This window comes from Stenotrophomonas sp. K-6 (genome assembly GCF_056861555.1).
Genome location: NZ_JBSPUC010000001.1, coordinates 574,606 through 689,948 on the forward strand (window position 1 = coordinate 574,606; position 115,343 = coordinate 689,948).

Sequence of the window (115,343 nt, forward strand, 5' to 3'; positions counted from 1 at the left end):
ACGCTGAAGGCCAGGATGCGCGCGACGTACTCGCGGGTTTCCTTGTAGCTGATCGTCTCGATCCAGATGTCTGGATCGAAACCCGGGCGTTGCGACTGCCAGCGGGCAGTGGGGGTCGGGCCGGCGTTGTAGGCGGCGATGGTGACGTAGGGCAGGCCGTCGTACTTGTTCATCAGCTGGCGCAGGTAGGCCGTGCCGATGGCGATGTTGGTGTCCGCATCGTAGAGGCTGGCGGCGCCGCCGTAGTTGGTCAGCCCGATCGATTTGGCCACCGCCGCGCCGGTGGCGGGCAGCACCTGCATCAGGCCCATCGCGTTGGCCGGCGAGCGGGCCTTCGGGTTGAAGATGCTCTCGGCGCGGATCTCCGCGGCCACCCAGGCCGGATCGATGGCATTGCGGGCGGACTCGCGGCGGATGCTGTCGTCGTGGTGCAGCGGGAAGCGCAACGAGTACAGGCGCTGCTCGTCCGGGGTCTTGCCGAGCGAGAACACCGCACGGTCGAACCAGCCGTTGTCGCGGGCGACTTCCACGGCGAGACGACGCTGTGTGTTGTCGTAACGGCTCAGCGCATCGTTCCACTCGGCCACGGCCCAGCCCGCACGCTCGATCTTGAACAGTTCCATCGCGCGCACGATCGCCGGGTCGCGCGCGACCGCCGCCTGCGCCTGGGCGCTGTCGTTGGGTTCCCACGGGCACAGCGTGTAGTTCTGGCCGAGCTGGTCGGCGGCCAGGAAGCCATGGAAGGTGGCCGCACGGGCCGCCTCACGGAAGGCCGCCTGCGCTTCGCTGCGTTTGCCGGTCTTGTCCAGCATGCGCGCTTCGAAATAGCGCCAGCGCGAGTCGGCGCGCTGGGTCGGGCCCATCTTGCGGATCGCGGTCAGCGCCGCCGGCCAGTCGCCGCGCGACAGTGCTTCGCGCGCACGCCATTCGTGCAGGCGTTCGTCGTAGGCGGATTCGGGAACTGCATTGAGGCGGCGGGCGGATTCCGGGCCATACGAGGCCACCGTCCACAGCGCGATCTGGTACAGCACCTGCGCGCGCTGTGCAGCGCTCAGCTGCAGGGCGTCGGCGTACTGCGGCAACTGCTGCTCGGTAGCGCCCGGATCGGCCTTGGCCAGCTTGGCCAGGCCATCAGTGGCGATGCGCCGGCTGCGCTCATTGCGCGGCCAGTTCAGTGCGCTCGCATTGGGCTTGTCGACGAAGGCGGCATACGTGTTGGCCAGCGCGAGATCGGTGGCGGGCAGACCGCGCGCGGCGCTGCGCATCACCGCCGGCTGCTGCTCATCGGCGGCGGCGTCGATACGTGCCCAGCGTAGCTCGGCGCTCAGACCGCCCTTGGCCTCCAGCACGGCAAAGACCGGGTCACAGGCATCGGGCAGCGACTTGCCGGTGCTGCGCCAGATCGCCTGCGCCTCGCTCACCCACTGCGCATCGGCCTTGCCAGTGGCCTGGCGCGCATTGAGCTGCGCGCAGCGCAGGCCGACGTTGGAGGTCTCGGTCCAGTTGGCCAGCAGCGTCGGCCAATCCTGGCGTCGCGCCACCGCGGGCAGCCATACGTTGCGGAAGCTGGTGGCCACGGCCTGGCCGTTGTAACGCTTCAGGAAGTCCTGGGCCTGCACATTGCTGACGGTGTCGATGTTGCGCCGCAGGTTGGCGAATTCGACCCAGCCATACAGCGGGTGCCGGCTCAATGCGGCCGCTTGGGCCGGGTCAAACTGGCCGCGCTCGGCGTTGTCGATGACGGCTTTGAGCTGCGCGCGCTGCGCATCCAAGTTCTGGGCATCGGCTACCGGGCTGACGCCGGTGCAGGCCAGCAGGACGGTCGCGCTGAAGAAATAGAGGGGAAGTCGAGTCATGCCGGAAAGCATAACGGCGCGGGGTGAAAGGGAGTGAGGGCAAGCCGACTCGAGGATGAACAGCGCCCGCGCCCAGCCGCGTCCGGAAGTGCAGACCAGATCACAGACCGCAACGCGCGCCGAGGCTGGAATGGATACGCGGCATCGTGCCGCACGGAGGATCCCATGCAGCTCAGGACCGTGTGGTTGTTCGGGACGTTGACGACCCTTGGGCTCGCGGTGCCCCTGCCGGGCCAGGCCGAGGGCCTTGTCGAATGCAACAACTGTGCATTCCCGGAACAGGTCGCGCTCGCCAGCGGCCCCGGGCTGACCGTTGTGGTGGACTTTGAGCAGGGGGCGCTGCATGGATTCGAGGTGACCCAGGCCACCGGCGAGGCACGCGGCCAAGCGATCCCCATCCAGATACCTCCTTCGATCGAAGCCGCGTTCCTGCGGAACGTGGCGGCGGTGATGGATGCCGAGCACGCAGAGCGCGACGCCGAACGCCTCCGTCAACCGCCTCCTGAGAAAAAAGAGTGAGCCCGTGGCGAAAGCAGCGGCGGGTGGGGCACCGCATTTCAGCCGATCACGACGCGCAGGACGTCACGCAGATCCCGTTTTTTTCGATATCCCTGTGCAGGTCTGTCGCGCGGTCTCCCGTTGACGCCGTCCTGCCCGGTTGGCGGGATGTCTGACCGCCAGCGCCTTTAAACACAAGGCGTTTGCTGCAGCGCGCGGCCGATCCATGCAACGCACGCCGCGTAGTTTCGCCCAGTCGGCTTTGTCGATTCCGCGTGAAAGAGTGTCGGCCGTCACGTCGACCTGTTTACCGTTTGTTTACAAAGGAGACACTGCCGCCATGCAGGGGGGCGCGGCAGCCCAGCCCGACATTCCTTTGGAGAGAGAGCGAATGAACAACCTGCATCACCGCCCACTGGCGGTTGCCGTCTCGCTGTGCCTGCTGCTGGCGGCACCGGCCCTGGCCAGCGCGCAGGACGCGCCACGCAGCACGACCGATCTGGACCGGGTAGAAGTGACCGGCAGCCGCATCAAGCGGGCCGAGGTGGAAGGGCAGGTGCCGATCCAGACTTTGACCCGCACCGAGATCGAACGCACCGGCCTGACCTCGATCGGCGATGTGCTGCAGCAACTGACCGGCTCCGGTTCGGCGCTCAATGCAAAGTTCAATTCCTCGGGCAACTTCGGCTTCCCACCCGATGGCAGCGGTGTGGGCGCGGGCTCGGCCCAGGTCGACCTGCGGCATCTGGGCGCCAAGCGCGTGCTGGTCCTGGTCGACGGCATCCGCTGGGTCAACGAATCCTCCGCCTCCGGCGTGGGTGCGGCGACCGATCTGAACACCATTCCGCTGGCCATCGTCGAGCGCATCGAAGTGCTCGAAGACGGCGCCTCGTCGCTGTATGGCTCCGATGCGATCGCCGGTGTGGTCAACATCATCACCCGCCGCGAATTCGACGGCGCGCAGGTGACGATGAATTATGGCGAGTACACCAAGGGCGACGGCACCCAGAAAGGCGTGGATCTGGCGTGGGGCACCAGCGGCGACCGCTACAGCCTGTTCCTGGGCGCCAGCTGGACCAAGCAGGACCCGGTGTATGCGCGCGATCGCGAGCAATCGCGCTTCCCGATTCCCGGCACGGGACTTGCCTTCGGCAGTGGTGGCATTCCGCAGGGGCGCTTCGCCTTCGTGGACCCCAACACCGGCGCCAGCCAGAACATCGTGCCCAACACCGGCGTGAGCAATCCGCGCTATGACGGCAGCGCGGGCTGCAACCGCAGTGATGATTACCACTGCTTCACCTCGGCCGACCGTTTCAACTTCGCCGAGTACAACCTGGTGCTCACCCCGTCCGAGCGGAAGGGCATCTTCGGTCAGTTCCGTTTCGACCTCACCGATGAGATCCAGTGGTACATCAAGGCACTGGGCAACCGCCGCGAGTCCACCAACCAGGCCGGCCCCGAGCCGCTGTTCTTCGGCCCGGATGGCGCCACCGGCAACCCGCTGGCGGACAACATCGTGGTCTCCGCGCTCAACCCGTACAACCCCTTCGGCTTCGATCTGGATTCTTCGAGCAACATGAGCCTGATCGGTCGCCGCCCGGTGGAAGGCGGCCCGCGCGTGTTCGAGCAGGAGGTCAACACCCAGTACTTCGCCACCGGGCTGGTCGGCCAGTTCCAGGCGGCGGACCGCAGCTGGTTCTGGGACCTCAACGGCATGTACAGCAAGAACAAAGCCGAGCAGACCAACTACGGCAGCTACGACATCTACAAGGTCAACATGGCGCTGGGCGATCCGGCGATCTGCGCGGCCACGCCCGGCTGTGTCCCGCTGAACATCTTCGGCGGGGTCGGCTCGATCACGCCGGACATGCTGCGCTGGATCCAGCCGGTGGTGCGAGACCGCAGCCAGAACGAGCTGAGCCTGTTCACCGCCAACCTGAGCAGCGAGTTGTTCACGCTCCCGGCCGGCCCGGTCTCGTTCGCCACCGGCTACGAGTACCGCAAGTACGAGGGCCGCTACGATCCGGATCCGCTGACCGTGATCGGTCACTACAACGGTGTGCCGTCACTGCCCACCTCCGGCTCCTACGACGTTAACGAGGCCTACCTCGAGCTGAGCGTGCCGATCTTCGCCAAGAGCGCGCTCGGCGAGAAGCTCGACCTGAGCCTGGCCGGGCGCTACTCGGACTACTCCACCTTCGGTGGGGAGTTCACGCCGAAGTACGGCCTGCGCTGGCAGGTGACCAACGACTTCGTGCTGCGCACCAGCTATGCTGAAGGCTTCCGCGCGCCGTCGATCGGCGAGCTGTACGGCTCGGCCGCGCGTGCCGACCTGCAGCTGTTCGATCCGTGCTCGGTCGGGTTGGGTGGTACGCCGCCGCGTGGCAGTGCCGCCAACTGTGCCGCACTCGGCGTGCCCGGGGGGTTCCAGCAGGCCAACTCGCAGATCTCGGTCACCACCGGTGGCAACGCGGAGCTGGATCCGGAGCGCTCGCGCAGCTTCAGCGCCGGCTTCGTGTGGAGCCCCTGGTTCGGCAGCAATGCGTCCTGGTCGGAGCGCTTCGATGTGGAGGTGACGTTCTATCGCCACCACATCGAAGGCGCGATCCAGGCGATCAACGCGCAGACCCAGCTCGACCTGTGCGTGGACACGCTGGACCCGCTGTACTGCGGTGGCATCACGCGCGCCTCGACCGGTGCGGTCAGCAGCTTCAACAACCGGCTGACCAACCTGGGCTCGATCAAGACCGATGGCTGGGATGTGGACCTGTTCTGGACCCTGCCGCAGACGGAGGTCGGCCAGTTCAAGCTCGGTTGGCAGAACACCTTCGTCGGGCGCTATGAGGCACTGGGTGCGGCCGGCCAGCGGCAGCCGCAGGAGCCGGGCGTGGAAGTGGCCGACAGCTCGATCCCGGAGTGGACCAGCAATGCCACCCTGAGTTGGAATCTGGCCAACTGGAATGCCTCCTGGACGGTACGCCACATCTCCAAGCTCACCGAGGAGTGTGGCGACGTGGCGGCCTTCCCGATCTGCGGCAACCAGGCCGAAGGCACCAACGAGCTGGCCGCCACCACTTTCCACGACATGCAGGTGGGCTACAAGTTCGACTGGATGAAGGGGCTTCAGCTCAGCGCCGGCCTGAACAACGTGTTCGACAAGGATCCGCCGATCTGCCTGTCGTGCTCGCTCAACGGCTATGACGCCTCGACCTACGACATCCCGCGCGGGCGCTACTGGTACCTGCGCGCGGATCTGCGGTTCTGATCAAGGGTTGATGCGGAGGTGACACGCCGGGGCGTCGAGACGGCGCCCCGGTGCGTTCCGGGCGGACAACCTGGTTGCACGGATAGGCCATATCGGGTGCCCGGGCTGCCGGTGCTGTTTCCGTCAGGCATCATGGGGAGCCGGCCAGCGGCCGGCACTACGCCTCCTCGTGAACTGAATTGCCATGAACCTGCATACCTGGTGGATCTTCGCCGTCACCGTCTTCGTTCTGTGCGGCACGCCCGGCCCGAACATGCTGCACGTGATGACCCGCAGCGTGCGCGTCGGCTTCCGCCGCAGCATCGCCGCCATGGCCGGCTGCCTGACCGCGCTGGTGCTGGCCCTGGCGATCTCCGCCGCCGGGCTGGGCGCGGTGCTCAAGGCCTCGCCGATGGTGTTCGACGTGCTGCGCTACGCCGGCGTGGCGTACCTGGTGTACCTGGGGATCAAAGCCTGGCGCGGCGGTGATGCGCCGATCGACGTCGGCAGCACCACGGCGCTGGTGCCCAGTTCACGCACCGTGCTGTTCCGCGATGGCTTCATCATCGGCATCAGCAACCCCAAGCTGCTGCTGTTCGCTTCGGCGTTCCTGCCGCAGTTCGTCGATCTCACCCAGCCGCAGCTGCCCCAGTTCGTGATCCTGGTGGGCACCTTCGCGGTGATGGAGATGTTCTGGTACGCGGTGTATGCCGCCGGCGGCCGCGGGCTGGCCGGTTATCTGGCCAAGCCGGGGCTGCGCAAGGTGTTCGACCGCGTGGTCGGCACGATCTTTATCGGGTTCGGGTTGGTGCTGCTGCGCGCACGGCCGTAGTGCCGGCCGCTGGCCGGCCACCAGGCAAGACCGTCATCGCCCATGAGGCTGCCGGCCAGCGGCCGGCACTACCGAGGTCTGGCCGTGCAGCGCCGCGCGTCCATTGCGCATCGTGCAAAACGCAGAGAGCCGGGCAATGCCCGGCTCTCCTGAGTTGAAGCGATACGATCAAAGACCGGTCAGAACGACCAGGTGAACGTCAGGCCGCCATTGCGACCATCACCGTACGCGCCGTAGCCGTTGATCTGCGAGAAGTACTTTTTGTCCAGCAGATTGTTGAGGTTGGCCTGCACGCTGAACTCCGGCGAGATGCGGTAGCGCACGAACGCGCTGACCAGCGCATAGCCGCCCTGTTCGATACGGCCGTAGGCCGGCACCGGGTAGTAGATGCCGTTCTGCCAGTTGGCACCGCCACCGACCGTCAGCGCGCTCAGCGACTGCGGGGTGTAGCTGGTGAACAGCTTGATGGTGGTCTGCGGCAGGTTGGTGTTGATGTCCGCGTCGTTGATGTCCTTGGCCACGTAGCGCGAGGCACCGAAGGTCGCGTTCCAGCCCGGGGCCAGTTCACCGTTCAGCTCGAACTCGAAACCACGGCTCACCGTGCCGCGTGCGGCGATTGAGGCGAACTGGCCCGGACGACCGATGATCGGCTCATTGGTGATCTGCGCCACATTGTCCTGCTCGATGCGGAACGCAGCGATGGAGGCGTTGAGCCGGTTGTCGAACCACGCACCCTTTACACCGATTTCGTAGCTCTTGCCATCCACCGGATCGAGGTAGTTGTCATTGCGGTCGCGCGCCGTCTGCGGCTGGAAGATCTCGGTGTAGCTGGCGTAGGTGGAGTACGTTTCGTTGATGTCGAACACCAGGCCGGCATACGGGGTGGTGACTTTGTGCGAGCGGTCATCGCCTTCACCTTCGCTCTTCCAGTCGGTATAACGCGCGCCGAGAATCATCTTGAGCGGATCGGCCAGCGACAGGCGGGTGGCGACGTAGCCGGCCTTCTGGGTGATCGTGCCTTCGCTCGCGAGCGTCAGCGGGTTCCAGACAGGCTCAGGGAAGTTCCCCGTCCATCCCAGGTAGCTGTCCAGTGGCTGCCAACGAGGATTGTCTACCGTGCCTTGGTAGTCACCGTAATTGGCGAAATCGCGCTTGTTGTAGCTCAGCCCGGCCATGAACTGATGTTCCCGCCCGAACAGCTGGAACGGTCCTTCCGCATAGCCATCTACGGCATTGACCTTGCGCTGTGTATTGTAGAAGCCGGCCGACCCCACTACGCCTGCGCCGGTGGTTTTGTCGAAGTTGGAAGCGCCGGTCACCCAGTCGTTGTAGGCCGGATAGAACAGCTTGTCATCGGCACTGGTCTTGTCATGGGAGGCGCCAACCTTGACCTTCCAGTCGTTGGCGAACGCATGTTCCAACGTGGCGAACAGGCGCTTGCTGGTCGTATCCCAGTAAGTCCAGCCCGGATTGGCATTGAACGACTCGTCGTAGCCGGTGGAACTGCCATCGGAGAACAGCATCGGGAAGCCACCCCAGGTCGCGCCGTTGGCCCGCTTCTGCTGGTAGTCGTAGCCCACGCTCAGCTGGGTGTCCGGGGTCAGGTCGGCATCGATCACCGCATAGCCCAGCGTCTTGTGCTGGTCGTAGCGGTCCATCTGCGATTCGGTATCCAGGTAGCTGCCGATCACGCGCGCGCGCACCGAGCCGCTGGCGTTAAGCGGGGTGGTCACATCCACGGTGCTGCGGGTGCGGCCCCAGCTGCCGACGTTGACCGACACGCTGCCGGTCAGCTCGGCGCTGTCGGCATGCTTGCGGATCAGGTTCACCGAGGCGGAGGGGTTGCCGGCGCCGCTCAGCAGTCCGGTGGCGCCACGCACGACTTCCACGCGGTCATACAGGGCCAGGTCCAGGCCGGAATCGCCGTAGCTCCAGTTCTGCACCATCTGGGTCGGCAGGCCGTCGAACTGGTAGCTGTCGATGTAGAAGCCGCGCGCGTAGAACTCGGTGCGCTCGGTATCGGACTGGGTGCTGCTCACGCCGGTGGTGTTGGCCAGCACGTCGATGATGTCATCGAGGTTCTGATCTTCGATGCGCTGGTGGCTGATGATGCTGACCGACTGCGGGATCTCGCGCGGGGCCAGATCGAAGCGGGTGCCGGCCGAGGTCCTGCGGACCGAATAACCTTCGGCGCGCTCGCCCTTGACCACGATCTTGTCCAGGGTGGTGGCATCAGCGGCAGCGTCCTGTGCGAACGCAGGCGCAACGGCGAGGGTGCACAGGGCCACCATCAAGGCCTGCGGCAGCGGGCGACGGTGCATCGACGGGCGGGACAGCACGTGGGCGGAGCGGGTCATCGGCGTTTCCAGAAAGGCGGCAACGCGCATGGCCGGCGTCCTGGGTGGCCTGCGGCGGAGCGGGGTGGGGGCAGGCAGCGGCTGGCGCGGGCGGTGACCCGGCGCGGGCTCGATAACTGTTCACGGGTACGCATCCCTTGCGCGACCCTGATCACGCTATGGTAATGGCAATGATTCGCATCATCAACCGCATCCGATCTCAGCGTCGATGCTGAAGGCGGGCCACGCTGGACTCCTGCGTGTTCATTTTGCTGAAGCGAGCTCGCGCTACTGCCCGCCGTCGCAGCGCAGCGCACAGCAAGAACGATCAAATGCCGCGGCGCGCGCTGGGTTACGCTGCGGTCCCGTTCAACGGCATGGATCTGGCGGTATGGGTGCGGCACGCAGGGCCTTGTGGTACATCGAAAGCCACTTCGCTGAAAACCCGTCGCTGGCCGATATCGCTCGCGTGGTCGGGCTGTCACCGTTCCACCTTTCGCGCTTGTTCCAGCTCAGCACCGGCACCTCGGTGGTGCGCTATCTGCGTGGCCGCCGGCTGACCGAAGCTGCCCGTCAACTGGCCGCCGGTGCCGGTGACATCCTGAGTGTAGCGGTGGCGGCGGGCTATGCCTCGCACGCGGCCTTTACCCGCGCATTTTCCGACCAGTTCGGGCGTTCGCCCGAGCAGGTGCGCGAACAGGGGCTGGCCGACATGGCGCTGGTCGAGGCACTGAAACTGATCGATACCTCGACCCCCTGCGCGATCCAACCCCGGCGCGAGTACCGCGGCGCCCTGCGCGTGGCCGGGATCGGTGCACGCCATACCGCCGCGACCGTCGCATCGATTCCTTCGCAATGGCAGCGCCTTGACGAAGCTTATGGCCTGGGCGCTGAGATCGCCTACGGCGTGTGCGGCAACAACGATGCCGAAGGTGGCTTCGACTACATCGCCGGCGTGGAGATCCGTGCCGGCGCGTCCGTGCCCGCCGGTTGGCAGGCGATCTCGATCGCGCCCCGCGAGTACCTGGTGGCCTGGCATGCCGGGCACATCTCCGCGATCCGCTCCACCTGGTTCTGGTTGTTGAATGACTATCTGCCGGCGTCCGGCCTGACCCTGGCCGACGCACCGGACCTGGAGCGCTACGACGCGCGCTTCGATGACCGCAGCGGCCACGGCGGGGTGGAGATCTGGCTGCCGCTGGCCGACACGTTGCACCTCAAGGAGATTGACCCATGCGAATGACCGCCCGTTGTTGTACCGCGCTGCTGGCGCTCTGCCTGCCCCTGTTTGCCGTTGGGGCCGTGCCGCCCGTGGGAGAGCGACAGGGCGTGGCACACACGCCCAGTGCGGCCGTGCGTGATGCCGACCACCGCGACAGCGTGCGCTACACCGTGTGGTACCCGGCGCAGCCCGATGCACAGGAAACCGCGCTGACGATCGGTCCGCCGGGCGCGCCGCTGTTCGAGGTGGGCAGGGCTGCCGCGGATGCCGCCATCGCCGAAGGTCGCTGGCCGGTCCTGCTGCTCTCGCACGGCAACGGTGGCAGCGCCCGGATGATGGGCTGGTTCGGCACCGCGATGGCGCGGGCAGGCTACGTGGTGATCGCGGTGGACCATCCCGGCAACAACGGGGTGGATTCCATGACCGAGGCTGGCAGCCTGTTGATGTGGAACCGCGTGGATGATCTTGCTGCCGCGCTGGCGGCCGTGCAGGCGGATCCCGCGCTTGCTGCGCAGATCGATACCACGCGGTTGGGCATCGCCGGCTATTCGGCTGGCGGGTTCACCGCGCTGGTCGCCGCAGGGGCACGCCCGGAGGTGCAGCGCCTGCTGGCGTTCTGTCGCACGCACCCCGATGACGGCGTCTGCGCGCCGCAGGCAGAGACTCCGTCACTGACCCTGGCGCGGCGGATGGCCGCAGCAGACACACCGGAACTGGCGCCGTGGGTTGCCCGGGCCGGTGACGATCGCGCCATCGCAGGCGTGGGCGCCGTGTTCCTGATCGCGCCGGCGATGGTGCAGGCCTTCGCGCCAGAAGAACTGGCCAAGGTAAGGCTGCCGGTGTCGGTCCTCGTCGGTGCGGCCGATACGGTGGCCTCGCCGGCCACCAACAGCGACATCGCGGCCGCAGCACTTCCAAAGGCGACGCTGACCACCTTGCCAGCCGTCGGGCACTACGACTTTCTGTCCAGCTGCACCGCCTTGGGCCAGACGCGCGTCGGCGCACTCTGCCAGGTGGCGGCCGACAAGCAGGCCACGCACGGGGCGGCGATCACGGAAGCGACGGCGTTGTTCGACGCTGCGCTGTCGGCCACGCGCTGAGGCCGATCACTCCGCCAGCGGAACATCCAGCCCGCGCTTGAGCGTGCTCAGCGCCACCGCGGTACGGAAGCGCTCGATGTTGTCGTCGTTGCCGAACAGCCGCTCGCTGATCGCCTCGTATTCCTCCATCGAGGCGGCGGTCAGGATCAGCAGGAAGTCGGCCTCGCCGGTGATGGCGTAGCACTGCTGCACGGCGGGATCCTCCTGCACGCGGCGACGGAACGGCGCGACCCGATGCGGTTGCTCGCTGGCGACCCGCACCTCGACCATGATCGTCAGCGGCCGGCCCAGCCGGGCCTGGTCCAGCACGGCGACGTTCGCGCGGATGACGCCTGTTTCTTCCAGGCGTTTGATCCGCCGCTGCACCGCAGGCGCGGACAGGCTCACCGACTCGGCGATCTCACGCTGCGGGGTGGCGTTGTCACGCTGCAGGATCGCCAGGATGGCCCGGTCGAAGCTGTCGGGAGTGTAGGGCGTGGCAGACATGGTGAGTGAAAGATGCAGGAAGACCGCTGCAATTGAGCATCTCCTTCGGCCGTTGCGCAATATCCTGTGCGGATGTCGACCTCCCGCCTTTCTACGCTTTTTCCTGCCCTGGCCGTCCTGGGCTCGGTCACCTCGCTGGCCGTGGGCACTTCGTATGCCAAACAGCTGTTCCCGCTGATCGGTGCGCAGGGCACGAGCGCGCTGCGCGTGGGCTTCTCGGCGCTGGTACTGCTGATGGTGTTCCGGCCGTGGCGGTGGACCACCTCCCGCGCGGATGCCGGGGCGATCATCCGGTATGGCATCACGCTGGGGGTGATGAACCTGCTGTTCTACATGGCGCTGCGTACGATCCCGTTCGGCATCGCGGTGGCCATCGAATTCTGCGGGCCGCTGGCGGTGGCGATGTGGTCCTCGCGGCGGCCGGTCGATTTCATCTGGGTCGGCTGCGCGTTGGTCGGGCTGTTGCTGCTGCTGCCGCTGGGCCATGGTGAGCCACTGGATCCGGCCGGGGTGATGTTCGCCCTGGGCGCGGCGGTGTGCTGGGCGATGTACATCATCTTCGGCAAGCGCGCCGGCCATCTGCCGGCCGGGCATACGGTATCGCTGGGGCTGTGCGCGGCGGCCCTGGTGGTGGTGCCGGTCGGCGTGGCGCATGCCGGCATGGCGTTGCTGGACCCGAAAATCCTGCTGTTCGGGCTGGGCGTGGCGATCGTCTCCAGCGCGATCCCGATGTCGCTGGAGATGATGGCGCTCAAGCGGCTGCCCAAGGAGACCTTCGGCATCCTGATCAGCATGGAGCCGGCGGTCGCGGCGCTGCTGGCGATGGGCCTGCTGGCCGAGCACCTGACCCCGCTGCAGTGGGCGGCGATCGGCTGCACCGTGGTGGCGTCGGTGGGCAGTACGTTGACCGCAAAGCGAGCGGTCGTACCTTTGCCGGGTGCGCCGGCGTAATCGCGCGTGATGGTATCGGTAGTGCCGGCCAACGGCCGGCACCTACCGATCAATCACGCACGCCTCAGCGCCGGGCCGGTGCATCCCCGGCGACGTAATACGCGGCGGTACTGCGCGGCAGCGGCGCCCGCCCACGAATGCGATCAGCGATCTTCTCGGCGATCATGATCGTGGTGGCGTTGAGGTTGCCGGTGATGATGCGCGGCATGATCGAGGCGTCGACCACGCGCAGGCTTTCCATGCCATGCACGCGGCCCTGGCCGTCCACCACGCTCATCGCGTCGGTTCCCATTGCACACGAACAGGACGGGTGGTACGCGGTTTCGGCATGTGCGCGCACGAACGCATCCAGTTCCGCATCGGTCTGGCATTCGGCGCTCGGGCTGATCTCGCGGCCACGGAATTCGTCCAGTGCGGGCTGCGCGATGATCTCCCTCGTGATCCGCAGCGCATCGCGGAACTCCTGCCAGTCCTGATCGGTGGACTGGTAGTTGAACAGAATCGAGGGGTGCTCACGTGGGTCCAGCGACTTGGCATGCACGTGGCCGCGACTGGGCGTGCGCATCGAGCCGACATGCGCCTGGAAGCCGTGTTCCTTGACCGCATTGGTGCCGTTGTAATTGATCGCCACCGGCAGGAAGTGGTACTGGATGTTGGGCCAGTCGAAGTCCTCGCGGGTGCGGATGAAACCACCGGCTTCGAACTGATTGCTGGCGCCGATGCCGGTACCGGCGAACAGCCATTCCGCACCGATCGCCGGCTGGTTCCACCACTGCAGGGCCGGGTACAGCGAGACCGGCTTCTTGCAGGCGTACTGCATGTACACCTCCAGGTGATCCTGCAGGTTCTCGCCCACGCCAGGCAGATCGTGCACCAGCGGTACGCCGAGCGCGGCCAACAGCGCGGGTGCGCCCACGCCGGAGCGCTGCAGGATCTGCGGCGAGGCGATCGCGCCGGCGCACAGCAGCACCTCGCGGCGCGCATGGGCATCGATCGGCTCGACGCTGTTGCCGGCCAGGTAGCGCACGCCCACCGCGCGCTTGCCGGCGAACAGGATGCGGTCGGTGGTGGCGTGCACCACGATCTCCAGCCCCTCGCGGTCCTTGGCCATGTCTAGATAGCCGCGTGCGGTACTGGAACGGCGCCCGCGCGGGGTCACCGTGCGGTCCATCGGGCCGAAGCCTTCCTGCTGGTAGCCGTTGAGGTCATCGGTACGTGGGTAGCCGGCCTGCACACCGGCCTCGACCATCGCGTGGAACAGCACGTTGTTGCCCTTCTTCGGCGTGGCCACGCTGACCGGGCCATCGCCGCCATGGTAGTCGTTCGGGCCGATGTCGCGGGTTTCCGCCTTGCGGAAGTAGGGCAGCACGTCGTGGTAGCTCCAGTCCTCCAGCCCGTCGAAGCTGGCCCACTGATCGAAGTCCATCGCGTTGCCGCGGATGTAGCACATGCCGTTGATCAGCGAGGAGCCGCCCAGACCCTTGCCGCGGCCGCATTCCATGCGCCGGTTGTTCATGTAGGGCTCCGGCTCGGTTTCATACGCCCAGTTGTAGCGGCGGCCCTGCAGCGGATAGGCCAGTGCGGCCGGCATCTGGGTGCGGAAATCCATCCGGTAATCCGGGCCCCCGGCTTCCAGCAGCAGCACGCTGACGCCGGCGTCTTCGGTGAGGCGCGCGGCCAGTGTGTTGCCGGCCGAACCGGCGCCGATGATGATGTAGTCGTACTCGCGCTTCATCGCGGTGTCTCCTGGTAAGGCCGGTTAGAACACCGACGCGTAGCGGTCCAGCTCGATCTGGATGGATTTGGTGCGGGTATAGGCGCGCAGCGTGGCGAGCCCGTTTTCGCGGCCGACACCGGACTGCTTGTAGCCGCCCACCGGCATCTGCGCCGGCGATTCGCCCCAGCTGTTGACCCAGCAGATACCGGCCTCGAGCTGGTGGATCAGCCGGTGCGCGCGGGCCAGGTCGGGGGTCACCACGCCGGCGGCCAGGCCGTAATCGGTCGCGTTGGCGCGGCGCACGGCCTCGTCTTCGTCGTCGTAGGCGAGCAGGCTCATCACCGGCCCGAAGATTTCCTCGCGCACGATGCGCATGTCATCGCGGCAATCGCTGAAGATGGTCGGTGCCACATAGCAGCCCTTGCCCAGCGCGCCGTCGGTCAGCCGTTCGCCGCCGCAGACCAGCCGTGCACCCTCGGCCTTGCCGCTGCCGATGTGCTCCAGCACGCGCTGCATGTGCGCGGCGCTGACCAGCGGGCCGAAGTTGGTGTCCTTGGCCAGCGGGTCACCAATGCGGATGCGCTGGACCCGTTCCAGCAGCTTGGCTTCGAACGCGGCCAGCGTGCTGCGCGGCACCAACACGCGGGTACCGTTGGTGCACACCTGGCCGGAGCTGTAGAAGTTGGCCATCATCGCCACGTCGGCGGCCAGGTCCAGATCGGCGTCCGCGCAGATGATCAGCGGCGACTTGCCGCCCAGCTCCATGGTGACGTCCTTGAGCGTGGAGCTGGAGGCACTGGCCATCACCTTGCGGCCGGTCGCGGTGCCGCCGGTGAAGGAGATTTTCTCGATCAGCGGGTGCTCGGTCAGTGCCGAACCGACGCCGGCACCATCGCCGGGCAACACGTTGAACACGCCATCGGGCAGGCCGGCCTCGGTGAAGATCTCTGCCAGCTTCAGCGCGGTCAACGGCGTCACTTCGCTGGGCTTGAAGATCATCGCGTTGCCGGCGGCCAGCGCCGGGGCAGCCTTCCACAGCGCGATCTGGATGGGGTAGTTCCAGGCGCCGATCGCCCCGACCACGCCCAGCGGTTCCTGGCGCGTGTAGAAGAAGCTGCTCTCGCGCAGCGGCACCTGGCTGCCTTCCAGCCCGTGCATGACGCCGGCGTAGTACTCCAGCACGTCCGCGCCGGTGACCACGTCCACGCTGAGCGTTTCGCTCAGGGCCTTGCCGGTGTTGCGCGATTCCAGTTCCGCGAGTGCATCGTTGCGCTCGCGCAGCAGCGCCACGGCCCGCAGCAGGATGCGCGAGCGCTCCACGGTGGTCAGCGCGGCCCACACTTTCTGGCCGGCCTGGGCGCTTTCCACGGCGGCGTCCAGATCGTCGCTGCTGGCGCTGTGGACGTTGGCGAGCAGCTCGCCGTTGGCCGGATTGATGACCTCGAAGGTCTTTCCGCCCTGGGAGGGAACGTAGCGGCCGCCGATGTACAGCAGCTGGTCGGGGAGGGTAGGCATGTCGATGACTCCTTTGCAGCGGGAGATCAGTGCGTCAACGCGTGAGATGCAGGAACTGCAGGTGACGCTCGTACTGATCGATGATGTCGTTGATGATCTGCTGGCGGCTGTAGCCGAACAGCTCGTAGTCCTGTCCACCTTCATAGAGGTGCACTTCGGCGCGGTAGTAACGCTGGTTGCGGAAGCGCTGCGCGGCGAAGGAGGGGGTGAGATAGCCGCGCATGATCACCTGGTAGGTGAACACCTGCTGCTCGCCGTGATCCACGGTGAGTTCCATCTCGCCCGGCTCGAACTTCGTCTGCACATCCAGGCCCTGTTCGAGCAACTGCGCCGCGACGGCTTCGATCGCCGGCTTCACATCGGTATCCATGAACCGGTACACCTCGTCGCGTACCGGGAAATGCACCGCCTGGGTGATGCGCTGGCGCCAGCCGCGCTGATGTCTGGACTGCCCGATCAACGGGATCGGTGAGTACTGCGAGGCCTTCTTGCGCTGCGACTCTTCGCCCAGCGCACGGGTCAGGCCCCACAGCATCAGCAGCAGGACCACCGAGAAGGGCAGCGAGGCCAGCACCACCGCGGATTTGAGCGCATCCATGCTGCCCGCCAGCAGCAGCCCGGCGGTGACCAGACCGGTCATCACGCCCCAGAACACGCGCAGCCAGCGCGGGCCGTCGTCTTCTGGATTGCCGCCCTGCGAGGACAGCGTGGACAGCACCACCGTGCCGGAATCGGCCGAGGTGACGAAGAAGATGAAGCTGACGATCACCGTGACCGCGATGACGGTGCGGCTCCACGGATAGCTTTCCAGCAGTGCGTACAGCACGGTCGGTGGATTCTCCACCGCCATCTGTGCCAGGTGCACCTGGTCGTGGTGCAGGATCTGATCCAGCGCGCTGTTGCCGAAGATCGACAGCCACGCCAACGTGAAACCGAGCGGAATCAGCAGCACGCCGAGCACGAACTCGCGGATGGTGCGCCCACGCGAGATGCGCGCGATGAACAGGCCCACGAATGGCGCCCAGCCGATCCACCAGGCCCAGTAGAACACCGTCCAGTTGCCCAGCCAGTCCGGGCGGCCGCCGTAGGCGTACACATCGAAACTCTTGCCGACCACGTTGCCCAGGTAGTCACCCATGTTCTGCATGAAGGCATTGAGCAGGTACTGGGTGGGGCCGGCGAACAGCATGAACAGCAGCAGCGAGATCGCCAGCAGCATGTTGATGTTGGACATCCAGCGCACGCCTTTCTCCACACCGGATACGGCCACGGTGATCGCCGCGCCCATCATCAGTACGATCAGGCCGACCTGCACCCAGGCCGCATGCGGCACCGGGAACAAGGTATTCAGGCCGGCGTTGAGATGCAGCACGCCGAAGCCCATGTCCGCGCCGAGGCCGAACACGGTGGCCACGATGCCCAAGGCATCCACGGTGTAGCCGATCGGCCCGTTGATGCGCTTGCCGATCAGCGGGTACAGCGCCGAGCGCAGCGCCAGCGGCAGGTTGTGACGGTAGGCGAAGTAGGCCAGCGCCATCGCGGCCAGTGCGAACACGCCCCAGCCGTGCAGACCCCAATGCAGGAACAGCAGCTGCATCGCCTGGCGCGCGCTGGCTTCGCCACTGCCGGTGCCGCCCTGCGGCGGCAGCAGGTAATGGGTCAGCGGCTCGGAGACGCAGAAGAAGAACAGGGTGATGCTGATGCCGGCGGCGAACAGCATGCCGGCCCAAGAGAGATAGCTGAACTCTGGCTCGTCATGGTCTGCGCCCAGCTTGACGTTGCCATAGCCGGACAGCGCCACGCCGACCACGAACACCAGATACACGGTCATGGCCAGCAGGTAATACCAGCCGACATTGCGCGAGGCCCAGGTCTGGGCGTCGAGGAGCATGACACCGGCGTCGATGGGAAACGCGGTGACCAGAATGGCGAATGCCGCCACGAGGGTGGCGGCAAGCAGGAACACGGGTCGAAGCGTGCGCACCTCGGGCAGAGGCGGCTCCACGGTACTCATGGGGGGAGGGATACTCTGGTGCCGGTCCGGCGGACGGCGGATTTATCGCACAGGCGCTGTGGACAGCCTGTTTAGATGCTCACGATGCCCGCCGCGCAAGGGCGGCGGGTGGCATGGCTCAGCGCAGCGCGCTGGTGGGAACGTCGATCGACATCGCCAGCGCGAGATGATCGGAGAACGCGGCGGGCACTGCTTCGGCGCTGCGTTGCTGCAGGCCATTGCTGAGCAGGATGTGGTCAATGGCCCGGTCCGGGCGCCAGCTGGGGAAGGTCGGCACCACGCAGCCAGGCGGCTGCAGCGTCGTCTTCTGGTACAGCACCTGCATTTCCGGCCGTTCGGCCAGGCAGTTGAAATCGCCCATCAGCACCGCGTTGGGGTGGTCGGCGAGCAGATCGGCAATGAAGGCCAATTGCGACATGCGCGAATTGGTCCCCAACGACAGATGCGCTACCGCTACCGCCAAGCCCTGGCTGCCTTCACCGAACTTGGCCAGCAACACGCCGCGCCCGCCGATCCGGCCAGGCAGGGCGTGGTCCTGGACCTCGACCGGCTCGAGCTTGCTGAGCAGGCCGTTGGCGCTGGAGGCCACCCCGCCCATCCGGCGGTTGGGCTGGTGGCTCCAGTAATTGAAGCCGGCGCGCTCGGCCAGATAGTGGGTCTGGTTGGTGAAACCCGAGCGCAGGCTGCCGGGGTCGGCCTCCTGCAGGCCGACGATGTCGTGTTCGCGGGCCATCTGCGCGATGGCATCCAGGCTGGTTCGCTTGCGCCCGGCCGGCAGTGCGTGCGACCAGCTGCGGGTCACATAGTCACTGTAGCGGCGGGTGCTCGAACCGGCCTGGATATTGGCCGTCAGCAGGCGCAGGGTCCGCGTGTGGGGGGAATTCACGACGGTTCGCTATGCCAGGATCAGTTGGCCTTGCCGGCGCGTTCGCGTGCGATCAGGTGATCGGCGATGCGCAGCATGTCCGGGAAGCTCTTGCCCTTGACCAGGTACTTGCCGTTGACGATCACCGACGGGGTGCCCGAGATCTTGCTGCGCTGGGCGAACTGCTTGGCCGAGTTGGTCTTGGCGTTGATCGCGAAGCTGCCCATGGTGGCGGCGAACTGCTTCGGGTCGGCACCGTGCTTGGCGTAGAAGTTGGCGATGTCCTCGACCGAATCGCGGCCGCGCTCGCCCTTCAGGCTCTGCTCGGCGTGGATGGCGGCGTACAGCGCTTCGTGGGTCTTTTCCTGCAGGCCCATGCTCTGTGCCGCGTAGAACGCGCGGCCGTAGTCATCCCAGGTGCCGCCGAACATGGCCGGTACATAGACGAAGTTCACATCGCTCGGCAGGCCGGCCTTCCACGGCCCGATCAGCGGCTGGAACGCGGCGCAGGCCGGGCAGACGTAACCGAAGATCTCAGCGACTTCGATCTTGCCCGCTGCCGGCTGGAACGGCTGGCCGTTCTCGATCACCACATAGTCGGTGCCGGCAACCGGCTCCGGGCCGGTCGGGCGCGAAGAGGCCGGGGCCGGCGCCGGGGTGGTGGCTTCGGCGGCAGCGGTCTCGGCGGCGGCGGTTTCACCGCTGGCGGCCGGGGCCTGCTCGGTCGGCGTCGCCGGCTCGGCCGCAGGCGTGCTGCTCGGGGTGGCCGGTTCGGCCGGGGCGGTGGTGTTGGCGGTACCGTCCTGGGCCTTGCACGCGGCCAGGATCGGCAGCAGGGCCATGAGCGTAATGGCGAAACGGGTCTTCATCGAGGGATCTCCAGCGGATGAGCATGGTGGGGCCGATACTGGGAGCATCGGCCAGGGAAGCATGATGACACGCGGAAACGAGCGTCCCGCGTGCACGGTGCGTGATGGTTCAGCGAGCGCTGTTAGAGCGCCTTGCCGCTGCGCGCGCGCGCGATCAGGGCATCTGCATTGCGCAGCATCGACTCGAACGAGTCGCCCTTGACCAGGTACACGCCGTTGATGATCAACGTCGGCGTGCCCGGCACCTTGGTGCGCAGGGCGAAGGCGCGGGCCGCCTTGACCCTCGCGTCCACCGCATCGCTCTTGAGCGCGGCGATGTACTGCGGCGGCGCCACACCGAAGCCCTGGTAGAACGCGGCCAGTTCGTCCGGCGAGACGTTCTGCATCGGCAGCGAGCCCTTCTCATGCAGGGCATCGAACATGGCGCGGTGGCTGCGCTTGGCCACGCCCAGCTGATCGGCGGCGTAGTAGGCGCGGGCGAACGAATCCCACACGCCCCCGAAAGCGGCCGGCACCGGGGTGAAGCGGACATCCTTGGGCAGCTTGGCCGCCCAGGCTTCCAGCTGCGGCTCGAAGTGCGCGCAGTGCGGGCAGGTGTAGCCGAACATCTCCACGACTTCGATCTTGCCGGCCAGCGGCGCGAACGGACCGGCATCGGCGATGCGGTCGTAATCCTTGCCCTCCACCAGCGGTGTCGGGGTGGCAGCGAGGGTGCTCAACGGGCTCAGGGCCAGCAGCAGCAACATCAGGCGGGGCATCAACGTCATCTACATCCATCTCCATACAGAAAAAACGACGCCGGCCCAGTCGCCGGCGTGGCAGTGAACATACCCCGCCAGCCACGGCGGTCGCATCTGTCATCCGACCAAGGGGATGCGCTGCGGTGCGGGCGGTGGTTACGGTGCCTGCGTGCCCCCGGCAACGGTGGCCGCAGCGGCGACATCATCGGCGCGGTTGTGCAGGCCCTGCAGATAGCTGGCCAGGGCCTGGATCTCCTGCTCGGTCAGCGACTTGGCGATCGTGGCCATGATCTGGAAGTGCGCCTTGTCGGTTTCCTGGGTGGTCCCGGCCTGGTACTCCTGCAGCCGGCGCGCGACATACGCCGAATGCTGTCCACTGATATGCGGGTAGGCCGGGCCCGGGTTGCCGGCACCGGTCGGGCCGTGGCAGGCCATGCAGGCCGGAATCCCGCGCTCGGCATCGCCGCCGCGGTACAGCTGCTGGCCGATCTCAAAGAACTTCTTGCCGGCGTACGGGCCTTCGGTCACCGCGCCATCGTCGGCGATGCCGGCGGTGGCCTTCTGGGTGGCGAAGTAGGCGCCGATGTCGCGCATGTCCTGCGGGGTAAGGTCCTGCACGAACGGCACCATCGCCGCCGAGGCCCCGGAGGTACGCTGGCCATTGGCGATCAAGGCCATCTGCTGCGCGCTGTAGCGCTCGCTCTGGCCGGCGATGCTCGGGTACATCTCCACCGTGGAATTGCCATCGGCCGAGTGGCAGGCCGCGCAGGCCGCCGCCTTGGTCTGCCCGGCCTTGGGATCGCCCCAGGTGGTTTTGCTGAAATCGACCTCCAGCGAGGCGGTCTTGATCGGCCCGTTGTCCGGCAGGGGCGTGATCGAGGTCTGGGCAACGGCAACGGCGGCGAGCAGCGAGACAGCAAGTGCGGAAACGGCAAGAACGCGAGCATGGCGCATGCGGAAGCTCCGTGTGGACCGGCCTGGCGGTTGCGGGACCGCAACCACGGGGATCGCCCGATTATCAACGCCGTTTCACGCCACGGTCAACGCAGGGTGCAGCAAAACCGAGCGCGGGCAGCGCGGATCGGGCCCGGACATGCGATCCTATACCCATGTCATTGCTCCTCGAACGCGCCCAATACCTGCTTTCGGCCCACAACACCCGGCAATTGCCGGACGACGTGGGCGCGGAAGTCGCCTTTGCCGGTCGCTCAAATGCTGGCAAGTCCAGTGCCCTCAACGCCCTGACCCGCCAGAACAGCCTGGCCCGGGTCTCCAAGACCCCCGGCCGCACCCAGCAGCTGGTGTTCTTCGAGGTCACCCCGGAGGCCAAGCTGGTCGATCTGCCCGGCTATGGCTATGCCAAGGTCCCGCTGGATCTGCAGGCGCACTGGCAGGCCTTCATCGACCAGTACTTCCGTACCCGCGAGGCCCTGCGTGGCCTGGTGGTGGTGATGGACATCCGTCACCCGCTGAAGGACTACGACCGCCAGATGCTTGCCTATGCAGTGCAGCGTGGCCTGCCGGCGCACGCGCTGCTGACCAAGGCCGACAAGCTCGGCCGTGGTCAGCAGGGCATCGCCCTGCAGAAGGTGCGCAAGGAACTGCAGTCCTCCTTCGGCGATACCGTCAGCGTGCAGACCTTCTCCGGTCCCGCCCGCCAGGGCGTAGATGAAGCCCGCGGCATCATCGGCGGCTGGCTGGGCCTGAACAAGCCGGCGCCGGAAGCGGTCTGATCCCAGACGTCGCGGCGGTCCAACGGACCGCGCGATGCGGGTAGTGCCGGCCGCTGGCCGGCTCCCATCATTTCGCCGGCAACGGCGCGAATTCGCCCGGTACCCAGGCGAATGCCTCCCCTTCGCGACGCACATGCCCCAGCCCCGGGAAGGGCAGGTGCGCGCCGGCTACCCACCAGCCCTGGTCCGCCGCCTGCGCCATCATCCGGCGCCGGCTGGCGATCGCGGCGACGCGGTCGCTGTCCGCTTCAAACGACGCCTGAGGCTGCGCGAACTGCACCGCGTGGAAATGCACGAGGTCGCCCCACACCAGCAACTGCTGGCCGGTGCCGCCATCGATCTGGTACGAGACATGGCCGACCGTGTGGCCATGGCTGTCCAGCGCGGTGATGCCGGTCGGCAACGTGTCGCCAGATGCAAAGCGCTTCAGCTTCCCACTGGCTTCGTACGGCGCCACCGCCTTGCGCGCCAATGCGAAGGCGAAGCGCACGCCCTGCGGCGCGGTCGCTTCGCTGGCCGGGTCCAGCCAGTACGCCGCGTCGGCAGCCGACAGCCACACCGTCGCATTCGGATAGGCAACCGTGCCCTTCGCATCAAGCAGGCCACACAGGTGGTCCGGATGGGCGTGGGTCAGCACGACATCGTCCACCTCGGCCGGGTCGTAGCCGGCCTTGCGCAGGTTGCCCAGCACCTGGCCCAGGCCGGGGCCGAAGCACTGCGCGGTGCCGGTATCGACCAGGGTCAGGTGATTGCCCTGCTGCACCAGGTACGCATTGACCGCCGTCTGCAGGCCCTTGCCATCCTCGGGCACATAGCGGTGATCGAGCAGCCGGGTGACCGCGCCGGGGGCGATTCCGACCAGCTCCTGGCGGCCCAGCGCCACCGTGCCATCGAACAGCGCGGTGACCTGCAGCGTGCCGATGGTCTGGTGATACACGCCGGGGACCTGCTCGTGCGGGGTGTGCGTGGTGGTGGCCAGCGCGGGGCTGGCGACAACGGCCAACAGCACGGCGGCGGCAAGCGTGCGAACGCGGGGGAAGGGCATGACAGATTCCGGACAGGGCGGCAGCGCCGCGGTGCCTCCATGCTGCGCGTCCTGTTCGCTGCGTTCCGCTCAGAATGCCGCGCGATCCGCTCGCACTCAGCTGTTGCCGATCGCCGCCGGTTCCAGCCCGTAACGTTCGGCGAAGCGCTTGTTGAAGCTGCCCAGCGAGCGGTAGCCCACGCGCGCGGCCACGGTCTTCAACGGCAGCCGGGTGGTGTAGAGCAGGCCCATCGCATGCGCGAGCCGCGCATCGGTGATCAGTTCGCGCACGCTGGAGTGTTCGCTGGCCAAGCGCCGGCGCAGCGTGGCACCGCTGAGGCCCAGCTGCGCTTCGAAATCGCGTGACTGCCAATCGCGCTCGGGCTGGGCTGCGATCAGATCGCGGATGCGATCACCCAGGCTCGGCTCGGGTGGAACCAGCAGGCTGCCGTGCCCGCGCCGGCAGAAGGCCACGGCAAGCGAGGCCAGGGCCAACCGTGCTTCGGTGTAGTGACCGTGTTCCAGCGCCTGCCGCCACTGCAGCAGGGTCGCGCCATGCTCGGCCAGTGGCAGCCTGGCCAGTGCATCACCGGCTTCGGGCAGTGGTTCGTTCCACAGCGCCCGGGCGGCCGTGAGCGCCTCGGCGCACATCGGCACGATCGCGCTGAGATAGAGGCCGCTATGCGGATCGGGAATGTTGACCACATCGATGCGACAGCGGCGGGTGATCAGGAACAGATCGCCCGGTGCGAATTCCAGCGACTGCTGCGCGGTGCGCACCTGCTTGCGCCCCTGCAGCAGGATCGCGAACTGCGGCTGCGGAATCTCCACGGAGGAGGCGCCATGCTCGCGGCGCGCGGTGATGCACGCATAGCCATCGGCGCGCTGGCAGTCAGCCAGGCTGGCCATTGTCGCCAGCAGCGAGGTAGTTGTATCGATCGGCGCGGACATCGCTCAGCCCGCCACGTTGAACAGTTGGCCGACCAACGCGGCCGCGGCCATCGCGATCGCGCCCCAGAACGTGACGCGCAACGCACCGCGCAGACGTGGCGCACCGCCGGCATGGGCGGCCAGCGTGCCGGTCAGGCACAGCCCCAGCAGCGTCACCACGGTGGTGGCCTGGCCGACGACAGCATGCGGCGCGAGCAAGGCGGTCAGCACCGGCAACGCAGCGCCACTGACAAACGCGCCGGCCGAGGCCATGGCAGCCTGCATCGGGCGCGCGCGCAGTTCCTCGGTGATGCCCAGCTCATCGCGGGCATGCGCCCCCAGTGCGTCGTGTGCGGTGAGCTGGGTGGCCACTTCATGTGCCAGTTCGGGGCTAAGCCCGCGATGCCGGTAGATTGCCGCCAGCTCTTCCAGCTCGCTATGCGGGTCTTCGTGCAGTTCGCGCCTCTCCACTGCCAGGTCGGCCCGCTCGGTGTCGGCCTGGGACTGCACCGAGACATACTCGCCGGCCGCCATCGACATCGCGCCGGCCACGGTCCCGGCGATGCCGGTGGCCAGAATCGTCGAAGCCGAGGCGCCACTGGCAGCGATGCCGACTACCAGGCCAGCCACCGAGACGATGCCGTCGTTGGCGCCGAGCACGGCGGCACGCAGCCAGCCGACACGGTCGGAGCGATGGACTTCCGGATGTCGGGATCGGCTCATGGGGTCAGTTTAGGGCCAGGGCAGCGTCAAGCCCATGCCAGTAGGATGCTGAAAACCGTCACGGTGACACGACGGCAGGGGACGCCACGATATAGTGCGCCCTTGCGATGCGGGGGCGTGAACCCCATATCCCCGCCCTGACCAGAATTCTGCGAGCCTCCCCTTGTCGAGCCCCAGCCACGTCGCCGAGACGCCGATCACCGACCGTAATGAACTGGTCGCCACGTTGGCCTCCGGCGAAAAGCCCCAGGCGCAGTGGCGCATCGGCACCGAGCACGAGAAGTTCGGCTTCCGCCTGGATGACCTGCGCCCGCCCACCTTCGACGGTGACCGCGGCATCGAAGCACTGCTCAAAGGCCTGACCCGCTTTGGCTGGGATCCCGTGGAAGAGGGCGGCCACACCATCGCGCTGCTGCGCGACAACGCCTCGGTGACGCTGGAACCGGCCGGCCAGCTGGAGTTGTCCGGCGCAGCGGTGGATACCATCCACCAGACCTGCGTGGAAACCGGCACCCACCTCAACGAAGTGGCGCAGGTCGCCGGCGAACTGCAGCTGGGCTTCCTCGGCATGGGCTTCCAGCCGAAGTGGGCCCGCGATGAAATGCCGTGGATGCCCAAGGGCCGCTACAAGATCATGCGCGAGTACATGCCCAAGGTCGGCACGCTCGGCCTGGACATGATGACCCGCACCTGCACGGTGCAGGTCAATCTGGATTACGCCACCGAAGCGGACATGGTGAAGAAGTTCCGCGTGTCGCTGGCGCTGCAGCCGATCGCTACTGCGCTGTTCGCCGATTCGCCGTTCACCGAAGGCGCGCCGAACGGCTACCAGAGCTACCGCTCGCACATCTGGACCGACACCGACAACGACCGCACCGGCATGCTCGACTTCGTGTTCGAAGACGGCTTCGGCTATGAGCGATACGTCGATTACCTGCTGGATGTGCCGATGTACTTCTCCTACCGCGATGGCAAGTACCACGATGCCAGCGGCCAGAGCTTCCGCGATTTCATGGTCGGCAAGCTGCCGGTGCTGCCGGGCCAGCTGCCCACGCTGCGCGACTGGTCCGACCACATGACCACCGCCTTCCCGGAAGTGCGGCTGAAGAAGTACCTGGAAATGCGCGGTGCCGATGCCGGCCCGTGGAGCCGCCTGTGCGCGCTGCCCGCGTTCTGGGTGGGCCTGCTGTATGACGATGCCGCGCTGGATGCGGCGTGGGACCTGGTGCGTGATTTCAGCCTGGTCGAGCGCAACGTCCTGCGCGATGGTGTGCCGAAGCATGGCTTGAAGCTGCCCTTCCGCAACGGCACCGTGCTGGACCTGTCGCGCGAAGCGTTGAAGATCGCGGTAGCCGGGCTCAAGCGCCGCGCCGCGCGCAATGCCGACGGTCAGGACGAAAGCAAGTTCCTGGAGGTGTTGCAGGAGATCGTCGATTCCGGATTGACCCCGGCCGATCGCAAGCTGGCGCTGTTCCATGGGGAGTGGGGCGGCAACATCGATCCGGTGTTCAAGCAATTCGCGTACTGATCGCGCATTGATCGACACGAAAAACCCCGGCATCGCCGGGGTTTTTTTGTTGCAGACGCGGTCGAATCAGGCCGCCTTCTCAAGCGTGGCCATGTCGATCACGAAGCGGTAGCGCACGTCATTCTTCGCCATGCGCTCCCAAGCCTCGTTGACGGTCTTGATGTCGATCACTTCGACGTCGCTGACGATGTTGTGCTCGGCACAGAAGTCCATCATTTCCTGCGTCTCAGCCATGCCGCCGATCGCCGAACCGGTGATGTGCTTGCGGCCGAAGATCACGCTGACGCCGGTCGGCGGCGGATCCAGCTCGGTCAACACGCCGACCAGGCACATGGTCGCATCGCGCTTGAGCAACGCCATGTACGGGTTGGTGTCGTGACCGACCGGGATGGTGTTGAGCAGGAAGTCGAAGCTGCCCGCGTGGGCCTTCATCTGCGCCGGATCGCGCGAGACCAGCACTTCATCGGCGCCCAGGCGCTTGGCGTCGGCACCCTTTTCCGGGGTGGTGGTGATCATCACCACGGTGGCGCCCATCGCCTTGGCGAACTTCACGCCCATGTGGCCCAGGCCACCCAGACCGATCACACCGACTTTCTGGCCGGGGCCGACCTTCCAGTGGCGCAGCGGCGAATAGGTGGTGATGCCGGCGCACAGCAGCGGCGCGGCGGCCTTGAGATCGAGCGTCTCGGACACCTTCACCACGAAGCGCTGCTCGACCACGATGTGGTCGGAGTAGCCGCCGAAGGTCGGCTGGCCGCTGTCACGCTCGGTGCTGTTGTAGGTGTAGGTGGCACCCTTCTCGCAGTATTGCTCGAGATCTTCATCGCAGGCGGCGCAGTGGCGGCACGAATCGACCATGCAGCCGACGCCGGCGAAGTCGCCGACCTTGAAGCGGGTGACATTGGCGCCGACCTCGGTCACGCGGCCGATGATCTCGTGGCCGGGCACCATCGGGAACTGGGCACCGCCCCAGTCGTCGCGGGCCTGGTGCAGATCGGAGTGGCAGATGCCACTGAAGAGAATCTCGATACGGACGTCATCGGGGCCGGCCGGGCGACGTTCAAAGGAGAACGGCACCAATGGAGCGGTCTGGTCGTGCACCGCATAACCGTGGGCGAGGGACATGGGGGATCCTTGGCAGGTTTGTAGAAAGGCGCTTTACAATACGCCCCGATCCCGTGCACAAAAAGTCAGGATATCGGCATGATTCATCAAGTGAAACGGGATAATCATGGCCACTGACAACCTGACCCATCTGGCTGCCTTCGCCGCGGTGGCCCGCCATCGCAGCTTCCGCAAGGCCGGTGCTGAGCTTGCGCTGTCCACCTCGGCAGTCAGCTATGCGATCCGCGCGCTGGAAGAGCGCCTGGGCGTGGGCCTGTTCCACCGCACCACCCGCAGCGTGGCCCTCACTGAGGCCGGCCAGCGCCTGCTGGAGCGTCTGCAACCCGCGCTCGGGCAGGTGCATGACGCATTGGAAGAAATGAATCACTTCCGTGCGGCACCGGCTGGCTTGTTGCGCATCAACGCGACCCGCGCCGCCGTGCAGACCCAGTTGGGCCCACGGCTGGCGAAGTTCCTGCTCGCGCATCCGGATGTGCGTCTGGAGCTCGCCCAGGATGACGGTCTGGTCGATATCGTCGCCGGCGGTTACGACGCCGGTGTGCGGCTGCACGAATCGGTGCCGGAAGACATGGTGGCCGTTCCACTGGGGCCGGCGCTGCGTGGTTTGATCGTGGGCGCGCCGGCGTATCTGGCAGGGCGCGAGATACCGCGGCACCCCCGTGATCTGCATCACCATGAGTGTGTGCGGTTCCGCTTCGCCAGCGGCCATCTGTACAAGTGGCAGTTCGAACGCGATGGTCAAGCGCTGGAAATCGACGTGCCCGGGCGGCTCACGCTGGGTGATCAGAACACGATCCTGCAGGCGGTGGTCGACGGGTTGGGGTTGGCCTATGTGCTGGAAGATTCCGCGCGCCCGTATCTGGATGACGGCCGGCTGGTGGCGGTGCTGGAAGACTGGAGCGAGCCGTTCGCGGGCTTTGCGGTGTACTACCCGCGACAGCGGCAGATGTCGTCGGCGCTGCGGGCGTTCATTGATCTGCTGCGAGGGTAGTGGCACGACAGGGGCGGTTTCACGGATGCTTTATACTCACCCCCAGTATAGTTAACTGGTCTTGCCCCCATGCCCCATTCACCGCAGGAAAAAAAGCGTGTTCTCGCCCGGGTCCGTCGGATCCGTGGTCAGTGCGATGCGCTGGACCGCGCGCTGGAAGCCGGGGCCGAGTGCGGACCGGTGCTGCAGCAGATCGCCGCGATCCGCGGTGCCGTCAACGGGCTGATGTCCGAAGTGATGGAAGCGCATCTGCGCGAAGAGTTCGGGCAGCCGGCCCAATCCGATGCGCAGCGCGACGAACGCGTGCGCGAGATGAGCATGCTGATCCGGTCCTACCTCAAATGAGTGCGCGGACAACCGCGTGCTGCCACATTCTGTTCCCTGCCTTGGAGTGCTCCCCATGAAATCCCGTGCCGCTGTTGCCTTCGCCGCTGGCGAACCGCTCAAGATCGTCGAGATCGACGTCGCCCCGCCGCAGAAGGGTGAAGTGCTGGTCAAGATCACCCACACCGGCGTCTGCCACACCGATGCGTTCACCCTGTCCGGCGATGATCCGGAGGGCCTGTTCCCGGCCGTACTCGGCCATGAAGGCGCGGGCATCGTGGTCGAAGTGGGTGAGGGCGTCACCAGCGTCAAGCCGGGTGACCACGTGATCCCGCTGTACACCGCTGAGTGCGGCGAGTGCCTGTTCTGCAAGAGTGGCAAGACCAACCTGTGCGTGGCCGTGCGTGCCACGCAGGGCAAGGGTGTGATGCCCGATGGCACCACCCGCTTCAGCTACAACGGCGAGCCGATCTATCACTACATGGGCTGCTCGACCTTCAGCGAGTACACCGTGGTGGCCGAAGTCTCGCTGGCCAAGATCAATCCGGACGCCAATCCGGAACACGTGTGCCTGCTCGGCTGTGGCGTGACCACCGGCATCGGCGCGGTGCACAACACCGCCAAGGTGCAGGAAGGCGATTCGGTGGCGGTGTTCGGGCTGGGCGGCATCGGCCTGGCGGTGATCCAGGGCGCGCGTCAGGCCAAGGCCGGCCGTATCTTCGCGATCGATACCAACCCGTCCAAGTTCGAGCTGGCCAAGCAGTTCGGCGCGACCGACTGCGTCAACCCGAAGGACCATGACAAGCCGATCCAGCAGGTCATCGTGGAGATGACCACCTGGGGCGTGGACCATACCTTCGAGTGCATCGGCAACGTCAACGTGATGCGTGCGGCGCTGGAATGCGCGCACCGTGGCTGGGGCCAGTCCGTGGTGATCGGTGTGGCCGGCTCGGGTCAGGAAATCTCGACCCGTCCGTTCCAGCTGGTCACCGGCCGCTCGTGGAAGGGCACCGCCTTCGGTGGCGTCAAGGGCCGCAGCCAGCTGCCGGGCATGGTCGAGGATGCGATGAAGGGCGACATCGAACTGGCCCCGTTCGTGACCCATACGATGGGCCTGGACGAGATCAACGAGGCGTTCGATCTGATGCACGAAGGCAAGTCGATCCGCTCGGTCGTACATTTCTGAGCCACTGCGGGCGTCGCGTGGTCCGCGCCGCCCCTACGGAGAACCATCATGGAACGCATCGAACATCGCGCCGCGTCCGGCGGTTGGCAGGACGTGTATCGCCACACCTCGCAGGTGCTGGGCTGCGACATGAACGTCGCCGTCTATCTGCCGCCGCAGGCCGCCACGCAGAAGCTGCCGGTGCTGTACTGGCTCAGCGGGCTGACCTGCAACGAGCAGAACTTCATCACCAAGGCCGGCGCGCAGCGTTATGCGGCCGAGCATGGCGTGATCCTGGTCGCGCCGGACACCAGCCCGCGCGGCGATGATGTCGCCGATGCGGAAGGCTACGACCTGGGCAAGGGTGCTGGTTTCTATTTGAACGCCAGCGAGCAGCCGTGGGCGGCGCACTACCGCATGTACGACTATGTGGTGGACGAGCTGCCTGCCTTGATCGAGGCACATTTCCAGACGACGGGCGCCCGCAGCATCAGTGGCCACTCGATGGGCGGCCATGGCGCGCTGGTGATCGCATTGAAGAATCCCGGTCGCTACAAAAGCGTCTCGGCGTTCTCGCCGATCGTCGCGCCGACCCGCGTGCCGTGGGGCCAGAAGGCGTTCACCGCGTATCTGGGCGAGGACCGCGCCAGCTGGGCGGCGTGGGACGCCAGCGAGCTGGTGACCAGCGCCACCGAGCGCCTGCCGTTGCTGGTCGATCAGGGCGGTGGCGATGAGTTCCTCGACACCCAACTGCAGCCGCAGTGGCTGCAGGCGGCCTGCACCGCGGCCGGTCATCCGCTGACGCTGCGCCTGCAGCCCGGCTACGACCACAGCTACTACTTCATCAGCAGCTTCATCGGCGAGCACATCGCGCACCACGCCAAGGCGTTGTACGCCTGAGGCATAGCGTTCGACTACCCGTTTGGGGCCGGCCGGCAGGGTGGCGTGCCGTGGCGACGTCAACGCGGGATGACTTGATCCCGCGCCGCGCAGTAACCTTGTATGTTGGACACAACGCCGCATCGGGGTAGGAAGCCGCATGGTGGTCTGGCTGTCGCTGCTGTACCTGCTGTGCCATGGCATCGCGCTGGTGCTGATGCCCGCGCATGCGCTGCCGGTGTCCTATGTGTTCCTGATCGGAGCGCCCCTGCTGGCCGGGCTGGCCTGTGTGTGGCGGGGCCGCCGCAGCGCGTCGATCGTCGGCTGGGTCGCGATGGCGCTGGGCACGGGGCTGTGGGCGGCCGGCATGGCGCTGAACATGTATCAGTAGGTCGGCCGCGGCAATGCCGATGCGACGCCGGGGCTTGGCATGCTGTTGTACGTGCTGTACGGCGTGCCGCTCACATTTGCGATGGCCCATCCCCGGCAGGAGCCGTGGTATCTCAGTCTGATCGATGCGCTGCTCGCGCTGCTGCTGGGCTACCTGTTCTTCCTCTATACCTTCTCGTTCGCCACGCTCAGCGATGCGGGCGAGGACGGGATCGCACCCTTGCGGCTGATGTTCGATGTGGAGAACATTTTCATCGCCGTCTTTGCGCTGCTGCGCTGGGGGCGAGCGAAGATCCTTCACGGCGCGTGTTCTTCCGCACGTTGTGCGTGTTCGCCTGGGTGTACCTGGGCGTTGCCGCGTACATCAACTACGTCGAGACGGAGGGCGGCTACGGCGGCCTGGTCGATCTGCTGATCGATGTCCCGTTCCTGTTGCTGGCGATCATGGCGCTGCGGCCTTCTCGACGCAGTGAAGTGCGTGTGCCGCGCGCGCTGGTGATGGCCGTGCGTGCCGGGAGCCCCTTGATCCTTGCCCTGTCGCTGGTGGTGGTGTCGGCATTGATGGTGCGCGAGCATCCCTATCTGGCCGTGGCCGGGTTTGCATTGGCCACCGTTGGGTCGGGCCTGCGCAGCGTGTTGATGCAGATGCGTTCGTTCGCGCGGCAGGACCAGCTCGATGCACTGTCGCGGATCGACAGCCTTACCGGCGTGGCCAACCGACGCCAGTTCGACCATAGCCTGCGTGATGCGTGGGAGCAGGCGCGGCGAAGCGGGCAGGGGATCGCGTTGCTGATGGTCGATATCGACTGCTTCAAGGCGTTCAACGACCGCTTCGGGCACCCGGCCGGCGATCAATGCCTGCGCCTGGTCGCTGCAACGTTGGCGGGGTGCGCGGTGCGCAGCACGGATCTGGTTGCCCGGTATGGCGGTGAGGAATTCGCCGTGGTGGTTGCATCCACGCCGCTGGCAGGCGCCCGTGCACTTGCCGAGCGCATGCGCCATGCGGTGGAGCAGCTGCAGTTGCCATCGGCTGAGCCGGGACGAGCGGTGACGATCAGCATCGGCGTCGCGACCGTGCCGAAGGTGTTGCAAGCTGATCCTGCCGAGCTGCTGGCGGCGGCGGATGCCGCGCTGTACGCCGCCACGCGGGGCGGGCGTAATCGCGTGGACGCGGGCGGCGAGCCGCGCTGAGCGCGATCACCGCCCGACGCCGGGCCAAGGCACGGCCGCGGCCGATGGTTGACGGCACGCCGGCGTTCGCTCAGGCATCGCCGCCGCGCACTTCAACCAGCACCGGGCAGGGCGCATGGTCCACCGTCCATTGCCCGACCGAGCGGTCCAGCAGGCGCTCCATCCGCGAGAGGTGGCGGTGGCCGATGACGATCAGGTCGCAGCCGTGCTGGCGGGCGTAGTCGCAGATCACCTCGGCCGGTTCGCCGGCCGGGTGATGCCCGAGGCCATCGATGCCGCGCTCGCGCAGGCTGCCCAGCGCGGTGGCCAGCAGACGCTCGGCCTGGTGGACCTGATCATCGGCGGCCGGGTATTCGGCATGGTCGGCACGCGGTGCGTCATCGGCCAGCGCGAAGGCGGGATCCAGCACGCACAGCAGGTGCAGGCGCGAGGCAGGGCCGGCCAGCGATCCGGCCAGCGCCAGGACCTGTGCGTGCTGCGGGCCGCCATCGAGGGCCACTAGAATCTTGGTGAACATCGGCATTCTCGGGAGAGGGGCCGCTAGGGTCGCCCACTGCCTGCGCTGGACCCATACCGTGCGCGGCAGTCGAGTAGTGCGTATAACGCACGAATAGGGGGTTTGGATTGCAGTAAAGTCACCGCCACACGTTGAAGGTGATACTGCCGTGACCATGCCCGATCTGAACCTGCTCATTGCCCTGGATGCCCTGATCGAGGAGGGCAGCGTCGTGGGCGCGGCGCGGCGGATGAACCTCAGTGCCCCGGCGATGAGCCGTACCTTGGGCCGCATCCGCGAGGCGATCGGCGATCCGGTGCTGGTCCGCGCCGGCCGTGGTCTGGCCCCGACCCCGCGCGCGCTGCAACTGCGTGAGCAGGTACGCGGGGTGATCGAGCAGGCACATCTGGTATTCAACGCCGGCCGCGAGGTCGACATGATGACGCTGGAGCGCACCTTCAGCATCCGCGCCAACGATGTGTTCGTCGGCACCTACGGTGGCCGCATGCGTGAGCTGTTCAAGGCACAGGCGCCGTGTTCGGTGCTGCGCTTCGTCCCCGAGGGCGATGGGGACGACGACGCGATGGCGCAGGGGCGGATCGATCTGCACATCAGCGCTGCCGGCAAACTCAGTGCCGATACCAAGGTGCAGAATCTGTTCAGTACCTCGTTCTTCGGTGCCGCGCACGAGGCCCACCCGATCTTCGCCGAAGAGATCACCGCCGAGCGCTTCGTGGCCTTCGACCACATTGCCGTGTCGCGTCGTGGCCGGTGGTATGGCCCGATCGACGAGGATCTGGAGGTGCTGGGCCTGAGCCGGCGGGTCGCGCAGATCATGCCGACGTTCCATTCGGCGATCTTCGCCGCGGCCGATTCGGACCTGATCCTGCCGCAGATGCCCAGCGTGATGCTGGGCCGGCTGGAACGCCTCGGCGTTCCGCTGCGCCTGTTCGAGCTGCCGATTCCGGTCCGCAGCGCGATTGTCGTGCAGGCATGGCATCCCCGCTTGGACAGCGATCTGGCGCATCGCTGGCTGCGCCGCAGCATCAAGGCGATGTGCGACGCGGAGCCCACGCAGGCCTGACGCACTGCGACCCCGGCCGCCTGCACGGTCACCGGTGAGGCGTGCGTCTGATGCACGCCAGCGATGGCCGGCGCAGCATTTTTCGCAGCATCGGCGCTGCCTAGACTGCCGCTCCCCGTCGTGGAGTGGACCCATGTCCGTGTTGTTCCCGCTGCACCCCCCGCACTCTGGCGGTGTCCGATGACTGCTGTCGCCGCAACCTTGCCGGCGGCGACCGCTGCACCTGCCGCACCTGCCGCACCTGCCGCGCAGGCGGCATTCGGCCTGCGGCTGGCGGTCGGCCTGTGCGGCGTGCTGTTGGCCGTGCTGATCTCCGGCATCAACGAAAACGTCACCAAGGTAGCGCTGGCCGACATCCGCGGCGCGATGGGCTTCAGCGTCGATCAGGGCAGCTGGATCATCGCGCTGTATACGGCGATGTCGGTCAGTGCGATGGCGTTCGCGCCGTGGTGTGCGGTGACCTTCTCCCTGCGCCGCTTTGCGATGGTGATGATCGGTGCCTTCATGGTGCTGGGCGTGCTGTGTCCGTTCGCGCCGGACCTGTCCTCGTTCCTGATCCTGCGTGCGCTGCAGGGGCTGGCCGGTGGTGCGCTGCCGCCGCTGCTGATGAGCGTGGCACTGCGCTTCCTGCCGCCGGGCATCAAGTTGTACGGCCTGGCCGGCTACGCACTGACCGCGACCTTCGGGCCGAGCCTGGGCACCCCGATGGCGGCCCTGTGGGTGGAGTTCGTGGGCTGGCAGTGGGCGTTCTGGCAGATCGTGCCGTGGTGCCTGGCCGCCATCGGCATGGTGGCCTGGGGGCTGCCACAGGATCCACTGCGGCTGGAACGGTTCGCGCAGTTCAACGGCGTCGGCTTGGCTCTGGGGTTTCCAGCGCTGGTGATGCTGGTGATCGGGCTGGTGCAGGGACCCCGGCTGGACTGGTTCGCCTCGCCACTGATCTGTCTGCTGCTCGGCGGCGGCACCGGGCTGCTGGGGTTGTTCCTCTACAACGAATGGTCGCACCCGCTGCCGTTCTTCAAGCTGCAGTTGCTGGCCAACCGCAATCTGACCTACGCGCTGATCACGCTGGGCGGCGTGCTGTTCGTGCTGCTGGCGGTGATCATGATTCCGTCCAGCTTCCTCGCCAAAGTGCAGGGCTACCGACCGCTGCAGACCGCGCCGATGCTGCTGTGGGTCGCGCTGCCGCAGCTGATCGCATTGCCGCTGGTGGCGACCCTGCTCAATCAGCGCCGGGTGGACAGCCGCTGGGTGCAGGCCATCGGCCTGGCCCTGCTGGCCCTGGCCTGCGGCCTGGGTGCACAGCTGACCACCGAGTGGCATCGCGACAATTTCCTGTGGCTGCAGGTGATCCAGATCATCGCCCAGCCGATGGCGGTGCTGCCGTTGCTGCTGCTGGCCACCGCGACGCTGGCGCCCACCGATGGTCCATTCGCCTCGGCCTGGTTCAACACGGTCAAGGGCTTTGCCGCGGTCCTCGCCGGTGGCGTGCTGGAAGCAGTCACCACCGCGCGCAGCCACCTGCATTCGACCGTGCTGGTCGATCGGCTCGGCAACGCGACCTGGCTTGATGCCACCGCTGCGCCAGGGCTGGGCGCACGCCTGCATGCGCAGGTGGTCGCGCTGACCTCGGCCGACCTCTATCTCCTCGTCGCGTGGGTGGCGGTGGCGCTGATCGCGCTGATTCCGTGGCTGCCTACACGCATCTATCCGCCACGTGCCGTGGCTTGAATTCAAGGAACTCCCCGTGTCCCTGCATCGCAATTCCGTTCCCTTCGTCATCGCTGCCGGCCTGCTGCTGCTCGCCGGCGGTGCCTGGTGGCTGCTGCGCGACGGCCGCCATCAATCCACCAACAATGCCTACGTCACCGCGGACTTCACCGTGGTCGCACCGAAGATCGCCGGCTTCGTCAGCGAGGTGCGCGTGCAGGACAACCAGACGGTCAAGGCCGGCGATGTGCTCGCGCGCATTGATGACCGCGATTACCAGGTCGCTCTGGCGGCCGCGCGTGCCGACCTCGCCAATGCCCAGGCGCAACTGGCCAATGCACAGGCCGCGCTGGCGCAGCAGGGCTCGGTGATCGATCAGGCCCAGGCGAGCGTGAACGTCAGCCGCGCCGAGCTCAGCCTTGCCCAGGCCGATCAGCGGCGCTACCAGGCGTTGGCCAGTGATGGCGCAGGCACCGTGCAGAACGCCCAGCAGGCGCAGTCGCGCCAGTCGGTGGCCAGTGCGCATCTGCAGCAGGGCACCGCCGCCGTACTCAATGCGCGGCAACGCACCGCGCTGCTGACCGCCAGTGTGCAGTCCGCGCAGGCCGCCGTTCAGCGGGCCGAAGCCGCACAGGCCCGTGCCGAACTGGATCTGTCGCACACTGAGCTGCGCGCGCCGATCGATGGCATGGTCGGGCGCCGCGCGGTACGCGTGGGCGCTTACCTCACGCCGGGCACGCCCGTGCTCGCGGTGGTGCCGCTGCAGCAGGCGTTCGTCGTCGCCAACTTCCAGGAAACGCAGATGACCCGGATGCACGCGGGACAGCGCGTGGATGTGCAGGTCGATGTGTTCCCCGGCCAGCCGCTGCACGGCCGGATCGACAGCATCGCCCCGGCCACCGGCGTGACCTTCGCTGCGATCGCGCCGGAGAACGCCACGGGCAACTTCACCAAGGTGGTCCAGCGGATTCCGGTCAAGATCGTGCTCGACGAAGGCCAGCCACTGGCGGGCAAGCTGCGTGCGGGCATGTCGGTGGAGGCGCGCGTGGATCTGGACAGCGGCGCGCGTGGGCTGCCGGGAGAGGGCGCATGATGATCCGGCAGACGTTGCGCCTGATGGCGGGCAGCGCGCTGTGCACCGCACTGGCCGCCTGCACCCTCGGCCCGGATTTCGTGCGGCCCGAGGCGAGCCTGCCGGCGCAGTGGGAGGGCCGCGTGATCACCTCGGCCGCCTTCGCTGATGACGTGGCATGGTGGAACGGCTTCGAGGATCCGCTGCTGGCGGCACTGGCGAGCCAGGCCATGCAGGCCAATCTGGATGTGCAGCTGGCCGCCACCCGCGTCGCGCAGAGCCGCGCGCTGCGCGGAATCAGTGCCGCCGACCGCGCACCGGCCGTCGGCGCGACGGTTGGCGCCACCCGCGCGCGCAACAGCGAGGTCGGCCTGAACGATCCGTCCGGCCACGCCGGGCGCGAGGACTACGGTCTGTTCCAGGCCGGTATCGGCCTGAGCTGGGAGCTGGATCTCTGGGGCCGTGTGCGCCGCCAAGTGGAGATAGCCGATGCCCGCGTGCAGATCGCCAACGAAGACTGGCACGCGGTGCAGACCGCGGTGATGGCCGAAACCGCCGGTACCTATCTGCAGCTGCGCGCGGCGCGTCAGCTGCTGGCGATCACCGAGGACAATCTGCACATCGCGCGTGACGTGCAGCGGCTGACCCTGGCCCGCCAGCAGCAGGGCGTGGCGACCACCTTGCAGGTCGCCAGTGCGGCCGCTCAGGTGGCAGCGCTGGAGGCGCGCGTGGCGCCGTTGCAGCATCGGCAATCGCACCTGCGCAATGCGCTGGCCCTGTTGCTGGCGCGCTCCCCGCAGGCGCTGGACGCACAGCTGGAAAACGCGCGGCGCGATTGGCCGGCGTTGCCTGGCATGGCGGCCGGGCTACCCAGCGACCTGGTCGAGCGCCGCCCGGACATCCGCCGCGCCGAAGCGGCCCTGCATGCGGCGACGGCTGGCATCGGTGTGGCCAAGGCCAACTTCCTGCCGCGCATCACCCTCAATGGCGATGCCGGCTTCCAGGCCAAACAGCTCGACGACCTCGACGGCTGGAACGCCCATCGTTTCAGCATCGGTCCGGCGATCAGTCTGCCGATCTTCCAGGGCGGCAGGTTGAAAGCGAACCTCGCTCTGAGCCGGCTGCAGGAGCGCCAAGCTGCGCTGCAGTTCCAGAAGACGGTGCTGCAGGCCTGGCACGATGTGGACGATGCGATCGACGGCTACAGCGCCGAGCAGCAACGCGGGCAGGCGCTGCAGGTGGCGGTGGAGGAAAGTGAGCGTGCGTTGGCGGCGGCGCGTCGTCAGTACCAGGCCGGTGTGATCGACATGCTCGACGTGCTGACCACCCAGCGCATCGCGCTGGACAACCAGGCGGCACTGGCAGGCAGCCAGGCGGCGGCTGCGATCGCGCGAGTGGATCTGTACCGCGCGCTGGGCGGCGGGTGGCACGACGAAGGTGCCGGCGTAGCCCTCACTGGCAGCGCGTCGGCTGCCAGCGGGGCGGGCAACATGGCTCAACGCACGTTGCGCAGTTCCCAGTGACTGCCGGCCAGCATGCGCAGGCGCTGCTTGAACACATCGCTGTCGATGCTGGTGGTGGCGACCAGATTGATGCGCAGATCGTCCTGCGCGCCGGTGACGGTGGCGGACGGATCGGTCGCGCCCCACTGCGGGTCAACGGCATCCGGGTCGTCCTGCTTGGCGCGCCAACGGTCGAACAGCACCGTGGTGCGCAGGGCGTTCTGAAGTTCCTCGGCCAGGCCCGTCGCGCCCTGGGCGTGGAAGGACAGATCCGGATCGTTGCCGCGTGCCTTGGCCGGGTCCGGCAGGCTGATGTCATAACTTGGCATGGTTACCTCCTTTGAATGTGGCAAGGCTGGCAGAGACGCGGTGGAATCTGCGTGCAGAACGGGGTCAGCCGCTGAAGGTATGCGGCTCGTCGGCAAACCCGATCGTCACCGCGCCCTTGCCCACATTGACCATGCCGGTCAGGCTCATCACCGCCTCGAACACATCCACGCCATGCGCCTGGCAGGTCTCGCGAAGCGCTGCGTAACCGGGCAGGGCCTGCAGGTCGGCCAGCTCGCCGCCGTAGCTGATGCACACGGTTGGCGTCATCAGGCCTCCCTTGACACGCTGGCCGACGAAATCGAACAGCTTCTGCACCGCGTTGTCGAAGCCCTTGATCTTCGCCACCGGTCCGGTCTCGCCGCGGTAGCCATGCAGCACCGGCTTGATGTCCAGTGCACTGCCCAATGCCGCACTGATCAGGCCCACACTGCGGTCACCCTTGTGCCGCGCACGGGCGCGCATGTAGTACAGATCGCGGGTGATCATATAGCCGTGCACGTTGTGCGCCAGCAGCTCCAGCCGCTCGCGGATCTGCTGCACGCTGGCACCACTCTCGCGCAGGCGCACCGCCTCCACTGCGGTCACGCCCTGGGCAGCGAACAGGTTCTGGGTATCGAGCACGCGCAGTGCGAACGGCGAGTTGAACCCCGCCGCCTGCCGCACCGGCTTGTAATCGTTGAGGATCGCGAAGCTGGCCTGCATCGCGTTGTCGTGGATCGGGCTGCGGGTCTTGGTGATCGTCATGCAGAACACATGGTCGTAGTCGATCACCAGCTTGCCCAGGAACAGGTCCCGGATCTGGTTGACGCTGAAGGGGATGGTCTCCGCCTCGGCGCCATGCTCGGCCACATGGGCATGCAGAAAACTCAGTGTGGCCTGTTCGTCGCGATGGTCGGCCAGCACGGCCTCGCCAATCCGGACGGTGATCGGCAGCAGCACGATGTTGTGTTGTTCAATGAAATCCTGCGGCAGATCGCACGCAGAGTCGACCACGATTCCGATGCGCATCCTGTGCCCCTCCGGCAGGTTGTAGGTTCGGAAACGTGAACGCTATCTCAAAACGAGATGTTTTGCCTGACCGGGAGCCGGCCAGGGCTCAGCGGCTGCGTTCCACCGCCACCGGCAAATCCTTGATCCGGGCCCATTCGCCCGTCTCGAGCAGGCTGGAATCGGCCAGCACCGCCTGCATCAGCGGATGAGCGTCGTTGCCCCAGAACAGTTCGCTGCCGATCGCCAGCGTCGGGACGCCGAACACGCCCGCGGCCAGGGCTGCATCGGTATTTTGCCGCAATGCTTCTTTGACCGACGGCGCGCTGATCGCCGCCGCGACATCGGCGATGTCCAGCATCGCGCCGGGCAGGGCAAGCGCGGCGGCACTGTCGCCGGCGTGGCCATCGCGCCAGATCCAGTTGAACAGGATGTCGACCGTTTCGTGGGTAGCCCCGGCGGCCAGACACAAGCGCAGCGCTGCCAGCGGATTGAACGGGTGGCCTGGGGGAAAGCGCAGCGTCACCCCGGCGCTGCGGGCCTGCCACAGCGCCTGGCGATAGGTGAACACCCGCTTGGCCGGAATCTCCGCGGGGCCCAGGTTGCCGAGGTGATGCAGCACCGCGCCGAAGGCGATCGGTACCGGAACGACGCTCTTGAACTGTGGCAACGCCTTGAGCTGCTGCCAGTGCAGGTAGGCGAACGGTGAGACGAAATCGAAGTACCAGCGCAGGGCCATGATCGGGTGCTCACGTTGCGGGGCGGCAGTGGAGCAGATGGCAGGGCCGCCGCGGGCAGCGGCCCTGTTCACAGGCTCAGCGCGAGTATGCGCGCGGTTCGGTGGAGGCCGGCGGCTGGTAGCGGTCGCGCAGCTCGGTCTGGCGCGAGCGCATCGGCATGGCCCGGCCCCCCAGCCAGACGTGCTCGGCATAGTGCCCGACATCCAGCGGGTCGCCTTCCCACAGAACCAGATCGGCCAGCTTGCCCGGCTCGATGGTGCCAAGCCGGTCGCCGACGCCCAGCGCCTGCGCCGGCACCCGGGTCAGGCCTGCCAGGCCATCGTCCCAGGCCAATCCGTTGGCCACCGCATTGCCGGCCAGTTGGCGCATCTTGCGCGCGTTGTGCGAGGCATCGTCGCGCTGGGCGAAGCTGACCGGCACGCCGGCCGCCTTCAAGCGCGCGGCGTTCTGCAGGGTGGCGCCAAGCTGGTCGAAGCTGCTGGGCAGGTTGCCCAGCCCATCGACGAACACCGGTACATCGGCCTGCGCCAGTTGAGGAGCCAGGCGCCACGCCTCGGCGCCGCCGGCGATGGCGATCTTGACCTTTTCGCGGGCGGCCCAGCGCAGCAGTTGGCGGATGTCGGCGGCACGGTCGACCTGCACCACGATGCGGCCCTGGCCGGCCAGGTAGCGCGCCAGCGTGGCGCGCCCGGCGGGTGTGAGCAGCGCGTGCGGCGAGTCGGCCGGAACGCGCCCACGCGCCTCGCTGACCATCTGTTCCAGCAGCATCCACTGCGCAGCCCGCGAGCTGCCGGTCAGCTCGGCCCCGGACGCGCCGAGACGGACGAACAATGCCAGCGGGCCGACCGGGTCGGCGCTGCCATCCAGCCGCATCACCCCGCCCTGGCCGGCGATGAAGCCGCCGCCGGTGTTGGCGCCCAGTACGGTGAAGCCGATGCCATCCAACCGCGCGACCGGGATCAGCACCGAGTCGGGATTGAAGGCGAGGGTCACATCGAATTCCGGACGCAGCGGCTGGTCTTCCAGCTTGAGCGAGCTGTCCACCGTGGCCGATTCGCCCGAGACTTCCTCGATGCCGATATCGGTGATGCCGCCGAACAGCGCCGGGGTGAGCGGCTTGCCCGCGGCGTCGACCACGGCCACACCGGCCGGTGCGGACAGGCCGGGGCCGACGGCGCGGATCACGCCGCCCTGGACCAGCACATCGCTGTGCGCCAGGCTGCCGCGTGCGGCGGCAGTGTGCACCGTGGCGTTGCGGATCAGCAGATCCTGCGCGAACAGGGACGGTGCCAACCAGGCCCCGGCAATCAACAGGAAGGCCTGCGGAAGCAGGCGCATCGAAACGCGGCGGCTCATGGGCGTGCCTCCTGGCCGAGCATGAAGTCCGACAGCGGCTGCCGCCTCACGTCCTGGCGGTCATAGACCTGATGGCCGTCGACGTAGACCTTTTCGGCCAGCGCGTACGAACTGAAGGGGCTGCCGTTCCAGACCACCACGTCGCCCATCTTGCCGGCCTCCAGGCTGCCGGTCTGCTTCTCCACGCCCAGCGAGCGCGCCGCGTTGGAGGTGAGCCACATCATGGCGCGCTCCGGGGCGATCTCGATGCCAGCGCGGCGTGCGTTGGCGATCACCTTGGCCGCTTCCTGGTTCAAGCGCTGGATGCCCTCCGGGGAATCGGAATGCACGATCGCGCAGCTGTTGGCCGGGCGGTCGACCAAGGCGATGTTCTCCTGGATGCCATCGAAGGCCTCCATCTTGAACCCCCACCAGTCGGCCCACAGCGCACCACACACGCCTTCCTCGGCGAGCCGGTCAGCCAGCTTGTACGCCTCCACCGCGTGATGGAACGCGGCGATCTTGAAGCCGAATTCCTTGGAGAGATCCAGCATCGTGGCCATCTCGTCGGCGCGGTAGCAGTGGATGTGCACGCGGATGTCGCCCTGGATCGCGCCGGCCAGCGTATCCAGCTTGAGATCGCGTTTGCCGCCACTGTCACCGGCGCTGTCGCCTTTGTCATCGCCACTGAACCAGCGCTTCTTCTTCGGCTGCTTCGGGGTGTTCTTGGCGATGTATTCGCTGGCATCGATGAAGGCCGCGCGGTAGCCGGCGACGTTGCCCATGCGCGTGCCCGGCGCGGTGCCCTTGCCGCCGTAGACGCGCTTGGGGTTCTCGCCGCAGGCCATCTTCAGGCCCCATGGCGCGCCGGGGAACTTCATGGCCTGGTAGGTCGTCGCGGGCACGTTCTTCAACGTCACCCCGCGGCCGCCGACCAGGTTGGCCGAGCCGGGCAGCACCTGCATCGAGGTCACCCCGCCGGCCAGTGCCGCGGCAAAGCCGGGATCCTGCGGCCACACCGAGTGCTCGGCCCAGACGTTGGCAGTGACCGGGGCGGTCATCTCGTTGCCGTCGCTGTGCGCGCTCACGCCCGGGCTCGGATACACGCCCAAGTGCGAGTGCACATCGATGATGCCGGGGGTGACCCATTTGCCCTGACCGTCAACGCGGACCGCATCGGCCGGCGCGCTCAGACCGGTGCCGACCGCTGCGATGCGGCCGCCCTGCAACAGCACATCGGCGTTGTCCAGACGCACGCCGGTGCCGGTGAGTACGGTGGCTTTGCTGATCAACACCGGGGCCGAGGCGATCGGCGCATAGGTGCTGGGGTAGGGATCCTGGAGGAAGCGCGACGCGGCGGGCGCCGGTGCGGACACGATCGACATCAACGCCAAGCCAACGCCGACGCTCAACAACTTCTGCATGGTTTTCCCCGAAGCCGCATGGACACAATCCATCGACGCTAGCCGGGAGAGGGGTGGCTTGCCAAGTGACCTTTTGCATAGTTTTAGCAAATGAGACCCGGCACTCTCATGAGAAACAATTGTGAACTTTCCGTGAATTTTTTCGGATAGGCTCAAGGGGGGCGACAAGTCGACCGACAGCAGATCGGATCTGCCTGGTGTCCATCTCGCTCCCCCGACATTTGAATCAGATCTAGGAAGTTCCGTTTACATGACCCAGAAATCGATGTCCCGCGCGGCCTCCCGCCGCCTCTCGCCGTCCCTGCTGGCCTCGGCCATCACCGGCACCCTGCTGGCCGCCATTGCCGTCCCGGCCCTGGCCAGCCCAACCAGCGATGTGCTGCAGCGTTACCAGCAGCAGCGTGCCGAGCAGTCCGCCGCCTTTGGCCGTGAACTGCAGACCGCCTCGCTCGCCGCCACCTTTGCCATTCCGGCAGCGTCGGCTGGCCCGAACGCAGCCCTCACCACCCCGCGTCCCAGTTCCGTTTCCAACGGCCCGGTCATGGGTGAGCCCGGTGATCTGGAAAGCTGGCGCAGTGCTGAGTTCAACGCCGATTGGGGCCTGGAAGCAATCAATGCCGACGCTGCGTACGCGCGCGGGCTGACGGGCAAGGGCATCCGCCTGGGCGTGTTCGACAGCGGTACCGGCCTTGATCACGATGAGTTCGCCGGCAAGGACCACCGCAGCATCCATCTGGCGGATGTGCTGCCCGACGGCAGCCTGTGCGGCAATACGACCGTTGTGGATGGCCCGGACGCATGCTTCAGCAGCGATGGCGACCAGGTGGCGGTTGACTACCAGATCATTGATCCAGCGTATGCGGCGCTGCTCAACAGGAACGGCTACTACGAAGGCGCCAGCTATCAGATTCACGGTACCCATGTCTCAGGTACCATCGCCGCCAATCGTGATGGCAACGGGACCCATGGTGTGGCATTCGGTGCCGATCTGAGCGTGGCGCGCTTGTTTTCCAACAGTGTGAGCTACCTCTCGGTGGTCAACATCGGTGGCAACCTTTACCTGGATTCGCAGAACGTCGCCGGGATCGGTGCATCCGATTCGATCTACCCGCAGTTGTACGCTCAGCTCAACGATCAGGGCACGCGCGCGGTCAACCACAGCTGGGGCCTGGCCACGGAGCCGGACAGCGCTGACATGCTGGACTTCTACCAGTCGCACCCGGTGTTCGCCGATGCATTGGCTGCCATGGCCGAAGGCTCTCGCAGCCGCGGTTTGATCCAGGTATGGGCCGCAGGCAATACCGACGCGCCCAATCCCTCTCCGGAGCAGGCGCCCATCGCCGGCATGTATGCCTCGCTGCCGCGTGCCATCGCCGATATCGAGCAGTACTGGCTGGCCGTGGTCAACGTCAACCAGGATAGCAAGCTGAGCAACAGCTCGATGCGCTGCGGACTGGCGGCCAACTGGTGCCTGGCGGCACCGGGGTCTGTCATCACGTCCACGGTCTATGGCGCCGACTCGCAGATCGACGCCGATCTGTACGATGAAGACGGCAATCTGGTCCTGGAAATCAACGGCCAAGTCCCGACGTATTCCTACCGGGACCTGAGCGGTACCTCGATGGCAGCCCCGCACGTCACCGGTGCGCTGGGCCTGCTGTTCGAACGCTTCCCGTACCTGAGCAGCGCGCAGGTGCGCGACGTGCTGCTGACCACCGCCACCGATCTCGGTGCCGCCGGTGTGGACGACGTCTACGGCTGGGGCCTGATGAACCTGGCCAGCGCGATCGAAGGCTACGGCATGCTGCGCGTCGACACCGACGTGGTCATGAACCAGAAGGCCGGTGGCCTGAAGGTGTGGGAAGGCGATGCCTGGGACGACTGGACCAACAACATCGGCGGCCCGGGCAAGCTGACCAAGTCCGGCATCGGCTGGCTGCGTCTGAGCGGCGACAACACCTTCAACGGCGCGATCGTGCGCGAGGGCGTGCTGGAGCTGGACGGCGCCAATGCACTGACCGCCTCGGTCGATGTGCAGGGCGGCCAGTTCCTGCTCAACGGCAGCCTGGTGTCCACCACGCTCAACAACCTGGGTGGCAGCAGCGTCATCTCCACCACCGGCGTGCTCGATGGTTCGGCACTGAATGTGACCGGCGGTTCGGTCACGTTCAACGGTCTGCAGCAGGGCGATGATACCACCGTCGGCAGCGGCGGCAGCTTCGTGCTCAACGGCCGTCTGGTCGACGGCACGCTGACCTCGGCCGGCACCACCCGCGTCAATGCCGGCGCACTGCTGGACGGTTCGGATCTGTTCGTCACCGCCGGCACCGTGTCCTTCAACGGCGTGCAGCAGGACGGTTCGACCGTCGTCGGCGCCAAGGGCACCCTGAAGGGTGTCGGCACGCTGGGCAGCACCCGCGTCGAAGGCATCATCGCGCCGGGTAATTCGATCGGCACGCTGACCATCAATGGCGATTACGTGCAGACCGCCACGGGCGTGTACCAGGCCGAGCTTGCACCGGGCAGCCGCAGCGATGTGCTGCGCGTCACCGGTAGCGCCACGCTGGACGGCACCTTGAAGGCGCTGCCGGAAGTGGGCGTGTACTACCTCGGCGAGCAGTTCAACTTCCTGCAGGCCGCGGGCGGGGTGAACGGTCAGTTCGCCACCACCGATTTCTCCGCGTTCTCGCCGTTCCTGCAGTTCAGCCTGGCCTACACGGCCAATGGCATGAGCATCGGCGTCACCCGTGGCAACTCGCTGGTCAGCGCGGCAGTCACCGCCAACCAGATCGCGGTTGCGACCAGCGCCGATCGCCTGGGCGTCAACCAGGGTCTGCCGAAGCCGCTGACCCAGCTGTTCCCGGCCCAGGTCGGTGCGGCGCTGGACGCGCTGAGTGGTGAAATCCACGCCGCCACGCCGATGGCGCTGGTGGAAAGCAGCCGTTACCTGCGTGATGCGGCCCTGAGCCGTGCCGTGGGCGTGCGTTCGCCGGCTGCCGGCGATGACGGTGCCGCCGGTGGCGCGTGGGTGCAGGCGATCGGTGGCAGCGGCAAGCTCGATGGCGATGCCAATGCCGCGCGTACCGATTCCAACAGCAACGGCCTGCTGGTCGGTGCCGATCATGTGTTCGGTGGCGGTTGGCAGGTCGGTGTGCTGGTGGGTACCGGCCGTACCGACATCAAGCAGGCGGCCGGTCGCGGCGCTCGTTCGGAGATCGACAACACCCACTTCGGTGCCTATGTGGGCAATCAGTGGGGTGCGTTCGGTCTGCGCGCCGGTCTGGGCTATTCGCGCCATGACGTGGACAGCAAGCGTCAGCTGACGTTTGCTGGCTACCAGGATGCGCTGTCGGCCAAGTACGACGCCACCACCCGCCAGGCCTTCATCGAAGGCGCGTACCGCTTCGGCGGTCGCGAGGCGGGTCTGGAGCCGTACGTGCAGTTCGCCCGCGTTGAGGTGGACGTGGACGGCTTTGCCGAACAGGGCGGTGCCGCTGCACTGAACGGTCAGGTCGCCGACACGAGCACCAACGTGGCGACCGCCGGCGTGCGCTTTGACAAGGGGCTGAAGACGTCCTGGCAGCAGGAAAGCTGGCTGCACGTGCGCGGTGGCGTCGGCTACCGTCGTGCCTCCGGTGACCGCAGCCAGGTCGCCGATCTGGCCTGGACCGGTGGCAGCAGCTTTGCTGTCAGCGGTGCGGCGATCGCCGACAACGCGGTGGTGGCCGAGCTGGGCCTGTCGGCCTGGTTGAACCCGCGCAACCAGCTGGAGCTGGGCTACAACGGCACCTTCGGTGACGACGCCCGCGACCGCAGCGTCACCGCGCGCTGGTCCGTGCAGTTCTGATCCAACGGTACCGGTAAACGGAAAAAGGCGGCCATTGGCCGCCTTTTTCTTTGCATTGGCCTTGCGGCCATGACCATATGGATGCGGTGGGCGACCCCGTTCGCGGCCGGTTTCGACGCCTGTGATCCGATCGGGGCCTTGCTGTTGGTCGCCGACCAGCCGATGATTCCCGACGGGGTGAACACCGAGGCGTCCGATGCCAAGGTCAGCGCCCAGTTCGTCGAGAACCATATCCAGATCGGTATCGAGGCGCTTAAGCTACTACGGCGCAACGGCAAGTCGGTCCGCCACCTGCGTTTTGACGAGTAACGGCAATGGAACGGGTGGGCGTCTTGGGGCGCCCCCTACAGGGGTAGTAAATGGACGTGGCGGCACAAGTAGTGGAATTCTGGCGCGACGCTGGACCGCAGAAGTGGTTCGCGCGCGATGATGCGTTCGACGCGCGCTTCCGCCAGCAGTTCCAGGAAGAACATTTCGCTGCCGCCCGCCGCGCCCGCGAGCATTGGTTGAGCAGCGCCGAAGGCGCGCTCGCGCTGATGATCCTGCTCGATCAGTTCCCGCGCAATTGCTTCCGCGATACGGCGCACTCCTACGCCACCGATGGCCTTGCACGTCATTACGCCATGCGTGCAGTGGAGGAGGGCCTGGACCTGCAGCTGGTGCCCAAGCTGCGTGCCTTCATCTACCTGCCGTTCGAGCACTCCGAGGATCCGCAGGACCAGGAGCGTTCGGTGGCGATGTTCGATGTGCTGGGCGACAAGGAATATCTGCAGTACGCCGAGCTGCACCGCGACATCATCCGCCGCTTCGGCCGTTTCCCGCATCGTAATGCGGTGCTGGGGCGGATGCCGACCCCGGAGGAGCTGGATTATCTGGCCGAAGGTGGATTTGCCGGGTAACCGGTGGAGGGGCGCCACTGGCGCCGCGAACAAAAAAACGCCGGCGATGCCGGCGTTTTTCGTATCGCGCTACGGGCGGAAGATCAGTACTTCGGCACGCCGTTGTCCACCTCGTTCGACCAGGCATCGATGCCGCCGGTGATGTTGGACACCTTGGTGAAGCCCAGGGCGCGGAACTGCTCGGCCGCCTGTGCACTGCGGCCGCCGTGGTGGCACAGGAAGGCCAGCGCGGTGTCCTTGGGCAGGGCTTCCAGACGGGCGCGGTTGTCGCCGTCGAAGGTCTCGAACGGGGCGTTGATCGCCGCGATCGCACGCTCGTCGGCCGGGCGTACGTCCACCACGGTGATGCTGCCGGCACGCAGCTGGTCGTCCGCATCGCGCACGCTCAGTTCCTGCACGGCCTTGGGCGCGTTCGGGTTGTCGATCGCCAGGCCCTTGCCACGGATGTCGTCGACCCAGTCGATGGTGATGCCTTCGGCGCGGCGCGCGCTGGCCAGATCGAACTGCACCCGCAGGCCGTTGGACTCGGCGGCGATCGCGTTGTCGTCGTGCGGGGCCAGCTGGAAATTCGGCTGGAAGCGCGCGTCGATGCCCAGCTGCAGCGAGGCACCGGGGGAATCGGCCAGCGCGCCACGCAGCATCTCCACCGCCGCCGGGGTCACGGTGATGCGCGGCGGGGTGCGGTCCGGGGCGGCCAGGCCGAGCACGCTGCTCAGCTCACCGCTGCCGGCCATCTGCAGGATGATGTCGCTGCCACCGACCAGCTCGCCGTCGATGTACAGCTGCGGGATGGTCGGCCAGTCGCCGTAGGCCTTGATGCCTTCACGGATCTCGGCGTCGGCCAGCACGTTGACGTGGTCGAACTCAACGCCCAGGTCCTGCAGGGCGCCGACGGCCTTGGCCGAGAAACCGCACTGCGGCATGCTCGGCTGACCCTTCATGAACAGCACGACGCGGTTGGCGTTGAGAATGGATTCGATGCGCGAGCGCAGGGCGGGATCAAGGGACATGACGGTCGGGGTCCGGATATGCGAACCGCGTATTCTACGCGGCATGGCATCATGGGGCATGACCGTACCGGAAACGTTGCATCGCATTCCCCGGCGCCCGTGGCGCTGGGTGCCGTGGCTGGTGCTGTCACAGGTGCTGGTGGTCGGGGTCTGGGTGGCCTGGGGCTGGCGGTGGGGGCTACCCCTGATGGTGACCACGCATGCCCTGTTCATGGTGCCGGTGTTCCTGCCCAACAGCCGGTTCTATGCCCCGGTGGTGAGCCGCCTCCCCGGCGATGCCCGCAGGGTCTGGCTGACCATCGATGACGGCCCGTCTGCCGACACCCCGGCGGTGCTGGACCTGCTGGACCGCTACGAGGCGAAAGCAACCTTCTTCCTGGTCGGCGAGCGCGCGCAGGCGCAGCCGGACCTGGTCCGCGCGATGCTGGCCCGTGGGCACAGCCTGGGCAATCACAGCCATCGGCACCCGCAGACGCGCTTCTGGCGGCTTGGGCGGCAGGCGATGGCCGCCGAGATCACGCAGTGCCAGCAGGCCCTCACCGCGATCGCCGGCACGCCACCGCGCTGGTACCGCTCGGTGGTCGGGATGACCAATCCATTCGTGGCCCCCGTGCTGAAGCAGTGGCAGCTGACCCGGGTCGGCTGGAGCGCGCGGGGGTTCGACGGCGTGGCGTGCACGCCCGATCAGGTGGTCGAGCGGATCACACAGGATCTGGCGCCGGGCAGCATCGTCCTGCTGCATGAGGGCGCCGCACATGGCCACAACCTGGCCATCATCGAGGCGGTGCTCCAGGCGGTGCAGGCGCGTGGCCTGCACGCCGGTCTGCCGGACTGAGGCCGAGGCCTACGCCGGCGGAAGTGCGGGGATCAGCTCAGAGAGCCGATGATCATCAGCAGCACCACACCGAGGATGCTGCCGATCGAGATCACCAGGCCGAGGATCGCGAACACGCGGCGGCGGTCTGCCTGAAATACACCGGCGACGCCCAGCCCGAAGGCCACCAGCTGCATCAGCGCGGTGCACATCAGACCGAGGCCGACCAGGATTGCCGACATGGAGGTCTCCTCCATGCCGCCGGGCGTGGTGGTTTCGATGACGCCGGCCACGACGATCAGGCCCAGCATCAGCATGGCGCCGCCCAGGGCGGTAATGAAGGCGGCAATACCCATGCCGGAATGAGGGGTGTGCATCGGGGCTCCTTGTTGATGCGGTGAGACGGAAAATTCAGTGGGCGAGGGGCTGCGCGCTGGTGGCGTCGGCCGGGGGGTGCGAGGCATGCCACTGGTCGCGGATCCAGCCGCCGAGCGACAGCTGGGCGATCAGCACGCCCAGTGTCATCAGCAGCGCGATGATGCCGAACAGGCGCCGCCGGCGTGGCTGCAGCACGCTGCCCAGACCGAGCAGCAGGGCCAGGATGGCGAGCCCGACACTGCTGCCCAGCAGGGCCGCCAGCGACCAGGGCAGCTCGCGCATCGCCGCATGCTCGGGGGCATGGGCGTAATGCATGCTCAGCAGCAGCATCACCAGGCCACAGGCGCTGACGATCAGCGCAGCGATGCCAAGCGCGGAATGTCGGGTCTGTCGGGGCATGGGCGGCTCCTTGCCGGAAAGGGGGCGCGAGTATGCGCGTGTGCGGGCAGCGGCGCGAGCCGCCGTGACTACGCCGCGGGCGGACGTTCGCCGACGATCAGCCAGTTATTGAACGGCGTGTTGCCATACAGCGGTGTCATCTGCAGGCGCAGCCCGGCGGTTTCCAACGGGCTGCGCAGGCTGTCTGCGTCCGGGTAATGCCGAGGGCGCGTGCCCATCCAGCCCACCAGGTGCGCAAGCATGTCGGTGATCCGCGTGGTGCGATCACGACCACTGTGGTCGGCCAGCGTGGTGCGGATCACCAGCCGTGCGCCGGGTGCCACGCGCGCGGCGGCGTCGAGCAGCAGTTGCGTCTGCGCGGGCGCGGGCAGGTACTGCAGCACGTCGAGCAACGTGACATTGCCGTGGTGGGCGGGCAGGGCGGCACTGGCATCCACGCAGGTGAACCGGGCGTGCGGCAGCGCGGCGCGGGCGCTGGCCTGCTCCGCGCGTGCGACCTTGCCAGCGTCGATGTCCACGCCGTGATACGCCAGTGTGTTGCCTTGCTGGCGCAGCACGTGGGCCAGCAGCCCCAGGCCGCAGCCGATATCCAGCAACGGGGCCGCGGGCGCATCGTTCAACGCAGCCAGCACGCCCGGATACAGCGGATCGCTGCCGAGCTTGCCGCGGCTGTAGTAGTAATCGCGACGGTTGCCAAACCGCTGTGCCGGCAGGAACGCCGTGGCGATCCGGCGGGCCTGCTCCCTGGCCAGCGGCAGCGTGGCCTCGCTCAGCGGGTCGGCTCCGCCCACTGCACGCGCGTCACTTCGAACGCGCGCTGGTGCCACAGCGCGTACATCGCGGCGGACGGATGCAGACCATCCTCGGCCAACATGACGCGCTCGCCGCCCAGCTGGCGGCTCAGGTCGGTGATGTCGACAAACGCCACGTCATGCTCGGCACAGATCGCCGCGGCGGCGGCATTGTAAGCGTCCAGTTCCTGACCGATCTGCACGCGGTCCCGGCCGGCGTCCACGGCATACGGGGTCACGCCCCAGTCCGGGATCGACAGGACCAGCACGCGCGCCGCACGCTCGCCAGCGAAGGCGAGCGCGCGCTGCAGCAGAGCGGTGAAGCGCGGGCGGTACTCGTCCACGCTGCGCCCACGGTATTGATCGTTGACCCCGATCAGCAGGCTGACACACGCGAACGTGCCTTGGGGTGCGGCAGCATCGATGCCAGCCTCGAGCTCATCGGTGGTCCAGCCGGTGGTGGCGATGATCGTCGGGTCGTCCACGTCCACGCCGATATCGCGCAGGGCCGCGGCCAACTGCATCGGCCAGCGCCCGGCGGGCTCGACGCCTTCGCCGATCGTGTAGGAATCGCCCAGCGCCAGGTATGGCAGGCCCATCAGGCCACCGCGCTGCGCGGCTTGAGCGGCACCACCTTGGTGTTTGCCTCGGCACGGCGTGCGAGGGCGCGGTCGATGCGGGCGAACACATCGCGCATCACCTCCGGCTCGGGCAGCAGGGTCACGCGGAAGTGGTGGCGGTAAGGCACGTTGAAGCTCGAGCCCGGCACCACCAGCACGCCTTCCTCGTTCATCAGCTCCAGCGCGAAATCATGGTCGTCGAAGCTGCGTGCGGCGGCACCCACCACGGCCGGGAATGCGTAGAGCGCGCCGGCCGGGGCTATCAGCGACAGGTGCTCGCTGGCGTTGCAGGCCTCGATCACCGCGCGGCGGGTTTCATACAGACGGCCGCCCGGCGCGCACAGCGGCGAGATGGTGTCCGGCCCGTTGACGGCCGCATCGATGGCGTACTGGCCCGGCACGTTGGCGCACAGGCGCAGTGCGCTGAGCAGGTCCATCGCTGCACGGAACTCGCCCAGCCGCTCGGCTGCGCCGGACAGCATCGCCCAGCCCACGCGCCAGCCGCAGGCGCGATGCACCTTGCTCAGGCCGCTGAAGGTAATGCACGGATGGTCGCCGGCCAGCGGCGCGACCGCATGGAACTGCGCGTCGTCGTACAGGATCTGGTCGTAGATCTCATCGACCATCAGCAGCAGGTTGTGCTTGGCGGCGATGGCCACGATGCGCTCCAGCAGCTCGCGCGAGTAGCTGGCGCCGCTGGGGTTGTTCGGGTTGATCAGCACGATCGCGCGGGTGCGCGAGGACACCAGCGCCTCGATCTCGACCGGATCGGGCTGGAAGCCGTTCTCCGGTGCGCAGCGGTAATACACCGGACGACCATCGTTGAGGATGGTCGCGGCCGACCACAGCGGGTAATCCGGCGAGGGCACCAGCACTTCATCGCCCGGGTTGAGCAGGGCGCGCAGCGACAGGTCGATCAGCTCGCTCACGCCATTGCCGATGAACACCCGGTCCGGGTGCGCATCGGGTGCGCCGCGGCGGGCATACGCGGCGGCGATGGCTTCGCGCGCCTCTGGCAGGCCCTGCTGATGGGTATACGGATCGGTGCGGCCCATATCGTCGGCGATCGCGCGCTGCAGATGCTCCGGCGCACGGAACCCGAAGTTGCCGGGGTTGCCGATGTTGAGCTTGATCAGCTTGCGGCCCTGGGCCTCCAGCTCCCGCGCTCGTCGCGCCAGTTCGCCCCGGATCTCGTAGCGGACTTCGGACAGGCGCTCGCGGGTGGCGAGCGGCTTCAGCGGGGGCGTGGACATGAACGGGCCGTCATTCAGGCATGGAAACCGCATGGTAGCGGAATTGTTGCGTTGCAGGGCAAGCGTTTCCGGCCCAACGCCCGACCCTGCAAGGCAGTTGCAGATGAAAGGATTTCCGACCGTCCAGCCCTGCGCCGGTCCCCCGCGGCGACGCCTGGTCGCTACACCCATTAGAATGGGCACGATGAGCGAACCCACTGATTACCTTGCCCTGCAGACGATTGGCTGGCCCTGGCCGGGCGGCCCGGAGCTGCCGGCCTGGCAGGCCCTGTTCGAGCAGTTCCCGCAGGCGCGGCCGGGCCGGGTGATCGAGCAGCATCGGACCGGGTACATCGTCTCCGATGCGCCGGAAGCGGCGATCAAGACCGAATCCCCACCGGAATGGCAGCGCCCGCGCTTCCCCAGCCACGAGCGCGCGGCGGTTGGCGACTGGGTACTGCTGGAGGGCATCAAGATCGTGGCTCTGCTACCGCGGCGCACCGCGATCAAGCGTGGCGCGGCCGGTGAGCATTACCACCAGCAGGTGATCGCGGCCAACATCGATACGGTGTTCATCGTGTGTGGCCTGGATGCCGACTTCAATCCGCGCCGGATCGAGCGCTACCTGCTGCTGGTCGGCGGGGGCGGCGCGCAGCCGGTGGTGGTGCTGACCAAAGCCGACCAGACCGAGTACAGCCAGGACGCCCTGGACGTGCTGGAAGAACTGGCCGCGCAGAACATCCCGCTGCTGGCGATCAACGGCAAGGACCCGGCCAGCGCCTCGGCCCTGCTGCCGTGGCTCGCGGCCGGCCAGACCGTGGTGCTGGTCGGCTCCTCCGGTGCCGGCAAATCGACCCTGACCAATACGCTGCTCGGCGAGGAGCGGATGAAGACCGCCGATGTGCGCGTCAACGACTCGCGCGGCCGCCACACCACCACGCACCGTGCGCTGATCCCCTTGCCGGCCGGAGCCTGTCTGATCGATACGCCCGGCATGCGCGAACTGAAGCCGACCGGTGAAGAGGCTCTGAGCGAAGGCGGTTTCTCCGATGTGGAGGCCCTGTCGGCGCAATGCCGGTTCCGCGACTGCGCGCACCAGCGTGAGCCGGGCTGTGCGATCCGCGCGGCCATCGATGACGGCACGCTGGATGAAGAGCGCCTGCTCAACTACTTCAAGCTGAAAGAAGAAGTGGCTGCCGCCGCGGCCAAGCTGGCCGTGCGCCAGGCGCAGCAGGCCATCGAGCGCAAGCATGTCGGCAAGGGCGCGCAATGGCGCCCAGGCGGGAAGGGCGGCCGCCGCTGATCCGTTGAGTTTTGGTACTGTCCGCCCATGGACACGCCAATGACCGTGGATCGTGATGTTGCCCACCACACTGCGCTCGATGCCCAACTGGTCGAGGCGGTAGGCGGGATCAAACTGCTGGGGCTGACCAGCTGGCCAGCCGCGCTGCAGGCGCCCTTCCTGGCCAGCATCGCCCGCGGTCAGCCGGTGCTGCCGCAGGTCGACTACCCCAGGCTCGATTTTACTGACACCCGCCATCGGCTGGCCGCGATCAGCGCGCAATGCGATCCCGACCATCCCATCGGCCTGTACGTGCAGCGCTCGGCGCACAGCTGGGACCAGGCGGCCGGCCTGCTGGAATCACTGGGGACCGCCGCGGTGGATCGGTACTCGGTGGAGCTGTTTGGCGCCCCCGAGCAACCGCTACCGGGCAGCGGCCCCAGCACGCGCGATGCCGCCCGCCACTTCATCCAGATTGCGCAGGAGCTGGACCATGAGCTGCTGGCGCCCGAAGAACAGGTGCCGGTCTCGGCCACGGCACTGCAGCTACAGCTGCAGAGCGATCTGGATGCGTTCTTCGAATCGCGCATCATCAGCGTCCAGCTGGATCCGGATCTGATCTCCAAGGCCGCCGCCGGCCCGAACCGGATCCGCCTGCGCACCAGTGCGCGCTTCAGCGCCTACGACCGTGCGCAGCTGTTCCATCACGAGGCGCTGGTGCATTCGTTGACCGCGCTCAACGGCCGCGAGCAACCGCACCTGCCCAGCCTGGCGCTGTCCTCGCCGCGGGTCACCGCCACCCAGGAAGGACTGGCCACGTTCGCCGAGCAGATCACCGGCAGCATCGACATCGAGCGTCTCAAGCGCATCAGCCTGCGCACCGAAGCGATCGCGATGGCGCGAGAAGGCGCCGATTTCATCGAGGTGTTCCGCTACTTCTGCGAGGCCGGCCAGAACAACGAAGAGAGCTTCGCCTCCGCCCAGCGCGTGTTCCGCGGCGTGCCCCCGAGCGGTGGCGCGGCCTTCACCAAGGACACGGTGTATCTGCGCGGGCTGGTCTCCGTGCATACCTTCTTCCGCCACATGCTGGCCGAAGACCGCCTGCAGGTCTGCCGCTGGCTGTTCGCCGGCAAGATGTCGCTGACCGACGCGATCGCCTTCGCGCCACTGTTCGAAGAAGGCATCCTGCGCCCGCCGCGCTGGCTGCCGCACTGGGTCAGCCGCGCGAACGGATTGGCCGGCATGCTCGCGTTCTCGCTGTTCGCCAACCGCATCCGCATGGATCAGCTCGCCCCCGAGTAGGGCCGGCCGCTGGCCGGCAAGCTCGCGCACTTTGCACGTGTGCCCCGTGCGTTAATGAGCACTGCATCGCGTCATCTGCGATGACCCGCACCGTAAACATCCTTTCATCTTCCGCTCGCATGCTGGTCATGCACCTGCATTGCGCAGGTCATCTTCCCCCATGTAACGGACGACCATGCTTACCCGACCCCTGACGATCGCGGTGGCGCTCGCGCTGTGCGCCGCCAACGCCCACGCTGCCGATGTAGACGCCACCGCCGCTGCCAACGTTGCGCTCAGCGCGCAGACCCTGGACACCGTTTCGGTGATCGGCCAAGGCGAGACCCGCCAGGTGCAGCGCATCACGGCCGTGGACAAGGAAGTGCTGCCGCCGGGTACCAGCGGCCAGAAGATCCTCGACCGCCTGCCGGGCGTCTCCGTGCAGTCCAACGATGCCTTCGGTGCCAATGAAGAATCGCAGACGATCAGCCTGCGCGGCTTCGACAAGAGCCGCCTGGGTTACACGCTGGACGGCATTCCGCTCGGCGACAACAGCTACGGCAACTACAACGGCCTGAGCATCGCCCGTGCGCTGATCGCCGAGAACCTGGCCGGTGCGGAACTGTCGCAGGGCATCGGTTCGCTGGGCGTCGCTTCGACCAGCAACCTCGGCGGCACCATCCAGTATTTCTCGCAGGACCCGTCCACCGAGTTCGGTGGCAAGGCCAGCGTCACCGTCGGCGATGACAACCAACGCCGCGGTTACCTGCGCGTGGACACCGGCGACATCAACGGCTTCTCGGCCTATGTGTCCGGCGTGCATCAGGATTCGGACATGTGGGCCGAACCAAACCAGAACCAGACCACCCGCCAGTTCAACGCCAAGGCGATCTGGAACGTGGGCGACAATCGCTTCGGCGCCTTCGCCGCGACCTCGCGCGTCAGCCAGGCCAACTACGCTTACCTGTCCAAGAGCATGCTCGCGCGTGGCCTGGGCTGGGACTGGAACATCTACGCGCCGGACTGGGACCGCGCGGTCGCCGCCGCCTACTGTGCACCGGGCACCTACAACGCGCAGAAGTGTGCGTTCACCGGTGGCGTCAACAGCATCGATGATGCGTACTACCAGAGCCGTGCACTGCGTGACGACAACCTGTACTCGCTCGATGCCGACCTCGCGCTGGGCGATAGCGCCCGCCTGAAGCTGCTTGGCTACCACCATGAGAACCGTGGCCAGGGCCACTGGTGGGCACCGGGCCAGCCGTCCAACCCCGGCACCGCGCAGATGCTGCCGATCTCCATCCGCAGCACCAACTACACCATCAACCGCCAAGGCATCACCGCCGCGTTGAGCTGGCAGTGGGGCATCCACGAACTGGAAGCGGGGCTGTGGTACGAGCGCAACGACCACAACGTCGAGCGCAATTTCTACTACATCACCGGCCCGTTCCTGGATGACGGCTACCTCAACCATCCGGACCGTCGCCTGTTCGATCAGGACTTCGACATCCGCACGCGCCAGTTCTACGTGCAGGACCGCATGCGCTTCCTGGACGACCGCCTGACCGTGGACGTGGGGATCAAGAGCCCGAACACCCGCATGACGGCCAACGCCAAGCCGGGTACCGAGGCCAGCTACGCCTCGGGCACCCTGACCGCCAAGGAATCGGTGCTGCCGCAGGCCGGTATCGGCTTCAAGCTGAGCCCGAACCAGGAAGTGTTCGCCTCCTACTCGGAGAACATCGCCGCCTTCGTCGGTGGTGGCAGCGGCGGCCCACTGCAGGTCTCGCCGGAATCGTTCGCGGCCAGTGCCGGGCTGGAGCCGGAGAAGTCCAAGACGCTGGAAGCCGGCTTCCGTACCTTTGGCGAGAAGTACCAGGCCTCCATCGCGGCCTATCACGTGACGTTCGACAACCGTCTGCTCTCGCTCAATCCCTGCACCAGCATCGAAGTGGGCACGCGCCCGGAGTGCATCACGCGCTTCATCAACGTGGGCTCGGTGAAGAGCCGCGGTGCGGAACTGACCTTCATCCTCAAGCCGATGGACGGCCTGCAGTGGTACAACGCGCTCTCGTGGAACAAGACCACCTACGAGGACAACTACACCTCGGGCGGCGCGATCGTGCCGGTGGCCGGCAAGATTACGGTGGACACGCCCGAGCGCATGGCCTCCAGTGAGATCAGCTGGAACCGCGATGGTTTCTTTGCCAGCCTTCGCGCGAAGTACACGGGCAAGCGTTACTACACCTACACCAACGATCAGTCGGTGCCGGGCGTGACGACGTTCGATGCGGGCATGGGGTATTCGTTCGGGCCGGGCATGGGGCTGCGCGATATCAAGGTGTCGCTCAATGCGACCAATCTGACCAATAAGCGTTACGCGGGTCAGTTGAGTTCGTTCGCGCCGACGGATCCGACCGGCACGCGCTATGCGATCCACGCGAGCGCGCCGCGTCAGGTGTTCATGACGGTGGCTGCGGAGTTCTGATCTCCGCTTGGTAAGAGCAAGGGTAGCCACCGACCATTGGTCGGTGGCTTTGCTTTGTGCACTGGCAAGGAATCGACCCCAAAAGCTCAACGCCACGAGCGCATTGTCCGTCTTGTGGCTGGGCCAGGCGTGGGGTGTGTGGGTTCGCGGGACGCGCCGTAAACCCATCCATGGGGGCTCGTGAGCCGCATCCATGCGGCACAACGGTCCCGCCAACCCACACACCCCACGCCCCCGACAGTTGGCTGGTGGCCATGGCGAAGCAAAGCAACGCAACGCTGCAGGCGGACAGTGCCGAGGCGACTCGTGCTGAGGTACCTGAGCGGAGAAAGTTACGCAGATCAATCGAACCGAGCGAGCCAAGCGGACCAAGCAGACCAAGCAGACCAAGCAGACCGAGCAGACCGAGCAGACCGAGCAGGCCAAGCAGGCCAAGCAAGTCAAAGAAGCGAACGAATCCACGAAGGCAAGCCAATGCAACGGCGGCACCAAGCACCGGCTTTTTCCATTGCGCACCAGCCCTCTGTCAAAGGGGAGGCACGGGTGGGTTGGCGGGACCGTGTGTTGCCATGGATGGCAACACACGAGCTTACATGGACGTACTTGCAGCGGGTCCCGCCAACCCACCCGTGCCTGCCCAGCGCGACACGGGCCTGCAGTCCGGCTTTTGCCCCGCCGTTGCCGTTGCCGTTGCAAGTAGCCCAACGTTCCCGAAAGCTCGGAAGAAAAAAAAGCCGCGATGCCAACCAGCATCGCGGCTCCACCTCGTGGGGGAGGTCACGCATCAAATCGGATGCGCAAAACCATCAGAACATGTGCAACCCACCATTCACCGCATAATCCGCACCCGTCACATACGCCGCATCATCGGATGCCAACCACGCACACAGGCTCGCCACTTCCTCCGGGCTGCCCAGGCGCCGGATCGGCACCGAACCCGCCAGACGATCCAACACATCCGGCGGAAAACTGCTGATCGACTGACTCGCGATATAGCCCGGCGAAATCGTATTCACCGTCACACCGCGCGTCGCCACCTCATTGGCCAGCGCCCGGCTGAACCCATGCATCGCCGCCTTCGCCGTCGCAAAGTTCACCTGGCCGATCTGGCCCTTGTGCGCACTGACCGAGCCGATGTTCACGATCCGGCCCCAGCCGCGCGTACTCATGCCATCGATCACCTGCTTGGTGATGTTGAACAGCGCATGCAGGTTCGAGCCCATCACCGCGTTCCAGTCGTCCGGGCTCATCTGCCGGAACAGCACATCGCGGCTGCCACCAGCATTGTTGACCAGCACATCGATCTCGCCGACCTCGGCCTTCACCTTGGCGAATGCCGCCACGGTCGAGGACCAGTCCGCCGCGTTGCCTTCCGAGGCGATGAAATCGAAGCCGAGCTCACGCTGCTCGCGCAGCCAGGCGGCCTTGCGCGGGGAGTTCGGTGCGCAGCCGGCGACCACGGTGTGGCCATTGCGGGCCAGCTTCTGACAGATGGCAGTGCCGACACTGCCCATGGCGCTGGTGACGTAGGCGATGCGAAGAGTCATGGCGGAACGCTCCTTGGTAGGCGGATCAGGACGCAAGCGGATACAGGCCGAACAGCAGCCCGCCAAACATCAGCAGCAGCGAAATGCCGATGGCCCACTTCAGGGTGAACTTCTGGTGGTCGGCAAATTCCACCTTGGCCAGGCCGACCAGCAGATAGGTCGAGGGCACCAGCGGGCTGAGCAGATGCACCGGCTGGCCGGCCAGCGAGGCGCGCGCCATTTCCACCGGCGTGATGCCGTAGTTGCCGGCGGCTTCGGACAGGATCGGCAGCACGCCGAAGTAGAAGGCGTCGTTGGACATGAAGAAGGTGAACGGCATCGAGGCCAGCGCAGTGATCACTGCCAGGTAGGGGCCCCAGCTGTCGGGAATGATCGCCAGGAAGCTGTGCGACATCGCCTCGACCATGCCGGTGTTGTTGAGGATGCCGGTGAAGATGCCGGCCGCGAAGATCAGCGAGACCACCGAGAGCACGTTGCCGGCGTGGTTGACCACCCGGCGGCGCTGCTCGGCCAGGTTCGGGTAGTTGATGACCAGGGCGATCGCGAAGCCGACCATGAACAGCACCGGCATCGGCAGCAGGCCCATGATCAGCGCGGTCATCAGGGCGATGGTCAGGCCCAGATTGACCCACAGCAGCTTCGGGCGCTTGATGTCTTCGGCGTCTTCCACGGTCGGCAGGGTGTTGCCATCATCGGAGACGCTGTTGTCCATCCAGCTGCCGCCCTGCGGCAGGGTCACCACGCCCAGGCGACGGCGCTCCTTCATGCCCAGGTACCAGGCCAGCACCAGCACGCCGGCGCAGGCGATCACCATCGAGGGAATCAGCGGCACGAACACGTCGGCCGGATCCACGTGCAGCGCGGTAGCCGCACGCGCGGTCGGGCCGCCCCACGGGGTGAGGTTCATCACGCCACCGGCGAGGATGGTCACGCAGGTCATGTTCAACGCGTTCATGCCCAGGCGCTGATACAGCGGCAGCATCGCCGACACGGTGATCATGTACGTGGTCGAGCCGTCACCGTCGAGCGAGATCAGCATCGCCAGGATGGCGGTGCCGAGCACGATCTTCATCGGGTCGCCCTTGACGAAGCGCAGGATGATCCGCACCAGTGGATCGAACAGACCCGCATCGATCATCACGCCGAAGTACAGGATGGCGAACATCAACATCACGCCGGTCGGCGCGATCTTCTTGATGCCTTCCAGCATCATGTCGTCGATGCCGGCCGCGAAGCCGCCAATCAACGCGAACAGGATCGGAATGGTGATGAGGGCGACCAGCGGCGACAGCCGCTTGCTCATGATCAAGTACATGAATGTAATGACCATGCCAAAGCCGAGGATGCTCAGCATCATCTGCATTCTCCAGAAGAAACGGTGCGGGAAGTAGGCATCAGAAGTCGTACTGCAGGCGGCCGGTGACCGCGCGGGTGCGGTCCACGGTGGCGTCGGCCAACCGGTCGCGGTTGCGGCTTTCGATCAGGTTGAGCATGAAGCGCAGGTTCGGGCGCATGTACCAGTTGCCGCCCAGCGTCCATGCCTCGGTCTGGCCGTCGCGCAGGTCGGGCTGGCCGATCAGGTGCTGCTCCCCGCGCATCTGGTCATAGCGCAGTGCCAGCTCGAAGGCACCGGCCTTGTGCTGGAAATCCTTGACCCGGCCGAAACGCCCGGTCTTGCGGTCATACACGCGTGACTCGCCGGTGACGAACCAGCTGACCAGGCCATAGCCGGCCAGGACCTTGCCGCGCTGGCTGCCATCGTCGAAGGTGGCGCCGCTGAATTCGCCCTGCCAGGACAGCGGGCCGTGCACCTGTGCGTACTCCAGCGACCACTTGTTGACGTCGGTGTCGCGCCCGGCCGAGAAATCGACCAGGGTCAGGCGGCTGTTGTCGGAGAGGTGACCTGCCGGGCGTGGGCGAATGCGCAGGGCAGGGACGCCGTCGGCGCCGGGCGTGTCGTAGCGCTCATGCGCCAGCGACAGGCCCAGGTGCAGCACATCCCCGGCGGTGGCGCCAGGGGCCCAGGTCGCGCGGCCACCCGCGGCACGGCCCTTGACCTGCCATGCGTCGATGCTCTCCAGGCTGTAAGCGCTGGCGGCCCAGGTCATGTCGCCGCGCGCGGCCTGCCAGGAGGCGCCGAGGCGATACAGCGGGGCCAGCGTGGTGCCGGCATTGCCGCGCTCCAGGAAGGTGCCGTAGTTGGAACTGGTGCGGTCATCCAGCGAGAAGAACTGCTTGAACTGGCCCACGGTGAGCTTGCCGGCATCGCCGAAGCTGCGGCTGACGAACACGTCCTTGGCTTCGACCCGGTCGCCGGAGACGTCGGCTTCCAGTTTGTAGTCGACGGCGAAGAACTTGCCGGATACGTCAACCCATGCGCGACGGATCTCGGTGTCGTCCTTGTTCGGGGTGCCACGGCTGTCGTTGTGGAAATCGGCGAAGTCCAGATGCAGGCGGCCGCCAAGGCTGGCGGTGACCGGGCTGTCATCCTCGGTGTCGTCGGCGGCCCAGGCAGGTGTGGCCAACAACAGCGTGCAGGCGGCTGGCATGCACCAGCGCAATGCGTTCAGTTCCATGGCCCCTCCCAGGTACCGTGTGTTCGGTGGTGTCGCGTTGGCGCAGCCTAGTGCCGGGATGCTGTCATCCACCTGTCAGCCATTGCTGCACCGCAGCGAAGCGCACGGACGCGGCCGCACGCGCTAGCATTCGTGCACCTTTCCCGATCCCGACCGATGCGCATCCTGCTGGTGGAAGACAACCCGGACCTGGCCGACGCGATCGTCCGCCGCATGCGCCGCAGCGGGCACGCCGTGGACTGGCAAAGCGACGGGCTGGCGGCGGCGAGCGTGCTGCGTTACCAGAGCTTTGATCTGGTCGTGCTCGATATCGGCCTGCCCAAACTGGATGGCCTGCGCGTGCTGGCCGGCATGCGCGAACGCGGTGACAGCACACCGGTGCTGATGCTGACCGCGCGCGATGGCATCGAAGACCGTGTGCAGGCGCTGGATGTCGGTGCTGATGATTACCTGGGCAAGCCGTTCGATTTCCGCGAGTTCGAGGCGCGCTGCCGCGTGCTGCTGCGGCGTACCCGTGGGCAGGCCAGCGAGGTGGTGCAGATCGGCGGCTTCTTGTTCGACAACGCCGCACACCGGGTCAGCCTGGATGGCCAGCCGATCGAACTGCCCAACCGGGAATACCGGTTGCTGGAGATACTGATGGGCCGGCTGGGGCACGTGGTCGGTAAAGACGAGATCGGCAATGGTCTGTTCGGCTTCGATGACGAGGCGGGGCCGAACGCGATCGAGCTCTACGTGGGCCGCCTGCGCCGCAAACTGGTCGAGGCGCCGTTGCGCATCGTGACCGTGCGCGGCAGCGGCTATCTGCTTGAGGCGCACGATGCGGCGGCCATGGGCAGCAGCGATGGTGACTGAGCTGCGCGCGCCCTCCTCGATCCGGCGCACGCTGTGGCTGTATCTCGGCGGCTTGATGGCACTGTTTGCGGTCGCGTTGTTCTTCGGTGCGCGCGACTACGGCCAGCGTGCCGCCAACCGTTCCTACGATCACCTGCTGGTGTCGTCGGCGCTCTCCATCATCGACTCGGTCGCGCTGGTGGATGCGCAATGGCAGGTGGATCTGCCGTATGCCTCGCTCGACCTGCTGGCGATGGCGCCGGAGGACCGCGTGTTCTATCGGGTCTTCGACGCGCGCAACCAGACCGTGACCGGCTACGACGACCTGCCGGCGCCACCGCGAACGCCGACCGATCGCCCGCAGCTGTTCGACGCCGCCTACAGCGGCGAAACCGTGCGCTTCGTGGTGGTGTCGCGGCGGGTGTCATCACCGTCGGCCCAGGCCGAAGTACGCGTGCAGGTCGGGCAGACCCGGCGTGCACGCCAGGCACTGGCGCAGGACATGGTGACCCGCGCGCTGGTCGCGATCGTGGTGCTCTCGCTGCTGTCGCTGGCATTGGTCGCGCTCGGTGTGCACCGTGCGCTGCGGCCGCTGGTGCGGGTCGAACGCGAACTGTCCAAACGTGAGCCGTCCGATCTGCGGCCACTGGACGCAGCCACGCCGCAGGAAATGGACCAGATGGTCGGTGCGCTGAACCACTTCATGGGCCGGCTCTCGACCAGCAATGAAACCCTGCGTGCGTTCATGGCCGAGGCCGCGCACCAGATGCGCACGCCGCTTGCCGCGCTGCGCGCGCAGGCGCAGTTGGCACTGGACGACGAAGACCCCGAAGACATGCGCCGCAGCCTGCAGGCGATCGAGCGCAACGCGACCCACATGAGTCGCCTGCTCAACCAGTTGCTCAGCGATGCCAGTGTGATCCATCGCGCGAACCTGCAGCGTTTCGCCCTGGTCGATCTGGCCGAGATCGTGCACCTGGCGCTGCACGAGGCCCTGCCGCAGGCATTGCCCGCGCCTCGCGTGCAGCTGGCGGTGACCAGTGATCCGGCCTGGGTCAACGGGGATGCACTGCTGCTGCGCGAAGCGATCAAGAACCTGATCGACAATGCGCTCAAATACGGCGGCGACGGCGTCCTGCAGCTGGCGCTGACCACCGATGACAGCCACTGCGTGCTGACCGTCGCCGACCATGGCCCCGGGATCGCGGCCGCTGATGCGGAGCGGGTGTTCGAGCGCTTCGCGCGCGGCGAGGGCGCGGCAGCCGGTGGCGCCGGACTTGGCCTTGCGATCGTCAAGCGCGTGGTGGACAGCCACGGCGGCCATATCGATCTGTCCAACCGGGTCGATGGCGGCCTCATCGCCACCGTCCGCCTGCCGAGGAGACATGCATGAAACGCTGGTACGGCCTGCTGATGTTGCTGTTCACCGCCTCGGTCGTTGCTGACCCGGGTGACGTGCAGCGCTTCCCGGCGCTGGGGACGCCGACCGCGCAGCTGCGCATCCACGGCTCGACCGACATCGAAGTGTTCGCCACGGTGATCGCGGATTACCAGCGACTGCATCCGGGCACCGAGATCGTCTACGAGGACATCATCACGCAGGACATGTATGCGCGCTACCTGCGTGATCGCAACGGACCGGCTTCACCGGACATGCTGATCAGCAGTGGCATGGACCTGCAGGCCAAGCTGGTCAATGATGGCCACGCGCTACCGCATCGCTCGGCGCAGACCGATGCATTGCCCGCCTGGGCGCAATGGCGTCACGAGGCATTCGGGATCAGCTACGAGCCGGTCGCGATGGTCTACAACACGCGCACGCTGCCCGCGTCGCGTGTGCCACATACACGCCGCCAACTGCTGGAGCTGCTGCGTGCGCCGGATGCGCCGTTGCTGGGCCGGGTGGGGACCTACGATGTGCAGCGCAGCAGTGTCGGCTATCTGCTTGCCACCCAGGATGGCCAGCGCGGCAGCATGGCGGGCGCGCTGCTCGGTGCGCTGGGCGACAACCGCGTGCAGCTGGAGGAACGCACCGGCGTGCTGCTCGACCGGGTCAGCAGCGGCCAGCTGTCGCTGGTCTACAACGTGCTGGGCTCGTATGCGCAGGCGCGCATCGATGCCGGCGCGCCGCTGGGCATCATCGAGCCGGAGGACTACACCCTGGTGATGCTGCGCACTGCGGTGATCCCGCGCGGCGGCAAGCACCCGGATGAAGCCCGCCGTTTCCTGGATTATCTGCTGTCGCCCCGTGGGCAACAGGTGCTCTCCCGCGAAGCGCGTTTGATGCCGATCCTGCCGGCCGCGGGCCAGCGCCGTGGCGCGTCGCCGGAGCGCAGCTACCGCCCGATCCAGCTCGGTCCAGGTCTGCTGGTGTATCTGGACGGCCTCAAGCGCCGGCAGTTCCTGGACGCGTGGCGCGGCAGCATGCAGCAGGGGCGGTGAGGCCGGCAACGGCCTCGCCGTCCCTGCTGCCCGCGCATTCCACCTCAACCCCGCGCCGTTGGCGCGCCCCCTTCAACAGGAAGGGGGCTTTTCTCCAGACGCTCAACGTGTATCGGCAGGTGGGGTCCGCTACGCCGCAGGGATGCCGGTAGTGACGGCCGCTGGCCGTCAACCTCATTACAATGGCCCGCATGAGTGACATCACCGTTCTGGTCGCCGACGACCATCCCCTGCTGCGTGCCGCGGTCGTGCATTCGCTGCGTCAGGCGCTGCCGCAGGTCAATGTGATCGAAGTGGCCAGCGCCGCCACGCTGGAGAGCGCGCTTGATCAGCATGCAGAGATCGAGCTGATACTGCTCGATCTGACCATGCCCGGTGCCCGCGGATTCTCCTCGTTGTTGCATGTGCGCGGCGCACATCCGGATGTGCCGGTGGTGATTGTGTCCTCCAATGACCACCCGCGGGTGATCCGGCGTGCGCAGCAGTTCGGCGCCGCCGGCTTCATTCCCAAGTCGGCCCCGGCCGAAACCCTCGGCCAGGCGGTGGCGGCGGTGCTTGATGGCGGGGTGTGGTTCCCGGCGATGGCGGCCGAGCGCTCCGAATCCGATGCACTGCTGGCCACGCGCCTGGCGCAGCTCACCCCGCAGCAGTTCCGGGTGTTGTTGTGCCTGGCCGATGGCCTCCTGAACAAGCAGATCGCCTACGAACTGGGTCTGGCCGAGAACACGGTCAAGGTGCACGTCACCGCGATCCTGAAGAAGCTGGAATGCCACAGCCGCACACAGGCGGCAGTGCTGGTGAAGGCACTGGAGCCGGAAGGCGATACGGGCGCCGGCGTCTAGCGGCACGGTCTCAGCTGCGGTGGCGTAGCAGCAGCTGTGTCATCAGGGCCCGCAGCGCGGGCGGGCGCACCGGCTTTGAAAGGAAGCCCCAGCCGTTCTCCGCAGCGTGGGCCTTCAACGTGTCATCGCGCTCTGCGGTGACCAGGATCACCGGCGGGCGCGCGTTCCACAGGCCGCACAGGTGTTCATACAGGTCCGGGCCGTGCCAGTGGCCCATGCGCACGTCCAGCAGCAGGAGTCTGGGCACGTTGAAGGCCGAGGCGATCTCCAGCGCAGCCTGCGGGCCATCGGCCAGTTCCACCACACAGCCCCAGCGCTCCAGCAGCGCACGGGTGGCAGCGCAGACACGCGGGTCGTCGTCGATGCTCCAGACCCGGCAGTGGCGCAACGGGCTGTCATCGGCGCTATCGACCATCGGGGCGATCGCGGGCGCCGGTGCGATCACCACGTCCGCGGCCTCACTCAGGGGCAGACTTACTGAAAACACACTGCCGTGCCCCAGCGTCGAACGCAGCCGGATCGGGTGGCCAAGCAGGCGGCCGATCCGCTCCACGATCGCCAGCCCCAGGCCGGCGCCACGTTCCTGATCCACCCCGTCGTCGAGGCGTCGGAACTCTTCGAAAATTTCGCCCTGCAGGCTCTCCGGTATGCCGGGTCCCTGGTCGTGCACCTCGATGCGCAGCTGACCGCTGTCACGGCGGCAACCGATCAGGACGCGGCCACGTGGGGTGTAACGCAGCGCGTTGGACAGGAAGTTCTGCAGGATCCGGCGCAACAGGGCCTCATCGCTGACCACCACCGCGCGCGTGTCCACCCAGCGCAGCTGCAGGCCACGGCTGTCGGCGGCCAAGCCGAATTCACGCGCCAGCGTTTCCAACAGCGGCGACAGCGCGAACGCACGCACATGCGTCTTCAGTGCGCCCGATTCCAGTCGCGAGATGTCCAGCAGGCTGTTGAGGATGGCGTCCTGCGCGGCCAGCGCGGCGTCCACATGTTCGCTGAGTTCGCGGGCATCGCCCTGCAGTTTGCCGCGCAGCACCGAAACGAACATCCTCGCAGCGTTCAACGGCTGCAGCAGGTCGTGCACGGCCGAGGCCACGAAGCGCGATTTGTAGCGGTTGGCCCGCTCGGCTTCACGGCGTGCTTCATCCAGATCGCGGGTGCGCTCGGCGACGCGATGCTCCAGCGCGTCGGCGAGCGAGCGCAGCTCGCGTGCGGTGTTCTTGTAGGCGGTGATATCGGCGTAGCTGGTGACGAAACCGCCGTCCGGCAGTGGGTTGCCACGGATCTCCAGTACGGTGCCGTCGTCTTTTTCGCTCTCGCGCATGTGCGGGCGGCCGCTGCGCAGGTGGTTCAGGCGGCGCTCGATGGCTTCGTCGATCGGGCCGGGGCCGAGCAGGCCGCGGCGCGCGTTGAAGTGGAAAATCTCTTCGATCGGACGGCCCACCCGGATCAGCCCGGTCGGGAAGCGGAACAACTCCAGATAGCGGGCATTCCACGCCACCAGTTTCTGTTCGTTGTCGATCACCACCACGCCCTGCGGCAGGTGCGCCAGGCTGCGGCTGAGGCCGCTGTCGGCCTGCTGGGCGGCCTGCAGTACGCCGTCCTGTGCGGTGCGCAGCTCCTGTGCGTGCTGCTTGAGCACGCTCTCCAGCTCGCGCCGGCTTCGCTGCCGGTGGGCCGCCAGCCGCCGGCGCTGCTGCACGAACAGCCCCAGGAAACACAGCGCCAGCCAGATGCCGCCGGCGGCCAGCGCGGCGCTGCGGCCGACCGCCGTGCTGGCGCTGGCATCGTGCAGCAGGTGCAGCTTCCACTGCGGCTCGCTCAGCGCCAGGGTCTGCCACAACACCGGCCGTGGCAGCGCGGGCTGCTCGATGCGGACCATGCGCCCGCCATCGGCGAGCAGCTCCACGACGCGCGCCTCCAAGGGCTGCAGCGACCGATCCGCGTACTGGCGGGTGGCCAGCATCTCGTTGCGCTCCTGTGGACCGAGTGGGCGTAGCAGGCGGTAGCGCCACGCATCACCGTTGGCCAGGAACACCACGTCATGCGCATCGGTGGCGAGCACGATGTCCGGGCTCTGCAGCCACTCCTGCTCAAGCGCGCGCAGTTCGATCTTGATCGCGACCACACCCAGCACGGCTCCGCGTTCGTCGTAGATCGCCTGGGAAAGGAAGTAGCCGGGCACGGCAGTGGTCATGCCGATGCCGTAGAAGTGCCCGCTGCCGTGCGCCATCGCCTGCTGGAAATAGGGGCGGTAGCTGTAGTCCTCGCCGACATTGGTGGTCGGCTGGTCCCAGTTGCTGGCCGCCACGGCGATGCCGTGCTTGTCGATCAGCGTCAGGGTCGAGGCGCGGGTGACATTGTTGGCCTGGGCCAGTTTGAGATTCAGCCGCTGGCGTTCTGCAGCGGTGAGCGGGTGGGACACGGCCTGGTGCAGGTCCGGGTCCAGCGCCAGCACCTGCGGCAAGGTGCCGAAGCGATCGATCCGCTGCTGCAGGGTCTGCGCGTACAGGCCCAGCTGGCGCCGGACCTGCAGGCTTTCGTCATCCAGCGCCCGCTGCTGTGCATAGCGTCCGGCCAGCAGCGCGCACAGCAGCGTGCCGCCGAGCATCAGGACGATGATCAGCAGCCAGGGGCGATAGCGGGAGACGCGGTACATGCCGTCAGTCTAGGCAGGACACGGCGGACGCGCGTCAACGCGTCCGCCGGGCGGGATCAGAAGTGCATCTGAGCGCGCAGTTCGAAGATTTCCGGCTGGCTGCGGACGCCGCGACGGCTGGCGTCGACCTTCACGTAGTTCGCCTGGAACTTGAAGTGCGAGGTCAGGTACCAGTTGGCACCCAGGGTCCAGTCGTGCTGACGGCCGCCAAACACATCGGCGTCATCCAGATCGATACGGCTGTAACGGGTCACCAGCTCGACCGCGCCATAGCTGTGGGCCGGTTTCACGTTGGCCACGGCACCAGCGTTGTACGGGCGCGATTCGCCGGTCAGGATCCAGCTCGCCATCGCGTACTGACCATTGCCGGTGTAATCCGGCTTGCCATCACGGCTGACCGTGGTCTGCAGCGCTTCGCCCTGCAGCGAGAACGGACCGCGGATCCAGATGCCTTCCAGGCCGGTACGGACGATCTTGTCGGCGGTGGTCAATGCACCGGAGTCGACCAGGCGGATGTCGGTCAGGCCGGCTTCCGGGCGCGCGCGCAGGCGGGCGCTGGCCGGGTGCGAAACGTCGCGGCCATCGCGGTAGCCGCGCGGGTTTTCCTGTGAATAGGCCAGACCCAGGTGGATCACGTCGCCTGCGGCCTTGACTGGAGTCCACACCGCACGCACGGCCTGGGTGGTGCCGGGATTGTCACCCTGCAGATCCTTGCCGCCGTAGGCACCGGCCTGCAGCAGGTACTGCGGGCGCTCCAGCACCCATTCGGCACCGGTGCGACGGCCTTCGTAGAACGCCTGCACGGGCAGGGCGGTCTCCACGAAGCTGCCGGCGCGCGAGGAGGTGCCCGCGTCCAGGCCGACCGGGGTCTTCATGTAGCCGAAGCGGAAGCGGCCGATGTCGCTGCCGAAGAAGGCCTTGCTTTCGAAGCGGACGAACACGTCCAGCCAGGTGTCGGACTGGAAGTCGTAATAGACCATGGCGTCATACACGCCCTTCTTCTTCAGGGTCGCGCCGAATTCCTTGCGGCGCACGGCGTCGGCATCTTCGATGCCGCTGTTGCCGGAGAAGTCGTTCAGGTCGTAAGCGATGTTGGCCGTGGCGGCCAGTTCGGTGCCATCGCTGAAGGTGGCCTTGGTTGGCCAGTTGTCCCAGTCGGCCGCGGTGGCGGCGAGCGGGGCCGTGGCCAGGGCCAGGGCAATGAACAGGGGTGTAGAGCGCATGGGCGGTAGCTGCAAGTAAGAGTGGGGCAGAACAACAACGGCCGCGAACGGCAAATCTTTGGGAATTTTACCCGTGATCCGCCGCAGGGCCACCCGCCGCCGTGGGGGCGCGGTGCCGGGCCAGTGTAGGCAGTGCGGTCAGCTGAACCGGGGGGCTAGTACCAATAGGTTATCTGCGTTGGCCGGATGCGGGCGTAAAAAGGCCACGCCAGATGCCGCCCAGCGCGGCCGGCATCCTTCGTGACACTGCCGGAGCTTCCCATGCACGTTCCCACCACCGCCCCGCTGGCAGCCAAGCCGCTGCCGTTCTACCGCCAACTGTATTTCCAGGTGGTGGTGGCGATCGTTCTCGGTGCCATCCTCGGCCATTACGAGCCGGCCTTCGCCGAATCGCTCAAGCCGCTGGGCGATGCCTTCATCAAGCTGGTGAAGATGATCATCGCCCCGGTGATCTTCCTGACCATCGTCACCGGTATCGCCGGCATGACCCACCTGCGCACCGTGGGCCGGGTGTTCGCCAAATCGATGGCCTATTTCCTGTTCTTCTCCACGCTGGCCCTGGTGGTCGGCATGGTGGTGGCGCACGTGGTGCAGCCGGGCGCGGGGATGAACATCAACCCGGCCGACCTGGACCAGACCGCGGTCAACGGCTATGTGCAGAAGTCGCATGAGCTGACCCTGGTCGGCTTCGCGCTGGACATCATCCCGGCGACCCTGGTCAGCGCCTTCGTCGAAGGCAACATCCTGCAGGTGCTGTTCGTGGCGGTGCTGTTCGGCATCGCGCTGGCCCTGACCGGCGCCAAGGGCCGTCCGGTGCTGACCTTCCTGGAGGCGCTGACCGCCCCGGTGTTCCGCCTGGTCCACATCCTGATGAAGGCGGCCCCGATCGGCGCGTTCGGTGCGATCGCCTTCACCATCGGCAAGTACGGGGTCGGCTCGCTGGTCAACCTGGCCTGGCTGGTCGGCTCGTTCTACCTGACCGCCTTCCTGTTCGTGGCGGTGATCCTGGGCGTGGTCTGCCGCCTGTGCGGATTCTCGGTGTTCAAGCTGGCCCGTTACCTGAAGGCCGAACTGTTGCTGGTGCTGGGCACCTCGTCCTCGGAATCGGCGCTGCCCTCGCTGATGGAAAAGATGGAAAAGGCTGGCTGCAGCAAGTCCGTGGTGGGCCTGGTGGTCCCGACCGGCTACTCCTTCAACCTGGACGGCACCAACATCTACATGACCCTGGCGGCGCTGTTCATCGCCCAGGCGACCAACACCGAACTGACTCTGGGCCACCAGATCGCCCTGCTGCTGGTGGCGATGCTCAGCTCCAAGGGTGCTGCCGGCGTCACCGGTGCCGGCTTCATCACCCTGGCCGCGACCCTGGCGGTGGTGCCGGAAGTGCCGGTGGCCGGCATGGCGCTGATCCTGGGCGTGGACCGCTTCATGAGCGAATGCCGCTCGCTCACCAACTTCATCGGCAATGCGGTGGCCACCGTGGTGGTCTCGCGCTGGGAAAACGCGCTGGATCGCGACCGCCTGGCGATGGTGCTGGACGGCCGCGAGGCCGAGCTGCCGCCACTGGTCGTGGCCGACCTGCCGGACACGCTGCCGGCCCCGGCGCACTGAGCCCGATGCCCTGATTGTGTGGTGCATGGTCGTGCCGTTCCTGCCGGGGCGGCACGGCCATGTTTTGTTCTGAAGGCCCGGTGCGCGCTGTCATCTGTGCGCGGCAGGCTGGTCCGCATACGCCGGCGAACGGCCGGTGCGCTGCGTTGGATTATGTGCGGTTGCAACATCGCCGCGACAGCGTAGCGACAGGTCCGTCCACGCCAACGGGGGTATGATCCCCTGTTCCTCTCGCCCATTCATCTGCAGAAAGCGATGTCCAACGAAGATTTCAAACAGGCTGCCCTCGATTACCACCGCATGTCGCCGCCGGGCAAGATCCGCGTCGCAGCGACCAAGCCGATGCTGACCCAGCGTGATCTGTCGTTGGCGTATTCGCCGGGCGTGGCACACGCCTGCGAAGCGATCATGGCCGACCCGCAGCAGGCCAGTGAACTGACCGCCCGCGGCAACCTCGTCGCAGTGATCTCCAACGGCACCGCCGTGCTGGGCCTGGGCAACATCGGCCCGCTGGCCGGCAAGCCGGTGATGGAAGGCAAGGGCGTGCTCTTCCAGAAGTTCGCGGGCATCGATGTGTTCGACATCGAGATCGATGAGAACGACCCGGACAAGCTGGTCGACATCATCGCCTCGCTGGAACCGACCTTCGGTGGCATCAACCTGGAAGACATCAAGGCGCCGGAGTGCTTCATCGTGGAGCGCAAGCTGCGCGAGCGGATGAATATTCCGGTGTTCCATGACGACCAGCACGGCACCGCGATCATCGTCGGCGCGGCCGTGCTCAACGCCATGCTCGTCACCGGCAAGAAGATCGACGAGGTGAAGCTGGCGACCACCGGCATGGGCGCGGCGGGTATTTCCTGCGTCAACATGCTGGTCTCGCTGGGCCTGAAGAAAGAGAACATCCTGGCCTTCGACCGCGATGGCGTGATCCACACCGGCCGCACCGACCTGGACCCGGAAAAGGCGCGTTACGCGCGTGATACCGACAAGCGCACGCTGGCCGAGATCGTCGATGGTGCGGATATCTTCCTGGGCCTGTCGGCCCCGGGGATCCTGACCGCGGACATGGTCAAGACCATGGCCAAGGATCCGGTGATCTTCGCGCTCGCCAACCCGACCCCGGAAATCATGCCGGAAGTGGCCCGTTCGGTTCGTCCGGACGCGCTGATCGGTACCGGTCGTTCGGATTACCCGAACCAGATCAACAACGTGCTGTGCTTCCCGTACCTGTTCCGTGGTGCGCTGGATGTCGGCGCGACCGCGATCAACGAAGAAATGAAGATCGCCTGCGTGCACGCGATCGCCGCGATGGCACGCCGCGAGGCCAGCGACCTGGGCTCGGCCTATGGCGATGAGACCCCGAGTTTCGGTCGTGACTACCTGATTCCGCGTCCGTTCGATCGCCGCCTGCTGGTGGAACTGTCGGCTGCCGTGGCGCAGGCCGCGATGGATTCCGGCGTGGCCACCCGTCCGGTGGCCGATATGGGCGCCTACCGCGAGAAGCTGGCCCAGTTCGTCTACCGTACCAGCCTGATGATGAAGCCGGTCTACGACCGTGCGCGGTCGGACAAGCAGCGCGTCGTGTACGCCGAAGGCGAGGAAGAAGTGGTGCTGCGCGCGGTGCAGAATGTGGTCGATGAAGGCCTGGCGCAGCCGATCCTGATCGGCCGCCCGGACGTGATCGAGGCCCGTGTCGAGCGCCTCGGCCTGCGCATGAAGGCCGGTGTCGATTTCGACATCACCAACATCAACGATGATCCGCGCTTCAACGAGTACTGGCAGTACTACCACAACCTCACCGGCCGTCGTGGTGTGACCGTGGCCGCGGCCAAGAACCTGATGCGCTCGCGCCCGACCCTGATCGCTGCGGTCATGGTGGCGCGTGGCGAAGCCGATGCGATGCTGACCGGCGTGGTCGGCCGCTTCCACAAGAAGCTCGGCTACGTGCGCAGCGTGCTGCCGCTGGAAGCCAAGGTGACCTCCACCTCGGCGATGACCGGCGTGATCAACCAGCAGGGCGTGTTCTTCTTCGTGGATACCCACGTGCAGGAAGACCCGACCGCCGAGCAGATCACCGAAGCGACGCTGCAGGCGGCGTACCGCATGAAGTTGTTCGGCATCGAACCGAAGGTGGCGCTGCTGTCGCACTCCAACTTCGGCAGCCATGATTCCCGGGATGCGCTGAAGATGCGCACCGTCCGCGAGATGCTGCTCAAGCGCAACCCGCGCCTGAACGTGGACGGTGAAATGCAGGGCGACACCGCGTGGGATGAAGCGCTGCGCCAGAAGCTGCTGCCCAACAGCACGCTGAAGGGCCGCGCCAACCTGTTCGTGCTGCCCAACCTGGAAGCGGCCAACATCGCCTACAACCTGGTGCGCGTGTTCACCGACGGCGTGGCGATCGGCCCGATCCTGATGGGCGTGGCCAAGCCGGTGCACATCCTGACCACCAGCGCGACCTCGCGCCGCGTACTCAATATGACCGCCATCGCGGCCGTGGATGCGCAGATCCGCAAGCAACTGGAGGCGGAAAAGAACGCGTAAGGCGTTCTTTTCAGCGTCAGTTGCCAGAACGCGCCCTCCGGGGCGCGTTCTCGTTGTGGCGCGTGTATCTGCCACACACGCGCCGCACAGACGTCATGGCTCTGCAACGTCCCAAGCGCCCAATACCCCCACGCGGCCCGGCCGTGGCGGCGCTCCGGTGGGGGCGCCGCCACCCTGGGCCCGACCAGATCCTCCACGATCAGCCACGGGAACGGTGTCATGCGCCATCAACGGACGAAGCGGTATTTCCAGCAGTTGTTCGCGCTGTACGCCGGCCTGGTCGGCGCGCGCTGAAGACGGTAACGATGGCACCGGTAGTGCCGGCCGCTGGCCGGCTCCTGGCAGACGCCGACCGGCCACCCGCAGCAATCAGCGTGTCCGCACGTACTGCGCCCACAACACCGGCAACGCCACGCCGCTGAGCGTTTCCCACAGCGCCGGCGTATAGCGGCCCTCACGCAGGGCGCCATCCAGCGCCTTCACCAGGCCGGGATGGGCTTCCTCGGTCCACTTCAGGAACGCACCGGTGACCCGGTAGCCGGTAGTGAAACTCTGCTCCGGTTTGACCTGCGTCGGCAACGCCCAGCCTGCCGCGGCGTTGTCCTTGCCATAGCGGTCACGCGCGTAGTCGGCGATTCCCTCCACCAGCCAACCCGGCACGCGCGCATTGGCGTACTCCGGGTAGCCCTGCACGATGTGCATCGCCTCATGCGTGACCAGATCGATATCGCCCGGGTGCTTGTGCAGCCAGACCGGATTGATCGTGATCGTCGCTGCCTGCGCTTTCTCGCCGACGAAGGCGATGCCGTCGTACGCCGGGTCGATGACGATGCCGATCTGCGTCGGTGCGGCCGGATGGAAATCAGCGCGCTCGCGGAGATACGCGCCGAAGAAGGTCTCGATGATGCGCTCCCGCACCGGCGCGGCCAGCGCATCGCTGGCGTCGCGGTAGTGCATGGTCACGTCCTCGCGGGTCTGTGTGGTCTCGAACGCGTGCGCATCGGCGAGCCCAGCGGTGACGAGCAGGGCGGTCAGCAGGCTCCGGGTGATGGGCAGGGGAGTCCTCATCGTGTCGCCGCAGCCGCAGCCGCAGCCGCAGGCGCAAGCAGCTCCACTTCCGCCAGTTGCAGGCGCCCTGGTCCGCCGATGCGCAGCCGGTACTCGGCGTAGCGGCCCGGCTGGGCGATGCGGAACGGCCGGGTCTGCATGGCCCAGGCGAAGGCTTCGCCACGTCGCTGGTCCACCTGCACCCAGCGCCCACCGGTCGTGCGCGCCTCCAGCGTCCAGTCGCCGCCCCGGATCGGGCCGTTGCCGCTGGTCAACGTGTACATCGACGGCGTCCCTGATGCGACGTTGCTGAAAGTGATCGTGCTCGATCCACCCAGCGGCAGTGCTGTGGCGGCGTCGTCATCGATCAGCGCGGCAGCTGCGCGGCCATCGCCAAGCTGGGCGGTGGCACCGCTGCCGAGCAGATCGTGCAGCAGAGCCGGCTGCTGGCCGCGTGCAGTGAGCGAACGCGGTGCATCGTCCGGGCCAGTGCCCCAGCGCGAGGGCTCCGGGCCCATGACGAAGTCCAGCGTGGCGCCCTTGGCCAGCAGGTCGTGCGGCAGCCAGGTTTTGGTCCACGGGGTGCCGTTGACCTTCAGCGACTGCACGTAGATGTTGCGGTCCGAGTTCTCCGGCGCGTTGACGGTCAGCACCGCGCCGCCCTGCAGCTCAACGCGGGCATGGCGGAACAGCGGTGAACCGATCACGTACTCTGGCGCGCCCATACGCAGCGGATAGATGCCGAGCGAGGCGAACAGGTACCACGCCGAGGTCTCACCATTGTCCTCGTCGCCGGGGTAGCCCTGGCCTATCTCGCTGCCCAGGTACAGGCGCGAGAGGATCTCACGCACATGCTGCTGGGTCTTCCACGGCTGCCCGGCATACAGGTACATCCACGGGATGTGGTGCGCCGGCTGGTTGCTGTGCGCGTACATGCCCATGCGCACATCGCGCGCTTCGGTCATCTCATGGATGGTGCCGCCGTAGGAGCCGGCAAACGCGGCATCGGCGGTCTCCGGCGTGGCGAAGAACGTGTCCAGCTTGGCCGCCAACTGCGCGCGGCCGCCGTACAGCGCCGCCAGCCCTTCGCCGTCATGCGCCGCCGTGAACGCGAACGTCCAGCCGTTGGATTCGGTGTAGTCATGGCCCCACACGCGCGGGTCATAGTCCTTGGCGTCCAAGCGCCAGCTGCCATCCGGCTTGCGACCCTGGAAGAAGCCAGCGGCGGGATCGAACAACGTGGCGTAGGTGCCGGCGCGGTGGCGGAAGTAATCGGCCTCTGTCGCATAGCGTTCGCGCGCGGCCGGCGTATCGGCCTGCTTGGCCAGGACCTCGGCCATGTTCGCCACGCCGAAGTCGTTGAGCGCGCCTTCCATCGTCCACGACATGCCTTCGTGCACATCGGCGGTGGCATAGCCACGGAAGGTGGAGCGGTCCATGCCCTTGCGTCCGACGTGGCGATCCGGCGGCACCACGGTCGCATTCTTCAGTGCGGCAGCGTAGGCCTCCTGCGGGTCGAAGCCGCCGATGCCCTTCAGCCACGCATCGGCGAAGGCCACGTCCGAACTGGTGCCCACCATCAGATCGGCATAGCCGGGCGAGGACCAGCGGGCGACCCAACCCCCGGCGCGGTACTGCTCCAGGAAGCCCTGCACCAGCGCACCAGCATCGTCCTTGGTGAACAGCGCATAGGCCGGCCAGGTGGTGCGGAAGGTGTCCCAGAAGCCGTTGTTGACGTAGACCTTGCCGTCGCGCACCGGCGCGAAGCTGCGCGTGGCGCTGCCGTCGGTGTTCTCATCCGAGGCGCTGGCCTGGCTGGCATAGCGCCAGTCCGGTGCCGCCGCGGTGCCGGCATTCTCATGGCCGGAATTGGGATAGAGGTAGAGGCGGTACAGATTGGAGTAGAGCGTCGTCTTCTGGTCATCGCTGGCATCGCCCACGTCGAAGCGGGCCAGGCGCTGATCCCACGCCTCCTGCGCGCGCGCGGCCACGCGATCCACATCGTCGCTGGCAGCCACTTCCAGCGCGAGGTTGTGGCGCGCCTGCTCGACCGAGATCAGCGACGTGGCGATGCGCATGGAGACGCGGCGGTCGGTGCCCGCATCGAACTTGATGTAGCCGGTCGGGCGGCCGGTCTTCACCGTGCCGCTGCTGCGCCACGGGCGGTCGAAGCTGGCCACCACGTACATTCGGGTGGCGCCGGTGGACAGGCCGCTGCGCGTATCGGTATAGCCGGAGAGTGTCTGGGTGGCCGCATCCAGCGTCAGTCCGCCGCGCGCGTCGACGTTGTCGAACAGCAGGTTGGCATCACCGCCGTCGGGGAACGCAAAGCGGAAGATCGCGGCGTGGTCGGTCGGTGCGATCGACGCGGCGATGCCATTGTCGAAGCGCACGTCATAGCGGTACGGGCGGGCCCGCTCGTTCTCTCGCGAGAAGCTCAGTGCGCGTTTGCTGCGGTCGGCCTCGGGCACGCCACGGGTCGCCGACGGCATCACCTGGAAGGTCTGGCGGTCGCCCATCCATGGGCTGGGCTGGTGGCTCAGCGCCAGCGCCTGCAGGCGAGGCCGGTTGGCCGCATCGTTCTGTTCGTTCCAGCGGTACAGCCAGGTCAGTGAGCCGGCATCGGTGACCGGTGTCCAGAAATTGAAGCCGTGCGGCACAGCGGTTGCCGGAAAATTGTTGCCGCGCGAGAAGGTGCCGTTGGCCTGCGTGCCGCGGGTAGTCAGCACCCAGTCCGAGGGGCGCTGCGGCGTGCTGCGCGGTTGCGCCTCCAGGCGGACATCGTCGACCCAGCCGGCCACTGGCGCGCCCTCGGCGCTGGCGACCTCCAGCTCGAGCGCGACCACGCGGCGCCCGCGCAATGCCGGGGTATCACCCAGACGAACGGCTTTGCGCGCCCACTGCTGCGGGTACAGCGTCTTCGAGTCGCCCTGGGCACGCGCACCCAGCGCCACGCCGTGATGATCGCGCGCGGCGCTGGCCGACACGCGGGTACCGTCGTCGAGCACCAGATCGAGCGAGACATAGGTCGAGGCCACGGTGTCCTTGCCGACGATCTCGGGCAGCACCAGCCAGGACAGGGTGGTCTCGGCCTCAATGACCAGATCGGTGTTGAACAGCTGGCGGCGCGCCTGGCCGCCGGCGCTGGCGTAATGCAGCGCATGCAGGCCGCTGTAGCCGACGCCGGGCTTGGCCGCGTAGGGGGCGGCTGGGCCACTGCCGATCCGTACCTGCAGTGCGCCGTCGCCGGCCGCCGCGGCCGGGGCCGGCTGGCCCGGCTCGAAGGAGGTCTGCAGGCCCTGGGCAGCGGCCGGCAGGGCGATCGAAGCGCAGGCCAAAGCCAGGGCGAGGGGAAGAGCGCGGCGGGCAGGGCGCAGGTCGGACAGGGTCATGCAAGGGTCTCCCGGGAAGGGCAGGCGGCAGGCAGGACCCGCATCGATGGCCACGGCGGACGGCGTCGCCCCAGCCATCGGCAGACGGCAGGAAAGAGGCGATGCATGTCCGGTGGGGGGCGGGCAGGCGATCGGGTCGATGATCGGTACCTGCCCGATCGTGCATCACGACAATGGGGGATGACAAGTGCAATTAGTTCGATCTAAATGCGACAAATCCGTTTCTTCGGCGATTATTGACAATGCATTTGGATCGATTTAAAAGCACCGGTGGTCCGTTGGATGGGCGGTCAGCGTTCCCAAGCCGGGGTGCTTCGCTCCAGCGGCCGTCCGCAGCCGCCAGATGCTAGAATCGGCGGTCTCGCAACCCCCTTTGTGTGTCCACGCCATGAGCCATACCGCCACCGCGCCCGCCAATGCCGAGAAGCGCTACACCGTGCACCGCAGCGATCTGCCGCTGAGCTGCCCGACGCCGGAAATGGCGCTGTGGAACTCCCACCCGCGCGTGTACCTGCCGATCGAGGACGAGCCCAACTGCGAGGCTGCGTGCCCGTACTGCGGCGCCGTGTTCGTGCTCGCCGACTGACCTGCGGACCACCCTGTGCGCCGACTGACCGTGGTGCAGCTGCTGCCGGCGCTGCACTCCGGCGGGGTCGAACGCTCCACCCTTGAGATCGCCTCCGCCCTGGTGGCCGCCGGCCACCGGGCCATCGTCGTGTCCGCTGGTGGGCGTCTGGTCGAGCCGTTGCTTGCCAGTGGCGCCGAACACCTGACCCTGGATATCGGCCGCAAGTCGCTGCTGACGCTGCGCCATGTGCTGACCCTGCGCAACCTGTTCAACGAGGTGGGCGCGGACATCGTGCACGCGCGTTCGCGGCTGCCGGCGTGGCTGGGCCTGTACGCCGTGCGCAACCTGCCGGCGGCGACGCGTCCGCATTGGGTCACCACCGTGCACGGGCTCAACTCGCCGGGCCGCTACAGCGCGGTGATGACCAGCGGCGAGCGCGTGATCTGCGTGTCCAACAGCGTGCGTGAGTTCGTGCGTACGCATTATCCGAGCGTGCCGGCCGAGCGCCTGCAGGTGATCCCGCGTGGCGTGGATGTCAGCCAGTTTCCGCGTGTGGCCCGCCAGGATCGGCGTGCGCGCCTGGCCGTGGCCGCGCAGCATCCCGCGCTGGCCGGCGATGCGCCGTTGCTGTTGCTGCCTGGCCGTGGCACCCGCCTGAAAGGGCATCGCCACGCGCTGAGCCTGCTGGCAGGACTACATACCGCCGGCGTGCCGGCCACGCTGTGGATGCCGGGCACGCGCGAGCCCGGCCGTGAATCCTATGTCGCCGAACTGGAAGCACAAGCGCGCAGCCTGGGCGTGTTCGATGCGGTGCTGATGACCGCACCGACCTCGCGCATCGCGCAGGCCTATGCGGCCAGTGATCTGGTGCTGCAGCTCTCGGACAAGGCCGAAGCGTTTGGCCGCACCGTGGTGGAAGCCTTGTCGGTGGGCCGGCCCGTGCTGGGCTGGAACCATGGTGGCGTGGGTGAGTTGTTGACTCAGCTGCAACCCTCCGGCGCGGTACCCTTGGGCGACGCCGACGCACTGCTGGCGCGCGCGCAGCAGTTGCTGCTGCAGCCGCCCTCACTGCCGACGCGGATCCCGTTTACCTTGCAGGCCATGCAGCGTGACACGCTCCAGCTCTATACCTCCCTCATCGGCTGAGCCCACCGTTCTTCCCGGTTCGCCGGGCTCCCGCGCGGGCCGCTGGGCGCCGTGGTGGGTGATCGCGTTTGTTGCCTTGTGGCCGCTGCCCGGCATCGCCGAGGGCGTGCTCGTGCTTGGCGCGCTGTACGCGGCGGTGCGCATGGTCCAACTGCGGCTGCAGGGCAATCAGCGCCTGCTCAGCAGTCCGGCCTGGGCGCTCACCAGCATCCTGTTTCTCGGTTATTGGTTGCCGCAGGCGTTCTCTGCGTTTGATGCGATTGATCCCGGCACGGCATGGCGCAAAGCCGCTGCCGGCCTGCGCTATCTGCCCTTCATGTGGCTGGTGGCCATTGCCGTGGCCACTCCGCAGCGGCGCGCGCTGACGCTGGGCGGACTGGCGGTGATCACCGGGCTGTGGACGGTGGATGCGCTGGCGCAGGCAATCGTCGGCAGCAGCCCGCTGTTCTGGTCGATGGACCAGCTCAAGTGGGCCGTCAGCGGCCATGGGTTGTGCTCACCGCAGGAGATGGCGGCGGTGGACCGGCTCAGCGGTGTACTCGGCCCGTGCAATCTCAAATTCGGCCAGGTACTCGCCAGCCTCTCGCCCTTCCTGTTGTTTGCCGCCTCACGGCGTGCAGGCATCCCCGGTTGGTCGCTCGCCGCCGCTGCGGTGGGTGTGGTGCTGGTGCTGGCCGGCTCGCGCGCGGCGTGGCTGACCTACGCGCTGGTGCTGGTGTTCTCCGGGTGGCGGTTGATCGGCGTGCGTGGGCTGCTGGCCTGCGTCGCCGTCGGTGCAGTCGCGGCGGCCGTGCTCACCGTGAGCGTGCCCCAGGTCGGTGACCGCGTCGCGCGTACCGCGATGGCGTGGGAAGGCGAGAACGACGGCGTGAATCAGGCATTGTCCGGCCGCGCGCAGATATGGGCCGCAGCGGCGTGCATGATCGAAGCGCACCCGATCAACGGTGTCGGCGCGCGTGGCTTCCGCGAGGCCTACCCGGGCTGCAATCCGAGTCCGGCCGCGCAGGACGTGTGGGGCGCGGGCCCAGCGCTGCACGCGCACCAGATCCTGCTTGAGATCCTGTCCGAGACCGGCGTTCTCGGCCTGCTGCTGTGGCTGGCGGCCGTGGCTCAGGCCTGGCGCGCATGGCGCTTTGCCACACCGCACGCGCGGGAGCATGCACGCCCGGCAATGCTGGCACTGGCGGTGACCGTGTTCCCGCTCAACACCCATCTGGCGTTCTATTCGACCTTCTGGGGTGGCCTGACCCTGCTGCTGGCCGCGTTGTATGCGGGCAGTCTGTTGGCGAAAGACGACCGGTAACCGCGGCAAACATCCGGCGTCATCGGTAGTAATCGCTCCGCCCACCGGGCTGGCGCTTGAACCGGCGGTGGATCCACAGGTACTGGTCGGGCGCCTCGCGCACCATCGCTTCGATGGCCTGGTTGACGCGGGCGGTATCGGCCTCGACATCTTCGCTGGGGAAATTCTCCAGCGGTGCGCCGATCTTCAGGAAGTACTTTCCACCTTCGCGACGGTGGAAGTACGGGATCACCGCACAGCCGGTCATCCGTGCCAGCTGGTGCGTGGCGGTGATGGTCGAGGCGGTGTGGCCGAAGAACGGCACGAATACCGTGTCCTTGCCGCGCATGTCCTGGTCCGGCGCATACCAGAGGAAGCCGCCCTTCTTCAGATGCCGCACCGTGGCGCGGATGTCCTCGTTGGCGTACATCGCCTTGGCGTAGCGCAGGCGGCCGAATTTCACCGCCCACTCGTACACCGGGTTGCGGTGCTTGCGGTACATGCCGGACAGTTCGACGTGATCGCACAGCAGGCGGCCGCACATCTCCAGCGTCATGAAGTGGCCGGAGACCAGCAGCACGCCACGGCCTTCGGCCTGCATGCGGTGCAGGTGCTCCAGCCCTTCGATCTGCACCTGCGGACGGATGCTGTCGATGCTGCCCCACCAGGCACGGGCGAATTCGAAAATGCCCACGCCCAGCGCGTCGAAGCTGTCGCGCAGCAGGCGCTGGCGCCAGGCATCGTCCTTCTCGGGGAAGCACAGCTTCAGGTTGACCTCGGCGGCACGCCGGCGGCTGCTGGCCAGCCGGTAGGCAACCGTGCCGACCCCGCGGCCGAGCGCGCGCTGCAGCATCCACGGCAGGCGGGCGATCGCGAAGGCGACCAGCATGAAAGCGAAGGTCGGCCAGTGGCGCGGATTGCGCAGGGACGGCCGGGTGGCGGTGGAAGCGTTATCGGACATGCCTCGATTCTAATGGATGCGCCCGGATGCGTCCCGGCAGGGCCATCATGGCGGCTCGGCGTGTCTTCCCCGCGCCGCTCCCGTATCCTTTGCCCATGCGTAAAAGCCCTGTCGAATGGATCCTGCGCGGCCTGTACTCGGCCGTGCTCTACCTGCTGTTGCCGATCACCGTGTACCACCTGGTGTGGCGGGGCTTCCGGGTGCGCGAGTACTTCCAGCGCTGGGATGAGCGGTATGCCTCCTATCCGCACTCCAGCGGCCAGCCGCGGGTCTGGCTGCACGCGGTCTCGGTGGGCGAGGTCAACGCCGCAGCGCCCCTGGTGAACGCTCTGCGCGCGCTGCGCCCGGACATCCGCTGGGTAATCACCACCATCACCCCGACCGGCTCCGAGCGTGTCCGCTCGCTATGGGGCGATGCCGTCGATCATGTGTATCTGCCGTACGACGTGCCGGGCAGCGTCGGCCGCTTCCTGGGCCACTTCAAGCCCAGCCTGGCACTGATCCTGGAAACCGAACTGTGGCCGAACCTGCTGTTCGGCTGCCGCGACCGCAAGATCCCTGTCTACATCCTCAATGCCCGCCTGTCGGCGCGCTCACTGCGCGGTTACCGGCTGCTCAGTGCCCTGATTGGACGTGCACTGCGCACGGTCACCTGCGTGGCCGCGCAGTCGGCCGACGACGCCGAGCGGTTCATCCAGCTCGGTGCCCGCCCTGAACAGGTGCAGCCGCTGGGCAATCTGAAGTTCGATATCGCCACGCCGAACGTGCAGGACTTCATTGCGCGCTTCCATGATCTGGTGCCGACCACGCGCCCGGTGTGGATCGCCGCCAGCACGCATGAGGGCGAAGAGCAGGCCACCATCGATCTGCACCGCCGCCTGCGCGACGCGGTGCCGGGCCTGCTGCTGCTGTGGGCACCGCGGCATCCGGAGCGCTTCCCGCGGGTGGAAGCGCTGTCCCGCGAGCAGGGCTGGAAAGTAGCTACGCGTCGCCAGCAGCAGTGGCCGCAGGCGGATACGGATGTGTTCGTCATCGATACGCTCGGTGAGTTGATGTCGTTCTACGGTTGCGCGCAGGTGGCCTTCGTCGGTGGCAGCCTGCAGGCCATCGGCGGCCATAATCTGCTGGAGCCCGCGGCCATGGGCACGGCAGCGGTCACCGGGCCGCACCTGCACAACTTCGCCGAGATTTCCCGGCGCATGCGCGAAGCCGGCGCGGTGGTGATCGCCGAGGATGCCAACGGGGTCGGCGATGCGCTGCTGACCCTGCTGCGGGACCCGCAGGCGCGCGAAGACATGGCGCGTGCGGGCTGCGAGCTGGTCAGCAACGGCCGTGGCGCGTTGAAGCGCACCGTGGCCTTGATCGCACCCCAGTTGCCGCCGCCGGTGGCGTGATCACCCCGCGGCGACCAGCAGATCTCCCAGGAAGGCATACGCAAACCCGAAGTAGATGAACACGCCGATGAGGTCCATGACCGAGGTGATCATCGGCGCCGACAGTGTGGCCGGATCCGCCCCGATGCGGCGTGCGGCGAAGGGCAGCAGGGCGCCGACGATGCCGCCCAGCGCGGTGCACACCAGCATGCTCGAGCCCACCACCAGCAGCACGTCGATGCCTACACCTTTGCTGAAGAAGGCCAGGATCGCTTCGAGTACGGCGATGGCGATGCCCAGTCCCGCCGCCACCGGCAGTTCGCGCTGGATCACGAACCACACATCGCGCCAGCTCAGTTTCAGCTCGCCCAGCGCCATGCTGCGGATCACCAGCGTGGCCGACTGGCTGCCGGTATTGCCGCCCATGTCCACGATCGGGGCGATGAAGGCGGCCAGCACGATCACCTGCGACAGCAGCTGCTCCTGCGCGGCGACAAACGTACTGGTGACAATGCCGAAGCAGGTCAGGATCGCCAGCCAGAACACACGCACCCGGAACATCTGCTTCAGCGGCGTGCTGCGCACATCCAGATCGTTCCCGTGTCCGCTGACCGTGCCGCCAAAGCGCGCCAGCTGCGAGGCATCGCGTTCCTTCTCGATGTCCATCGCATCGTCCACGGTGACGATGCCGATCATGCGGTCGCCTCCATTGGTCACCGGCAGCGCGAGCAGATCGTAGCGACGGATCAGTTCGGCGGCCTGCAGCCTGGGCCAGTGCGCCTTCGCTGACACCGGCTGCTCCTGCATGATCGAGGTGATCGTGCGGTTCGCGTTGGCCAGCACCAGATCACGCAGGGCCACCGTGCCGCGCAGGCGCAGCGTATGGTCCAACACGAACAGGATATTCACCGTCTCGCTGTGCAGCGCCGTGGCGCGGAGATGTGCCAGCGCCTGCGCCACGGTCATCTCCGGTGACACCCACACGTAGTCGGACGTCGTCGCCGAGCCGACCGTGCCTTCGGGATAGGACGCCATCTTGAGGATGTCGTCGCGCTCGACCTTGGTCAGTGCGGGCAGCAGCTTCTGCTTGGCATCTTCGCCGAGCCGGTTGTACAGGTCGGCGCGATCATCGGAGGGCATGTGCTCGAACAGCGGCACCACCGCCTCACGCGGCATCGCCGCCAGCAGCTGATCCTGGCGGATCTCGGTGAAGTGTGCGAAAAGCTCGGCGCGTGCCTGCGGTTCGAGCATCATCAACAAGGGGAGTATCTTGTCCACGCTCAGTGCATCGAGGGCATCGACCAGATCGGACGGATGCGTGGTCGCGGCGATGCTGACAAAGCCGGCCGCGTCGAGCGAGAGCGAGAGGGTGCGGATCGAGAACAGGAGGTCTTCGCGGTTCATGGTGGTTCTCCAGCAAAAAGCAGCGCGGTGCGCTGAGGTACGCAGGGCCGACGCGCGGGCAGGGCTCGAGCGGGGCAGGTATCGGTGGGTGCATGGGCCGTGTGCGGACGTGCAGGTGGTCCGGCCAGTCGGTGCCGCCAAGCGGCACACAGGGCGTTACGGTGCAGAGGCCAGGTTGAAGCCGAGCGTGATCCAGTGGCCGTCGCGCTGGTGATGCACACGACCAGCAAGCAGGTCCACGCTGGCGCCGCGCCAGAGCTCGTGGCGGACACCGAACTGACTGCTGCGCTGCCGTGTGGTGACACGCGCGGTTTCGGCCAGCAGCGACCACTGCGGCGCAGTGACGATTTCCAGGCCGATGCCATCGGTGCGGCCGCGTGCGCCGGCCGTGCGTGCCCAGCCCAGGTTGAGGTGCAGCAGTGTGCGATCGCTGGCGCCAAGGGCGAGGGTCAGGGGCGCGTTGATGCCCCAGTCATCGCCACGCAGGTGGTGCCAGTCGTTGCCGACACCGGCACTCAGCGCCAGGCCCCAACGGCGCTGGTCGATGTCGCGCAGCACGCGCTTGGCACCCAGCGCCCACTGCGTGGACGAGACAGCGTGCTGGTGGCTCAGGCCGAGCGACCACTCGGTATCGGCGAACGTGCAGGCCGGTACAGCGCTCCACTCCGCCCCGGCATCGGTGTGGCGGGCCCAGCTTTCCAGCTGACAGCGGCCGGCATTGGTGATGGCGGCATCGTCCACCATCAGGCTGGCCGCGGCGCGGGTGTCGAACGGAAGCATCGCCACGGCCACGAGTGGCAGGGCGAAGACACGGGAAACGTGCATGGGCAATCTCCAGGCAAACGGAAACGCCAGCGGCACCCTTCTTGGGGTCGGTGGAACGGCGATACGGATGATGCGAGGCGGGCGAGCGTGTCAGCTGCGCCGGTGGGCCCCGTCCTGTGCGGACGGAACCGACCTTGGGGTCAGTGGGTCCGTCGGCTCAGGAGCAGCAACGAGATCGACTATGACTGTCCAAGGAGGGGGCCTCTGGAGGGAAAGGGAAGGTGGTGCGGGGCGGACCATAGTCGGCCCTTGCCGAGGGGTCAAGCCATTTTCCACGCGGCGTACCGGACTGTGGACCGGTGCACGGTGGAGAGTGAGTGCTGGTGGGCATTGTGCGATGAAATCGCCGCGGCAGTGATCGGGTGGGTGACGCGCGCGACGTGTCGGAATCAACAAGGTGCACGCAAAAAAAAACCACCCGCACGCGGGTGGTTTCTCTGTCTCGCCCTGCGCCGTCGATCAGTTGACGGTGGTGCTCGGCGTGGCGGCCTTCTGGGTCAGCAGGCGGTTGATGTCCTGCAGTTCGGCGATGTCCAGCGTGCCGACCGCCTGGCCCAGCTGCAGACGGTTCTGCAGGAAGGTGTAGCGGGCGTTGGCGTAGTCCAGCTGCGCGGAGAACAGGATGCGCTGGTTCTGGATCACGTCCAGCACGGTACGCGTGCCGACTTCCAGGCCGACCTGCGAAGCGTCATAGGCGCTCTGTGCCGACACGACGGCCAGACGACGCGCTTCCACTTCGCTGATGCCGGCCACCAGGGTCTGGTAGGCGTTGCGGGTGTTGCGGTCCAGGGCGCGCTTCTGCTGCTCGTAGCCGTCCTGGGCGATGTCACGCTGGGCCAGCGCCTGGCGCACGCCGGACTGGGTCGCACCGCCGGAGAAGATCGGCACGTTCAAGGTCAGGCCGACGCTGTTGGTGCGGCGGTCCGGGCTGAAGCTGTCAGCGCCGACCACATCGCCCCAGCTGGCCGACTTGCCGGCGGTGGCGCCCAGCGAGAGGGTCGGGTAGTGCGCGCCGCGGGCGGCCGAGACGCCGGATTCGGCGGCGTTGACCTTCAGTTCCTGCGCCTTCAGCGCCGGGTTCTGCGCAACGGCTTCGGCCACCAGGGTATCGATGGTGGCGTACTTGGCCGGCAGTTCCGGACGGAAATCGGCCGGCAGGGCGCGCAGGTCGTTGACCGGCTGGCCGGTCAGCTCGGTCAGCGCCTGGTAGGCGTCGGCCAGCGTGTTCTGCGCGATGATCGTGTTGGCACGCGCCTGGTCGTACTGGGCACGGGCTTCGTGCACGTCGGTGATCGGGGCCAGGCCCACTTCCAGGCGCTTGTCGGCGAAGTCGAACTGCTTCTTGGCAGCGGCTTCGTTGGTCTGCGCGGCCGACAGCGATTCAATGCCCACCAGCACGTTGAAGTACGCCGCCGAGGTGCGCACGATCAGGTCGTCGTTGGCCGAATCCAGGGTGAAGTCCGCCGCCTTGCTCAGCTCGCGCTGCGAACGCAGGTTGGCGAACTGGGTGAAGTTGAAGACCGTCTGGCTGCCGTTGATCGTGTAGTTCCGGCTCTTGGTGGTGAACGAGCTGGAGGTCAGATCATGGTTCGGGTTGGTGCGGCTGCGGTTGAGCGAGGCCTCGCCGTTGAGCTGCGGGAGCAATGCGGCACGCGCCTGCACGGCGCCTTCCTTGTCATACAGGCGGGTCGACTCGGCAGCCGAGAGCTGCGGATCGCCATTGCGCGCCATTTCGTAGACCTGCAGCAGGTCGGCGGCAGAGGCGGTCATCGGCAGCAGGGCGGCGGCCAGCGCAAGGGCGAGGGATCGGCGGATCATTGCGGCTTCCTTGGACTCAGAGTTGGAACTGGGGTGCCGGGGCGGCACCGCGCAGGTAGTCGATATCGGTTTCGAACAGCGATTCACTGGTGCCGTCCGCCTTGACCAGCACCGCTTCCATGACCGGCGACCGGCCACGGATCACGAACAGTCGACCGCCGGGACGCAGCCACTGGGCGAAACGTGACGGGATGACATCCACCGCGCCGGTGACGCAGATCGCATCGAAGCGGCGCTCGGTGTCCCAGGTCAGGGCGTCGGCGGTTTCGATGCGGACGTTGTTGCCCAGGCCGGCCGCGTCAAGACGCGCGCGCGCGGTGGCAGCCAGGTCGGCGTCGATTTCCAGGCTCAGCACTTCGCGGGCCAGCTCGCCCATGCAGGCGCTCAGGTAGCCGCTGCCGGTGCCGATTTCCAGCACTTCATCGCCCGGCTGCAGATCCAGCGCCTGCAGGGTGCGGCCTTCGATGACCGGCTTCATCATCTTCTGGCCGTTGCCCAGCGGCAGCTCGATATCGGTGTAGGCCAGGGCCCGGTGCGATTCAGCGACGAACGCCTCCCGCGGCAAGCGTGCCAGTACATCGAGCACGCGGATTTCCAGCACATCCCAGGGGCGGATCTGCTGTTCGACCATCAGTTCGCGGGCGTGGGAGTAATCGATCGTCATGAGGTTCTATATCCAGCGCAGTGGGCCGGCCATTTTACCGGTGCCGGGAGCCGGCGGCGCGCTGAGAGCATCGCTGCCGTCGCGCCGGGGTCGCAGTGCCGGAAGTCACCGCGACCTCCGGTCCATTCAGTTTAGTCCCGCCGGGCATACGCCCGCAGGAAAAAGTCGACGCTGGCGCTCACGTGGGCGTCGGCATCGCACTCGGCCGGGGCCGGCCGCAACCCGCACATCATATGCGTATGCAGCTCGCCCTTGATCAAGGTCAGGAACTGGATCGCGGCGGTCGGGAAATCGGTGATCTCCAGCTCGCCGCGGGCGGTGCGGGCACGCAGGAAGTCGGCCAGCGCGTCGGTGGTCCGCTGCGGGCCGGCCAGCCAGAACATCTCGCGGATCCGGTCATCGGTATCCGGGGACATCATCACCCGCTGCACGGCGACCGCCGCATCGGAGGTGATCAGGCTGAAAAAGGCGTGCCCGATGCCCATCAGCTGGTCGCGCAGCGGGCCTTCGATGTCGGTGACGAACAGCTCGTCCGGCAGCATCTCGACGCACTTGGATTGCACAGCTTCGGTGAACAGGGTTTCTTTGTCGCCGAAATGGCTGTAAACGGTCAGCTTCGAGACGCCTGCCTGGGCGGCGATGCTGTCCATGCTCACACCGTTGTAGCCCTGGTCGACAAACAGCGATTTGGCGGCGTCCAGAATGGCCGCGCGCTTGCCCAGATCCTTCGGGCGCCCCGGTCCGGCGGCCTTGGCAGGCGGCTTGGAGGGCGATGTAGAGGGGGTGGCATCAGTCATCCAAACAATACTAGACCAATCGGTTCGATATTTATACTATACCGGCTGGTTCAATATTGAAGCGGTTGGAACAGTGTGTCTCCAGCGGCTTTTTCCGGGTTACTTTTCAGGTCCAGGACCTCATGAACAACATGCGATGGATGGGTGGTGGGTTGCTGGCGATCGTGCTGGCAGCATGTGGCAAGCAGGACGCCGAGCCGGTCGCACCGATTCCGGTGCTGGTGGTCCACGCCGGCACCGTGGCCGGCCAGGAAGTGGCTGCCTATCCCGGTGAGATCCGGGCCCGCGAGGAAAGCCCGCTGTCGTTCCGCGTCGGGGGCAACCTGATCAAGCGCCACGTCGATGCCGGCCAGCGCGTGCGCAAAGGCCAGCTGCTGGCCGAGCTGGACGCCGCCGACTACGCCTCCCAGGCCAGTGCGTCGCAGGCGCAGCTCGCTGCCGCCGAAGCCGACCTGGTCCGCGCCCGGGATGACCAGAAGCGCTACGCCACCTTGGCCGAGCAGCAGCTGGTGAGCCAGTCCGCGCTGGACAGCCAGACCGCTGCCTTCAAGGCTGCGCAGGGCCAGGCCAATGCCGCCCGCGCCAATCTGGCCGTGGCCCGCAACCAGGCCCAGTATGCGCAGCTGCGTGCGCCGGCCGATGGCGTGATCGCCAGCCGCCAGGCCGAAGCCGGGCAGGTGGTCAGCGCCGGGCAGACCGTGTTCACCCTGGCCGCGGATGGCGGCCGCGAAGTCGTGATCGCGCTGCCGGAAAGCAACATCCGCGATTACCAGGTGGGCCAGCCGGTGCAGGTGGAACTGTGGAACCGCCCCGGTCAGCTGCTGGGCGGCACGATCCGTGAGATCGCCCCGGCCGCCGATGCCCAGGGGCGTACCTATGCCACCCGCGTCAGCCTGGCACCGGAAGCCTTGACCGAAGTCGAGCTGGGCCAGAGCGCGCGCGTGTTCGCCGCGGCCGGTCGCCAGGGCACGCTGCAGTTGCCGCTGGCGGCGGTGCAGCGCGGGGCCGATGGGCGCAGCAGCGTGTGGGTGGTCGATCCGGCCAAGCGCACGTTGAAAGCCACGCCGGTGACGGTCGGCGCGTATGGCGTTGAATCCGTTCCGGTGCTGAGCGGGGTGAGCGCGGACGACTGGGTGGTTGCTGCCGGCGGCCATCTGCTGCGCGAGGGCCAGCCGGTGACGGCAGTGGACCGCCAGAACTGCCCGGTACTGGCACCGGCGGCCAAGCCTGCCGCGGCCGCCGCGCCTGCCGCCGGCAAGGGAAACTGATCCCGTGCGCCGCTTCAACCTCTCCGAATGGGCGCTGGGCAACCGGCCACTGGTGCTGTTTGCGATGCTCGCCTTCGCGATCATCGGCGCGTGGTCTTACAAGCACCTGGGCCAGTCCGAGGATCCACCGTTCACCTTCAAAGTGATGGTGGTGCGCACGAACTGGCCCGGCGCGACCGCCGAACAGGTCTCACGCCAGGTCACCGAGCCGATCGAGAAGGCACTGCTGAACACCGGGCAGTACGAGTTCATCCGTTCCTACTCGCGCCCGGGCGAATCGCAGGTGATCTTCGTGGCGCGCGACAGCCTGCGCTCCAAGGCGATTCCCGACCTGTGGTACCAGGTGCGCAAACGCGTGGGCGACATCAAGCCGACCCTGCCGCGCGAAATCGTCGGCCCGTTCTTCAACGATGAGTTCGGCGATACCTTCGGCAACATCTACGCGTTGACCGGGCAGGGCTTCGACTACGCAGTGATGCGCGACTATGCCGACCGCATCCAGCTGGAACTGCAGCGCGTGCCGGATGTGGGCAAGATCGAACTGGAAGGCCTGCAGGACGAGAAGATCTGGATCGAGCTGTCCAACACCAAGCTGGCCACGCTGGGCGTGTCGCTGCAGCAGGTGCAGCAGGCCTTGGCCGACCAGAATGCGATTGCCGCCACCAGCTTCTTTGAAACCCCGAGCGACCGGGTGCAGCTGCGCGTCACCGGCCAGTTCAAGAGCGTGGAGGACATTCGCCGCTTCCCGATCCAGGCTGGCGACCGCACCGTGCACCTGGGCGACATTGCCGAGATCAAACGCGGTTTTGCGGATCCAGCGTCGCCGAAGATGCGCTTCATGGGCGAGGACGCGATCGGCATTGCCGTGGCGATGAAAGACGGCGGCGACATCCTCAAGCTGGGCAGTACGCTGGACGCCGAGTTCGAGCGCTTGCAGAAGACCCTGCCGGCCGGCATGCAGCTGCGCAAGGTCTCCGACCAGCCGCACGCGGTGGAAGAGTCCGTCGGCGAGTTCGTGCAGGTGCTGACCGAAGCGGTGGTGATCGTGCTGCTGGTGAGCTTCTTCTCGCTCGGCCTGCGCACTGGACTGGTGGTGGGCGTGACCATTCCGCTGGTGCTGGCAATGACCTTCTTCGTCATGCATTACTTCGACATCGGCCTGCACAAGATTTCGCTCGGCGCGCTGGTGCTGGCGTTGGGGCTGCTGGTGGACGATGCAATCATCGCCGTGGAGATGATGGCCACCAAGATGGAGCAGGGCTACGACCGCCTGCGTGCGGCCAGTTTCGCGTGGGAGTCGACCGCCTTCCCGATGCTGACCGGTACGCTGATCACCGCGGCCGGCTTCCTGCCGATCGCCACGGCTGCCTCCAGCACCGGCGAATACACCCGCTCGCTGTTCCAGGTGGTGACCATCGCGCTGGTGGTGTCGTGGATCGCTGCGGTGCTGTTCATCCCGTACCTGGGCGACAAGATGTTGCCGGACCTGTTCAACCCGCAGCCGCCCAAGCCGGACAGCCTGGCAGGGCGCTGGCATGCCCGTCGCCTCCGGTGGGCCGACCGCCATCCCGCGTTCGCGCGCTGGATCGCGCCGAAGGTGCATGCCCATGATCACGATCCGTACCAGCGTCCGTTCTACGTGCGCTTCCGCAGGTTCCTGGATGTGTGCCTGCGCCATCGCTGGTGGGTGATCGCCGCCACGGCCGCGCTGTTCGTGTTCTCACTGCTGATCTTCCGCTTCGTGCCCCAGCAGTTCTTCCCGGATTCAACCCGCCCGGAACTGATGGTGGACATCGAACTGGCCGAGGGTGCCTCGCTGCAGGCCACCCAGGCGCAGGCGACCAAGCTGGAAAAGCTGCTCAAGGACCGTGAGGGCATCAGCAACTTTGTCGCCTACGTGGGTACCGGCTCGCCGCGCTTCTACCTTCCGTTGGACCAGCAGCTGCCGGCCACCAACTTCTCGCAGTTCGTGGTGCTGACTGAGAATGCAACCGCACGTGAGGCGACCCGCGACTGGTTGCTCAAGGACGTGATTCCGCAGTTCCCGGACGTGCAGATGCGCGTGACCCGCCTGGAGAACGGCCCGCCCGTCGGCTACCCGGTACAGATGCGCATCTCCGGCGAGCATATCGAGCAGGTGCAGGCCATCGCCCGGCAGGTGGAAGCCAAGGTGCGCGCAAACCCGCACGTGATGAATGTCAACCTGGACTGGAGCGAGCCGAGCAAAGTGGTGCGGCTGGTGATCGACCAGGACCGTGCACGCGCACTGGGTGTGAGCAGCGCGCAGGTGAGCCAGCTGCTGGGCACCTCCTTGTCGGGCATGAGCGTGAGCACCTACCGGGAGGGCAACCGCCTGATCGAGATGCTGCTGCGTGGCCCGGACAACGAACGTGTGCGGCTGGACATGCTGGGCAGCCTGGCCATTCCGACCGCCAGCGGCACCTCGGTGACCCTGTCCCAGGTGGCACGCCTGGAGTACGTGTTCGAGGACGGCATCATCTGGCACCGCAACCGCCTGCCGACGGTGACGGTGCGCGCCGACATTGCCGACGCGAAGCAGCCGCTGGACGTCGTGCAGCAGATCCTGCCGACGCTGGAGGGCATCCGTGCCGAGCTGCCGTCCGGCTACCTGCTTGAAACCGGCGGTACGGTGGAGGATTCCACGCGTGGCCAGGATTCGATCAAGGCCGGCATGCCGCTGTTCCTGATCGTGGTGGCAACCTTGCTGATGCTGCAGCTGCGCAGCTTCTCGCGTGCGGCGATGGTGCTGGTCACCGCGCCGCTGGGCATCATCGGCGCGACCCTGTTCCTGCTGCTGTTCCGCGCGCCGTTCGGCTTCGTGGCGCTGCTGGGAACGATCGCGCTGGCCGGCATGATCATGCGCAACTCGGTGATCCTGATCGATCAGATCCAGCAGGATATCGACGCCGGGCATGACCGCTGGCACGCGATCATCGATGCCACCGTGCGCCGCTTCCGCCCGATCGTGCTGACCGCGCTGGCGGCGGTGCTGGCGATGATCCCGCTCTCGCGCAGTGCCTTCTACGGCTCGATGGCGATCTCGATCATGGGCGGGCTGATCGTCGGTACCGTGCTGACCCTGGTGTTCCTGCCGGCGCTGTATGCGGCGTGGTTCCGGGTGAAGCCGGATGAGGCCAAGACCAGCGAAGGCTGAGTGACCATGGAGCCGGCCGATGGCCGGCTTCATTCTTTCAGTGCGATGCGGATGCCCGTCGTCTTGGCGGTGCCTGCCAGCGCACAATGCACACCGGATTTCTTCGGTCGCGCATGATGTCGTCACGTTCCTCTTCCCCGTCCGCCATTGCGGTAGCCCTCGCTCTGCTGATGCCTTTCGCATTCCACGCGCAGGCGACCACCACTGCCAACGTCCAGCGCGATCTCGTCGAGATCCTGGAATGCCGTGCCACACCGGCGACGAGGCAGGCGGTGACGACGGCATTGCGTGGCGCACGGTATGGCACGCCGCAGGAACGACCGGCCCATCTTCAGGGCTGGGGTTTCACGCGCAGCGATGACGAGGAGGACACGACGACCCTCATCGACATGCCGGACGCGTTGTCTGTGCACGGCATCCCGACGCACCGCGTGGTGGCGGATGACATGGGCTTCTGGATTCCCGTCGATGCAGCCCAGCGTGCGCGCATCGTCAGCGCGAACGGATTGCGGCACCGGTCGAGTACGTTGCGTGAGCCGTTCCAGGTGTGGTCGGCGCCCGCGGCACTCGCCACAGCCGGTAACACGTCATCGCCAAGCGCCATCGTGGTGCGCAGCGACGGTGAGGGCTATCGGGTGGGATGTGACTACCCCGATTCGATCCGCGAGGTGCGTGTTCCAGCCCGATTGCGCGACACGGCCACGGCCAGTGATATCGGCGCCGCGCTCGAATGTCGGGCTGACCACGCTGCCATGCAGCGCATCGCCAACACGTGGGAGCGCGTGTCTGAACTGTCGCCGCTGGCGTGGCCGGACAATGTCAGCGCGGTGGCCGAGCGTGAGTATGATGCCGGTGGACGGAAGATGCCTGTCATGGTCGTGACGCTGGAGCAGCCGGTGGCGTTGCAAGGACTGCCTGCGCAGTCACTGGTCCTTGCCGATGGAGGCTATCTCGCGGCGGACATGGGCGATGCACCGCTAGAGGCGGTGCTCGATGCCACCGGCCTGGGCGCGCCGGATCGGCAGGCAGAAGGCTACTGGATGCGCGAGGCAGCGCGGGAGGCATCCTCGGGCTACATGCGCGTACGGGCCTTCAGCGTGATAGCCACCGGCAGCGAGGGCGTGCTGGCCGGCTGCATGACGAGCGAGGTTCGCTTGGCGCGCTGACCTCGTGGCTACTGCACGCAGCAGGCGCAGCGGATGAACACCGCTGCGCCGCTTCAGTCATATACCGTCAGTAAACACCCTGCGCCAGCATGGCATCGGCCACTTTGACGAAGCCGGCGATATTGGCGCCATCCACGTAGTTCACGCTGCCGTCGGCACGCTTGCCGTGGCGCACGCAGTTGGCGTGGATGTCCTTCATGATCCCGTGCAGCCGCTCGTCGACATCGGCGTGATGCCACGACAGGCGCTGCGCGTTCTGGCTCATTTCCAGCCCCGAGGTGGCCACGCCACCTGCATTGCTGGCCTTGCCCGGTGCGTACAGGGTGCCGGCGTCGAGGAAGACGTCCACCGCCTCCAGCGTGGAGGGCATGTTGGCGCCTTCGGCCACGCACAGCACCCCGTTGGCGACCAGGGCGCGGGCATCGTCTTCGTCCAGTTCGTTCTGGGTGGCGCAGGGCAGGGCGATCTCGGCCGGAATGTGCCAAGGACGCTTGCCGTCCAGGTACTCGAAACGCGTGTCATCGGCCAGCTCGGACAGGCAGCCGCGGCGCTCGTTGCGCAGTTCCACCACCTCCTGCAGCGCCGCGTCATCGAAGCCATCGCGGGCGTACAGCGTGCCACCGGAATCGGAAAGCGTGAGCACCTTCGCACCCAGTTCGATGGCCTTGATCGCGGCATGCTGGGCGACGTTGCCAGCGCCGGAAATCAGCACCTTTGCACCATCGGTATCGCGCCGTGCATGGTGCAGCATCTGCTCGACGAAGTAGACCGTGCCGAAGCCGGTCGCCTCCGGGCGCATCAGGCTGCCACCGTAGGACAAGCCCTTGCCGGTGAACACGCAGGAGGCATCGTTGGTGATCTTCTTCATCATGCCGGTCATGTAACCGACCTCGCGCGCGCCCACGCCGATGTCGCCGGCCGGCACATCGGTATCGGCACCCAGGTGGCGATGGAGCTCGAGCATCAGTGCCTGGCAGAAGCGCATCACTTCGGCGTCGCTGCGGCCCTTGGGATTGAAATCCGAGCCGCCCTTGCCACCGCCCATCGGCAGGGTGGTGAGCGCGTTCTTCAGGGTCTGCTCGAAGGCGAGAAACTTCAGGATCGATTGGTTCACCGATGGATGGAAGCGCATGCCGCCCTTGAACGGGCCGATCGCCGAACTGTGCTGCACGCGCCAGCCGCGGTTGACATGGATCTTGCCGGCGTCATCGGCCCAGGCCACGCGGAACTGGATCACCCGCTCCGGCTCCACCAGCCGCTCCAGCAGGCCGTGTTCCAGGTAGCGGGGGTTGCGCTCCAGGAACGGCCACAGGCTCTGGATCACTTCTTTGACGGCCTGCAGGAATTCCGGCTGATGCGGATCGCGCTGGGCCACGTGGTTGAGAAAGTCGGCAGAGGAACGAGGGTTCAAGGGCTTTCCTTGTTGGGGGCCAGCCGCTGGCAGCGACGTGACCGACGGGACAGGGAGGCCGCGCGGGAGGTAGAAACACGAACGCGGCCCTGAGGCCGCGTCCTTGCGATCATTGCAGCTTGGCAAGGACCGCGTCGGTCGCTGCGGCGGTACTCACCGCATGACCCTTGGCGGCGAGATCGGCGGTGAACACGCCGTCATCGAGCACGGCATACACCGCTGCCTCGACCGTAGCAGCCTCCTCGTCCAGCCCCAGTGAATGCCGCAGCAGCATCGCCGCGCTGAAGATCGTGGCGTAGGGATTGGCGATGCCCTTGTCGGCGATGTCCGGCGCCGACCCGTGGATCGGCTCGTAGATGCCCACTGCGCCGGGTTCACCCAGCGATGCCGAGGGCAGCAGGCCGAGCGAACCGGCCAGCATCGAGGCTTCGTCGGTGAGGATGTCGCCGAACATGTTCTCGGTCACGATCACGTCGTACTCGCGCGGTTTGGCCAGCAGATGCATGGCCATCGAATCGACCAGCTGGTGCTCCAGGGCGATCTCCGGGAATTCCTCGCGACCGATCCGTGCAGCGACATCACGCCATAGGCGCGAGGTTTCCAGCACGTTGGCCTTGTCCACCGAGGTGACCTTGCCGCGGCGCGTCTGCGCCAGCCCGAACGCGGTGCGCATGACGCGCTCGATCTCGCCCACGCTGTAGCTGCACAGGTCGCTGGCAGTATCGGCAGTGCGGGTCTTCTCACCGAAGTAGATGCCGCCGGTCAGCTCGCGCACGACCACGAAGTCCACGCCTTCCAGCAGCTCGGCCTTGATCGGCGAGGCACCGAGCGCGGCGGCATGCGTGCGCACCGGGCGCAGGTTGGCGTACAGCCCCAGCGCCTTGCGGATCGCCAGCAGGCCCTGTTCCGGGCGGACCTTGGCGTTTGGGTCGGACCACTTCGGGCCACCCACCGCACCGAGCAGGATGGCGTCTGCCTTGCGGCACGCCTCCAGCGTGGTGGCCGGCAACGGCTCGCCGTGGCGATCGATGGCGATGCCACCGATGTCGTGTTCCTGGAACCCGAAGGTGTGCCCGAAACGGGTGGCGACGGCCTCCAGCACCGCCACGGCGGCAGCAGCGACTTCCGGACCGATGCCGTCACCCGGCAATACGACAATCTCAGCGTGCATGTTCACTCTCGTAACGTTCAATGTCAGGGGTACGGCCCAACAGATACCCCAATTGGTCCACGCCTTCCAGCAGACAGGTCTGCGAGAAGCCATCCAGCGGGAAGGCATACACGCGCCCATCGGGGGTGCGCAGTTCGCGCGCGGCTACATCGATGGTCAATGCGTCATCCGGGCGCTGCATCAGCGTCTGCACATCGGCTTCGTCCAGCACGATCGGCAGCAGGCCGTTCTTGAGTGAGTTGCCGCGGAAGATATCGGCGATCTCGCTGCTGACGATGGCGCGCAGGCCCAGGTCGGTCAGGGCCCACGGCGCATGCTCACGCGAGGAGCCGCAGCCGAAGTTGCGGCCGGCCAGCAGGATGCTGCGGCCAGCGTTGCGCGGTTGGTTGAAGGGGAACGCCGGGTTCGGCACGCCCTCGCTCTGCCAGCGCCAATCATTGAAGGCGTGCTTGCCCAGGCCGACGCGCTCGGTGGTGGACAGAAAGCGCGCCGGAATGATCTGGTCGGTATCGATGTTGGTCTCGCGCAGCACCACGCTGGTCGAGGTCAGGGTACGGAAGCCGCTCATCAGGCCACCTCCAGCGTGGCATACAGTTCGCGTGGGTCGGCCACGCGGCCGTTCACCGCCGCCCAGGCGGCGGTCATCGGCGAGGCCAGCAGGGTGCGCGAACCGGGGCCTTGGCGGCCTTCGAAATTGCGGTTGCTGGTGCTGACCGCCAGTTGTCCCGGCGCGACCAGATCACCGTTCATGGCGATGCACATCGAGCAGCCCGGCTCGCGCCATTCGGCACCGGCCGCGCGCACGACCACATCGATGCCTTCGGCTTCGGCCTGGCGCTTGACGATCTCCGAGCCCGGCACCACCAGCATGCGCACGCCTTCAGCGACGTGGCGGCCCTGCAGGACCTGCGCCACCTCGCGCATGTCGCTCAGGCGGCCGTTGGTGCAGGAACCGACGAACACCACATCCACCGGGGTGCCGGCCAGGGTCTGACCGGCGTGGAAGTGCATGTAATCCAGGCCCTTCTGGGCGGCCGCGTCGTTGGCCGCCGGAATCGGCTGGTCCACCGCGATGGCGGTGCCGGGGTGGGTGCCCCAGGTGAGGGTCGGCCGGATGTCGGCGGCATCAATGTGGACCTCGACATCGAAGCGCACCCCTTCATCGCTGCGCAGCTGCGACCACGCGGCCACGGCAGCATCGAAGTCGGCGCCCTTTGGACCGCGCGGGGTGGCGGCCACCCAGTCAAAAGTGATCTGGTCGGGGGCGACCATGCCGGCACGTGCCCCGGCTTCGATGGACATGTTGCACAACGTCATCCGCTGCTCCATGTCCATCGCTTCGATCGCGCTGCCGCGGAACTCCAGCACATGGCCGGTGCCGCCGTTGACGCCGATCACCCCGATGATGTGCAGCACCACATCCTTGGCGCCGACGCCCTGGGCCAGCGCGCCATCGACGGTGATCGCCATGGTCTTGGCTTTACGCTGCAGCAGGCACTGGGTCGCCAGCACATGGCCGACCTCACTGGTGCCGATACCGAAGGCCAGCGCGCCAAACGCGCCGTGTGTGGAGGTGTGGCTGTCGCCGCAGACGATGGTCATGCCCGGCTGGGTGAAGCCCTGCTCGGGGGCGATCACGTGCACGATGCCGCGACTGGCCGACTGCAGGTCAAACAGCTCGATGCCGTGCGTGGCGCAGTTGTCGGCCAGCATCGCCACCTGGGCTTCAGAGGCGGCGCTGGCATAGGGCAGCTTGCCGTCGGCGCCGGCCGGCAGGGTGGGGGTGGAGTGATCCATCGTGGCCTTGGTCCGGTCCGGCCGGCGCGGGGAAAGGCCGCGCTCGCGCAGTTCGGTGAAGGCCTGCGGCGAGGTCACTTCGTGGATCAGGTGCAGGTCGATGTACAGCACGGCGGGCGCGCTGTCGGTCTCGGGAACGACGACGTGGGCATCCCACAGTTTGTCGTACAGGGTGCGGGGAGCTGGGGTCATGGACTGGCCTTGCTGCGGTTCGGGGTACGTAGTGGGGGTGCTCAGGCCGCGGCGGTGGCCGCGGGCTGGTCGGCCGTCGCGTTGCGCTGGCGCAGCAGACGGTTGGCGACCTCCAGCCACGCCAGTGCGGAGGCTTCGATGATGTCGCGGCTGGTGCCGGTGCCTTCGTACTCCACGCCCTCATGGCGCACGCTCAGGTTGGCTTCGCCGCGCGCATCGGCGCCGATGCCCACACTGTGCACGTGGTAGCTGTCCAGCATCAACTGCACACCGGTGGCGGCCGACAATGCACCGAACAGCGCATCGACCGGACCATCGCCCTGTGCCGTCTCGGCCACACGGTTGCCCTCTGGATCGGACAGTTCGACCAGCGCGTTGGCGCGGCTGCCGACATCGCTGATCGTCATCGAGGCCAGGCGATAGCCATTCTGGGTGGCGCTGCCCTGCATCAGGGTCTGCAGGTCGGCGTCGGTGACCACGCGCTGCTGCTCGCACAGCGCCTTGAACTGCTCGAAGACGTGCTTCAGTTCCTCCTCGTACAGGAAGAAGCCCAGCGCACGCAGGCGCTGTTCGACGGCGGCGCGCCCACTGTGGCGGCCCAGCACCATCTGCGAAGACTCCCAGCCCACGTCTTCCGGGCGCATGATTTCGTAGGTGCCGCGGTGGCGCAGCATGCCGTGCTGGTGGATGCCCGACTCGTGGGCGAAGGCGTTGGCGCCAACGATCGCCTTGTTGCGCTGGACCGGCATGCCGACCAGGCGCTGCAGCAGCTGCGAGGTGGCGACGATGCGCGGGGTGTTGATGCGCGTGTCTTCGTCATAGAAGGCATTGCGTACCTTCAGCACCATGGCGATCTCTTCCAGCGAGCAGTTGCCCGCGCGCTCGCCGATCCCGTTGACGGTGCACTCGACCTGGCGCGCGCCGCCTTCGATGGCGGCCAGCGAGTTGGCCACGGCCAGGCCCAGATCGTTGTGGCAGTGCGCGCTGAAGATGATGCGGTCGCTGTCGGGCACCCCGGCGATCACGCGCTGGAACATGCCGCGGATCTCTTCCGGCGTGGTGAAGCCCACGGTGTCGGGCAGGTTGATGGTGGTGGCGCCGGCGGCCACGGCCACGCGGGCGACCTCGATCAGGAAGTCTTCCTCGGTACGCGTGGCGTCTTCGGCGGAGAACTCCACATCGCCTACGTAGCTGCGGGCCAGGCTGACGTGCTTGTGCACCGACTCCAGCACCTGTTCGCGGCTCATGCGCAGCTTGTGCTCGCGATGCAGCGGGCTGGTCGACAGGAATACATGCAGGCGCGGGTTTGCCGCAGCCTCCAGCGCCTTGGCCGAGGTTTCAATATCGGCGGCCAGGCAGCGCGACAGCACGGCCAGGGTCGGGCGTCGCACTTCGCGGGCGATCATCGCCATCGCTTCGCGGTCGGACTGGGAGCTGGCCGGGAAGCCGGTTTCCATGACATCCACGCCCAGTTCGTCCAGTGCGCGGGCCATCACCAGCTTCTGCTGCGGGCTCATGCTGCAGCCGGGCGATTGCTCGCCGTCGCGCAGGGTGGTGTCGAAAATTCTGATTCGGGGGGAGTTGGGCGTGTTCACCAGGAGGTCTCCTCGACGGCAAGGTCGGATGGGATGGCAGAGGTAGGAATCGAAGCGGAAATCGGGGATGTCGCGAGCACGGTTGGTAGGGGCGGGCGTGTTCGCTCGCTGGCACGGCGGCGCGGTTTGCGCGGGGGGCGGGGACGGATATCGGCCAGCAGCTGGGCCAGGACCAGCGCATCGATGTTGCCGCCGGAGACCACCGCGCACTTGCGCTTGCCGGCGACGCGGCGACCGGCGGCCAGAGCCAGCGCGCCGGCGCCTTCGGCGATCACATGTTCTTCCAGCGCCAGCCGCACCAGGGTTTCGCGCAGCTCGGCTTCACGCACGATGACCACATCATCCAGCAGTGCACTGCACAGCCTGCGGGTCAGGAAACCGGGAACCTTGACCTTGACGCCATCGGCCAGGGTGGCCGCCGGGGCGATCTCGCGCACATCGCCGCGGATGGCGCGGGCCATCGAATCGACGCCCTCGACCTGCGCACCGACGATGCGCACGCCCTGCGATTTCAGCGCCAGCGCGACGCCAGAGGCCAGGCCACCGCCGCCGATCGGCACGATCACCACATCAGGTGCATGCGGCGCCAGCTCGATGCCCAGCGTGCCCTGGCCGGCGATCACGTCCGGGTCGTCGAACGCGGACAGGAAGCGATAGCCGTGCTGGTCGGCCAGGGCACGGGCAAAGGCATACGCCTCGTCGTAGCTATCGCCGTGCTGGCGTACCGTGGCGCCCCAGTGGGCGACACCGGCGATCTTGGTGGCCGGTGCACCGTGCGGCATCACGGTGATCGCCGGAATGTTCAAGCGGTAGGCGGCCCACGCCACGCCCTGGGCGTGGTTGCCGGCCGAGGCGCAGATGACCGGGCGGTCGTCACCGCGTTCACGGCCGGCCAGCAGGGCGTTCAATGCACCGCGCACCTTGTAGGAGCCGGTGCGCTGCAGGTTCTCCAGCTTCAGCCACACGCCGAAACGCTCGGCGTAATGCAGGGGCGTGGGCGGCAGGAAGCGGCGCAGCCGCGCCTGCGCGGCCAGCACATCGGCGACGCTTACCTCGCCTACGTCCGGTTCCTGCGGGGCACGGCTAGCCGGCATCACGCACCCGGCCATGGTGATCGTTCCGGCGCGACGCGCGCTGCCACGGCGCACGGTGCGACGTACGGCCGAGAAGACACCTCCGTACCGGCACCGATGCAACGGTGCGGGCGTTCATGCGGATGCTCCAGTGCCGGGCTCCAGTGCGCTGATGCGCACTGACACACAGTCGTAGATCTTCTCGATCTGGCGGCGCAGCGTCTCGGGCGGACGCGTGCTGTCCACCACCAGCTGGAGGTGCCAGCGACCATCGTCGGCCGCGTTGGGCGCACCGGCGATCGCGCGCGGCGCGAAGCCGCGACGTTCGGCCATGCCGATCACGCGCAGCAGCGCGCCTTCGGCCGGGGTCAGCACCAGGTCAAGCCGGTATTGCATTGGGGAACTCCTGGGACTGATGAGCGGGGTTGCTTTCCAGCATCGTGCTGTTGGCGTTGTTGGGCGGCACCAGCGGCCACACGTTGGCACGCGCATCGATGGCCACATGCAGCAGTGCCGGGCCGGGCTGGGCCAGCATCGCGGCCAGGCCACCTTCGACATCGTCACGGGCTTCGATGCGCGTGGCCGGAATACCGAATACCTGCGCCAGCGCAGCGAAGTCCGGGTTGTCGGACAGGTCGATCTCGCTGTAGCGCTCGGCGAAGAACAGCTCCTGCCACTGGCGGACCATGCCCAGCGAGCTGTTGTCCAGCAGTACGATCTTCACCGGCAGGCGGCAGCGGGCGATGGTGACCAGCTCCTGCACGTTCATCATGAAACTGCCATCGCCGGAGACCAGCACCACGGTGCGATCCGGGCAGGCGAACTGCGCCCCCATCGCGGCCGGCAGGCCGAAGCCCATGGTGCCCAGCGCGCCGCTGGTCAGGTGGTTGCGCGGGTGGTTGAAGCGGCAGTGCTGGGCGACCCACATCTGATGCTGGCCGACATCACAGGCGATGATCGCGTCGCTCGGGGCCAGCTCGCTCAGGCGCTTCAGCAGTGCCGGGGCGTAGATGTGCTTGCCCGGTGCGTCGTAGCGCGGGGCGAAGCGTTCACGGTGGCCCTGGCAGCGCTTGGCCCAGGCCTCCTGCGTGGCTGGCGTGGTGGCCGCAGCGGTCAGTGCGCGCAGCGCCGTACCGACATTGCCCGGCACCGCGATGTCGGCGGTGCGCAGCTTGGAGATCTCGTACGCATCGGCATCGATATGCACGACGCGCGCAAACGGGGCGAACTCGTTCAACTTGCCGGTGGCGCGGTCATCGAAACGGGCGCCGACCACGATCAGCAGATCGCTTTCCTGCACGGCCATGTTGGCTGCGCGGGTGCCGTGCATGCCCAGCATGCCCAGGTAGTGCGGGTGCTGCGGCGGCAGTGCGCCCAGCCCGCGCAGGGTCAGCACGGTTGGAATGCGGGTCGCCTCGACGAAGGCACGGAAGTCCTCCACCGCATCGCCCAGCGCCACGCCACCCCCGGCATAGATCACCGGCTTCTCGGCCCCGGCGATGGCGGCGATGGTCTGCGCGATGGCGTCGTCATTCGGCGCCGGCGGTGCGACCACCGTGGATGGCACGTGGTCGGGCAGGTGCGACGCATCGGCCACCTGCACGTCCTTGGGCAGATCGATCAGCACCGGCCCCGGGCGACCCTCGCGGGCGATACGGAACGCATCGGCGACCACCTGCGGCAGGTCATCGACCGAGCGCACCAGCCAGCTGTGTTTGACGATCGGCAGGGTCAGTCCAAACACGTCCAGTTCCTGGAACGCGTCGGTGCCCAGCAGCGGGGTGGCGACCTGGCCGGTGATGCAGACCATCGGCACCGAATCCAGCATCGCATCGGCGATCCCGGTGACCAGGTTGGACGCGCCCGGGCCCGAGGTGGCAACACAGACGCCGACCCGGCCGCTGGCACGGGCGAAGCCGTTGGCGGCCAGGGCTGCGCCCTGCTCGTGGCGGACCAGGATGTGCTTCAGCCCGGAATCCACCAGGGCGTCGTAGAACGGCATGATGGTGCCGCCCGGATAGCCGAACAGCGTATGCACGCCCTCGGCTTCCAGGGCCTGCGTCAACCAGCGTGCGCCATTGCGGGGCGCGGTGCTGTGTGCGGAGGTGTTCATGCGGTGACCTTTACGAAAGCGGGTGGGGGAGCCGCGCGTTTACGCGGCTTGACTTTGCAACCAGACCATCTTGGCGCGCAGTTCTTTGCCCACCTTCTCGATCGGGTGCTCCAGATCGGCCTGCTTGAACTTGTTGTAGTTCGGCAGGCCCGCTTCGTACTCGGCGACCCAGTTCTTGGTGAAGGTGCCGTTCTGGATATCGGTCAGTACGTCCTTCATGCGCGCCTTGGTGCCGGCATCGATCACGCGCGGGCCGCTGACGTAGTCGCCGTACTGCGCGGTTTCGGAGATGAACTCCAGCATGCGGGTGATGCCGCCTTCGTAGAACAGGTCCACGATCAGCTTCAGTTCGTGCAGCACTTCGTAATAGGCGATTTCCGGCTGGTAGCCGGCTTCGACCAGCGTCTCGAAACCGGCCTGCACCAGGGCCGAAGCGCCACCGCACAGCACGGCCTGCTCGCCGAACAGATCGGTTTCGGTCTCTTCCTTGAAGGTGGTCTGGATCAGGTTGGCGCGCGCGCCACCCAGGCCACCGGCGTAGGCCAGGGCGAACTCGGCGGCCTTGCCACTCTTGTCCTGGTAGACCGCCCAGATGCACGGCACACCGCGGCCGATCTCATACTCGCGACGGACCAGTGCACCCGGGCCCTTCGGTGCGACCAGCACCACGTCCAGATCCGCGCGCGGTTTGATCATGTCGAAATGCACGTTCAGACCATGCGCGAACAGCAGCACCGCGCCCTGTTTCATGTTCGGCGCGAGCACATCTTCGTAGAGCTTCTTCTGCACCATGTCCGGGGTCAGCACGGCGACCAGATCGGCCTCCTTCACTGCCTCGGCCGGGGCTTTGACGGTGAAGCCATCGGCCTGTGCCTTGACCTCGGTCGGACCGCCCGGGCGCAGCCCGATGACGACATCGAAACCGGATTCACGCAGATTCAGCGCGTGCGCGCGGCCCTGGCTGCCGTAGCCGACAACAGCGATCTTGATCTGGGGCAGGTCGTTGGTGCTCATGGGGGAGGTCCTTTGGAGGCAAGAAAAAAGAGGGCCGACGGTCAGCGACGCGTCGGCCCATCAGGGGAAGGGGTGGCACCGGCCTGGCCGCGAGCACACGCGAACGCACCCGCCGTGGGGGCGGTGGGCGTCGGCTGGCTCGAGGTGGGCTGGCGGGTCATGGTGGAAGGCAACTCGGAGGGGAGGATGGAAATCGAAGGGTTCTGAAACGAAAAAACCCGCACCTGGTCGGGTGCGGGTTTTGATGGATACCTGGCAGTCTTGCTTACACGCCGGTCCGTCCCGCACCTGTTGGTTGGGTAATAAGTACGAGGACGAGAAGCGAATGGATCGAGGCCGCGCCGTGGTCGGCGTGCTCGATGGATTCGCGGGTGGCTGTGCGCTGCAACATGAGATCGAGAAAACCACACGGGTTTTGGCGGTGTCAACCCTGGAAAGACAATTTCCATCGGTTTCGCCTGCATCCACCGCAAGGCCCCGCCGCACAAGGATGGTTGCGGCTGAAAGCGTTCCGGTGAACCGGAATTCAGCATTTTGCCGGGCGCAATTGCGCGGATTCGGGGCCGATGTTTCATCCGAGCATGACCATGGTGGGATGTCATTCGGCGGCATCTGCCGCCACCATCAGCTCGCTACCACCCTCAGGAACCACCCCGTGCCCTCACGCCTTGCCCGCGGCCTGCTCGCCGCCGCCATCCTGTGTGCGCTGCCCGCCGCAGCCATCGCCGCCGACCGGATCACCGGCCACACCTTCGCCACCCGCTCGGAGGTGATCGCTCCGCATGCGATGGCCGCCACCTCCCAGCCCCTGGCGACCCAGATCGCCCTGGACGTCATGAAGTCCGGCGGCTCTGCGGTGGATGCCGCGATCGCGGCCAATGCCGCCCTCGGTTTGATGGAGCCGACCGGCAACGGCGTCGGCGGTGATCTGTTCGCGATCGTGTGGGACCCCAAAACCGAGAAGCTGTATGGCTACAACGGCTCGGGCCGCTCGCCGAAGTCGTTGACCCTGGCCGAGTTCCAGCGCCGCGGCCTGAAGGAGATCCCGGCCACCGGCCCACTGCCCGTGTCCGTCCCCGGCGCGGTGGATGGCTGGTTCGCGCTGCATGACCGTTTCGGCCGCAAGCCGATGGCCGACAACCTCGCGCCTGCGATCCGCTACGCCCGCGAAGGCCATCCGGTCGCCGAGGTCATCGCCTATTACTGGGACCGCTCGGTGCCACGACTGTCCAAGTACCCCGGCTTCACCGAGCAGTTCACGATCAACGGCCATGCCCCGCGCAAGGGCGAGATGTGGAAGAACCCGAACCTGGCCCACACCCTGGAGCAGATCGCCCAGGGCGGCCGCGATGCCTTCTACAAAGGCGAGATCGCCCGCACCATCGGCACCTACTTCAAGGCCAATGGCGGCTACCTGAGCTATGAGGACATGGCCAGCCATCACGGCGAGTGGGTGGAGCCGGTCAGCAGCAACTACCGCGGCTATGACGTGTGGGAGCTGCCGCCGAACAGCCAGGGCATCGCCGCGCTGCAGATCCTCAACGTGCTGGAAGGCTACGATTTCTCCAACATCCCCTTCGGCTCGCCCGAGCACGTGCACCTGTTCGTGGAAGCCAAGAAGCTGGCCTTCGCCGACCGCGCGCGCTTCTATACCGATCCGGCGTTCCACCCGGCCCCGGTCGATAAGCTGATCTCCAAAGGCTACGCCGCCGAGCGCCGCACGCTGATCTCGATGGACAAGGCGCTGAATGAAGTGCAGCCCGGGACGCCGAAGCAACTGAAGGAAGGCGACACGATCTACCTGACCGTGGCCGACGCCGACGGCATGATGGTCTCGCTGATCCAATCCAATTACCGGGGCATGGGCAGCGGCATGGCGCCGCCGGGCCTGGGCTTCATCCTGCAGGACCGCGGCGAGATGTTCGTGCTGCAGAAAGATCACCCGAATGGCTATGCGCCGGGCAAGCGACCGTTCCAGACGATCATCCCGGGCTTCGTGACCAAGGACGGCAAGCCGTGGATGAGCTTCGGGGTGATGGGCGGTGCGATGCAGCCGCAAGGGCACGCGCAGATCGTGATGAACATGGTCGATTTCGGGATGAATCTGCAGGAAGCCGGCGATGCGCCGCGCATCCAGCACGAGGGCTCGACCGAGCCGACCGGGCAGGCGACGGCGATGAGCGATGGCGGCGAGGTGAATCTGGAAACCGGGTTCCCGTATGAGACGGTGCGCGCGTTGATGCGCAAGGGTCACCGGGTGGTGTTCGCGGATGGTCCGTATGGTGGGTATCAGGCGATCCTGCGGGATCCCGAGTCGGGTGTGTATTACGGGGCGTCGGAAAGCCGCAAGGATGGGCAGGCGGCGGGGTACTGATTCCCCAGTGCTTCGTAGCGCCGACTGCTGGTTGGCAGAATCGCAGGGCAGAGCGTAAAGCAGGACGTAAAGCAGGACGTAAAGCAGGACGTAAAGCAGGACGCTTTGGGGCTGCGGGTAGTGGTCCGGCCTGGGTGGGTTTGCGGGACCCGCCGCAAGTACGTCCATGTAGGCTCGTATGCCGCCATCCATGGCGGCATACGGTCCCGCCAACCCACCCAGGCCGACCCACCCACAATGGGTCGGTGCGCATGGCAAAAACGGTAGAGCCACGCCATGCGTGGCTGCTTTGTCTCAGCGGGGATCCGATGCGTCGAGCAAACCGATGCATCGGATCCTCGCTCGGCTGCGTTGTCCAAACGACCTGAAGCGCACTACGCGAAACATCGGCTGTGTCGAGCGTGGCTACGCTGCTCGCGTTGGAACTCTGAAACTGTCGGTCGGACGCGCGCCATGCCGAGCATCGCTCGGCTGCTCTCCCAGAACCACCATGAAACTGTGAGCGGGACGGGGCGGGTGGGTTGTCGGGACCATGAGCGCCATGGATGGCGCGACATGAGCCTCCAAGGACGGATTCACGGCGTGTCCCGCCAACCCACCCGTCCCGGCCCGCCCACCGATAGCCCGGGAAGCGTGCCGCTCTAAGCGACCAAGCTGACCAACCCGACCAACCCGACCAACCCGCCCCCCCTAAGGCGCCCGAGCCGCCTCATCGCGCGTTTCTTCCTGCGCCGCGATCTCGCGCTCGATCCACTCATCCATCAACCGTCGCGCGCGCTGCGCACGGCGGCGCTGCAGCGCATGCTCCATATCCAGCACCCGATACAACGACCACATCACCGCCAGCATCAACAACGCAAACGGCAGTGCAGCGATTGTGATCATCCCCTGCAGCGCATTGAGACCGCCAGCCAGCAGGAGCACGCCCGCGATCAACGCAATCGCCACGCCCCACACCATCCGGCGCGCCAAGGGCGGATCACCGGCCTCCTCCGTCGACATCGTCGCCAGCACCAGCACCGCCGAATCAGCCGAGGTCACGAAGAAGATCATCAACAGCACCAGCGCGATCACCGACAACACCGTGGGCATCGGCAGGCTGTCGAACATCGTGAACAACACCGTCTCGTAGCCATTTCCCAGCGCCTGCGCCAGATCCACGTGGCCGAAGATCTGCGACCACAGCGCCGTGCCGCCGAATACCGAGAACCACAGGAAGCCCAGCACGCTCGGTGCGATCACCACGCCCAGCACGAACTCACGGATGCTGCGCCCACGCGAGACGCGCGCGATGAACGAGCCCACAAACGGCGCCCATGCGATCCACCAGGCCCAGTAGAAGATCGTCCAGTCCGCCACCCAGGTGCTGCCTGAGAACGGCGACATCCGCAGGCTCATCGTCACCAGCGAATTGAGATAGGAGCCGATCGTCGTGGTGAACGTATCGAAGATGAAGCCCGTGGGCCCCAGCACCAGCACCAGCGCGAGCAACAGTGCGGCCAGGCCGAGATTGAAATTGGACAACCACTTGATGCCGCGATGCACGCCACTGGTGGTGGACGCCATGTACAGCACGAACGCCACGGCGATGATGGTCAACTGCACCGGCACCGAGGCCTGGATGCCGAATACGCGCTCAAGGCCAGCGGCGATCTGGATCGTGCCGAAGCCCAGCGTGGTCGCCACGCCGATCGCCGTGGCGACCACGGCTGCCACGTTGACGACCGTGCCCATCCAGCCGCGGTGTCGTGCACCGATGATCGGCTGCAGCAGATCGCTGATCAGTCCACGGCCATTGCGGTTGAACTGGAACCACGCCATCGCCAAGCCGATCAACGCGTAGATCGCCCATGGATGCAGGCCCCAATGGAAGAATGCGTAGCGCATCGACGCGCGTGCCGCTTCCATGCTTTGCGGTGCCAGCCCTTCCGGCGGCTTCACGAAATGCGAGATCGGCTCTGCCGCACCCCAGAACACCAGGCCGATGCCCATGCCGGCAGCGAACAGCATCGACATCCAGCTCGCGTTGGAGAAGTCGGGCTCGGCATCTTCACCGCCGATGCGCAGCGATCCGAAGCGGCCGAAGGCCAAGTACATCAGGAAGGAGAGGGTGATGAACACCACCAGCAGGTACAGCCAGCCGGTGCTGCGGATGATGGTGGACAGGCCGCTCTGGACGACCTCGTTGAAAGGGCCCGGCGCGAGACCGGCAATCAGCACCAGCAGTGCGACCAGTGCGATGGAAATGCGGAACACCATGCAGGCGTGTCTCCGATCAGTAGGGGCGAGCCGAGGCTTGCAATCTCCAGCGGCACAGCGGCAACGACTGGGGCGGATCAAGCCGGTCGAGGCCGGTCAGTACGGACGTCGATGGCGTCGAGCAGCGCGCATATTGCGCCGCGGCATGGTAGTGCATCAGTTGTCGGCGGCATGTTCACATCCAAACCCGATCGCGACGGGATGCCGCCGCCCAATGCGCCAGCGGCCACCGCTTTGTGCTCTAATTCGCCCCGAAGCGGGGGTACCGCGGCCCAGTGGCCAAGGTTGAGACAGTCCCTTCGAACCTGATCCGGTTGATACCGGCGTAGGGAAGCTTCGCATCTGCAGATGCATTGCGCCGTAGGGCAATCGTGCCCGGAGACCGCCCGCAATCCGTCCGTCGAGCGCCGCCGTTTCGTCCCTCCCATGCGAATCCCTCGCATAGAACCGCACAGTCCCTGTGCGGGGATTGAACCTAGGACGATCCTCGATGAACGCACAGCCCTCCGCCCTGCAGCAACAGGCCCAGCAACTCTCCGAATCGGTCACCCGGCCGATTCCCGGCTCGCACAAGATCCATGTACAGGGCTCGCGCCCCGATCTGCAGGTGCCGATGCGCGAGATCACGCTGACCCGCACGCCCACCCTGTTTGGCGGTGAAGAGAATGCGCCGGTCACCGTCTACGACACCTCCGGCCCGTATACCGATCCGGCTGTCGCTATCGACCTCTCCGCCGGTCTGCCTGCGCTGCGCGCGGCCTGGGTGGCCGAGCGCGGCGATACCGAGGTGCTGGAGGGCCTGAGCTCGGCATTCGGCCGCTCGCGCGAGACCGATGCACGGCTCGATGCGGTGCGCTTCCCATCGCGGCTGCAACCGCGACGCGCGTTGGCCGGTCGCAACGTCACCCAGATGCACTACGCACGGCGCGGCATCATCACGCCGGAGATGGAGTTCGTGGCGATTCGTGAGAACCAGCGTCTGGACGCGATCCGAGATGCCGCGCTGCTGAAGCAGCATCCCGGTGAAGCCTTTGGTGCTTCCATCCCGAAGATCATCACCCCCGCGTTCGTCCGCGACGAGATCGCCCGCGGCCGCGCGGTGCTGCCCAACAACATCAACCACCCGGAAAGCGAGCCGATGATCATCGGCCGCAACTTCCTGACCAAGATCAACGCCAACATCGGCAACAGCGCGGTGTCATCGGGCATTGCCGAGGAAGTGGAAAAGCTGGTCTGGGCGATCCGTTGGGGCGGCGACACCGTGATGGACCTGTCCACCGGCAAGCACATCCATGAAACGCGCGAATGGATCCTGCGCAACTCGCCGGTGGCGATCGGCACCGTGCCGATCTACCAGGCGCTGGAGAAGGTCGATGGCCGTGCCGAGGAACTGAACTGGGCGATCTTCCGCGACACGCTGATCGAGCAGGCCGAGCAGGGCGTGGACTACTTCACCATCCACGCCGGCGTCCTGCTGCGTTACGTCCCGCTCACCGCCAAGCGCGTGACCGGCATCGTCTCGCGTGGTGGGTCGATCATGGCCAAGTGGTGCCTGGCGCATCACAAGGAGAACTTCCTCTACACGCACTTCGAAGAGATCTGCGAAATCATGAAGGCCTACGACGTGACCTTCTCGCTGGGCGATGGCCTGCGCCCGGGCTGCATCGCCGATGCCAACGATGCTGCGCAGTTCGGTGAACTGGAAACGCTGGGCGAGCTGACGAAGATCGCCTGGAAGCACGACGTGCAGACCATGATCGAGGGCCCCGGCCACGTGCCGATGCAGCTGATCAAGGAAAACATGGACAAGCAGCTGCGCGAGTGCGGTGAAGCGCCGTTCTATACGCTGGGCCCGTTGACCACCGATATCGCGCCGGGCTACGACCACATCACCAGTGCGATCGGTGCGGCGATGATCGGCTGGTACGGCACGGCGATGCTCTGCTACGTGACCCCGAAGGAACACCTGGGTCTGCCCAACCGCCAGGACGTACGAGACGGCATCATGGCCTACCGCATCGCCGCGCACGCCTCGGATCTGGCCAAGGGCCATCCCGGCGCGCAGGTCCGCGACAACGCGCTGAGCAAGGCACGTTTCGAATTCCGCTGGGAGGACCAGTTCCACCTGGGGCTGGACCCGGAGAAGGCCAAGGAATTCCATGACGAGACCCTGCCCAAGGACGCGCACAAACTGGCCCACTTCTGTTCGATGTGCGGCCCGCACTTCTGCTCGATGAAGATCACCCAGGACGTGCGTGACTATGCGGCGGGGCAGGGGCTGGATGCGCACCAGGCGTTGGAGGCCGGCATGGCCGAGAAATCCGCGCAGTTCCGGAATCTCGGGGCCGAGGTGTATCGGCAGGAATGAGGCACTGGCCGTGGTGGTGGGTGCTGCCACGGCCATCATCCGCCGCCTGCGTGATTCCGGCTAAGCTCGGCGCGAACAGGCAGGGGCGGGGACGACGATGGCGATAGCACGCAGCACCAAATGGTTGGCGATCGCACGCCGGCATCCATCCGCCTGGCTGTTGGCGGTGCAGTTGCTCGGCGTGCTGCTGTACCCCGCGATGGACGAAGCCGGTGCGAGCCGTGCGTTGTTCGGTGCATTCGGCATCGCCGTGCTCGGCCTGGCCCTGTGGGTCGTACGGCGCAGTCCACTGGGCATGTGGGTGGCCCTGGTGCTGGCGATTCCTTCGGTGGTGTTTTCAATCTCGGGCGCGCTGCTGGAACGCCCGGCGCTGGTGACAACGGCGCAACTGCTCGAATGCCTGCTGTATTTCTACACGGCGGGCAGCCTGATTGCCTACATGCTGCAGGACCACAAAGTGACCCGCGATGAGCTGTTCGCGGCTGGCGCCACCTTCACGCTGTTGGCGTGGGCCTTCGCCTTCGCGTTCGCGCTCTGCCAGCAGTGGTATCCGGGCAGTTTCATGGCCACCAGCGAGACCGAACTGCGGACCTGGATGGAGCTGCTTTATCTCAGCTTCAGCTTGCTGTCCGGGGTGGGACTGAGTGACGTGGTGCCGATCCATCCCCAAGCCCGGGCGTTGGTGATGCTGGAGCAGTTCGCAGGCGTGATGTACGTCGCATTGGTCGTCTCGCGCCTGGTCGGATTGACCATGATCCGGCGCATACAAAACTGAATCGCACATAAAAAATTCGCGCCCGGAGGCGCGAATGCTGAATCAATTTATGTAATTTCGTCGGCGAGAGAGAGCCTGATGTTGGCCGCACACACAGGTGCGGTTAACCCACATAGGCTAGTATTCGCCGCCTTCAGTGTTTTTGCGCTTTGCGCTGATGGTTTGTGCGGAATCTGGCGGTTCGTTCGATCGTTGTCGATTGTGATGAATGCTGCGTTCCCCGTAGTCCTGCATTCACTCGTGTCACCGGAATGATCAACAACGACAGTGAGCGACCCGCCGCCGATGTAGTCCGAATCGGCGATTGCACCGTAATACTTTCCTCGCGGGAAGTCATGGTGGTGGGCGTGCGTCGCCCGCGTCGTCTCACACCGAAGGCGCTGGGCGTATTGAAAGCACTGATGCGCTCGCCCGGTACCGTGGTGACGCGCGATGAACTGTTCGCCGAGGTGTGGCCCGATACGCTGCCCACCAATGACGTGCTTACCCAGGCCGTCACCCAGTTGCGCAAGGCCTTCGCCTCCGACGAAGACGCGGGCACCGCCTACATCGAAACCATTGCCAAGACCGGTTATCGCTTGCTGGTGCCGGTGAGCGTGGTGGAAGAACCGCGTGTGCTTGGCGAGGTGGACGACGCAGCGACGGGCGTGCTCGTCGATGCCGCACTGCCTGGTACTGTTACGCCGGTACTCCACCGGCAGGCGGACAACCCGATGCGCCGGCGGTGGCGTCGGATCCGCCGCTATGTGCTGCTGGCCGTTGGCCTTGCGATGCTGATCGCGATGCTGGTCATGGCCGCGCTGCTGGTGCAGCGCGAACGTCCCGCCACGGCAGTGGAAGCCGCCGTCGAGGACGGTACGCGTGTGATCGGCAGCCCGGAGCGCCCCTATCGTCTGATCACGGCATCATCGGGTTTTGAAACCTATCCCACGTTGTCCCCGGATGGCTCGCAGGTCGCTTACGAAGCCGGCGTGCCGTCGCGCCAAGGCAGCGTCATCAAGGTCCAGACCTCGGGCAACGCCCCGGCGCGCGTCCTGATGGACACGCCGGACACCTACTCGGACCGCTTCCCGAACTGGTCGCCCAATGGACGTGACATCGCGTTTGCGCGTTTCGGCCCGGAGGGCAGCTGCGAGGTCCTCATCGCCAGCGCCACCGGCGGCGCGCAGCGCCACGTCACGCGCTGCGACGGTACCGAGCTGCTCAGCTTCGACTGGACGCCGGACGGCCGCGGCCTGCTGTTCGGCTCGTTGTCGGGCACGTACGCGCACCGTGGCATCCGCACCTTCAATCTCGCCAGTGGCAGCTGGAGCGCCTTGAAGTACGACATGGACCCGGACAGCTTCGAATACGCACCGCGCTATTCGCCGGATGGCCGCTGGATCGTGTTCGTGCGCAATCCGCAGGTCGGCGATCTGTGGCGCATCCCGGCCGAAGGCGGTGCGCCCGAGCAGCTCACCAACGATTCGGCCGAGATCCGCGGTTGGGCGTGGCGCAGCGACAGCCGCCACATCGTGTTTGGTCGCCGCGTCGACAGCGAAGCGCGCCTGTACGAGCTGGACACACGCACACGCACGCTGCGTGATCTGGGCCTGGACGATGCCCAGTCACCGGCGCTCTCGCGCAGCAACAACATGCTCGCCTTCATGCACCGGCGTGCGCAGTTCGGTCTGTTCAAGGTGCCGATCGGTGCCGACGGTCCGGGTGTTCCCGAACGCCTGTTCGCATCGGGTGGTCGCGATGCGCAGCCGATGATTGCTCCGGATGGCCGCCAACTGGTGTTCAGTTCCAACCGGTCAGGCAGCTATTCGCTGTGGTGGGCGGATCTGCAGCGTCCCGAATCCCTGCGCCCGATCGAGGGCCTGCGCCCGGAAACCCGTCAGATTCCGGACTGGTCGCGCGACAGCCGCCATCTCCTGGTCCTGGGGCGCGACGAACATGCCAACCCCGCGATCTTCGAAGTCTCCCCGCGCGATGAGCAGACGGTCCGCTTGCAGGTGCCGGCCGCGCAGCCACTGCAGGCGCTGTACGGGCAGCGGCCCGGGCAGATGCTGGTGGTGGA

General features: G+C 66.8%; 91 protein-coding genes, 1 pseudogene and 1 riboswitch (2 of these 93 only partly in view). Of the genes and pseudogenes, 43 read left to right on the forward strand and 49 right to left on the reverse strand.

Annotation, left to right across the window (positions count from 1 at the left end):
• On the reverse strand, positions 1-1,868 hold the 5' portion of the coding sequence (locus tag AC13F7_RS02515) for a transglycosylase SLT domain-containing protein (RefSeq protein WP_482999136.1). It extends 121 nt beyond the left edge of the window; 1,868 of the gene's 1,989 nt are visible here — the first part of the coding sequence; the start codon lies at positions 1,866-1,868; its stop codon lies beyond the left edge, outside the window.
• A 153-nt stretch (positions 1,869-2,021) separates the two neighbouring features.
• On the opposite strand from AC13F7_RS02515, the gene AC13F7_RS02520 reads away from it, so the two are divergent.
• The 3 genes from AC13F7_RS02520 (at position 2,022) to AC13F7_RS02530 (ending at position 6,430) form a co-directional block, all read left to right on the forward strand.
• Positions 2,022-2,375: a hypothetical protein gene (locus AC13F7_RS02520; RefSeq protein WP_482999137.1), complete on the forward strand. Its 354-nt coding sequence runs from the start codon at positions 2,022-2,024 to the stop codon at positions 2,373-2,375.
• Positions 2,376-2,745: 370 nt separating this feature from the next.
• Positions 2,746-5,619 carry a TonB-dependent receptor gene (locus AC13F7_RS02525; RefSeq protein WP_482999138.1) on the forward strand — a complete coding sequence of 958 codons (2,874 nt, stop codon included), beginning with the start codon at positions 2,746-2,748 and terminating at the stop codon, positions 5,617-5,619.
• Positions 5,620-5,803: 184 nt separating this feature from the next.
• Positions 5,804-6,430: a LysE family translocator gene (locus tag AC13F7_RS02530; protein WP_482999139.1), complete on the forward strand. Its 627-nt coding sequence runs from the start codon at positions 5,804-5,806 to the stop codon at positions 6,428-6,430.
• 179 nt (positions 6,431-6,609) lie between these two features.
• On the opposite strand, the gene fhuE is transcribed toward AC13F7_RS02530, so the two are convergent.
• Entirely contained in the window at positions 6,610-8,787 is a 2,178-nt protein-coding gene (gene fhuE, locus AC13F7_RS02535) for a ferric-rhodotorulic acid/ferric-coprogen receptor FhuE (RefSeq protein WP_482999140.1), read from the reverse strand.
• A 370-nt stretch (positions 8,788-9,157) separates the two neighbouring features.
• Here fhuE and AC13F7_RS02540 point away from each other — a divergent pair, with 370 nt between their 5' ends.
• Entirely contained in the window at positions 9,158-10,009 is an 852-nt protein-coding gene (locus AC13F7_RS02540) for an AraC family transcriptional regulator (protein ID WP_482999141.1), read from the forward strand.
• Positions 10,000-11,088, forward strand: coding sequence for an alpha/beta hydrolase family protein (locus AC13F7_RS02545; RefSeq protein ID WP_482999142.1), 1,089 nt, complete (start codon positions 10,000-10,002; stop codon positions 11,086-11,088). The genes AC13F7_RS02540 and AC13F7_RS02545 overlap by 10 nt, the downstream gene beginning before the upstream one ends.
• A 6-nt stretch (positions 11,089-11,094) precedes the next feature.
• On the opposite strand, the gene AC13F7_RS02550 is transcribed toward AC13F7_RS02545, so the two are convergent.
• Entirely contained in the window at positions 11,095-11,574 is a 480-nt protein-coding gene (locus AC13F7_RS02550; RefSeq protein WP_482999143.1) for an Lrp/AsnC family transcriptional regulator, read from the reverse strand.
• A 72-nt stretch (positions 11,575-11,646) separates the two neighbouring features.
• Between AC13F7_RS02550 and AC13F7_RS02555 the strand changes: the two genes are divergently transcribed.
• A complete protein-coding gene (locus AC13F7_RS02555) occupies positions 11,647-12,525 on the forward strand; it encodes an EamA family transporter (RefSeq protein WP_481470781.1) in 879 nt (292 codons plus the stop codon).
• 64 nt (positions 12,526-12,589) lie between these two features.
• Here the strand turns inward: AC13F7_RS02555 and betA are convergent, their stop codons facing one another.
• From betA to AC13F7_RS02590, 7 genes are all read right to left on the reverse strand, one after another.
• Positions 12,590-14,260, reverse strand: coding sequence for a choline dehydrogenase (betA, locus tag AC13F7_RS02560; protein WP_482999144.1), 1,671 nt, complete (start codon positions 14,258-14,260; stop codon positions 12,590-12,592).
• Positions 14,261-14,284: 24 nt separating this feature from the next.
• Positions 14,285-15,757: a betaine-aldehyde dehydrogenase gene (betB, locus tag AC13F7_RS02565; protein WP_482999145.1), complete on the reverse strand. Its 1,473-nt coding sequence runs from the start codon at positions 15,755-15,757 to the stop codon at positions 14,285-14,287.
• 34 nt (positions 15,758-15,791) lie between these two features.
• Positions 15,792-17,771 carry a choline BCCT transporter BetT gene (betT, locus tag AC13F7_RS02570; RefSeq protein WP_481470784.1) on the reverse strand — a complete coding sequence of 660 codons (1,980 nt, stop codon included), beginning with the start codon at positions 17,769-17,771 and terminating at the stop codon, positions 15,792-15,794.
• A gap of 118 nt (positions 17,772-17,889) precedes the next feature.
• Entirely contained in the window at positions 17,890-18,627 is a 738-nt protein-coding gene (locus AC13F7_RS02575) for an endonuclease/exonuclease/phosphatase family protein (RefSeq protein ID WP_481470792.1), read from the reverse strand.
• Positions 18,628-18,677: 50 nt separating this feature from the next.
• Complete coding sequence (locus AC13F7_RS02580) at positions 18,678-19,505, reverse strand: thiol:disulfide interchange protein DsbA/DsbL (protein ID WP_481470785.1); 828 nt, start codon at positions 19,503-19,505, stop codon at positions 18,678-18,680.
• Between the two features lie 122 nt (positions 19,506-19,627).
• Positions 19,628-20,272, reverse strand: coding sequence for a thiol:disulfide interchange protein DsbA/DsbL (locus tag AC13F7_RS02585; protein ID WP_481470786.1), 645 nt, complete (start codon positions 20,270-20,272; stop codon positions 19,628-19,630).
• A 129-nt stretch (positions 20,273-20,401) separates the two neighbouring features.
• Positions 20,402-21,199, reverse strand: a complete 798-nt coding sequence (locus AC13F7_RS02590) for a c-type cytochrome (RefSeq protein WP_176988211.1) — start codon at positions 21,197-21,199, stop codon at positions 20,402-20,404.
• A 155-nt stretch (positions 21,200-21,354) separates the two neighbouring features.
• Between AC13F7_RS02590 and yihA the strand changes: the two genes are divergently transcribed.
• Complete coding sequence (gene yihA / locus AC13F7_RS02595) at positions 21,355-21,978, forward strand: ribosome biogenesis GTP-binding protein YihA/YsxC (RefSeq protein ID WP_123730201.1); 624 nt, start codon at positions 21,355-21,357, stop codon at positions 21,976-21,978.
• Between the two features lie 67 nt (positions 21,979-22,045).
• Here the strand turns inward: yihA and AC13F7_RS02600 are convergent, their stop codons facing one another.
• The 3 genes from AC13F7_RS02600 to AC13F7_RS02610 all read right to left on the reverse strand — a co-directional run bounded on the left by AC13F7_RS02600 (position 22,046) and on the right by AC13F7_RS02610 (position 24,655).
• A complete protein-coding gene (locus AC13F7_RS02600; RefSeq protein WP_482999146.1) occupies positions 22,046-23,023 on the reverse strand; it encodes an MBL fold metallo-hydrolase in 978 nt (325 codons plus the stop codon).
• Between the two features lie 96 nt (positions 23,024-23,119).
• Positions 23,120-23,953 carry a helix-turn-helix transcriptional regulator gene (locus tag AC13F7_RS02605; protein ID WP_482999147.1) on the reverse strand — a complete coding sequence of 278 codons (834 nt, stop codon included), beginning with the start codon at positions 23,951-23,953 and terminating at the stop codon, positions 23,120-23,122.
• A 3-nt stretch (positions 23,954-23,956) separates the two neighbouring features.
• Complete coding sequence (locus AC13F7_RS02610) at positions 23,957-24,655, reverse strand: VIT1/CCC1 transporter family protein (protein WP_481470789.1); 699 nt, start codon at positions 24,653-24,655, stop codon at positions 23,957-23,959.
• 163 nt (positions 24,656-24,818) lie between these two features.
• On the opposite strand from AC13F7_RS02610, the gene AC13F7_RS02615 reads away from it, so the two are divergent.
• Entirely contained in the window at positions 24,819-26,183 is a 1,365-nt protein-coding gene (locus AC13F7_RS02615; RefSeq protein ID WP_482999148.1) for a glutamate--cysteine ligase, read from the forward strand.
• Between the two features lie 66 nt (positions 26,184-26,249).
• On the opposite strand, the gene AC13F7_RS02620 is transcribed toward AC13F7_RS02615, so the two are convergent.
• Positions 26,250-27,308 (reverse strand): NAD(P)-dependent alcohol dehydrogenase, encoded by a 1,059-nt coding sequence (locus AC13F7_RS02620; protein WP_481470791.1) that lies wholly within the window; start codon positions 27,306-27,308, stop codon positions 26,250-26,252.
• A gap of 106 nt (positions 27,309-27,414) precedes the next feature.
• Here AC13F7_RS02620 and AC13F7_RS02625 point away from each other — a divergent pair, with 106 nt between their 5' ends.
• The 7 genes from AC13F7_RS02625 to AC13F7_RS02655 all read left to right on the forward strand — a co-directional run bounded on the left by AC13F7_RS02625 (position 27,415) and on the right by AC13F7_RS02655 (position 32,248).
• Complete coding sequence (locus AC13F7_RS02625) at positions 27,415-28,299, forward strand: LysR family transcriptional regulator (protein WP_259259142.1); 885 nt, start codon at positions 27,415-27,417, stop codon at positions 28,297-28,299.
• A 69-nt stretch (positions 28,300-28,368) separates the two neighbouring features.
• Entirely contained in the window at positions 28,369-28,644 is a 276-nt protein-coding gene (locus AC13F7_RS02630; RefSeq protein WP_019183747.1) for a metal/formaldehyde-sensitive transcriptional repressor, read from the forward strand.
• Positions 28,645-28,699: 55 nt separating this feature from the next.
• Positions 28,700-29,809 carry an S-(hydroxymethyl)glutathione dehydrogenase/class III alcohol dehydrogenase gene (locus AC13F7_RS02635; RefSeq protein ID WP_346468653.1) on the forward strand — a complete coding sequence of 370 codons (1,110 nt, stop codon included), beginning with the start codon at positions 28,700-28,702 and terminating at the stop codon, positions 29,807-29,809.
• A 48-nt stretch (positions 29,810-29,857) separates the two neighbouring features.
• The gene (gene fghA / locus AC13F7_RS02640; RefSeq protein ID WP_482999149.1) at positions 29,858-30,688 is read left to right on the forward strand and encodes an S-formylglutathione hydrolase; all 831 of its coding nucleotides are present in this window, start codon (positions 29,858-29,860) and stop codon (positions 30,686-30,688) included.
• A gap of 139 nt (positions 30,689-30,827) precedes the next feature.
• Entirely contained in the window at positions 30,828-31,058 is a 231-nt protein-coding gene (locus tag AC13F7_RS02645; RefSeq protein WP_482999150.1) for a hypothetical protein, read from the forward strand.
• A gap of 39 nt (positions 31,059-31,097) precedes the next feature.
• Positions 31,098-31,472, forward strand: coding sequence for a hypothetical protein (locus AC13F7_RS02650; protein ID WP_482999151.1), 375 nt, complete (start codon positions 31,098-31,100; stop codon positions 31,470-31,472).
• On the forward strand, positions 31,385-32,248 hold the full coding sequence (locus AC13F7_RS02655) for a diguanylate cyclase (protein ID WP_482999152.1): 864 nt from the start codon (positions 31,385-31,387) through the stop codon (positions 32,246-32,248). The genes AC13F7_RS02650 and AC13F7_RS02655 overlap by 88 nt, the downstream gene beginning before the upstream one ends.
• 70 nt (positions 32,249-32,318) lie before the next feature.
• On the opposite strand, the gene AC13F7_RS02660 is transcribed toward AC13F7_RS02655, so the two are convergent.
• Complete coding sequence (locus tag AC13F7_RS02660; protein ID WP_482999153.1) at positions 32,319-32,765, reverse strand: universal stress protein; 447 nt, start codon at positions 32,763-32,765, stop codon at positions 32,319-32,321.
• 148 nt (positions 32,766-32,913) lie between these two features.
• On the opposite strand from AC13F7_RS02660, the gene AC13F7_RS02665 reads away from it, so the two are divergent.
• From AC13F7_RS02665 to AC13F7_RS02680, 4 genes are all read left to right on the forward strand, one after another.
• Positions 32,914-33,828, forward strand: a complete 915-nt coding sequence (locus tag AC13F7_RS02665) for a LysR family transcriptional regulator (RefSeq protein WP_482999154.1) — start codon at positions 32,914-32,916, stop codon at positions 33,826-33,828.
• A 180-nt stretch (positions 33,829-34,008) separates the two neighbouring features.
• On the forward strand, positions 34,009-35,559 hold the full coding sequence (locus AC13F7_RS02670) for an MFS transporter (protein WP_482999155.1): 1,551 nt from the start codon (positions 34,009-34,011) through the stop codon (positions 35,557-35,559).
• 16 nt (positions 35,560-35,575) lie between these two features.
• Positions 35,576-36,631 (forward strand): HlyD family secretion protein, encoded by a 1,056-nt coding sequence (locus AC13F7_RS02675; RefSeq protein WP_482999156.1) that lies wholly within the window; start codon positions 35,576-35,578, stop codon positions 36,629-36,631.
• Positions 36,628-38,133 (forward strand): efflux transporter outer membrane subunit, encoded by a 1,506-nt coding sequence (locus AC13F7_RS02680; RefSeq protein WP_482999157.1) that lies wholly within the window; start codon positions 36,628-36,630, stop codon positions 38,131-38,133. Before AC13F7_RS02675 ends, AC13F7_RS02680 begins: the two co-directional genes overlap by 4 nt.
• On the opposite strand, the gene AC13F7_RS02685 is transcribed toward AC13F7_RS02680, so the two are convergent.
• The 5 genes from AC13F7_RS02685 to AC13F7_RS02705 all read right to left on the reverse strand — a co-directional run bounded on the left by AC13F7_RS02685 (position 38,106) and on the right by AC13F7_RS02705 (position 42,928).
• Positions 38,106-38,441, reverse strand: a complete 336-nt coding sequence (locus tag AC13F7_RS02685) for a hypothetical protein (protein WP_482999158.1) — start codon at positions 38,439-38,441, stop codon at positions 38,106-38,108. The genes AC13F7_RS02680 and AC13F7_RS02685 overlap by 28 nt on opposite strands.
• Before the next feature lie 64 nt (positions 38,442-38,505).
• A complete protein-coding gene (locus AC13F7_RS02690) occupies positions 38,506-39,450 on the reverse strand; it encodes a DegV family protein (protein WP_482999159.1) in 945 nt (314 codons plus the stop codon).
• A gap of 88 nt (positions 39,451-39,538) precedes the next feature.
• Positions 39,539-40,171, reverse strand: a complete 633-nt coding sequence (locus AC13F7_RS02695; protein ID WP_482999483.1) for a DsbA family protein — start codon at positions 40,169-40,171, stop codon at positions 39,539-39,541.
• A gap of 73 nt (positions 40,172-40,244) precedes the next feature.
• Entirely contained in the window at positions 40,245-41,507 is a 1,263-nt protein-coding gene (locus tag AC13F7_RS02700; RefSeq protein ID WP_482999484.1) for an amidohydrolase family protein, read from the reverse strand.
• A 14-nt stretch (positions 41,508-41,521) separates the two neighbouring features.
• Positions 41,522-42,928 carry an amidohydrolase gene (locus AC13F7_RS02705; RefSeq protein ID WP_482999160.1) on the reverse strand — a complete coding sequence of 469 codons (1,407 nt, stop codon included), beginning with the start codon at positions 42,926-42,928 and terminating at the stop codon, positions 41,522-41,524.
• Between the two features lie 250 nt (positions 42,929-43,178).
• Between AC13F7_RS02705 and AC13F7_RS02710 the strand changes: the two genes are divergently transcribed.
• From AC13F7_RS02710 to AC13F7_RS02720, 3 genes and pseudogenes are all read left to right on the forward strand, one after another.
• Positions 43,179-46,775: an autotransporter domain-containing protein gene (locus tag AC13F7_RS02710; RefSeq protein WP_482999161.1), complete on the forward strand. Its 3,597-nt coding sequence runs from the start codon at positions 43,179-43,181 to the stop codon at positions 46,773-46,775.
• A 69-nt stretch (positions 46,776-46,844) separates the two neighbouring features.
• Positions 46,845-47,084, forward strand: a pseudogene (locus AC13F7_RS02715) (AMP nucleosidase); the annotation flags it as partial.
• A gap of 50 nt (positions 47,085-47,134) precedes the next feature.
• A complete protein-coding gene (locus AC13F7_RS02720; RefSeq protein ID WP_346471398.1) occupies positions 47,135-47,674 on the forward strand; it encodes a DUF924 family protein in 540 nt (179 codons plus the stop codon).
• A gap of 83 nt (positions 47,675-47,757) precedes the next feature.
• On the opposite strand, the gene grxD is transcribed toward AC13F7_RS02720, so the two are convergent.
• Complete coding sequence (grxD, locus tag AC13F7_RS02725; protein WP_346471399.1) at positions 47,758-48,684, reverse strand: Grx4 family monothiol glutaredoxin; 927 nt, start codon at positions 48,682-48,684, stop codon at positions 47,758-47,760.
• A gap of 58 nt (positions 48,685-48,742) precedes the next feature.
• Here grxD and AC13F7_RS02730 point away from each other — a divergent pair, with 58 nt between their 5' ends.
• On the forward strand, positions 48,743-49,519 hold the full coding sequence (locus AC13F7_RS02730) for a polysaccharide deacetylase family protein (RefSeq protein ID WP_482999162.1): 777 nt from the start codon (positions 48,743-48,745) through the stop codon (positions 49,517-49,519).
• Positions 49,520-49,551: 32 nt separating this feature from the next.
• On the opposite strand, the gene AC13F7_RS02735 is transcribed toward AC13F7_RS02730, so the two are convergent.
• The 5 genes from AC13F7_RS02735 to AC13F7_RS02755 form a co-directional block, all read right to left on the reverse strand.
• Complete coding sequence (locus AC13F7_RS02735) at positions 49,552-49,875, reverse strand: hypothetical protein (protein ID WP_481470531.1); 324 nt, start codon at positions 49,873-49,875, stop codon at positions 49,552-49,554.
• A 34-nt stretch (positions 49,876-49,909) separates the two neighbouring features.
• Positions 49,910-50,275: a hypothetical protein gene (locus AC13F7_RS02740; protein ID WP_481470532.1), complete on the reverse strand. Its 366-nt coding sequence runs from the start codon at positions 50,273-50,275 to the stop codon at positions 49,910-49,912.
• Between the two features lie 68 nt (positions 50,276-50,343).
• The gene (locus AC13F7_RS02745; protein ID WP_482999485.1) at positions 50,344-51,027 is read right to left on the reverse strand and encodes a class I SAM-dependent methyltransferase; all 684 of its coding nucleotides are present in this window, start codon (positions 51,025-51,027) and stop codon (positions 50,344-50,346) included.
• A 17-nt stretch (positions 51,028-51,044) separates the two neighbouring features.
• Positions 51,045-51,665, reverse strand: coding sequence for an SGNH/GDSL hydrolase family protein (locus AC13F7_RS02750; RefSeq protein ID WP_482999163.1), 621 nt, complete (start codon positions 51,663-51,665; stop codon positions 51,045-51,047).
• A complete protein-coding gene (locus AC13F7_RS02755; protein WP_482999164.1) occupies positions 51,665-52,939 on the reverse strand; it encodes a pyridoxal phosphate-dependent aminotransferase in 1,275 nt (424 codons plus the stop codon). Before AC13F7_RS02755 ends, AC13F7_RS02750 begins: the two co-directional genes overlap by 1 nt.
• A 184-nt stretch (positions 52,940-53,123) precedes the next feature.
• Between AC13F7_RS02755 and rsgA the strand changes: the two genes are divergently transcribed.
• The 3 genes from rsgA to AC13F7_RS02770 all read left to right on the forward strand — a co-directional run bounded on the left by rsgA (position 53,124) and on the right by AC13F7_RS02770 (position 57,969).
• Entirely contained in the window at positions 53,124-54,221 is a 1,098-nt protein-coding gene (rsgA, locus tag AC13F7_RS02760; protein WP_482999165.1) for a ribosome small subunit-dependent GTPase A, read from the forward strand.
• A gap of 39 nt (positions 54,222-54,260) precedes the next feature.
• A complete protein-coding gene (locus tag AC13F7_RS02765) occupies positions 54,261-55,502 on the forward strand; it encodes a flavohemoglobin expression-modulating QEGLA motif protein (RefSeq protein ID WP_482999166.1) in 1,242 nt (413 codons plus the stop codon).
• Between the two features lie 175 nt (positions 55,503-55,677).
• Positions 55,678-57,969 carry a TonB-dependent receptor gene (locus AC13F7_RS02770; protein ID WP_482999167.1) on the forward strand — a complete coding sequence of 764 codons (2,292 nt, stop codon included), beginning with the start codon at positions 55,678-55,680 and terminating at the stop codon, positions 57,967-57,969.
• Between the two features lie 806 nt (positions 57,970-58,775).
• Here AC13F7_RS02770 and phbB read toward each other — a convergent pair.
• From phbB to AC13F7_RS02785, 3 genes are read right to left on the reverse strand one after another with little or no spacing between them, the layout of a single operon-like run.
• Positions 58,776-59,516 carry an acetoacetyl-CoA reductase gene (gene phbB / locus AC13F7_RS02775; protein WP_482999168.1) on the reverse strand — a complete coding sequence of 247 codons (741 nt, stop codon included), beginning with the start codon at positions 59,514-59,516 and terminating at the stop codon, positions 58,776-58,778.
• A gap of 25 nt (positions 59,517-59,541) precedes the next feature.
• Complete coding sequence (locus tag AC13F7_RS02780) at positions 59,542-60,870, reverse strand: CitMHS family transporter (protein WP_346471446.1); 1,329 nt, start codon at positions 60,868-60,870, stop codon at positions 59,542-59,544.
• A gap of 40 nt (positions 60,871-60,910) precedes the next feature.
• Positions 60,911-62,092 (reverse strand): OprO/OprP family phosphate-selective porin, encoded by a 1,182-nt coding sequence (locus tag AC13F7_RS02785; protein ID WP_482999169.1) that lies wholly within the window; start codon positions 62,090-62,092, stop codon positions 60,911-60,913.
• Between the two features lie 156 nt (positions 62,093-62,248).
• On the opposite strand from AC13F7_RS02785, the gene AC13F7_RS02790 reads away from it, so the two are divergent.
• The 4 genes from AC13F7_RS02790 to AC13F7_RS02805 all read left to right on the forward strand — a co-directional run bounded on the left by AC13F7_RS02790 (position 62,249) and on the right by AC13F7_RS02805 (position 66,210).
• Positions 62,249-62,947 carry a response regulator gene (locus AC13F7_RS02790; protein ID WP_482999170.1) on the forward strand — a complete coding sequence of 233 codons (699 nt, stop codon included), beginning with the start codon at positions 62,249-62,251 and terminating at the stop codon, positions 62,945-62,947.
• Positions 62,937-64,319 (forward strand): sensor histidine kinase N-terminal domain-containing protein, encoded by a 1,383-nt coding sequence (locus AC13F7_RS02795; protein ID WP_482999171.1) that lies wholly within the window; start codon positions 62,937-62,939, stop codon positions 64,317-64,319. The genes AC13F7_RS02790 and AC13F7_RS02795 overlap by 11 nt, the downstream gene beginning before the upstream one ends.
• On the forward strand, positions 64,316-65,368 hold the full coding sequence (locus AC13F7_RS02800; RefSeq protein ID WP_482999172.1) for an ABC transporter substrate-binding protein: 1,053 nt from the start codon (positions 64,316-64,318) through the stop codon (positions 65,366-65,368). The genes AC13F7_RS02795 and AC13F7_RS02800 overlap by 4 nt, the downstream gene beginning before the upstream one ends.
• Before the next feature lie 191 nt (positions 65,369-65,559).
• The gene (locus AC13F7_RS02805) at positions 65,560-66,210 is read left to right on the forward strand and encodes a LuxR C-terminal-related transcriptional regulator (RefSeq protein ID WP_482999173.1); all 651 of its coding nucleotides are present in this window, start codon (positions 65,560-65,562) and stop codon (positions 66,208-66,210) included.
• 10 nt (positions 66,211-66,220) lie between these two features.
• Here AC13F7_RS02805 and AC13F7_RS02810 read toward each other — a convergent pair whose 3' ends face one another.
• Entirely contained in the window at positions 66,221-68,872 is a 2,652-nt protein-coding gene (locus AC13F7_RS02810) for a hybrid sensor histidine kinase/response regulator (RefSeq protein ID WP_482999174.1), read from the reverse strand.
• A gap of 56 nt (positions 68,873-68,928) precedes the next feature.
• Positions 68,929-70,095 carry an OprO/OprP family phosphate-selective porin gene (locus AC13F7_RS02815; RefSeq protein WP_482999175.1) on the reverse strand — a complete coding sequence of 389 codons (1,167 nt, stop codon included), beginning with the start codon at positions 70,093-70,095 and terminating at the stop codon, positions 68,929-68,931.
• 261 nt (positions 70,096-70,356) lie between these two features.
• Between AC13F7_RS02815 and AC13F7_RS02820 the strand changes: the two genes are divergently transcribed.
• Both AC13F7_RS02820 and AC13F7_RS02825 read left to right on the forward strand, forming a co-directional pair.
• Entirely contained in the window at positions 70,357-71,706 is a 1,350-nt protein-coding gene (locus AC13F7_RS02820) for a dicarboxylate/amino acid:cation symporter (protein WP_346471414.1), read from the forward strand.
• Between the two features lie 255 nt (positions 71,707-71,961).
• A complete protein-coding gene (locus AC13F7_RS02825) occupies positions 71,962-74,253 on the forward strand; it encodes an NADP-dependent malic enzyme (RefSeq protein ID WP_482999176.1) in 2,292 nt (763 codons plus the stop codon).
• A 369-nt stretch (positions 74,254-74,622) separates the two neighbouring features.
• Here the strand turns inward: AC13F7_RS02825 and AC13F7_RS02830 are convergent, their stop codons facing one another.
• Positions 74,623-75,321, reverse strand: coding sequence for a basic secretory protein-like protein (locus AC13F7_RS02830; RefSeq protein ID WP_482999177.1), 699 nt, complete (start codon positions 75,319-75,321; stop codon positions 74,623-74,625).
• Complete coding sequence (locus AC13F7_RS02835) at positions 75,318-78,692, reverse strand: GH92 family glycosyl hydrolase (protein ID WP_482999178.1); 3,375 nt, start codon at positions 78,690-78,692, stop codon at positions 75,318-75,320. Before AC13F7_RS02835 ends, AC13F7_RS02830 begins: the two co-directional genes overlap by 4 nt.
• 388 nt (positions 78,693-79,080) lie before the next feature.
• On the opposite strand from AC13F7_RS02835, the gene AC13F7_RS02840 reads away from it, so the two are divergent.
• Genes AC13F7_RS02840 through AC13F7_RS02850 form a run of 3 tightly spaced genes read left to right on the forward strand, consistent with a single transcriptional unit; the run spans position 79,081 to position 81,709 of the window.
• Complete coding sequence (locus AC13F7_RS02840; RefSeq protein ID WP_019183790.1) at positions 79,081-79,278, forward strand: zinc-finger domain-containing protein; 198 nt, start codon at positions 79,081-79,083, stop codon at positions 79,276-79,278.
• Positions 79,279-79,293: 15 nt separating this feature from the next.
• The gene (locus AC13F7_RS02845) at positions 79,294-80,406 is read left to right on the forward strand and encodes a glycosyltransferase (RefSeq protein WP_481470544.1); all 1,113 of its coding nucleotides are present in this window, start codon (positions 79,294-79,296) and stop codon (positions 80,404-80,406) included.
• Entirely contained in the window at positions 80,387-81,709 is a 1,323-nt protein-coding gene (locus AC13F7_RS02850) for an O-antigen ligase family protein (protein ID WP_482999486.1), read from the forward strand. The genes AC13F7_RS02845 and AC13F7_RS02850 overlap by 20 nt, the downstream gene beginning before the upstream one ends.
• A 19-nt stretch (positions 81,710-81,728) precedes the next feature.
• Here AC13F7_RS02850 and AC13F7_RS02855 read toward each other — a convergent pair whose 3' ends face one another.
• Entirely contained in the window at positions 81,729-82,649 is a 921-nt protein-coding gene (locus tag AC13F7_RS02855; protein WP_019183794.1) for an LpxL/LpxP family Kdo(2)-lipid IV(A) lauroyl/palmitoleoyl acyltransferase, read from the reverse strand.
• Between the two features lie 95 nt (positions 82,650-82,744).
• On the opposite strand from AC13F7_RS02855, the gene waaA reads away from it, so the two are divergent.
• A complete protein-coding gene (gene waaA, locus AC13F7_RS02860) occupies positions 82,745-84,043 on the forward strand; it encodes a lipid IV(A) 3-deoxy-D-manno-octulosonic acid transferase (RefSeq protein ID WP_482999179.1) in 1,299 nt (432 codons plus the stop codon).
• Here waaA and mgtE read toward each other — a convergent pair whose 3' ends face one another.
• The 5 genes from mgtE to AC13F7_RS02885 all read right to left on the reverse strand — a co-directional run bounded on the left by mgtE (position 84,044) and on the right by AC13F7_RS02885 (position 89,530).
• Positions 84,044-85,426, reverse strand: a complete 1,383-nt coding sequence (mgtE, locus tag AC13F7_RS02865) for a magnesium transporter (RefSeq protein WP_482999180.1) — start codon at positions 85,424-85,426, stop codon at positions 84,044-84,046.
• Between the two features lie 156 nt (positions 85,427-85,582).
• Entirely contained in the window at positions 85,583-86,251 is a 669-nt protein-coding gene (locus AC13F7_RS02870; protein ID WP_482999181.1) for a hypothetical protein, read from the reverse strand.
• A gap of 459 nt (positions 86,252-86,710) precedes the next feature.
• Positions 86,711-88,069: a TolC family outer membrane protein gene (locus tag AC13F7_RS02875; protein WP_346471424.1), complete on the reverse strand. Its 1,359-nt coding sequence runs from the start codon at positions 88,067-88,069 to the stop codon at positions 86,711-86,713.
• Between the two features lie 16 nt (positions 88,070-88,085).
• Complete coding sequence (locus AC13F7_RS02880; RefSeq protein WP_482999182.1) at positions 88,086-88,733, reverse strand: protein-L-isoaspartate O-methyltransferase family protein; 648 nt, start codon at positions 88,731-88,733, stop codon at positions 88,086-88,088.
• 131 nt (positions 88,734-88,864) lie between these two features.
• Entirely contained in the window at positions 88,865-89,530 is a 666-nt protein-coding gene (locus AC13F7_RS02885) for a TetR/AcrR family transcriptional regulator (protein WP_482999183.1), read from the reverse strand.
• A gap of 122 nt (positions 89,531-89,652) precedes the next feature.
• Here AC13F7_RS02885 and AC13F7_RS02890 point away from each other — a divergent pair, with 122 nt between their 5' ends.
• The 3 genes from AC13F7_RS02890 to AC13F7_RS02900 all read left to right on the forward strand — a co-directional run bounded on the left by AC13F7_RS02890 (position 89,653) and on the right by AC13F7_RS02900 (position 95,139).
• Entirely contained in the window at positions 89,653-90,798 is a 1,146-nt protein-coding gene (locus AC13F7_RS02890; RefSeq protein ID WP_482999184.1) for an efflux RND transporter periplasmic adaptor subunit, read from the forward strand.
• 4 nt (positions 90,799-90,802) lie between these two features.
• Positions 90,803-93,973 (forward strand): efflux RND transporter permease subunit, encoded by a 3,171-nt coding sequence (locus AC13F7_RS02895; protein ID WP_482999185.1) that lies wholly within the window; start codon positions 90,803-90,805, stop codon positions 93,971-93,973.
• A 116-nt stretch (positions 93,974-94,089) separates the two neighbouring features.
• Positions 94,090-95,139, forward strand: coding sequence for a hypothetical protein (locus AC13F7_RS02900; RefSeq protein WP_482999186.1), 1,050 nt, complete (start codon positions 94,090-94,092; stop codon positions 95,137-95,139).
• A gap of 67 nt (positions 95,140-95,206) precedes the next feature.
• Here the strand turns inward: AC13F7_RS02900 and gdhA are convergent, their stop codons facing one another.
• The 9 genes from gdhA to ilvC all read right to left on the reverse strand — a co-directional run bounded on the left by gdhA (position 95,207) and on the right by ilvC (position 105,505).
• A complete protein-coding gene (gene gdhA, locus AC13F7_RS02905; protein WP_482999187.1) occupies positions 95,207-96,550 on the reverse strand; it encodes an NADP-specific glutamate dehydrogenase in 1,344 nt (447 codons plus the stop codon).
• Positions 96,551-96,659: 109 nt separating this feature from the next.
• Positions 96,660-97,721, reverse strand: coding sequence for a 3-isopropylmalate dehydrogenase (gene leuB, locus AC13F7_RS02910; protein WP_482999188.1), 1,062 nt, complete (start codon positions 97,719-97,721; stop codon positions 96,660-96,662).
• Positions 97,711-98,289: a 3-isopropylmalate dehydratase small subunit gene (leuD, locus tag AC13F7_RS02915; protein WP_482999189.1), complete on the reverse strand. Its 579-nt coding sequence runs from the start codon at positions 98,287-98,289 to the stop codon at positions 97,711-97,713. Before leuD ends, leuB begins: the two co-directional genes overlap by 11 nt.
• Positions 98,289-99,710 (reverse strand): 3-isopropylmalate dehydratase large subunit, encoded by a 1,422-nt coding sequence (gene leuC, locus AC13F7_RS02920; RefSeq protein ID WP_482999190.1) that lies wholly within the window; start codon positions 99,708-99,710, stop codon positions 98,289-98,291. The genes leuD and leuC overlap by 1 nt, the downstream gene beginning before the upstream one ends.
• 41 nt (positions 99,711-99,751) lie before the next feature.
• Positions 99,752-101,305 carry a 2-isopropylmalate synthase gene (locus tag AC13F7_RS02925; protein WP_482999191.1) on the reverse strand — a complete coding sequence of 518 codons (1,554 nt, stop codon included), beginning with the start codon at positions 101,303-101,305 and terminating at the stop codon, positions 99,752-99,754.
• Positions 101,302-102,399: a threonine dehydratase gene (locus AC13F7_RS02930; RefSeq protein ID WP_482999192.1), complete on the reverse strand. Its 1,098-nt coding sequence runs from the start codon at positions 102,397-102,399 to the stop codon at positions 101,302-101,304. Before AC13F7_RS02930 ends, AC13F7_RS02925 begins: the two co-directional genes overlap by 4 nt.
• 114 nt (positions 102,400-102,513) lie before the next feature.
• A complete protein-coding gene (locus AC13F7_RS02935; protein WP_481468983.1) occupies positions 102,514-102,774 on the reverse strand; it encodes an ACT domain-containing protein in 261 nt (86 codons plus the stop codon).
• Entirely contained in the window at positions 102,758-104,491 is a 1,734-nt protein-coding gene (ilvG, locus tag AC13F7_RS02940; protein WP_482999193.1) for an acetolactate synthase 2 catalytic subunit, read from the reverse strand. Before ilvG ends, AC13F7_RS02935 begins: the two co-directional genes overlap by 17 nt.
• 39 nt (positions 104,492-104,530) lie before the next feature.
• Positions 104,531-105,505, reverse strand: a complete 975-nt coding sequence (gene ilvC / locus AC13F7_RS02945; protein ID WP_481468987.1) for a ketol-acid reductoisomerase — start codon at positions 105,503-105,505, stop codon at positions 104,531-104,533.
• A gap of 655 nt (positions 105,506-106,160) precedes the next feature.
• Here ilvC and ggt point away from each other — a divergent pair.
• Entirely contained in the window at positions 106,161-107,879 is a 1,719-nt protein-coding gene (ggt, locus tag AC13F7_RS02950) for a gamma-glutamyltransferase (protein WP_481468988.1), read from the forward strand.
• A 690-nt stretch (positions 107,880-108,569) separates the two neighbouring features.
• On the opposite strand, the gene AC13F7_RS02955 is transcribed toward ggt, so the two are convergent.
• Positions 108,570-110,138 carry a BCCT family transporter gene (locus AC13F7_RS02955; protein WP_481468990.1) on the reverse strand — a complete coding sequence of 523 codons (1,569 nt, stop codon included), beginning with the start codon at positions 110,136-110,138 and terminating at the stop codon, positions 108,570-108,572.
• Positions 110,139-110,386: 248 nt separating this feature from the next.
• Positions 110,387-110,488: riboswitch (TPP riboswitch) on the forward strand.
• Between the two features lie 140 nt (positions 110,489-110,628).
• Here AC13F7_RS02955 and thiC point away from each other — a divergent pair.
• The 3 genes from thiC to AC13F7_RS02970 all read left to right on the forward strand — a co-directional run.
• Positions 110,629-112,506, forward strand: a complete 1,878-nt coding sequence (gene thiC / locus AC13F7_RS02960) for a phosphomethylpyrimidine synthase ThiC (protein WP_481468991.1) — start codon at positions 110,629-110,631, stop codon at positions 112,504-112,506.
• Between the two features lie 97 nt (positions 112,507-112,603).
• Positions 112,604-113,281 (forward strand): ion channel, encoded by a 678-nt coding sequence (locus AC13F7_RS02965; RefSeq protein WP_481468993.1) that lies wholly within the window; start codon positions 112,604-112,606, stop codon positions 113,279-113,281.
• 251 nt (positions 113,282-113,532) lie between these two features.
• On the forward strand, positions 113,533-115,343 hold the 5' portion of the coding sequence (locus AC13F7_RS02970; protein ID WP_482999194.1) for a winged helix-turn-helix domain-containing protein. 523 nt of this gene lie beyond the right edge of the window; the window shows 1,811 of its 2,334 coding nt (coding positions 1-1,811); the start codon lies at positions 113,533-113,535; the stop codon falls past the right edge of the window.

What these genes read in the sequence shown, in the direction of transcription:
- leuD (WP_482999189.1), bottom strand. Translation starts at nt 98,289, where the DNA reads ATGAGCGGCTTCCGTACCCTGACCTCGACCAGCGTGGTGCTGCGCGAG.
- AC13F7_RS02585 (WP_481470786.1), bottom strand. Translation starts at nt 20,272, where the DNA reads ATGACGTTGATGCCCCGCCTGATGTTGCTGCTGCTGGCCCTGAGCCCG.
- AC13F7_RS02610 (WP_481470789.1), bottom strand. Translation starts at nt 24,655, where the DNA reads ATGAGCCGATCCCGACATCCGGAAGTCCATCGCTCCGACCGTGTCGGC.
- AC13F7_RS02735 (WP_481470531.1), bottom strand. Translation starts at nt 49,875, where the DNA reads ATGCACACCCCTCATTCCGGCATGGGTATTGCCGCCTTCATTACCGCC.
- AC13F7_RS02840 (WP_019183790.1), top strand. Translation starts at nt 79,081, where the DNA reads ATGAGCCATACCGCCACCGCGCCCGCCAATGCCGAGAAGCGCTACACC.
- AC13F7_RS02830 (WP_482999177.1), bottom strand. Translation starts at nt 75,321, where the DNA reads ATGAGGACTCCCCTGCCCATCACCCGGAGCCTGCTGACCGCCCTGCTC.
- AC13F7_RS02935 (WP_481468983.1), bottom strand. Translation starts at nt 102,774, where the DNA reads ATGCAATACCGGCTTGACCTGGTGCTGACCCCGGCCGAAGGCGCGCTG.
- AC13F7_RS02670 (WP_482999155.1), top strand. Translation starts at nt 34,009, where the DNA reads ATGACTGCTGTCGCCGCAACCTTGCCGGCGGCGACCGCTGCACCTGCC.
- AC13F7_RS02825 (WP_482999176.1), top strand. Translation starts at nt 71,962, where the DNA reads ATGTCCAACGAAGATTTCAAACAGGCTGCCCTCGATTACCACCGCATG.
- ilvG (WP_482999193.1), bottom strand. Translation starts at nt 104,491, where the DNA reads ATGAACACCTCCGCACACAGCACCGCGCCCCGCAATGGCGCACGCTGG.
- AC13F7_RS02700 (WP_482999484.1), bottom strand. Translation starts at nt 41,507, where the DNA reads ATGCGCCTGCTTCCGCAGGCCTTCCTGTTGATTGCCGGGGCCTGGTTG.
- leuB (WP_482999188.1), bottom strand. Translation starts at nt 97,721, where the DNA reads ATGCACGCTGAGATTGTCGTATTGCCGGGTGACGGCATCGGTCCGGAA.
- AC13F7_RS02870 (WP_482999181.1), bottom strand. Translation starts at nt 86,251, where the DNA reads ATGCACGTTTCCCGTGTCTTCGCCCTGCCACTCGTGGCCGTGGCGATG.
- AC13F7_RS02765 (WP_482999166.1), top strand. Translation starts at nt 54,261, where the DNA reads ATGACCGTGGATCGTGATGTTGCCCACCACACTGCGCTCGATGCCCAA.
- AC13F7_RS02630 (WP_019183747.1), top strand. Translation starts at nt 28,369, where the DNA reads ATGCCCCATTCACCGCAGGAAAAAAAGCGTGTTCTCGCCCGGGTCCGT.
- AC13F7_RS02930 (WP_482999192.1), bottom strand. Translation starts at nt 102,399, where the DNA reads ATGCCGGCTAGCCGTGCCCCGCAGGAACCGGACGTAGGCGAGGTAAGC.
- AC13F7_RS02580 (WP_481470785.1), bottom strand. Translation starts at nt 19,505, where the DNA reads ATGAAGACCCGTTTCGCCATTACGCTCATGGCCCTGCTGCCGATCCTG.
- AC13F7_RS02965 (WP_481468993.1), top strand. Translation starts at nt 112,604, where the DNA reads ATGGCGATAGCACGCAGCACCAAATGGTTGGCGATCGCACGCCGGCAT.
- AC13F7_RS02540 (WP_482999141.1), top strand. Translation starts at nt 9,158, where the DNA reads ATGGGTGCGGCACGCAGGGCCTTGTGGTACATCGAAAGCCACTTCGCT.
- AC13F7_RS02530 (WP_482999139.1), top strand. Translation starts at nt 5,804, where the DNA reads ATGAACCTGCATACCTGGTGGATCTTCGCCGTCACCGTCTTCGTTCTG.
- mgtE (WP_482999180.1), bottom strand. Translation starts at nt 85,426, where the DNA reads ATGAACCGCGAAGACCTCCTGTTCTCGATCCGCACCCTCTCGCTCTCG.
- yihA (WP_123730201.1), top strand. Translation starts at nt 21,355, where the DNA reads ATGTCATTGCTCCTCGAACGCGCCCAATACCTGCTTTCGGCCCACAAC.
- phbB (WP_482999168.1), bottom strand. Translation starts at nt 59,516, where the DNA reads ATGACTCTTCGCATCGCCTACGTCACCAGCGCCATGGGCAGTGTCGGC.
- AC13F7_RS02820 (WP_346471414.1), top strand. Translation starts at nt 70,357, where the DNA reads ATGCACGTTCCCACCACCGCCCCGCTGGCAGCCAAGCCGCTGCCGTTC.
- ilvC (WP_481468987.1), bottom strand. Translation starts at nt 105,505, where the DNA reads ATGAGCACCAACGACCTGCCCCAGATCAAGATCGCTGTTGTCGGCTAC.
- AC13F7_RS02750 (WP_482999163.1), bottom strand. Translation starts at nt 51,665, where the DNA reads ATGGGCCTGCCATACCTGGCGCTGGGCGATTCCTACACGATCGGCGAA.
- AC13F7_RS02800 (WP_482999172.1), top strand. Translation starts at nt 64,316, where the DNA reads ATGAAACGCTGGTACGGCCTGCTGATGTTGCTGTTCACCGCCTCGGTC.
- AC13F7_RS02880 (WP_482999182.1), bottom strand. Translation starts at nt 88,733, where the DNA reads ATGACGATCGATTACTCCCACGCCCGCGAACTGATGGTCGAACAGCAG.
- rsgA (WP_482999165.1), top strand. Translation starts at nt 53,124, where the DNA reads ATGAGCGAACCCACTGATTACCTTGCCCTGCAGACGATTGGCTGGCCC.
- AC13F7_RS02690 (WP_482999159.1), bottom strand. Translation starts at nt 39,450, where the DNA reads ATGCGCATCGGAATCGTGGTCGACTCTGCGTGCGATCTGCCGCAGGAT.
- AC13F7_RS02685 (WP_482999158.1), bottom strand. Translation starts at nt 38,441, where the DNA reads ATGCCAAGTTATGACATCAGCCTGCCGGACCCGGCCAAGGCACGCGGC.
- AC13F7_RS02650 (WP_482999151.1), top strand. Translation starts at nt 31,098, where the DNA reads ATGCTGTTGTACGTGCTGTACGGCGTGCCGCTCACATTTGCGATGGCC.
- AC13F7_RS02545 (WP_482999142.1), top strand. Translation starts at nt 10,000, where the DNA reads ATGCGAATGACCGCCCGTTGTTGTACCGCGCTGCTGGCGCTCTGCCTG.
- AC13F7_RS02755 (WP_482999164.1), bottom strand. Translation starts at nt 52,939, where the DNA reads ATGTCCACGCCCCCGCTGAAGCCGCTCGCCACCCGCGAGCGCCTGTCC.
- leuC (WP_482999190.1), bottom strand. Translation starts at nt 99,710, where the DNA reads ATGACCCCAGCTCCCCGCACCCTGTACGACAAACTGTGGGATGCCCAC.
- AC13F7_RS02625 (WP_259259142.1), top strand. Translation starts at nt 27,415, where the DNA reads ATGGCCACTGACAACCTGACCCATCTGGCTGCCTTCGCCGCGGTGGCC.
- fhuE (WP_482999140.1), bottom strand. Translation starts at nt 8,787, where the DNA reads ATGACCCGCTCCGCCCACGTGCTGTCCCGCCCGTCGATGCACCGTCGC.
- fghA (WP_482999149.1), top strand. Translation starts at nt 29,858, where the DNA reads ATGGAACGCATCGAACATCGCGCCGCGTCCGGCGGTTGGCAGGACGTG.
- grxD (WP_346471399.1), bottom strand. Translation starts at nt 48,684, where the DNA reads ATGTCCCTTGATCCCGCCCTGCGCTCGCGCATCGAATCCATTCTCAAC.
- AC13F7_RS02815 (WP_482999175.1), bottom strand. Translation starts at nt 70,095, where the DNA reads ATGCGCTCTACACCCCTGTTCATTGCCCTGGCCCTGGCCACGGCCCCG.
- AC13F7_RS02780 (WP_346471446.1), bottom strand. Translation starts at nt 60,870, where the DNA reads ATGCTGAGCATCCTCGGCTTTGGCATGGTCATTACATTCATGTACTTG.
- AC13F7_RS02805 (WP_482999173.1), top strand. Translation starts at nt 65,560, where the DNA reads ATGAGTGACATCACCGTTCTGGTCGCCGACGACCATCCCCTGCTGCGT.
- betA (WP_482999144.1), bottom strand. Translation starts at nt 14,260, where the DNA reads ATGAAGCGCGAGTACGACTACATCATCATCGGCGCCGGTTCGGCCGGC.
- AC13F7_RS02705 (WP_482999160.1), bottom strand. Translation starts at nt 42,928, where the DNA reads ATGCAGAAGTTGTTGAGCGTCGGCGTTGGCTTGGCGTTGATGTCGATC.
- betB (WP_482999145.1), bottom strand. Translation starts at nt 15,757, where the DNA reads ATGCCTACCCTCCCCGACCAGCTGCTGTACATCGGCGGCCGCTACGTT.
- waaA (WP_482999179.1), top strand. Translation starts at nt 82,745, where the DNA reads ATGCGTAAAAGCCCTGTCGAATGGATCCTGCGCGGCCTGTACTCGGCC.
- AC13F7_RS02900 (WP_482999186.1), top strand. Translation starts at nt 94,090, where the DNA reads ATGTCGTCACGTTCCTCTTCCCCGTCCGCCATTGCGGTAGCCCTCGCT.
- AC13F7_RS02955 (WP_481468990.1), bottom strand. Translation starts at nt 110,138, where the DNA reads ATGGTGTTCCGCATTTCCATCGCACTGGTCGCACTGCTGGTGCTGATT.
- AC13F7_RS02520 (WP_482999137.1), top strand. Translation starts at nt 2,022, where the DNA reads ATGCAGCTCAGGACCGTGTGGTTGTTCGGGACGTTGACGACCCTTGGG.
- AC13F7_RS02525 (WP_482999138.1), top strand. Translation starts at nt 2,746, where the DNA reads ATGAACAACCTGCATCACCGCCCACTGGCGGTTGCCGTCTCGCTGTGC.
- AC13F7_RS02600 (WP_482999146.1), bottom strand. Translation starts at nt 23,023, where the DNA reads ATGCCCTTCCCCCGCGTTCGCACGCTTGCCGCCGCCGTGCTGTTGGCC.
- AC13F7_RS02795 (WP_482999171.1), top strand. Translation starts at nt 62,937, where the DNA reads ATGGTGACTGAGCTGCGCGCGCCCTCCTCGATCCGGCGCACGCTGTGG.
- AC13F7_RS02680 (WP_482999157.1), top strand. Translation starts at nt 36,628, where the DNA reads ATGATGATCCGGCAGACGTTGCGCCTGATGGCGGGCAGCGCGCTGTGC.
- AC13F7_RS02885 (WP_482999183.1), bottom strand. Translation starts at nt 89,530, where the DNA reads ATGACTGATGCCACCCCCTCTACATCGCCCTCCAAGCCGCCTGCCAAG.
- AC13F7_RS02890 (WP_482999184.1), top strand. Translation starts at nt 89,653, where the DNA reads ATGAACAACATGCGATGGATGGGTGGTGGGTTGCTGGCGATCGTGCTG.
- AC13F7_RS02875 (WP_346471424.1), bottom strand. Translation starts at nt 88,069, where the DNA reads ATGATCCGCCGATCCCTCGCCCTTGCGCTGGCCGCCGCCCTGCTGCCG.
- AC13F7_RS02605 (WP_482999147.1), bottom strand. Translation starts at nt 23,953, where the DNA reads ATGTCCGCGCCGATCGATACAACTACCTCGCTGCTGGCGACAATGGCC.
- AC13F7_RS02645 (WP_482999150.1), top strand. Translation starts at nt 30,828, where the DNA reads ATGGTGGTCTGGCTGTCGCTGCTGTACCTGCTGTGCCATGGCATCGCG.
- AC13F7_RS02740 (WP_481470532.1), bottom strand. Translation starts at nt 50,275, where the DNA reads ATGCCCCGACAGACCCGACATTCCGCGCTTGGCATCGCTGCGCTGATC.
- AC13F7_RS02730 (WP_482999162.1), top strand. Translation starts at nt 48,743, where the DNA reads ATGACCGTACCGGAAACGTTGCATCGCATTCCCCGGCGCCCGTGGCGC.
- AC13F7_RS02710 (WP_482999161.1), top strand. Translation starts at nt 43,179, where the DNA reads ATGACCCAGAAATCGATGTCCCGCGCGGCCTCCCGCCGCCTCTCGCCG.
- thiC (WP_481468991.1), top strand. Translation starts at nt 110,629, where the DNA reads ATGAACGCACAGCCCTCCGCCCTGCAGCAACAGGCCCAGCAACTCTCC.
- AC13F7_RS02720 (WP_346471398.1), top strand. Translation starts at nt 47,135, where the DNA reads ATGGACGTGGCGGCACAAGTAGTGGAATTCTGGCGCGACGCTGGACCG.
- AC13F7_RS02790 (WP_482999170.1), top strand. Translation starts at nt 62,249, where the DNA reads ATGCGCATCCTGCTGGTGGAAGACAACCCGGACCTGGCCGACGCGATC.
- AC13F7_RS02660 (WP_482999153.1), bottom strand. Translation starts at nt 32,765, where the DNA reads ATGTTCACCAAGATTCTAGTGGCCCTCGATGGCGGCCCGCAGCACGCA.
- betT (WP_481470784.1), bottom strand. Translation starts at nt 17,771, where the DNA reads ATGAGTACCGTGGAGCCGCCTCTGCCCGAGGTGCGCACGCTTCGACCC.
- AC13F7_RS02620 (WP_481470791.1), bottom strand. Translation starts at nt 27,308, where the DNA reads ATGTCCCTCGCCCACGGTTATGCGGTGCACGACCAGACCGCTCCATTG.
- AC13F7_RS02770 (WP_482999167.1), top strand. Translation starts at nt 55,678, where the DNA reads ATGCTTACCCGACCCCTGACGATCGCGGTGGCGCTCGCGCTGTGCGCC.
- AC13F7_RS02855 (WP_019183794.1), bottom strand. Translation starts at nt 82,649, where the DNA reads ATGTCCGATAACGCTTCCACCGCCACCCGGCCGTCCCTGCGCAATCCG.
- AC13F7_RS02785 (WP_482999169.1), bottom strand. Translation starts at nt 62,092, where the DNA reads ATGGAACTGAACGCATTGCGCTGGTGCATGCCAGCCGCCTGCACGCTG.
- AC13F7_RS02635 (WP_346468653.1), top strand. Translation starts at nt 28,700, where the DNA reads ATGAAATCCCGTGCCGCTGTTGCCTTCGCCGCTGGCGAACCGCTCAAG.
- AC13F7_RS02810 (WP_482999174.1), bottom strand. Translation starts at nt 68,872, where the DNA reads ATGTACCGCGTCTCCCGCTATCGCCCCTGGCTGCTGATCATCGTCCTG.
- AC13F7_RS02550 (WP_482999143.1), bottom strand. Translation starts at nt 11,574, where the DNA reads ATGTCTGCCACGCCCTACACTCCCGACAGCTTCGACCGGGCCATCCTG.
- AC13F7_RS02835 (WP_482999178.1), bottom strand. Translation starts at nt 78,692, where the DNA reads ATGACCCTGTCCGACCTGCGCCCTGCCCGCCGCGCTCTTCCCCTCGCC.
- AC13F7_RS02555 (WP_481470781.1), top strand. Translation starts at nt 11,647, where the DNA reads ATGTCGACCTCCCGCCTTTCTACGCTTTTTCCTGCCCTGGCCGTCCTG.
- AC13F7_RS02590 (WP_176988211.1), bottom strand. Translation starts at nt 21,199, where the DNA reads ATGCGCCATGCTCGCGTTCTTGCCGTTTCCGCACTTGCTGTCTCGCTG.